Genomic DNA, 85,019 nt, shown 5'->3' with positions numbered 1-85,019 from the left:
TCGTGCAGTGTAAAGGTTTCGCGCCTGCTGCGCCCCGTAGGGCCCGGTATCTTGTCTCAGATACCGTCTCCGGGTTCTCGCTCTCACGACCCGTACCGATTATCGGCACGGTGGGCCATTACCCCACCGTCTACCTAATCGGCCGCAGCCACATCCTACAGCACCGTAGTATTTCACGCTCCTCGGTGTTCCACCGTAGAAGCACTATCCGGAATTAGCCTCAGTTTCCCGAGGTTATGCCGGTCTGTAGGGTAGTTTGGCCACGTGTTACTGAGCTATCCGCCACGAGTCTGAACTCGTGCAACTAGCATGGCTAAGTCGGACTCCGATAGCAATGGCCTCCGGCAGGATCAACCGGAATGGTTCCCCAATCATGGGGGGCTGGCGGAGACACGCTATGTCTCTGTCCGTCATTCGGTGATAATACATCACCGAACTGTCAGGGCTCACATCAGATCCCATCTGTACGGCAAAGCCGCAGGGGTGAAATCCTCATCTTTCGAGGCGCTGCGAAGCAGTGCCCCTATCACGTATCATCATCAGCGAGGAGACCTCGCCTAGAGTGTCGATGGCGTAGCGGCCTGAGGCCGCTGGCCGCCATCTGCCGCGTACATTACCTCCGATGGGGGTGATACATAAATACCCGTCGATAGAGACGGCTGTGTGGCAACCAAAACCACAACACAGGTCAGCAGTCCACAGAAGATATTGATGGATATGTTCGGGACTGTACGCCGATCTCCCCCGGAAAATAGTGAAGCCGCTGAGAACTTCGCTGGGGCGCAACAGAGACGAAGCCAGCTGTAGCAGAAGCGAGGAACCCACTGTGGTCACATTCGCGCACGTGCGTAAACAACAAATAATTTCGTCGTCAGTAGCCCTCAAAACGCACGTACAGTCCGACTGTTGCTCGTCTGAGGCAGAAGGCCGACCACTATCCAGACGATCGAGCACGGAGAGGGCGCGATTCTGTATAGCGGTATGCAGTACATTGGCGGCACGACCCGGACGCGTCGGGCTTTTACGCAACGACCGTCTACGGGCCGCTAATGGTCCAGAACGTCGCGCCGCTGATGGCTGAGCTCGAGCCCGAGGATTTCTATCTGCTCTCGGGGATCGAGCAGGGGATGCGGTTCTCGGAGTGGGTCGCAACGCAGAAGATCCCCGATTTCTCGCGGCTCACACCGGAGAACGTCGACTACCGACTGGACCGCTGTGAGGACCGCGGGCTGATCGAGCGCAAGACCATCCAGTACACGGGCTACAAACTCACCTTCGAGGGGTACGACGCGCTGGCCCTGCACGCGCTCATCGAACGCGACACCATCGAAGCGTTCGGCGCACCGCTGGGGGTCGGCAAGGAGAGCGACGTCTTCGAGGTGAAGTCCTACAAACCGCTGGCACTGAAGTTCCACCGCGAGGGGTACACCAACTTCCGGGAAGTCATGAAAGAGCGGGAGTACACGTCCGACAAGGACCACGTCTCCTGGCAGTACACTGCCCGGAAGGCCGCCGAGCGCGAGTACGACGCCCTGGAGGCGCTGTACCCCGACGTCAGCGTCCCGCGTCCGATCGACCAGAACCGCCACGCCATCGTCATGGAGAAGATAAACGGTGCAGAACTCTCCCGGACGAAACTCGAAGACGAGCAGGTCGTGCCGGTTCTCGATCTGATTCTCGACGAACTCCAGACGGCGTACGACGAGGGCTACGTGCACGCGGACATGAGCGAGTACAACGTCTTCGTCAACACCGAGGGAATCACCATCTTCGACTGGCCCCAGGCCGTGCCGACCGACCACGAGAACGCGTCCGAGTTCCTGGCCCGAGACGTCGAGAACCTAGTCAGTTACTTCAGACGCAAATACCCGCAACTCACTGCCGACATTGACGCGGACGCCGTCGCGGACGCGATTCTCGACGGTTCCTTCGAGACCGCCCAGACCCACGTGTGAGCGGGGAGCCCCAACGTCTCCCGCAGTTCGAGTAGACCCATCAAAACTGGGTCCCCGACAGAGCAGGCTCGACAGTCGCGTGGCCATCAATGACGAGTTCCCCAACGTGCCAGTCGTCGCTAGAGAGACGGCATCCGTCGGGGGCAACGGACTGTTCTCCGTGACCTGACCGAGCAGACGCTCAAGCGCTCTGCAACCTGTTTCACCGGCGCCAGACGATACCGCGACGAATGAGAAACGGTGCGACAGGGAGACTCATAAATGGCATGTCGCGATACCAAATTTGGCACGCAGGTCGTCTCGAAGTGTCCGAAACGGCGAACAGGGAGACGAAGTCGACGGCGGAACGGCGGGGACTGAGGAATAGGACTCGGACGCGAGTATGCACGAAGCGTCCACGCGGTCGTGGAAGTTCGAAGCGCTTAACCGATGAAGGGGGAAAGAATCGGTAACTCGCTGGTCGACGGGCACCAGCGGGCACCTGCCGTGCCGTGCGGACCTCCGCGCGGCCCACAGGTCGGGATGTGATTCCCCCCGGGGAATTGAACCACGCAACGCCCGTGGTGACGAACCATGGCACGAAGCTTCTACTCCCATATCCGAGAGGCATGGAACGACCCGGACGACGGCAAACTCGCCGAACTCCAGTGGCAGCGACAGCAGGACTGGCGCGACCAGGGCGCCCTCGAGCGCGTCGAGCGCCCGACCCGCCTGGACAAGGCCCGTTCGCTGGGCTACAAGGCAAAACAGGGCGTCGTCGTCGTCCGCGCGAGCATCCGCAAGGGTGGCGCACGCAAGCAGCGCTTCACGGCCGGTCGCCGCTCGAAGCGCCAGGGCGTGACGCGCATCACCCGCCGGAAGAACCTCCAGCGCGTCGCCGAAGAGCGCGCCACCCGGAAGTACCGCAACCTGCGCGTGCTCAACTCCTACTGGGTCGGCGAGGACGGCCGCCAGAAGTGGTTCGAGGTGATCCTGCTGGACCCCGAGCACCCGGCCATCCAGAACGACGACGATCTCAACTGGATCTGTGACGACTCCCAACGCGGTCGAGCCTACCGTGGCCTGACCAGCGCCGGCCAGTCCAACCGTGGTCTCGACGAGAAGGGCAAGGGCACCGAGCACACCCGCCCGAGCGTCCACAGCGGCAAAGGCCGCGGCAAGTAAGACCACTTTTTACTGCGTCGGGTTTCCTCGGTCGCCTCCGGCGACCTGCGGGAACCGCTCACACCAGAAATCTTCGATTTCTGGTTTGCTCACGAGACGCACCGCGTCTCGTGAACCTTGTAAAACCTGGACTAAAACGACCTTCACGCTCGCTTTGCTCGCGTGAAGTGAACCGTGCGCCCGCGGCGCACGGATGCTCGAAATACAACCCCCAACATCGGCAAACACCCGTGGCACCGACAGCCATAGATGCAGGCCTGTGGAACTGGCAAGCATGGCGAACGCCATGGAAAGCCGCCGCGAAGCCGCCGAGTTCGACACCGAGTTCGAGCGGCTGCGCGAGCGCGTCACGCTTGCAGACGACAGCCGCGAGTCGATTCCGGTCGTCGCGCCGTTCACGGGGGAACAGGTGGGGACCATTCCGGCCGGCACCGAGGCCGACGTCGACGAGGCCGTCGAGCGCGCCCGGGCCGCCGGCGAGCAGTGGGCCGAGCGCTCGCCCGAGGAGCGCGCGGCCGTCGTCGACGAGTTCCACGACCTCGTTCTCGACCGCCAGGACGAACTACTCGACGTCATCCAGACCGAGACGGGGAAAGCCAGACTCGACGCCTTCGAGGAGGTGCTGGACGTGGCGTCGACGGCCCGCTACTACGTCGAGCGCGGGCCGGGCCTGCTCACACCCACCCGCCGTGAGGGAGCCATTCCGCTGGCGACGCGGACCGAGGTACGCCACCACCCGGTGGGCGTCGTCGGCATCATCAGTCCGTGGAACTATCCCCTCGCCCTCAGCATCTCCGACGCCATTCCCGCGCTCATCGCGGGCAACGGTGTCGTGTTCAAGACAGCGGCGGAGACCTCCGTCACCGCGCTCAAAGCGCTCGAACTGCTCGAAGAGGCCGGCCTCCCCGCGGACCTCTGCCAGGTCGTCACGGGACGGGGGAGCGAACTCGGCGAACCGTTGATCGACCGCGTCGACTACCTCACGTTCACGGGAAGCACAGAGACCGGTCGGACGGTCGCGGCGCAGGCGGGCCGCAACCTCATCGACTGCTCGCTGGAACTCGGCGGGAAGAACCCGATGCTGATTCTGGACGACGCGGACGTCGACGTGGCGGTCCAGGGAGCGATCGACGGTTCGTTCACGAACGCCGGCCAGCTCTGTCTGTCGGCCGAACGCATCTACGTCCACGAGACGGTAGCGGACGCGTTCACCGAGCGGTTCGTCGCCGAAACCGAGACCCTCCACCTGGGCGTCGGCTACGACTGGAAGACCGACGTGGGATCGCTCACCTCCGAAGCGCACCTGGAGAAAGTCGAGGCGCACGTCGAAGATGCCGTGGACGCGGGTGCAACGGTGCTCGCCGGCGGCGAGGCGCGGCCCGACGTCGGCCCGTACGTGTTCGAGCCGACGATCCTGACTGACGTGCCGGAGTCGGCCGAGCTCTATCGGGAGGAGACGTTCGGCCCCGTGGTGTCGATCTACGAGGTCGGCTCGGTCGAGGAGGCCATCGAGAAGGCGAACGACACCGAATACGGACTCAACGCGAGCGTTTTCACCCAGGACAGCATCCTGGGTCGGGAGGTCGCCCAGCAGATCGAAGCCGGAACGGTCGGCATCAACGACGCCTACGGTGCCAGTTACGGCTCCGTCGACGCGCCGATGGGCGGACGAAAACAGTCCGGCGTCGGCCGCCGCCACGGCAGCGAGGGACTACTCAAGTACACCGAAGCCCAGACCATCGCCGAACAGCGCACCGGCCCGGTCGCCCCACCGGAACCACTCCCGCACGAATGGTACGCACGGCTCATGACCGGGCTCATGCGCGTACTCAAGCGGATCTCCTGAGCCAGTCGGTGCTGCAAGCCGGCCGTGCGATGCTTTATCATACTGGGCGTCGTACTGGTGGTATTCGTCCACGGGTGTCGGTGCGTTGCCGCGGACCCTGGAGGGAACCCATGAAGATCGCATGTGAGAACTGCGGGCGGAAGGTTACGGTGAATCGAGAGGGTCAGGAGTCGCGAGCGCCGATGCGCTACTGCCGACGGTGCGGTGAGGAACTGCCGCCGAAGGAGGAGTGGGAACGGCTAGCGCAGTAGGACCGCACTGGCAGTGACACCTCGTGAGCGCACGGTCATGTGAGTGGTGACAGTATCGCCAGTGCCAGCAGGGTGGAGAATTCCAAACAGCAAGCAGACGGCGAGCAGAGCGAGCCGTGTCCGGTCTTTTTCGCCCACGTTTTTCGAGTTCACGAAAGCGCGGCGCTCGTGAGTGAACTCGACGATGAAAAAGGTGGGCGTGCGAGTTTTCAGTGTCCCCAGCGGAACCGTAACATGGTCGGCCTTGCCACGTACACCCGAACGGGGAAACAGATCGCCGCCGACTTCTCCGCGAAGAACGTGACGTTCATGGCCGCGGGACTCGCCTACAACGCCTTCGTCTCGCTGGCCCCGCTGCTGTTGCTCGTGCTGTTCGTGACGTCCGTGCTCGGGGGAGACCTCGAAGGGCGACTCGTCGCGCTGGCACAGTCGGGACTCCCGACGCCGATCGCCAACGTCGTCACGCAGGTGTTTCAGGGTGAGTCGGGCGTCGCGGGCGCGTCGGCGGTCGGGATCGTCGTGTTACTCTGGGGGACGCTGAAGATATTCCGCGGGCTGGACACCGCGTTCTCGGAGATCTACGAGACCGAGGGGAAGAACACCTTCGTCGACCAGCTGGTCGACGGACTGATCGTGCTGGTAGCGCTGCTCGTCGCAATCGTGGCGACGATCGGGGCGACGGCCGTGTTCGCCGTGCTGGCGGGGACGATTCCGTTCGTCCAGTATCTCACTCCGGTCGTCCTCATCGCCGGGTTGGTCGTCGCGTTCCTCCCGATCTACTACCGGTTCCCGGACACGGACCTCGACTGGGAACACGTCCTGCCGGGGGCGATCTTCGCCGCGGTCGGCTGGGCGGCGCTCCAGGCAGTGTTCCAGGTGTACCTCACGTTCTCCAGTGGCGGGTCCGGCGACTTTTTCGGGGGCGTCATCGTCGTCATCACCTGGCTGTACTTCTCCGGGCTGGTACTCCTGCTGGGAGCCGTCATCAACGCGGTCATCGGCGGGTACTCCTCGGGGAAAGCCGGCGGCGTCGGCCAGGGCGCGACCGGCCACGAGACTGACCGCGAGGAGACGCTCGACCGCGAGGAGTTCGCCGAGTACCTCACGGAACTCCGGGCGGAACTCACCAGTTACGACGCGGGAACGAAGCCGTTCGCCGAGCCCCAGATCGGCGACCGACACCTCGACCCGGAGACCCCGGTCACGCTGATCGAGCAGAAGAAGCGGGACGGTGACAAAAAGAAGTGGGCCGTCTCGTTCCGCTGGACGACCGACGAGACGTCGGCCGGTCGGTCGAATTCGACCGACGACTAGGGGAGTCGCGAACGGGGTCAGGCTACCCCCAGACGGCCTGTTCGCGGTCCATCCAGGTGACCACGGCCACGTGGGGCAGCGTCAACATCGCGATGAGCACCAGATACACCGCGAGCAACCCCAGCACGTCGCCGGGACGGCGCGGGACGAACAGCCAGAGGCCACCGAGCAGTGCGAGCGCCGCGAGCGTTAGCGGCGTCGCCTCGACGGCAAACCGGCCGAGTGCCGACCAGAGCCGGCCAGTCCGGACCGCATCGCGCGTCCGCCGTGGCAACAAGACGAGCCGGACGATGTGTCGCAGCGAGTGCCACACGCAGAAGTAGACGCCGATGGCCAGCAGGGGAGGGACCACGGCGAAGTAGACGGCGAGCAGTAGCGTCTCGCCCGCGTCGATCAGCCAGGGGGTCCGGTCCGAGCCAGTCCGGACGTATCCCAGCGCGAGGTATCCCGCGATGAGCAGGCCGTACGCGGCCCCGAGTGCCAGCCGCGTCTCGACGCGGAACAGCCACGTCAGCCCCGCGAGCGAGTCCGCCTCGAACAGGGACGTCAGCGCCAGCGCGACGCGCCGGTACCAGTCGGGGAAGGCGAGCAGGGGCACGAGCATCGGGAGCCCGCCGCGAACGACGACCGCGAGCGCGCGCTGCAGTCTGCTCTCCAGCGCCTCGACCCGGGCGAACGCGAGCAGAGCGTAGAGGTCACCCTGGCCCCAGTGGAACCAGGTCAGCAGGATGAACCCGGCAAACGCGACCACGGGGGCGACGTACCAGACGACCCCGTAGGCCAGTCCGCAGACGAGGTAGAGCAATCCCACTGCGCCCATCGCGCGCCAGGTCGGACGCCGGCCTCGCACGCGGGGGAGCGCCAGGTGATCGACGGCGCCGTGGGGCAGTCCCAGAACGAGGGCGCTCACCGCCAGCGGGACGGCCTGGACCCAGAGGGGAACTGACGCCCCGAGCAGAAACGGGACGACGAGAGCAACCGTCACGAGCCACCCCGGCCAGAGGACGCCGCTGGCGATGGCGTCGCGAGCGCCGGCAGTGAGGTCGACGCCCGGAACGGACTCGGACACGGGTCACACCCCTGCAGACTCGCGGACGTCGGCGTACAGCGTCTTGACTTGCGGCCAGCGGTCGGTCACCCACCAGAACAACAGCAGGCCCTGGACGACGAAGAGGTTCGTCGACAGGAAAAAGAGCAGTTCTTCGATGGGGAGACCGAGCACCCCGACGCCGGTCAGGTACTGTTCGTCGAACGTCCAGATGCCGAGTTCGATGGCGATGCGGTCGGCGACCCAGAGATAGGCGCTGGGAACGAGCACGCCGACTGCGAGCGTCCGGCGCAGTTCCCAGAGCACGGGCCAGCCGAAACCCCACTGGAGCGCCAGGACGGGACCGGCCCACAACAACAGCGCCCCGAGGTAGTAGGTCGACTCGGAAAGCAGCAGCAGGCCCACACCGGCGACGAGGCCGCCACCGAGGACGCCCAGTGCACGATCGCCGAGAGAGATGCCGAACGGCCGGTCGGCCCGAGTTGGAAGACGACAGAGCCAGAGACTCGTGATCAGCGGCTGGAGGACGAAAAACAGGTACTCCTCGAGCGGGGCGTGCCAGAGTCGCGCGCGGACGGCCCCCTCGCCGTAGGACCAGACCCCCGTCGCGATGAGGTGGTTGTCCCAGGGGGTCGTGTAGACGACGGCGATCACGACGAGCAGGGCGACGCCAGCGGGCGCGGCGTACCGGCGACCGTCCGGCGGGAACTGAGTCGTCAGCGCCAGCCCGACGAGCGGCGGGAGGACGAACACCAGATGGAACTGCAGATAGCTGAGCGTGAGTACCGGTCCGACCGAGGGGAATCCAGTCATCACCGATCACCCGGTCGATACCCGACGGTCCGCCGCAGTTCCCCTATTCGTCTCGACACGTCCTGGTGTTGGGCGGGGACCGTCATGTCGTTTTGGCTGTTGTGTCAGAGTGATTCGTTCGGAGAGCTGTTGGCGAGAGGCCAGACCAAGCGGGGCGGCGGCGTTCAGCCGGCAGGCGCGGCGGCCTCCGGGGCTTCGACGGTGGCCTGTTCCAGCGTGCTCCGACTCCGCAGCAACAGGAAGCCGAATCCGACCTTGGCACTCACGTCGAGCACCATGAACGCGGCCGTCTCCCAGTACAGCGGGACGAGTGCGAGCCCTTCGGTGCCGATGAGCCAGACGATGGGGTAGGCCGTCCACAGCAGGATCGTCAGGTTCCGGAGCGTGCTGAACAGGTCCCCGACGTCACCGGGTTGGGTCGCCGCCTGGGCAGACAGCCGACTCACCAGGATGTACAGCAGAGCGAGGAAAAAGCCCGAACTGATCCCCCACCAGACGATCCGGAACGTCTGGCTCACGGTGATGATCGTGGCGATGAACCCGGTGACGATCATCCCCACGTCGAGACCCACGAGCGTCCCGATCGTGTTGCGATTCGCGCCCGCCAGCAGCGCCAGATCGAGCAACAGGAGCGGCGTCGTAAACAGCCAGTCCGCGTACCGGGCCCAGTAGATGTCGAGGGCTGCCTCCTGCCACGGGACCTGGAGTTCGATCAGGCCAAAGCCCATCGCCATCGAGAAGTACGACAACGCGGCGATGACCGGAATGAAGATCGTCACGATGTAGAACGCCTGTCGCTCGGGGTCCTCTTCGCGCCAGCCCATCCCGATGAACGCCAGCGCCCCGAGCGCCATCAGTGCCGTGCCGATCCACAGCCATATCGATTCCGTACCTGGTTGTGCCATGATACAATGAGCTTAGGAGACGACGATGATAAATGTCATTGGACAAAAATATTAGTATCCGCGCTGAGTGGTCTCGTAGGTTTCTCTTTCCCTACCCTGAAAACACGGGCGTTTCTAAACTAATATTATTAATTATATATTAACGGCGAGCAGGGTGGCCGACGTCGCTCGCGAGTACATGAATCGTGGGTGGTCGTGTGCCGAGTTTGCATTACGCAACTAGGGATACCCCGGTTCCTGTGGACGGTTCAGTCGCAATGTCGATACAGACAGACGCGGTGTACGAACGGGGAGTCCATCTCGCGGCCTGGCAGGCGGGCGTCGTCGGTGGTCTCGTCGGGGCGGGCGTCATGGCCGTCCTGATGGTACTCATGAATCCGCCAGTCCTCACCGCAGCCATTCCGGCCCTCTACGGGGTCAGCGGTGGGATCGCTGGCGTCACGATCCACCTCGCACACGGTGCGGTCCTGGGGGTCGCGTTCGCGGCCGTCGTCCAGTCAGGTGCAGTGGGGGACCGCACGGTCGGCCGGTTGCTCGGGGCGGGAATCGTCTGGGGCGTTCTCGTCTGGGCGACGATGGCAGCGCTCGTGATGCCGGTGTGGCTCGCAAGCGTGGGCTTTCCCATGGCACCGCCGTTCCCGAACTTCGCCGTGCCGAGCCTCCTGTGGCACGTCGTCTACGGCGGGGCCCTCGGCGCGGTGTACGTGGTCGTTCGCTAACCACTCGTCCATTTTTTCTAACCGACGTGGAGACGACTCGGCAACAAAGGGGCTTTACTCTCGAATCGTCTGGTACCGACCATGGAGCCGCCGGGGGCAGCAACGGTCGTCGTTCGCTACGGTGATATGAGCACGAAGAGCAGTCGCGTCCGCCGCGACATGGAACACCAGCTCGTCGAGAACATCGACGCGCTCCTGACCGATCGCGGGATTCCCGGCGACGTCGAGCGCCACTCGACGCGACCGCTCGTCCGGACGACGTCCGAGGCAGTCCGGGACGCGGCCGAGGCCGCTGCCGACGCGTTCGGCGTCGTCTCGACCAGCCCCGCGCGGTCCGTGCCACCCGAGAAAGACGCCATCCTCAATGCCCTCGCCGAGACCGCCGACGCCTGCTACGACGGCGGGAGTTTCGCCGTCAACGCCCGTCGGTCGGGGACGGACTACCCGTTCACGAGCGAGGAACTCGGCGAGGACGGCGGCCAGGCCGTCTGGGACGCCGTCGAGCACGAGTTCGAGCCGGCGGTCGACCTGGAAGACCCTGACGTCTGCTTCAACGTCGAGGTCCGGGAGGACGAAGCGTTCCTCTTCTTCGAGAAGGTGTCGGGACCTGGCGGGTTACCCCTTGGCAGCCAGCGCCCGGTCGTCGCCCTGGTGAGCGGCGGCATCGACTCGCCCGTGGCGACCTACGAGATCATGCGGAAGGGCTGTCCGGTCGTCCCGGTGTACGTCGACCTCGGCGAGTACGGCGGCCAGGACCACCGGGCGCGGGCCGTCGAGACCGTCCGCACCCTCCAGGGGTACGCACCCAACTTCGAGATGCCGCTCCGCGTCGTGCCCGGCGGCGACACCGTCTCGCTGCTTGCCGACGAACTCGAACAGGGGCGGATGCTCGCGTTCCGTCGGTTCTGTCTGCTCGTCGCCGAAGCGGTCGCCCTCGAGGAGGACGCTCGCGGGATCGTCACCGGCGAGTCCATCGGCCAGAAGTCCAGCCAGACCGCCCAGAACCTGAGCGTCACCAGCCCCGTCACGGACCTGCCGGTCTACCGACCGCTGCTCACGACGGACAAGAACGTCATCACCGAGCGCGCGAAGGAGATCGGCACGTTCCACGACTCGACGATTCCGGCGGGCTGTAACCGCTTTGCCCCCGGACAGGCCGAAACCAACGCCCACCGGGACCGGCTCACCGAGGCCGAACCCGACGACCTCCGCGACCGCGCACGCGAAGCCGTCGACGACCTCGAGCTCGTCGACACGACGTAATTCCGCGCTTCGCCCCGAGATTTTTGCCCGAAGACCGGACCACCCAGTCGCGTGACCGACGTGGGACACAGAGCACTCGTCGCCTACGAACGCGACAGCGACCGCTACGACCTGCACTACTCACACTGGGGCGCACACCGGTGGCAACTCGCGACCGCGATCACGCCCACACAGCCCTACGGACAGCCAACCACTCCGGAGAACGTGACAACCGCGACCGTCGATCCAACACCGCTCGCGACGGACTGCTCGTTCGGCGAGGTCCTCGAGTCCCTCGATTTCCAGCAGTACGAGGCGTTCTATCTCGTGACCGAGGCGTTCGCGGTGGAACCGTGGCTCGTCTGCTGGTTCGGCGTCCCGGGCGTCGACGAGAACCGACCCGGAGACGGCGGTCTCGTCGCCGTCGATCCCGAGGCCCCTCGTTCCGACGGGGCGGCCCTTCGAGAACAGATCAGGGACGCGAAAGAGACGGTCTGTACGCTGGTCGCCCGGGATCGAATCGACAGCGCGACGGCCCGAGCGGCGCTGGCCAGTACGGTCCAGTCCTGGGGACGGGAGGGGCGCACCGTCCGTCTGGGTCCGACGGCGAGCACTGCAGTCGAGTGAGCGACCGGTCCGCAACTGGGCCGGTCCCGACGGGCTTATTCGCCCGAAGGCCGGTAGTTTCGAGCAGTGACTGCGAACCAGGGGACGCCTGCAGAGACCGGCCAGCCTGTGGCCCACGTCGCGAGCCCGACGCCAGCCCAGGCGCAGGAACAGGTTGCAGCCGCCATCGACCGCGGCGACCTCGTGACGATCTTCGGCCACTGTACCGTCGAGTACGACGGGCGAGCGTCGAGCCACCTGGGCCCCGGCGACCGGCTCGTCGTCTGCAAACCCGACGGGACGACGCTCGTCCACACCGACGAGGGACACCAGCCGGTCAACTGGCAACCGCCGGGCTGCACGCAGGACGCGCGACTCCGCGACGGCCAGTTCGAGCTTCACAGCGTCCGCTCGACCCCCGAAGAGGAACTCCTCGTCACCTTCGAGGAACTGTTCCAGGTGACGGCCTACAACCTCACCGACGAGCGTGAACTTGCGCTCGTGGGAACCGAATCCGATCTACGGGACCGCATCCTCGACGAGCCCGCGCTGCTCGAACCGGGATTTTCCCCGTTGGCGACGGAACGCGAGACGAGTGCGGGCGCCGTCGACATCTTCGGCGAAGACGAGCGCGGGCGGCGGGTCGTCGTGGAGTTGAAGCGCCGTCGGGTCGGTCCGGACGCGGTCGGCCAGCTCACCCGGTACGTCGACGCGCTCCAGCGCGACCTCCACGCCGACGCGGAAGTCCGTGGGATCCTCGTCGCACCCTCGGTGACCGATCGGGCGCGGGAGTTGCTCGCGGAAAAGGGGCTGGAGTTCGTCGCGCTGGAGCCAGAGACCGATGCCGTCGCCGACGAGCCGACGGAATAACTAACCCACCCGGACAGTCCTTTCATCCACGAACAGTAGTTATAGACGTGTGCGCCATACCGGACCACGAATGCACCAATCGAAAGACGACCTCCCGGTTCGGATCGACACTCCGGACGCGGTGGCGCGCCGGCAACCGGACTTCGGTGACGCGACCGACTACGGAACGCTCGGTGCGGAGCACTTCACACTCACTGGGGGTACCGACATCACACCACTGCTCGAAGGACTGGAGGACGACATGTGCCAGTCACCGCACTGGGGCTACGTTCTGGACGGACAGCTCACGGTCACCTACACGGACAGCTCTGAGGAAACCGACGAGGGCGGGGACATGTTCTACTGGCCGCCTGGCCACACGGTTCGAGCCGACGAGGACTCGGACTTCGTCCTCTTTAGCCCCCAACACGAACACGGCGAAGTCATCGACCACATCGAGCAGCAACTGAGTGAAACTCCGTAGCGGGCGGCGTCACTCCTCGACCTGTTCCTGGAGTTGCTGTAGCAGACTGAGTGCTTCCAGTGGGGTGGTCGTCGCCAGGTTCTGCTCGCGAATCGTCGCCGCGAGGTCGGCGTAGGGCTCGTCCGAGTTCCCAGTGCCGTCCGCGCCGCCGGGCGCCTCTCCGTTCGCCTGCACGGTCGACGGGTCGTGCCCGTTCGTCCGGTTAGTTCCTTCGTGTGCACTTTCCTCCTCGACCGGCTCCTCGGCCAGGAGTTCTCGCGAGCGTTCGACGACGGCCTCGGGAACGCCGGCTTCACTGGCGACTTCGACGCCGTAGGACGCCGCTGCCGGGCCAGGGCGAATCTCGTGGTCGAAGACGACGTCACCGCCAGAGCTACCCGCTGACGAGCCGCCACTCGCTTCGGTCGCGGAGACATCTCCCCGTTGATCCGCGGCGAAGTGGAGGTTGAAGACGCCGTCGAGCGAGTCAGCGGCGGCGGTCAGTTCGTGGTGATGGGTCGCAAACAGCGTGCGAGCCCCGAGTTCGTCGTGGACGTACTCGGTGACGGCGCGAGCGATGGCGAGACCGTCGGTCGTGCTCGTCCCGCGGCCGACTTCGTCGAGCAGGACGAGCGAGCGCTCGGTGGCGTTGTCGAGGATGTCGGCGAGTTCCGTCATCTCGACCATGAACGTCGACTTCCCGCCGGCGATGTCGTCGCTGGCACCGACGCGGGTGAACACCCGGTCGACCAGGGAAAGTTCGGCGGCCGCGGCCGGGACGAAACTCCCGGCCTGGGCCATGAGTTGGATCAGCGCGACCTGGCGCATGTACGTCGACTTCCCGCTCATGTTCGGGCCGGTGATGACCGCGAAGAAGTCGTCGGCACCGAGGTGCGTGTCGTTCGGGACGAACGACTCCTGAGTCCGCTCGACGACCGGATGGCGACCGCCCTCGACGTGGGTCGCCTTCGGCTCGTCGACGAACTCGGGCTGCGCGTAGTCGTGTTTCGCGGCCACCTCGGCCAGCGACACCAGCACGTCGAGGGTCGCCAGCGTCTCCGCCAGTGATTGGACGCGCTCGGATTCGGCGGCGACGGTCGCGCGAACCTCTTTGAAGAGGCGATACTCCAGGTCGTCGGCGCGCTGTTCGGCCTGGATGATCTCGTCTTCGCGGGCCTTGAGCTCCGGCGTGTAGAACCGTTCCGAGTTCTTCAGCGTCTGGCGCCGCGTGTAGTCGTCGGGCACCGCATCGAGGTTGGCGTTGGTCACTTCGATGTAGTAGCCGTGGACGGAGTTGTGGCCGACCTTCAGCGAGTCGATGCCCGTGCGCTCGCGCTCCTGTCGTTCCAGCGAGTCGATCCAGGCTTTCCCGGACCGTTCGGTCTCGCGGAGGTCGTCCAGTTCCGCGTCGTATCCCTCCTTGATGACGCCGCCCTCCGTGACCTCGATGGGCGGTTCGTCCCGGATGGCGCGCCCGACGAGAGTCCGGACCTCGGCGAGGTCGTCCAGGTCCGCGCGGAGCGCCCGGAGCCTGTCGCACTCGCAGTCGGCCATGGCCGCCTTGATGTCGGGGACCACGTCGAGGGTGGCTTTCAGCGAGCGGAGGTCACGGGCGTTGGCGCGGCCCCGAGAGACGCGCGAGATGAGGCGCTCGACGTCGTACACGTCACGGAGGAGGTCGTGCAGCCGCTCGCGCGTGCGAACGTCGCCAGTCAGTTCCGCGACGGCGTCGTGGCGCGCCTCGATTCGGTCGCGCTCGACGAGCGGACGGCGCAGCCAGTCTTTGAGTTCGCGACTGCCCAGCGCACACGCCGTTTCGTCGAGCACGTCGATCAGCGTCGCGCCGGCCCGCCCGTGGACCGCGCGCCGCTCGAACAGTTCGAGGCTTTCGAGCGCGACGGCGTCGAGCAGCATGTACTCGCGCGGATCGTACCGCGTGAGGTGGTTGAGGTAATCAAGCCGCCCCCGCTGGCCGTCCTCGTCCCCCTCGGCACCTCGCGTGTACTCGGCGTAATCGAGGAGTGCGCCGCAGGCCCGAATCTCCACGTCGGTCGCCAGCAGGTTCTCTGGCGACCCGAAGTACGACGCGACCATGTCGCGGGCTGCGTCGAGTTCGAACACCGCCTGGTCGTACGGCGTGACCATGCACTCGGCGTCGAAGGGGTCGGTGGGCGCGTCGGGGCCGACGATCGCCTCGGCGGGACCGAACCGCCCGAGTTCGTCGGCGATGGCCGACTCACGGTCGGCGCTCGTGGCGTAGAAGTCCCCCGTCGAGACGTCGAGGAGCGCGAGGCCGTACGCCCCCTCACCCGCCGCGAGACAGGCGACGAAGTTGTTGTCGTCGGTCCGCAGGAGTTCGTCCTCGGTGAGCGTTCCCGGCGTGACGATGCGCGTGACGGCGCGGTCGACGACGCCCGTCGTCTCCTCGGGGTCCTGGACCTGGTCGGCGACGGCGACGCGATAGCCGGCGTCGAGCAGCGTCTCGATGTAGCTCTCGGCGTTGTCGATCGGGATGCCCGCCATGGGATACTGTCCCGTCGAGTCCTCGCGTTTGGTGAGCGTGATCTCACAGAGTCGCGAGACCCGCTCGGCAGCGTCGCAGAAGGCCTCGTAGAAGTCACCCACCTGAAAGAGAACGAGCGAATCGTCGTAGGTGTCGCAGAGCTCGAAGTACTGGCGCATCATGGGCGTCAGCTCGTCCGCCCTGTCGGCCATTTTCTCGGGTGCGCCGAGTGCCGCGTCCATACGCGTGGGACAACACCGCCGGCGGCATAGGCCCTCCGGAACAGGCACGTCCCGTCCGGGGGTCTGCGGGTCTTGGCGGCTACTTGCGCGAGTTCGCGCCCATCCGGCGGATGGCTTCGACGAGCTGGCCGAGCCCGGCCTGGACGTCGTCGTCGAAGAGCGCCCGGAGCACGCCCAGCGGCCCGAGTTTGTCCGGCGGTTCCTCCTCGGTGAACGCGCCGAGGCCGGCGTCGACGGTCTCGACGACGCGCGGGTCGCCGACGGTCGCACCGAGCGAGAGCGCGCGGCCCAGGCTCTGTCCGAGTTCGTACGGTTCGAAGTCGGCGTCCTCCTGCACGTCGGTGAAGCCAGCGATCATCAATCGGAGGTCGGCGATGGGGTCGCGGGCGTCCGTTGCGGCCTCGCGCAGTTCGGGCACGAGTTCTTCGAGAAGGCCGTGGCTCGCGTCCAGCAGATCGAGCAGTTCGATGAACGTGTCCGCGTTCTCGCCGAGTTTTCTGACGAGGACGAACGTCTCCTCGCGTTCGAGCGCCACCCGGAGCTGGGCCATCGGCTCGCGGGCGTCGGTCGCTGCCTCGCGCAGTTCCGGGGCGATGTCTTCGGCGAGCCCCTTCGTCGCGCTGGCGAACTCGACGAGTTCGGCCAGGTCCTCGGCGTTGTGGCCGACCGTTTCGAGCAGGGTGACAGTCTCTTCGCGTTCGAGCGCGACACGGAGGTCAGCCAGCGGTTCGCGGGCGTCGGTCGCCGCCTCGCGCATCTCTGGGGTGAGTTCCTCGCCGAGCTGTTTGGTGACGACGACCAGCTCCACCAGCTCCCGGAGTTCGTCGGCGTTGGCTTCGACGGTGTGCAGCAGCGCTCGCGTCTCCGGGTCCAGTTCCGCAGTCGTGACGCCGTCGTCGGCGTCTGAGGTGTCCGACATCGTCACCACCTCATGGGATCGGGTCGTAGCCGCGCATCCACATGTTCCAGTACATCGGCGGGATCACGTTGACGTCCAGCACCCAGTTCGAGCGCGTCTCGACGGGGGCCGCGATCGGGTCCTCGTAGTTGAACTCGGCGATCATCGCCTTGCCTTTCTTCGTCAGCACCGGACAGGCCGTATAGCCGTCGTACTCGGCCCGGAGCGGCCGGTCTGCCATCACCGCCTTCAGGTTCTTCACGAGAACGTGGACCTGCTTGCGAGCGGCCGAGGCCGTCCGCGAGGTCGGGAGATTCGCGTTGTCACCGATGGCGAAGACGTCGTCGTAGTCGTCGTGCTGGAGCGTGTGTTTGTCGACGGTGACGTACTCGCCGTCGGTCAGCGGCGAGTTGTCGGTCAGCGCCGGCTGGCCGTACTGTGGCGGGACCGGCGCGTAGAGGTCGTACTCGACTTCGCGGCCGTCCGTCGAGACGACGCGCTCGTTCTCGTAATCGATCTCCTCGACTTCGAACTCCGCGAGGAACTCGATGTCTCGCTCGGCCCAGATCTCCTCGACCTTGCCGTTGTAGTGTGCCTTCGGCGACGGCGGCGTGCCGAAGGGCGCCTCGGTCGGTTTGGCGACCGCGACGTCGACGTCGTCGCGGATGCCCTGGCGGCGGAAGTAGTCCTCGGCGAGCATCGCCATCTTCAGCGGCGCGCCCCCGCACTTGATCGGCGTCTCGGGGACGGTGACGAGGAACTGCCCGCCGTCGAAGTCCTGGACGGCCTCGCGCAGGGCGACCGCCGCGTCGTAGTGGTAGAAGGGGTACACCGCGTCGGTCTCTTCCCAGGCCTCCAGCATGCCGGGGACCGACTCCGGCGCGAGGCGATTGCCGAGGGCAGAGATCAGATAGTCGTACTCGAGCGTCTCGCCGTCGGTCTCGACTTGCTTCGCGTCGGGATCGACGCCCTCGACGGTCGCCTGCACGAACTCGACGCCGTCGCGCAACAACCCCTCGACCGGTCGATGTTGGTTTTCGGGCTCCATGTACCCGAACGGGATCAGATAGTACGCGGGTTGGTAGTGGTGTTCCGCGCTCTTGTCGACGACCGTGATCGACGCGTCACGGTCGAGTTTCCGGTCGAGCATGTTCGCCGCCATCGTGCCACCGGCCCCCGCACCGAGAACGAGAACGTCATCAGTTGGCATAGCGGCCATTGGCTCGCCAAATACAAAAGACTTTATTTAATACATATATAGTGTGTTGTACAAAAAGAACAATATAATTCGTGGATCTGGCCCTCGATCTCCCGGAACGGGGAGTGGCCCACGGTGAGAGAGGGCGTCAGTCGGCCGTCGAGCCGGTCGACGGACCCTCGGTAGTCCGGAGTTCGCGGACGCTGCTGAGCACGACGGCGCCGCTCACTACCAGGGCCGAGCCCAGGATGAGCACGATACTCACGGTTTCCAGCGCGTCGATCCCCAGCGGGTTGCTGAGGTTCTTGCTGGCGACGGCCAGACTGCCGGCCAGCAGCATCGCGGCGAAGTACCCCTTGATGTCGTCCTCGTCGGCGAGACTCGTCGCCGCGGCGCCGATGCGGGCGCCGAGAGCACTCCCGCCGAGCAGTGCGGCGACGACCGGGATGTTGACGTAGCCCGACTGGGCGTAGGTGAACGCGCCGAACGCGCCGGAGAGGGTGATCTGCAGGATGTCCGTCCCGACCGCGACGGCGGCGGGCACGCCGAAGCCGTACATCATCGCTGGCATCAGGAGGAACCCGCCACCGACACCCAGGATGCCCGAGAGGACGCCGATGCCGAAGCCGACGGCCAGGATGATCCAGAGCGAGACGGTTGCGCCGCCGTTGAGCGAGACGAGCGGCGGTATCCGGATGTCCTGCAGGTGCGAGGCGAACCCGCCCTCGTCGTCCTCGCCGGTGGACTCGCTCCGCGCGTCACGGAGCGTGATGAGTCCGACCAGCGCCAGCAGGCCGATGTAGGCGACGCTGATGAACAGGTCGAGCGCACCGAGCGCACTGAGGAACTCGATGACGTACTTCCCGACCTCGATGCCACTCGTCATGCCGACGACCATCAGCACTGCCAGTTTGTAGTCGACCTGGCCGAGGCCGCGGTGTCGAAGCGCCCCGATGACGGAGGTACCGAAGACGAAGGCCAGGCCGCTGCCGACCGCGACCTCCGACCGGAACCCCATGACCAGCAGCGCCGGGGTGACGAGGAACGACCCGCCCATGCCGAAGAAGCCGAACAGGATGCCGATGAGCAGGCCGAAGCCGGTGAACGTCCCCAGCATGAGAGCACTCATTCCGAGTAGTTCCATCGCTACTCACCCCGCACCAGGTCGATGACGTACGTCCCGAGGGCTCGTTCGAGCGCGCCGTACCCGACGTAGAGCGCGATCGCTTCGAGCAGGACCAGGCCCACGAGGGCGGCGGCGTGTGCGTTTCCAGAGAGGGATTCGATTCCAAACATGATAGTGGAGAGTGATTTCCCTCAGTCGTCGGCGACGGCGCTGTCAGAGGTGGCAGCACACCGGTTCGGCCCGAGTTCGAGTTCGGTCTCCTCGTCGTCGTCGTCGGGTTCGTACTCGCCGGCGTTGGTCGCGATGACCTGCTCGTAGTTCGGCGGCTTCGACGGGAGGTTGTCGAACATGTGCTCGACGAACTCGTCTTCGTCCATCCGGAGGATCTCGTTGTTCTCCCAGAGGTAGCCGACGGTCGAGAACATCGGCTGGCCGGGCGTCACGTCGATGTACTCGCCGTCGTCGGTGACCGAGAAGTGACCCGGCAGGATCTTCACGTCGTTCGACTCGGTCATGATGACCTTGTGGAGCGTCTCGTACTGGACGCGCGCGCCGTCGCGGGCGTCCTGGTCCGCGAACTGCAGCTCCGTCCGACCGATGGACTCGACGAACAGCGTGTCGCCGGTGAGCAGCGCCTCGTCGTCCACGAGGTAGGAGGTCATGCCCGTGGTGTGCCCGGGCGTGTGGACGGCTTTGATCTCGACGTCGCCGAGTTCGACGACGTCGTTGGGCTCGATGGGGTCGAACTCGAAGTCGGGGTCACGCGTCTCGGCGGGCTTGCCGAGGTGGTACGGCACGTCGAGGCGGTCGGCGAGTTCGCGGCCCTTCGAGATGTGGTCCGCGTGGATGTGTGTGTCCAGGACGCGCGTGACTTTCAGCCCGTACTCGCTGGCGGCGTCGAGGAACTCGTCGGTGGCCCGGGTCACGTCGACGAGGGCGGCCTCGCCGGCGCGCTTCGAGCCGACGACGTAGCCCAGACAGCCCTTCGAGCGTCGCTGGAGCTGCAGCACGACGAGGTCGTCGTTCTCGGTGGCGATGGGTGCAACGTCGTACACCATGCTCCAGGCCTCCATGCCGCCCTCGACGGTCTTGACGTCGTGGGCGAGGCCTTCGCGTTCGAGGTACTCGGCGAAGCTGCTGGCGGAGTTGCCCGTCGCACAGATGGTGACGACCGTGTCACCCGCGTCGAGGTCGTCCGCGTCGAACTCGCCGACGAGTTCGTCGTCGTCGCCGGAGTACTCCACGTTCTCGGCGTCAGCGATGTGCCAGTCCGCGTAACTGTCCGGGGACCTGGTATCGAAGAGGACGAAGTCCTCGTCGGCGTCGATCATATCTCTCAGCTGTTCTGCCGTGATTGTCTCGACCATCGTCGCTGTATTGTACCGACAGCCCACGTAAAACGATTCGAGCGGGGAGAATAATTTCTCTTAGATACTGAGAACGAACGGGTATCGGAGAAAGTACCCGAAATAACTTCCGGGACATCACTCGGCTACCACGAACTGAGACACCGATATTCGCGTGCGAAACGTGACACTCGAGACGACGGTACCAGTAAGGTCTTTACGCGCAATCCGCTAGAGAGTATTGTAAAACCAATGCAAACCCCAGACGTCGAGGAAGCGCTGATGGACCTGCCGCCGAGTTCGAAATTCATCTACAAGACGCTGTCGCGGGAGGGGTCGATGACGCTGAAGCAGATCACGGAGGAGACGCTCCTCTGTTCCCGGACGGCGCGCTACGGACTCACTCAGCTCGAGGAGGAGAACCTCATCGAGGCGGCACCGGCGCTTCACGACGGGCGACAGACCTGTTACAGCATTAGCTTTCGGTCGATCGGGCGTGACCGAACCGGCTACCCGGAGCAGGTGCTCGTCAGACCGGACAGCGCGTACGACCGACTGTCGGAGTTCAAGACGGACGATCCAGACCTCCGGCTCGTCGAGATCTCGACGGAGTACGACGACGGCCACATTCCGGGCGCCGTCGAGCTCGACCCGCGAGCCGACTTCCTGGATGCCGGGACGCGGACGATTCCGAGCGCCGACCGGCTCGAAACGATGCTCGGCGAGCGGGGCATCACCCCGGACAGCACGGTCGTCCTCTACAGCGACGAGTTCAACGAGTTCGCAGCGTTCGTCTACTGGACGCTGAAGTACTACCGCCACCGAGACGTCCGACTGCTCAACGGCGGCAAACACTACTGGACGGAGAACGGCTTCCCGATGACGGGAACGACGCCGTCCGTGACCCCCGTCGAGTACGAGGCACAACCCCCGAACGACCACGTCCGGGCGTACCGGCAGGACGTGCAGGACGCCCTCTCGGAGGACGTGTCCATCGTCGACGTCCGGTCACGCCAGGAGTACTGCGGGGAAGCGGACGCACCCGCTCGCGCCAACGGCCACATCCCGCGGACGGTCAACATCGAGTGGGAGAGCGTCGTGCGAGAATGTGGCCGATTCGAACATCCGCGGGCGCTCGAGCGCCCGTTCGCAGAGGCGGACATCACCGAAGAGGACGAGATCATCGTCTACTGTAACGTCGGCGAGCGGTCGGCGCTGGTCTGGTTCGCCCTCTCGGAGCTGCTCGGCTATCCGGACGTCGCGAACTACGACGGCTCCTGGACCGAATGGGGCAACCTCGTCGACGTCCCCATCGAAACCTGCGACTCGATCGAAGAGTGACCGGGACCGATCGCGAATCGTTCTGAACGCACCATTTCTCCGGGCTCGGTCGGACTGATCACAGCTGCGTACCGTCAGGTTCGGCGACAGGACCCAGCTGTCAGCAACCTTTTCCGCAAGTTCGCCCTCGCGCCGAGGTCGCCAACATTGTCTCAGCTACCTCAGCGTTCAGGTACAACACCGCCCAACAACGGATGTCTATGGATCACATAGTCGTGCTCGGTGCCGGCGTCGGCGGCACGATGACCGCCAACATGCTTCGCCGCCGGTTGGACCGCACCGACGCCGAAATCAGTGTTGTGGATAAAAGTACAGAACATGCCTATCAGCCGTCGTTCTACCTGCTCCCGTACGGGTACATGGAGCCCGACGACCAGTTCCGGGAGGTAAGCGAACTGCTCCGGAGCGGCGTCGAGTTCGTACACGACGAGGTCACGGGCGTCGACCCGGACGAGAAGGTCGTCGACCTCGGAGACGGCGACCTCTCCTACGACTACCTCGTCGTCGCGCTGGGTCACCGGCTCGCACCCGAAGCGACCCCTGGGATGCTCGAAGGGTGGGAAGAGACCGACTCTGTCTACCCCTTCTATCACTTCGAGGCCGCGATGGAACTGCGCGACGCGCTCGAAGAGTTCGACGGCGGGACGTTCGTCGTCTCGGTCCCCGACACGTCGATCAAGTGCGGGGGCGCCCCGCTGAAGATGACGATGCTCGCCGAGGACTACTTCCGCCGCCGGGGCATCCGCGACGACGTCGACGTCGTCATGACCAAGGGCAGCGACGCCGTCTTCGGCGTCTCGCCCTACCGCGAGAAGCTCGAAGAGATCTGGGCCGACCGCGACATCGAAGCCAACCTGAACTTCACGGTCGAAGAGATCGACCCCGAAGCGCAGGTGATCCACTCGAACGAAGGCGACACACAGGAGTACGACCTCTACGCGCCGGTGCCGCCCCAGGAGGGGCAGCCGGCGCTGACCGAGCACTCGCCACTGACCGAGGACGACGTCGAAAACGACGGCGAGTACGTCAGCGTCGACGAGCACACGCTCCAGCACACCGAGTACGAGGACGTGTTCGCCCTCGGTGACGGCTGCAACACGCCGAACGCGAAGACGGCCGCCGCAGCGCGCAAACAGGCCCACGTCGTCCTCGACAACCTCACCGCCCACATGGAGGACAAGCGCCAGACCGCCGAGTACAAAGGGTACGCCGCCTGTCCGCTGCTGACCGAGAAGGGCAAAGCGATGGTCGCCGAGTTCGACTACGAGGAGAGCATCTCCGCGCCCGTCGAGAGCCGGATGAACTGGATCATGGACGTCAACGTCCTCCCGAGTTTCTACTGGGACTCCTGGCTGCGCGGCTACGATCCCCTCCCATAACAATGGCGAGCGATTCACACTCCGCCGACGCCGCGGTCGCGTCCGACGACGCGTCGGAACTGGCACGAGCCATCGAGGAGAACGACGAGGAGCTCGCGGAGCTACTTCGACTGCTCACGACGACGGAAGAACTCGCCGAGGACCTCGCGCCGGAACTCCGCGAGGCGGTCCGGGAGAACCGCGAACCGATCAGCGAACTACGGCTGGCCTTCGAGCGCGAGGAGACGCTCGTCCTCCTGCAGCGCGTCGGCGAAGAGGCCGACACGCTCGTCGAGTTGCTCGACGTCCTCGCCGCGTCGAAGGACCTCACGGACGACCTCGTGCCGGAACTCCGAGTCGCCATCCAGGAGAACCGCGACGTCATCGAACGGCTGCGATACTCGCTGGAGAGCGAGGAGACGCTCGCGCTCCTCGAACGCCTGGGCGAGAACGCCGACACGCTCGCCGACCTGCTCGAACTGCTCGACGCGACCCACGACCTCGCGATGGATCTCACGCCGGAACTGCGCGAGGTCGCCCAGGACAACCGGAACGTCATCCGCGATCTCCGGATGGCCGCGGCGGGCTTCGCGGACGCCCACGCCGAGAACGAGGTCGAGATGTACGAACTCGGCCGGAACGCCGGCAACATGATCGCCCTCGTCCAGACGCTCGGCGATCCGAAGGTCACCGACGCCCTCGGTGCCACCATCGACGGACTCGCCACGGAAGACCCCGAGCCGGTCGGCTTCTTCGGGCTCCTGGGCGCGCTGTTCGACGCCGATATCCGGCGCGCGCTCGGTCGGTTGCTCGCCGCCGCCCGCGGCCTCGGCAGCGTCTCCTTCGAGGAATCGGACTGACGCCGTGGGCAGGTGCCGAGTCGGATTCGACACCGCAGGCTTCCCACCGACACTCGCAGCCCGGACCACCGGGGCCAGATACCGGAAAGAATGTTTTCTAGTTCGCAAACGTTGTACGAGAGTCCGAAAAGATAGTTCGTAGAAGACCAGTTTAATGGGTCGTCTCCCAATTCGGAAGTAGGATGACACAGGAACCAGCATCCGCGGACGAATCGGCTGTCGAGACGCCTGGCATCGGCGATCAGTTCCCGGAAATGACGGTCGAGACGTCCCACGGCGAGTTGACCATCCCCGACGAGTACGAGGGGCAGTGGCTCGTCCTGTTCAGTCACCCCGGCGACTTCACGCCCGTCTGTACCTCGGAGTTCGTCGCCTTCGAGCAGCGTCGCGAGGAGTTCGAAGAGTTGCAGGCCGAACTGCTCGGCCTCTCGGTCGACCGCGTCCACTCGCACATCAAGTGGACCGAGTGGATCCGCGACAACCTCGACGTCGACATCCAGTTCCCGATCATCGCCGACGACCAGGGAACGGTCGCCGAGCGGCTCGGCATGCTCCACCCGGGCGCAGGAACGGCAACCGTTCGCACCGTCTTCATCGTCGATCCGGAGGGCACGGTCCGGCTGCGCCTGACCTACCCGATGGAGATCGGCCGCAACATCGACGAGATCCTCCGCTCGCTGCGCGCGCTCCAGAAGAGCGACGCCGCCGGCGTCGCCGCACCGGCCGACTGGCCGAACAACGAAAAGTTCGACGACCGCGTGCTCCTGTCACCGCCCGGGACCGAAGCTGACGCCCAGGCCCGAAAGGAAGAGGTGGCCGACCGCGAGGACACGGACTACTACGACTGGTGGTTCGTCACGCGCGAACAGTAACGAGCGCGGTCAACAGCACGCAGGCGACACCCGCGCGGTGACAGCCGCGACCCCGACAACGACTCCAATTTAAGTATGATCGATCCAGTCATCGCCAGCAGACTTCAGTTTGCGGTGACGACGATAGTCCACATCATCTTCCCAGTGATGAGCATGGGGTTAGCGCCCTTCCTCATCTACTTCACGTGGAAGGAGATACGGACGGAGGAACAGGTGTACGAACAGCTCCGGACCTTCTGGACGAAGATCTTCGCGATCTCGTTCGTCGTCGGCACCGTGACGGGCATCGTCCTGGAGTTCGAGTTCGGGACGAACTTCGCGGCGTTCTCGACGGCGGCGGGCGAACTGTTCGGCGGCCCGCTCGCCATCGAGGGCATGATGGCGTTCATGCTGGAGGCGACGTTCCTCGGCATCTTCGTGTTCGGCCGTGACCGGGTCACCGACCGGCTCTACATGCTGTCGAGCGTCCTCGTGGGCCTGGGCACGTGGCTCTCGGCCGTCTGGATCCTGATCGCCAACTCGTGGATGCAGACCCCGCGCGGCTTCGAGGTCGCCCGCGAGAGCGGCCAGCCGATCATCGCGCTGGTCGACCCGATCGCGGCGTACGCCAACCCCCGCTTCCCGTGGATGTACGTCCACATGCAGAACGCGGCCGTGCTGTCGGTCGCGCTGTTCATGACCGGCGTCGCCGCCTACTTCGTCTGGACGAACCGCGACACGGAGTTCTGGCGGAAGACGATGAAGGCCGGCCTCGCGGTTCTGCTGGTCACGGCCCCGTTCCAGGCGATCCACGGCGACGCCTACGGCCGCCACGTCGCCGAAACCCAGCCCCAGAAGTTCGCCGCCATGGAGGCACAGTACGACACCGACTCTTCGGTCGGACTGAAGTTGCTGGCGTTTCCGACGAGTTTGGACGACATCACCGATCCCCACGCCGAGGACCTGTTCGTGATCGAGATTCCCTTCGTCGCGTCGTTGCTCGCCAGCGGGGGTGATCCCGGAGCGACCATCACCGGACTGAACGACATTCCCACCGAGAGTCCGCCGGTCGCCATCGTGTTCTGGGCGTTCCGAGCGATGGTCGGGCTCGGCATGTGGTTCATCCTGCTGGCGTTCTGGGGCGGGTATCGGTGGCTCCAGGGCGACCTGTTCGACGACGACCTGCTGGCGAAGGCGCTGGTCGGGTCGTCGGTGCTGGGCATCCTCACCGTCGAGTTGGGCTGGATCGTCACGGAGGTCGGGCGCCAGCCGTGGGTCATCCAGGGCGTGATGAAGACCCACGCCGGCGTCTCGCCCGGACTGACCGGGACGGAAGCGCTCGCCACGCTCGCCGGCTTCGTCGGGGTGTACTCGGCGCTACTGGTCCTCTACTGGTACGTCGTTGTGCGTCTGATCCGCGAGGAAGCGCCGACGAAGCCGGCGACGCCGAAAAACGACGGGAGCGCCAGCAGGGAGGTCGTCCCGAGCGATGACTGACGTGATGACGCCACTGAGCCTCGCCGACGAGCCGCTGTTCGGGTTGCCGCTCCCGGAACTCTGGTTCGCGCTGGTGTTCGCCGTCTTCGGAACCTTCCTGTTTCTCGACGGGTTCGACTTCGGCGTGGGCGCGCTGTTCGCAACGCGCCGCACCGACGCCCAGCGCGAGCAGTTGCTGGCCGCCATCGGCCCCTTCTGGGACGGCAACGAGGTGTGGCTCGTCGTGTTCGGCGGCATGCTGTTCGCCGTCTTCCCGTCGGTGTACGCCGACCTGTTCAGCCGCCACTACCTGCTGATGTTCGCCATCCTCGGCGCGCTCATCCTCCGCGGCCTCGCGCCGGAGATGTACGAACAGCGCCACGACGAGGAGTGGCAGCGCCGCTGGGGGCAGGCGTTCGTCGTCGGGAGCGTCACGGCGCCGTTCTTCCTGGGCGTGTTCGTCGGGAACTGGCTGTTCGGCGTCGCGGGCGTCGCGTCGGTCGCGAGCGTGCTGACGGGGCTCGCCGTCGTCGCGCTCACCGTCGTCGACGGCGCCGTCTACCTCGGGCTGAAGACGCGGGGCGACGTCCAGTTGGAAGCGCGGCCGCTCGGCTACCTCGCGCAGGCGGCCTATCTCGTCCTGGCCGTCGCGGCGCTGGTCGTCGGCAGCGGTTCGGCACCCCACGTCGAACTGTTCTCGCTCCCGACGCTCGGTCTGCTCGGACTGACCGTGCTGCTGGCCGTCGGGCACGTGGTCGCTGGCCGGCTCGACCGCCCCTACCTGGCGTTCGTTGCCGTCGCCGGCCAGGTGTACGGCCTCGTCGCGCTCGTCGCGACGCTGTTGTTCCCGCTGGTCGACCCGGTGACGGGGCTGACGGTCGGTGACGCAATCGTGTCGACGCTCCCACTGAACCTCTCGTCGATCGGCGCGGCGTTCCTGCTGCCGCTGGTCGTGACGTACTTCGTCGTGCTGTACTCGGCGTTCAGCGGCCCAGTCGAAGAAAACGAATCCTACGCGTAGGCACCTCGCCTACGTCTCACGCCACTTCCGATAGAAGCCGACGCTAAACAGCAACAGGAGCAGCCCGATCCCGAGATTGCGGAAGAACGAGCCCAGATCGCCGGTGATCGACAGTTGCAACAGGCCGACGCCGACGAGAAACGCGATGACGACCCCCGAGAGGGCGAGCATCCACGTCGCGACGTCGACGGACTCGGAGTCACGCACGGGAACTCACATCCAGCGGGCCGCGGCCACACGCGACACTGGGACGGAGCGATACATCACCGTGACTGCAGAGTGACGTGCGTATCATGGCGTCTCGAAGGAGGCCAGCGATAACGAGGGTGTTGGTCAGTGCGTCGTCGTCTCGGGCGACAGTCCGATGCCCGCCAGCAACAGGCCGGCGGCGACGAGCAGGCCGAGGCCAAGCGCCGTGACGATGTCGCCGAGCCTGAGCATCCAGGCCGCCGCACCGAGGCTCACGAGAACCATCACCGTGCCGGCCACGAACAGGGGCATGTCGAACCGCTCGCGACGATCTATCAGTGACATCAGTTGATCACATCCGTTACTAGCCACCGAACCGGCTAAAGTAGCGGTCTGCGGGATATTATTGGCCGTTTCGGCCGGCGTGCCGTCGGTCCCGGAAATAATTGCGAGCCGGCCGCACCCAGCGACCGACAGCGAGCTCTCGGTCGCGGACGGTGCGAGATCGTATCGGCCGCATGCCGTCACGGGGTCGATTCCGGCGCTCTCTGTCGGCGTCCGGGCCGACCCGCACGTGTTCGGCCGAGCAGTGATCGACGTTCGGACCGTACGCGGACCACCATGGCAGCCACGAGCCGAAGCGGATTGCGGCTGACGCCCTTTCACGTCGCAGCGCTCGGTTTCTTCGGCGGCGGCCTCCTGCTGGCCGCCTACAACGGCCTCCAGGCCGTCGATCTGGTGTCCACAGTGAGCTGGATCGGCTGGAGTCACGTCCACTTCGTGACCGTCGGCGGGTTCACGCAACTGCTGTTCGGGATGCTCCCACAGTTCGCCGCACGCAAACTCGATCAGCCGGCCCCGGGTCGACGCGCCGTCCTGGGTCCCTTCGCTGGCCTGAACGGCGGATTCGCCGCGATCTGGTACGGCCGGGCGTTCGGCCGTCCGGCGTGGTTCGACCTCGGAACGATCCTCGTGTTCGTGACCGTGCTCGCAGTCCTCGGCAGTCTCCTGGCGATGGGGTGGCGAAGCGAGCGACGCTGGTGGCGCGACGTGACCGTCCGCACGTACGTCGCCGCGCTCACCGTGTTCCTGGCTGGGATCGTCTACGCGTTCGGCCTGTTCAGCCACCCCGTCGACGTGCCGGGTGGGTTGGACGGGCTGCGTGAAGCCCACGTTCACGCCAACGGCTGGGGCTTTCTCGGCCTGGCCGCCATCGCCACGCTGTACGACCTCTTCCCGCGCCTCGTCGACGCCGATCTCTACAGCGAACGCCTGCGGGCGTACTCGTCGTGGCTGTTCATCGCCGGCATCGTTCCCCTAATCACTGGCCCGTGGCTCGGGCTGGGACGAACAGTCACGGCGCCGGGCCTGGTGCTGTACGCCAGCGGCTTCCTCCTGTACGGCTACACGCTCGTCAAAACCTACCTCGCCGGAACTGGGTCGGGCGTCGCCCAGTCGGTACTCGCTGCGCAGGTCTGGGTGCTCGGCCCGGCCAGTTTCGCGCCGTTCATCCTCTTCGGCGTCCCGCTCGGCATCGAGTCGGCGTGGATCGAACAGGGCGCGCTCCACTTTTTCTTTCTCGGCTGGGCGCTCCCCATTGCGATGGCCGGGCTGCTCGTCACCGTCCGGACGTTGCCGTGCCTGCACGATGACGCGACTGAAGGCCAGGGAACGCTCTCGGACATGGTACCCCGGGACGGCACGCTCGACGTCCTCCCGACGTGGATGGTCGGCACCTGGAACGGCGCCGTGTTCCTGACGGGACTGGGCTTTTTCTTCCAGAACCAGCCGATTGCCACCCAGTTGTTCGGCGTCGGCTGGACAGTCATCCTGCTGATCTGGGGCTATCAACTCGGACAGATCATAGCCCAGCGACGACCAGGCCTCGCCTGGCTCCCGGGACTCGGCTGAGGGATACCGTAGCCCGTTACGGCCACCTGGTTGCAGCTTCCTCCGTTCGGAACGAACCCCAAAGAGCGTGGACGCCGAATGACGCACGGGATGATCGATCAACTCACCGCCGAGCAACTCGCCGCGAAACTGGACGCCGGGGAGCCGTTCACGCTGTTCGACACCCGACCGGCGGACAGCTACGACGCCTGGCACATCCACGGCGCCGAGAACGTTCCGTTCGGGCCCGGCGACGAACTCTCCGAGGACGACCTCGACCGCGTCCGCAGCAGGGCCGACGGCGGGCCGATCGTCACGATCTGCGGGAAGGGACTGACCTCGACCGGCTTCGGGTTCGCGCTCGAACAGCACGGCTTCGAGGACGTGGCCGTCGTCAAAGGCGGCATGCAGGACTGGAGCGAGGTGTACGAGGTCGTTCCAATCGAAACCAGTTCCGAGGACCTCGTGCTCGTCCAGCTCCAGCGCCGCGCGAAGGGCTGTCTGGGCTACGTCGTCGGCTCGGCCGAAACTGGCGAGGCGGCCGTCGTCGACGCGACCAGGCAGACGGACCAGTTCAAGATCGTCGCCGAGGAGGCCGGCCTCACGATCGAGCACGTCATCGACACGCACGTCCACGCCGACCACATCTCGGGCGGGCGCGACCTCGCGGACTCGCTCGGTGTGCCGTACCACCTCGGTGAGAAAGCCGCCGACCGGGACGTCGCCTACGAGTACGAACCGCTCGCCGACGGCGACGCGCTCGAACTCGGTGACGTGGAACTGAAAGCGTTCCACACCCCGGGCCACACCTCGGACGTAATGAACTACCGCGTGAACGACGAGGCGCTGCTGACGGCCGACACGCTGTTCGTCGAATCCGTCGGCCGCACGGAGTTGCAGTTCGGCGACGCCGACGCCGCGACGGGCGCGGAGTTGCTGTACGACTCGCTCCACGACACGATCCTCGACCTCCCCGACGACACGACGGTTCTGCCGGGCCACGTCTCAGTTTCGACCGACGGACGGTACGAGGTCGCCGCCCCGGGCGATCCGATCGCGGCGCGACTCGGCGACCTCCGGTCGGACCTCGACCTGCTGGGACTGGACAGGGAGGCGTTCGTCGAGCGACTCACCGACCAGACCCCGGAGAAGCCACCCAACTACGAGCGGATCATCGCCATCAACAAGGGGCTCGAAGCGCCCGCCGACGAGAGCGAGGCGACGGAACTCGAACTCGGGCCGAACAACTGCGCGGCCTGAGAGCCACACCGGATGGGTCAGTTCGCAGAGTTCGGCTCTCTGGCTCGGCGAAGCTTCCGTTCGACGTCGCGGCGTTCCGCCCTCGCGCCGACGGCACTGAGGGCGAACAACACGAGCGGGACGACCACTCCGGCCAGTCCGTAGTCCTTGGTTTTCAGCCACGGCACGACAGACACAGTCGAGACGAACCCAGCCAGCAGCAGCCAGCCGTTCGTCCGTTTCAGTAGGTCGAGTTTCATGGATAGACGTGTCAATCAGCCATTCGAAGCTCCATCACCGCTCCAGATAAATCCTGGCTTGTTCTGCCGAAAGAAACGAGAGAGCCCGACTTCGCTGGTCCCACGTCGTTCAGTCCGAGGAACCGACCGTCCGCCCGGTCACGGCTTCGAGGTGCTTGACGAGCGCCATCATGTCTTCCTCGCCGTGGCCGAGCGCCCGGGTCGCACTCGTGGCTTCACGGGTAGCACCGACCGCAGGGAGCGGCGTGCCGTCCTCTCCGGCGGCGTCGAGGACGAGGTTCAGGTCCTTGAACAGGAGATCGACGGGAAACTGCGGCGTGAAGTCTCGCTCGCTGACGACCGGTCCCTTGTAGTCGTACAGCGGCGCTCCGAGAACGCCGTTCTGGATCACGTCGAGCACCTCGTCCGTGTCGAGTCCCTGTCCCTCGGCGAAGGCCAGCGCCTCCGAGAACCCCTCCATCATCACCCCGAGCAGGAGGTTCGTCGTCAACTTCGTGCTCGTCCCCTCGCCGACGTCGCCGACGTGGCGCACGTCGCCGAACACCGAGAGCAGCGGCCGCACGTCCGCCAGCACGTCGTCGGACGCGCCAGCGAGGACGAGCAGTTCGCCCGCTTCGGCGGGGCCGACGGTTCCGAGCACCGGGGCGTCGACGAAGCGTCCACCCGTCCCTTCGACCGTGCTCGCGACCTCCTCGGTCGCCTCCCGCGAGACGGTGCTGGTGTTGACGACGGCCGTCCCTGGGTCGAGCCCCTCGATGACCCCCTCGTCGCCGGTGACGACCGCCCGGAGCGCGTCGGGGCCGGTGACCATCACGACGACGGCGTCGACTGCCGCCGCCAGGTCTGCGGGGGTGTCGTGGGTAGCGACGCCCTCAGCGGCGAACGGGGACATCGCGGCCGCCGTGCGGTTGTGGACGTGGAGGTCGTAGTCCGCGCCGTGAACGTTCCACGCCATCGGTTCACCCATCGCACCGAGACCGACGAAGCCGATTCGGTCCATACCCGCGATTACGGCCGCCCACAGTTTGTAAGCTCCCCTTCAGTCGACGGCCCGCGCCGGCCGAGATCGACGAACCGACAGCGAGACAAAGGGCACTCCCGAGCACTGAGTCGTGAACGAGGGACTGCTGTTGTCGGTCGCGGCGGCGCTGTGGCTGGGCTGTTACCTCGTCGTCGTCAAGCGATACTTCAGTCACTACCCGCCCGTCCTGTACGTCGCCCTGTCGAACACTACGAGCCTGGTGTGGTACCTCCCGGTCGTCCTGTTCACGGTGCCCGCCGACGAGCGGGTTCCCGCGTCACTGGACCTCGCTGGCGTCGCCGTGCTCGCAGGGACGGCCGTCTTCACCGGCGTCGCACTGCTCTCCTTTTACCACGCGCTGGCCATCGGCGACGTGTCGTACGTCGCGCCGCTGTCGAAGATCGTGCCCGTGTTCGTCCTGCCACTGGAGGTCGTCCTCCTGGACCAGCGGCTCTCGGCGCTGCAGATCGCGGGCGTCGTCGTCGCGACGCTGGCGGTGTACGTCGCCAACTACCGGACGGGGTCGCTGATCGGCCCGCTGCGTCGGATCGCGACGAACCGCGCGGCCGGCTTCGCGCTCCTGAGCGCGGCGACGTTCGGCGTCGTCGACGTGGGCAAGCGCGTGAGCATGCAGGAGCTGGCGGTGCCGCCGGAGACGTTCGTCGCAGTGATGCTCGTCACGGTCCTGCTGTTGGTCGCCCCGTTCGCGGTTCGCCATCGGGGAACGGTCGACGCGCGCGATGACGCCGTGAAGCTCCTGGCCGCCGGGCTCCTCGTGGCTGGCGGCCAGCACCTCATCGCGACGGCGTTCCAGACGCTGCCGGCCAGCGTCGTCTCGCCGGTCGTCAACACCCAGGCCGTCGTCGCAGTCGTGCTGGGAAGCCTGCTGCTCGACGAATCGCACTTCCGGACGCGACTGGCTGCGGCGGGGCTGGCGGTCGGCGGGATCGCGCTGATCACGCTCGGGTGAGCGGCAGAGACGGGTGCGCGCGGTCTCAGAACAGGCCAGTGATGAACCCCATGCCCATGAGTACGAGGACGGCCGCGGAGAACACCGGCAGGTAGGGCGTGTACTTCTCGACCTCGTCCTCGTAATGTTGATAGCCAGCGACCAGGGCCAGCGTCAGAGCGACGATACCCAGGACGACCGTGAGCGCGTAGACGCTCATCAGTTCGAGACACATGGTCGAGCCGGCGCACATGGCGATGATCTCGAACTCTTCCTCGTGGGCGAACCCGAGCACGAACGCGAACCACGCGATGCCGAGCAGGCCGCGGTCAGCTGCGTCATCTAGGGAGCCGTGCGCGTGCGAGTGGCTACCCACGAACGGGAGCAGCCCAGCGAGCCGAGCGAACAGCCCGGCATCGGCGTGGTCGTCGCTGGGGTGAGCGTGGGAGTGGCCGTGCGCTCCGTGGTCGTGCTGCGCGTGGGCCGGCGTCTCGTCGAGAGTCACGGTGGCACTGTCGTGGGCGTGTCCGCCGTCGAATTTGTCGACGGCTCCGGTGTGGCCGTGGTCATCGTGGCCGTGACCACCGTCGCCGTGGGAATGGCCGTGGCGGTACTCGCGAACCCCAAGCGCGATGAGCAGGACGCCAGCGACGAGACTGACGGGACCGCCGAGCTGGACGCCGCCGGCGACCGTGATCGGCTCGTTGACCTGGGTGAGCGAGAAGTACGATTTCGCGTAGAAGAACACGCCCACCATCGCGAGACTGCTGACGAGGTGGCCGACGCCGATGAGGAGGCTCGCTGCGAACCCGGAGACCCACTTGTTTGACTGGTCGAGTGCGTACGACGCGGCGACGGGCCAGCCGTGGCCGGGTTCGACCCCGTGGACGGCGCCGAGGACGACCGCGCCGATGAGCAGGCCGAGCGATTCCGCCTGGAACAACGCCATACCCGAAACACGGTGGATCGCACGTTTAGGGGTTGTTAATACCGGAACCGGGGTATCGTCATACCGAGGAGTCTTGTGGGAGCGACGCACACCACTCGGTATGCGGACGAGCTTCAACATTCCCGACGAGATCGTCGACGAGTTCGACCGGGTGTGGCAGGCCGAAGGCATGGAGAACCGGTCGCGAGCGGTCCGAGAGGCGATGCTGGAGTACATCGAGGTCCACACCCGGCTCGAAGACACGACGGGCGAAGTCGTTGCGCTCGTCGGCTTCGACTACCGTCACCACGACGTCATCAGAGACCTCCACACGGTCCAGCACGACTACCAGGACGTGATTCTGAACACGAGCCACACCCACCAGGGCGAGTGGTGTCTGGAGTCGCTGTTCTGTCGCGGCCCGGCCGAGCGCGTGCGCGAACTCACGTATCGGCTTCGTGACTTCGACGGCGTCCGGCGCGTGAAGCTCATGGTCATCCCCGACGACGACGAGTAGCGACCCGGGACCGACCACGAGGCTTGCAGTCAGGCGAGGTCGGCACGCTCGAATCGCCAGTACCCCAGCGCCAGCGGGACGAAGGCCCACGCGAGTAACACCGCGAGCCCGAACAGTTGGAGCCGAAGCTCACCGAGGTAGCCGATAGACGGATCACCCAGGCTGGCGACGAACTCGCGGCTGTGGACGAAGTTCTGGATCGGGTTGAGTCGCTGGACGTACGGATACCACGCCGGCCACGTGGTCGGATCGATCTGGCTGATGCTCGCGGTTGACGCGCTCCCTGTGAGCGCGAGTGCCGCGAGCGGAAGTGCGATTCCCTGCCAGAGTTGGAACGGCCCGAACAAGAGAAAGAGGCCGAGCATGCCCGCGATCGCCTGCAGTCGTGAAGTGACAGCCGCGGAGACACCGACGGTCACCGCAGCCCAGACCGCACCGTAGGCCATCACGTACAGAGCACTCACCACGAACAGTGCGATGGGGAGGGTACCGTACACTGCGACGACGGCGATGCCGAGCCCGAGCGTCGTGATCAGCAACACGAGCGCGACGAGTGCGGCGCGCCCCAGCACTTTTCCGGCGACGAGATCGCGACGCGTGACGGGATGGCCGAACAGGACTCTGAGACTGCCGGATTCACGTTCTCCGACGACGGACCGGTACGCGGCGATCATGGCGAGCGGTGCGACGTAGTTCTCGAACGCACCCGGGAGCCACTCGGCGGCGTCCACTGCGCCGTCGATGAACGGGGAGTGCAACAGGCTGTGAAAACTCGGAACGGTCACGACGAGCAACACCAGGGTGAGTCCCCACAGCAGTTTCGAGCGGGCGGCGTCTTCGAAGTCCTTCGCGGCGATTGCCAGGACTGGCAACGTCATTCATGCACCTCCGGCGCAGCGGTCTCGTCCGTGTACTCGACAAAGACGTCCTCCAGCGTCGTTTCGTCGACGTCGATGTCAGTGACAGTCGCGCCCGCACGTTCGATCCGCGAGATGACGGTCGCTTTGACGCCCGGATCATCGCAGTCGATCCGCAGTGTGTCGTCGACGACGGTCACGTCGCTGACGCCCTCGACTTCCTGCACGGGACCCACGTCCGGAGCGTTGTCGACGGACACCACGAGCGTGGACGTCGACCCGGTCGCCGATCGAAGTCCATCGACCGTGTCGACGGTGACGAGTTCAGCGTCGTTCATAATCCCGACGCGGTCACAGACGGCTTCGACCTGGTCGAGAATGTGGCTGGAGAAAAACACCGTCGCCCCGCGGTCAGCCTCCTCGCGGACCAACTGACGCATCTCTTTTGCCCCCTGCGGGTCGAGTCCACTGGAGGGCTCGTCGAGGACGAGGAGGTCGGGTTCACCGACGAGCGCCATCCCGAGCGCGAGTCGCTGTCGCATTCCCTTCGAGAAGCCACCGACCGATCGAGCCGCGCTGTCAGCGAGTCCGACGCGGCGCAGAACGGCGTCCGGATCGTCGTCGGTCGCCGCCAGTTCGATCGCGAGTTCGACGTGTCGACGGGCCGAGAGGCGATCGTAGAGGTCGTACCCCTCCGGGAGAATACCGATCCGCTCGCGAACCGCACGCGGTTCGGTGCGTGGATCGTGCCCAAGAACGGTGAGTTCACCACTGGTCGGCCGGACGAAATCCAGGAGCATGTCGATAGTGGTGGACTTCCCGGCACCGTTCGGCCCTAAAAACCCGAACACCTCGCCGTCGTCGACACGCAACGTGAGATCGCGGACCGCAGTGAAGCCGCCAAACCGTTTCGTCAGCTGTTCAGTCCGGATCGCAGTCATGTGGTGAGAGACGAAATCCGAGGACTAGAAACCAGGGTTGAGTGAAAGACTCGTTTGAGTCATGCGGTACCACACGGGAGCGGCGCAAACCGAGCGAGCACAGACGGGCACGCGCGTCGAGATCCCCACAGAGTTGCCGTGGCGATCCTCAAACTCGACAGCGGTACGTCTAAGTGCAACTCGCAGGTACCACTCGGTCATGAGCGAACTCGGGAAGGTCGACAGGGAGTTTTTCGACGAGTACATTTACCCGCACCTCGGCGCCGACCGGGACGACGTCACGCTCGGGCCGCAACACGGCGTGGACTTCGGGGCGATCGAGGTCGCCGACAGAGCCGTCGTCATGGCGACCGATCCCGTGTTCGTCATGCCCTCGCTCGGGTTCGAGCGGGCGGCGTGGTTCGCCTTCCACATTCTCATGAGTGACGTGGCAGTCTCGGGACTGCCGCCGACGCACCTGTCGGTCGACTTCAACCTCCCGCCGGAGATCACTGACGCGGAGTTCGAGACGGTCTGGGAGACCTTCGACGAGGAGGCCCGAGACCTCGGCGTCTCCATCGTGACGGGTCACACCGCCCGCTACGCCGGCTGTAACTACCCGATGGTCGGCGGCGCGACCCCCATCGCAGTCGGCGATCCCGACGAGCTGGTCCGCCCAGACGGCGCACGCGTGGGCGACCGCGTCGTCGTCACGAAGGGGCCGGCCATCGAGGCGACTGGGCTGCTCTCGATCCAGTACGAATCGTTGCTGGAGGGCGAACTCGACCCTGAGACGATCCAGAACGCGAAAGACCGGTTCTACGACATGAGTCCCGTCAAAGACGCGCTCACGGCGGCGGCCGCGGGACCGGTGACGGCGATGCACGACGCCACGGAGTGTGGCATCTACGGCGGCCTCTTCGAGATGGGACGGGCCGCAGGCGTCCGGATCGACATCGAGACCGACCGGGTCCCGGTCCAGCCGGGCGTGATAGAAGCCTGCGAGTTCTTCGGCATCGACCCCTGGATCTCGATCAGCGAGGGAACGCTCCTGCTGACGGTCGATCCGGACGGGGTCGACGACGTGCTCGGTGCGCTTGCCGACGAGGGCATTCCCGCCGCGGACGTGGGCGAGGTCCGCGACGGCTCGGGACTCGTCGTCGACGGCGAGAACACCGACCATCCGGGCGCGGACCCGTTCTGGGCCGCGATGGAAGAGTACGCCGAGAAACTGGAATCGGCGGACGAATAGCGAGATCGTCGTGTCCGTCAGAACGGCTGAACCGATAGATCGACCGCAGTCAGCGCCAGTCCTGGACCTCGGTCACGGTGTCTGATTGAAACCACGACGTCGGGTCGCCCCGGTTATAGATGACGAGGTCGCCGTCGGCGGTTTCGAAGCTTGCAAACGATCCGTGCTGTTCGAGGTCTGAATCGACAGTCTGTTCTTCCATGGTCTTTCGTGCGCGGTGACGGGCAGCGCCGCCGAACCGCAGCTACTCGATTGGGAACGGTTCACAAACATAAGCGTTGCGTTGAATGTAGTCTAGAAATTGATTAGCATACTAGGCGATATTAGGGCACGTTGTTCCCCGCGGAATCGCCGGCAGACGCGGCGAATGCGGGGCGTATCGCCACCATCTTAGTTACTGCCCGCCCAGATAGCGGGTATGACCACACGCCAGGCTGCACCCGACCGACCGCCGGTTGCACTGACCATCGCTGGCAGCGACTCCGGCGGTGGCGCGGGCATTCAGGCCGACCTGAAGACGATGGAGGCCTGCGGCGCGTTCGGCACCAGCGCGGTCACGAGCGTCACCGCACAGAACACCCGGGGCGTCGAGAGTTCGCACCGCTTGCCTACGTCGGAAATCGCGGCGCAGATCGAGGCCGTCCTCGACGACTTCGACGTTCGCGCGGCCAAGACTGGGATGCTCGCGACGAGCGACGTGATCGACCTCGTCGGGGAGTACACCGGCCACCTGCCGGCCCTCGTCGTGGACCCGGTGATGGTCGCCGCGTCGGGCGACCGGCTGCTCGAACCGGACGCCGAGGACGCCTACGAGGACCTCGTCGCCGCGGCGACGCTCGTGACGCCCAATGCCGACGAGGCGGCCGTTCTGACCGGCGTCGAGCCCGAGGACGAGGCCGACTGCCGAGCAGCGGGTGAGCGACTGGTCGAGATGGGCGCCGACGCCGCGCTCGTCAAGGGCGGGCACGTCCCGGGCGAGGCCGTCGTGGACGTGCTCGTCACCGAGGAGACCGTCGAGACGTTCAGACACCCGCGCGTCGACACCGACGCCACGCACGGGTCGGGCTGTACGCTCTCCAGCGCCATCACCGCACACCTCGCACGGGGTGCGGACCTGACGGAGGCCGTCTCGTCGGGCATCGACCTGCTGGCCCGCGGCGTCCGTTACCCGCTCGACGTCGGCGAGGGACCCGGCAGCGTCCACCACATGGTCGAAGTCCGCAACGACGCCGCGAGAGACCCTACGGGGGAGGCCGTCGAAAGCGTCGTCGAGCAGTTCGTCGACCGCGACGTGCGCCGCCTCGTTCCCGAAGTCGGCATGAACGTCGTGGCCGCGACGCCCTACGCGGAAATGCCCGAAGAGACCGCTGCCGTCGAGGGCAGAATCACGAAGACGCTCTCGGGCGTCAAGCCGAACCGGGGCGTGCGGTTCGGGGCGTCGAGTCACGTCGCGCGCTTTTTGCTCTCGACCCGGGAGTTCGACGGCGACCTGCGCTTTGCGGTCAACTGCCGGTTCGACGACGAGGTGGAAGACGCACTCGGCGTCCTCGACGGTCCCGTCGCGGAGTACGATCGAAGTGCCGAACCGGCGGACGTGAAAGCCGAGGAAGGCTCGACGATGCAGTGGGGCGCACGCCGAGCGTTCCGGGCGGCCGACGGGACGCCCGTGGCCGTCATCGACCGGGGAGAGGTGGGCAAAGAAGCCATCGTGAAATTGCTGGCAGCGGACGCCGAGACGCTGACAGAGCGCGTCTTCAGCGTGCTCGACGAACTGGAATCGGACGAGTAGAGCCGTCAGACCATCACGACGACGAGTCCGGCCAGCGCTGCGACGCCCAGCACTGCGGTGACGCGCCGGCCGAGGCGGCGAGTCCCGAGAACCCAGGTGAGGCCGGCCTTGACGAGCGTGTTCGCGATAGCCGCGATGACGATGCCGGTCGTCGCCACGTCCGGCGAGACCGATCCTTCGGCGGCGAGTTTGCTGAGAGAGAGGGTCATGGCGTCGACGTCGGCCAGTCCGGAGAGGAACGCAGTCACGTAGATGCCCCGGCTCCCGAACCAGGCGTTCGCGTACTCCGAGACCAGCAGCACAGCGGCGAACAGGGCACCGAAAAAGAGCGCCGACCGGAGCCGGAAGGGATTGGTCATCTCGGTGTCGATCGCCTCGCTTTCGTCGGAATACCAGTAGAGCGCGACAGTGGCCACCGCGGCGACGACAGTCATCACGAGCATCGGGACCGCGGCGTGGGGGAGCAAGGCGGGATTGACCACGGCGACTTCGACGAGCGCCCGCGGGAACATGACGGTCGCGGCGATGACGGCTGCGACGCCGGCCACCCTGTACAGCGACGGGTTCTCGGCCGTCCGCTCGGCCATCGACACCGTCGTCGCCGTCGAGGAGACGAACCCGCCGAGGACGCCCGTGAGGATGATGCCGCGTTCGGTGCCGATCGCCAGCGTCAGGAGGTAGGCGACGAAGCCGAGTCCGGAGACGAACACGACCATCAGCCAGACGAACTGTGGGTTGAGTCCGCCGATGACGGCAAGTTCTCGGTTCGGGAGCACCGGCAAGACGACCAGCGTCACGAGGATGAGCTTCGCGACGGCGCGACGTTCCCGTTCGTCGATGCGGTCGGCCACTGCGTGGATGGGGTCTTTCGCAGAGAGCAGAACGGTCATCACACCCCCGACGACGACGGCGACGAGGAGTCCCTGCTCGGAGTGCATCGTCAGCGCACCGAGGAGGGTCGTCACCAGCGCCGCCATCACCGTCGTCAGCCCGACGTCGCCGACGGTCGCGATCTTGGCCACGTAGGCGACGGTGAGAGGGACTGCGAGCACAGCGAGCGCGACCGGGAGCAAATCGGGGAAGAAGGCCTGCACCACCGCCCCGTAGAGCCCGAACAGCGGGAACGTGCGACTGCCCGCAAAGGTGCCCGCGGACTCGCTCTGCTCGCGCTCCATCCCGACGAGGCCGCCGATCCCGAGCGCGACGAGCAGTCGGACCACGAGCGACAGCGTCGATCCCGAAAGCGACTCGAACATCTCTCAACTGGCTACTCGAAGCCGGTACGGGTCAATGTTCGGGGTGTGGACGGTGGACACGGAAGTCACAGGCGGCGCGGCGGTCCCGGCCGAAGCCGGGACTCCGCCGGTCCAGAGCAGGACAGACGGCGGCTCTACCGCTGTGGCAGCAGCACGCGCGATTCGCTCGCGCGCACGGTCACGCCGTCGGAGTCCCGCGAGTCGAGATAGAAGGGGTTCGAGACGCTGATCTGCAGGCCGAGTTCGTCGCCCTTCGAACAGAACCGCTGGAGCGTCGGGTAGCTGAACCTGATGCGGTTGGTTCCGGAATTGCCGATGCGGTACACTTCGCCCACGTCGTTGATGTTCTCGCCGTCGTGCTGAAGATTGAAGAACAGGCGCGCCTCGTCGCCGTGGACGTCGAACGAGAGGTCGAGTTCGGGGGTACCGACGACCTCGACGTCCTCGCCGACAGTCCAGGTGTACGTGACCTCGGTGTCGTGCCACCAGCTCCACTGCTCGATGGTTGCCTCGCCGTCCCTGCTCGCGGCGCCGAGGTCGTAGGCCCGTTTCGAGACGTCGGTGGGCGGCCACTCGGAATCAGTCCGCCACTCGTCGCGCTGTTTGAGGTAGCTCGTCGTCCGGGGCACCTCCGCGTCGGTGCCGCGGACGTGCTGGTCCATCCACGAGACCGCGAGGCCGTTCATGTGCTCGCGGGCGTCGAGCGGCACCGCGATTTCCTCGACGGCGTGGCCGCCCTCGTAGAAAGCCAGCCGCGTGTCGACGCCGGCGTCCTGCAGCTGTCTGTAGGTCCACAGCGCTTCGTTGGGCTTGAACAGCGTGTCGTCCCAGCCCTGGACGAGGAACGCCGGCGTGTCGAAGTCGTCTTTGGAGGCCACCGAGCGGTTCCGGAACGCCTGTTCGGCGTCGGCCGGAATCTCGTTGTTCCACACGGCGTCTTTGTACCACTCGTAGAGCCGGTCGGTGACCTGCGAATCGGTATCGCCGTCGGCCGTTCCGATAGTGCCCAGGCCGAGCAGGATGGTGAGCCAGCCGCTCTTGATGACGCCGTTCGGGGCCAGCGAGTAGGTGAGATCGTTCCAGGTGATCCGCGGCACGATGGCGTCGATGCGGTCGTCGGCTGCCGCGGCCTGGAACTGGATGCCGCCGGCGTACGAGACGCCGTCCATGCCGAGTTTCGGATTTCCAGTTCCCTCGAGGGCGACTTCCGGCCGCTTCGCCAGCCAGTCGATCAGCGCCTGGGCGTCTTTGGTCTCACGCGGGCCGTCGAGGCCCACGGTACCGTCGGAATTCCCGAATCCTCGCGAGTCGTACGTCAGCACCGTGTAGCCGTTCTTGGCGTAGGTGAGCGCCTTCGGAGCTGTGAGCGGCGACTGTCTGAACGCGCCCCAGCCGTGGGTCATCAGCACTGTCGGACGTGGCCCGCTCCCGCCGGGCACGTACAGCGTCGCCGCCAGCTCCGTGCCGTCCCAGGAACTGATCGTGTGGTCCGACGTCGACACGCCGAACCCCGACGCCGAGGCCGTCCCGGTTCCGAGCGCGAGTCCCGTCGCGGCGACCCCCGCCGACCGCAGTAGCTGTCGTCTGTTGACACCGCTCCCATCCCCATCGGTTTCGCGTACCATTGAACTCCCCAACGTTTGCAGTGTGCAGCCACTCGCCCCTATTTTAATTGCCGCGCATCCACGGAAATTTATATGATGGTCCGAGATCGGACGTGACCCGAGGGAGACTCCCGGCGTCGCACCCGTCGGCGGTGACGACCCGTAGCGTTTTACCCCTTGTCGGGCACACCCGAAGGTATGACAGAGGCGACGGGCATCGTGGGGGAGTTTCTCTCCCTGAAGGCCGAGACGGACGCGGACGTGTTGGCGATGCAGTGTGGGGACTTCTACGAGTTCTTCGACGAGGACGCCGAACTGGTCGCCGAGGAACTCGACCTGACGATCTCCCAGAAGTCGAGCCACGGCTCGTCGTACCCGATGGCGGGCGTTCCGCTCGACGACCTGACGCCGTATCTGAAGGCGCTCGTCGAGCGCGGCTACCGCGTGGCCGTCGCCGACCAGTACGAGACAGCCGACGGGCACGCACGCGAGATCACGCGGATCGTCACGCCCGGCACGCTCGTCGAAACGGGGGCCGACGACGCGCAGTACCTCGCAGCCGTCGTCAGCGATGGCAGCGGGAGCGACGAGCGCTACGGCGTCGCCTTCGCCGACGTGACGACCGGCCAGTTCTTCGTCTCCGGCCTGGACGGCGCGGACGCGACGGCCGAACTCGTGACGGAACTCTATAAATTCGATCCCGTCGAGGTGCTGCCCGGCCCGACCGTCCGCACCGACGACGTCCTGCTCGACCGCATCCGCGAGCGAACGGACGCGACGCTGACCTTACACGCCGCCGACGCGTTCGCGCCCGGCAGAGCCCGCCACACCGTCCGCGAGCAGTTCGGCGAGGAGACCGTCGACGCGGTCGGCATCGCCGACGACGAGGGAGCGATTCGGGCGGCCGGCGCAGTGCTCTCCTACGTCGAAGAGACCGGGCAGGGGGCGCTGGCAGCCGTGACCCGCCTGCAGCAGTACGGCTCGGGCGACCACGTCGATCTGGACGCGACGACCCAGCGCAACCTCGAACTCACCGAGACGATGCACGGCGGCACGGACGGCTCGCTGTTCGCGACCATCGACCACACCGTCACGAGCGCGGGCGGCCGCCTGCTCAAGGAGTGGCTCCAGCGCCCGCGACGATCGCGGACGGAACTGGAACGCCGGCAGTCGGCGGTCGCAGCGCTGACCGAGGCGGCGATGGCCCGCGAGGAACTCCGCGAGATTCTGGACGGGGGCTACGACCTGGAACGGCTCGCGAGTCGAGCGGCCTCGGGGAGCGCCGACGCGGGCGATCTCCTCCGTGTGCAGGGCACGCTGGACCTGTTGCCCCAGGCCGCAGACCTCGTCGCCGAGACGCCGCGGCTGGCCGACTCGCCGCTGGCGTCGGTGATCGAACAGCCGGACCGCGAGACGGGCGCGTCGCTCGCGGCCGAACTGGACGAGGCGCTGGTCGAGGACCCGCCGTCGACGGTCACGCAGGGCGGCCTGTTCCGGCTGGGGTACGACGAGGAACTGGACGAGTTGATCGAGCGCCACGAGGCGGCAAAGGAGTGGATCGCCACGCTGGACGACCGCGAGAAACGCGAGCACGGCATCACGCACCTCCAGGTCGACCGGAACAAGACGGACGGCTACTACATCCAGGTCGGCAAAAGCGAGACCGACAAAGTTCCCGACGAGTACGAACCCATCAAGACGCTCAAGAACTCCGAACGGTACACGATTCCCGAACTGGAAGAGCGCGAACGCGAAATCCTCCGGCTGGAAGAACAGCGCGGCGACTTAGAGTACGAACTGTTCGGAGAGCTGCGCGAACGGGTGGCTGCCCACGCGGAACTGCTTCAGGACGTGGGGCGGGCGCTGGCCGAACTCGACGCGCTGGCGAGTCTGGCCGCCCACGCCGTCCGCAACGACTGGGCCCGGCCGGAGCTGGCCGAGTCGCGCGAACTCGACGTCCGGCAGGGGCGTCACCCAGTCGTCGAACAGACCACGGAGTTCGTCCCGAACGACCTCCGGATGGACGACGATCGACGCTTCCTCATCGTCACGGGGCCGAACATGAGCGGGAAATCGACCTACATGCGCCAGGCGGCGCTCATCACGCTGCTGGCGCAGGTCGGGAGTTTCGTGCCCGCCGACGCGGCCCGGGTGGGGCTGGTCGACGGCATCTACACGCGCGTGGGTGCGCTCGACGAACTCGCCCAGGGTCGCTCGACGTTCATGGTCGAGATGCAGGAGCTCTCGAACATCCTCCACTCGGCCAGCGACGACTCGCTCGTGATCTTGGACGAGGTGGGCCGCGGGACCGCGACGTACGACGGCATCTCGATCGCGTGGGCCGCCACGGAGTACATCGTGAACGAGATCCGGTCCCGGACGCTGTTCGCGACGCATTACCACGAGTTGACGACGCTCGGCGATGAACTCCCGTCCGTCGAGAACGTCCACGTCGCTGCCGACGAGACGGACGGCGACGTGACCTTCCTCAGGACGGTGCGAGACGGGCCGACCGACCGGTCTTACGGCGTCCACGTCGCCGACCTGGCCGGCGTCCCGGAGCCGGTCGTCGACCGCTCGCGCGACGTCCTCGACCGGCTGCGCGAAGACGAAGCCATCGAGGTACGCGGGAGCGGGGGCAGCGAGGGCGGCGACACGACGCAGGTCGTGTTCGACCTCGATTCCGGCCAGTTCAAAGGCGACGAGCAGACGAGCGGCGAGACGCGCGTCGCGACCGACGGCAGTCCGAATCAGGCCACGTCCGAGGACGACGATCCCCGGCTCGATCCGGCGACCGAAGCAGTGCTCGACGAGTTACGCGACGTCGACGTCAACGAGACGCCACCGGTCGAGTTGCTGGCGAAAGTGCAGGAGTGGCAGGCGGAACTCGACGGCGAGTGAGTTAGCGGGGCGGCGCCACGACCACGGCCTCGTCTGCCACGTCGAGGTGGGCGGCCGCCGTCTCGGTGTGGGCCACGCGGGCCATCGACCGCCGCACGCAGTCCCCGAGATCCATCGCGTCGAGCACGGTCTCGAGAACGTCCGGCCCGAGGTAGACGACGGCCTCACCGCGCTCGGTCGTGATCCGCTCGGTCCGGTCGGCGCGCTCTGCGAGGGTATCGCGAATCGCCATCGCCTGTTCGTGCACGGCCGTGAGCAGCGAGTCGATGTCGTTGGCAGTGAGTGCGCACGGGTGTGACGTGTCCTGCTTGCGCACGCGAGCCGTCTCCGCGTGCTCTCGCGGCACAGGATGGGTCTGGGCGGTATTGCTCATACTGCGACACTTGCCGGTCGGTCGTTTAGTTCGACCGATCTGCGACGGGCAGGGAGCGGAAAACCGTACGCAGACTGTCGTCTCGCTGTGCTGACGCACGAGCGATTAATGAGGCCACTTGTGGGTCTAGGAACTATGTCCCTCGACGAGCTCCGGGAGTATGGGATGGAGTGGATGGACGACGGCGAGATCAAGAACTTCCTGTCGAGCCAGGGCGTGGGCGTGCTGGGCCTCCAGGCCGAAGAGGGGCCGTATCTCCTCCCGCTTTCGTACGGGTACGACGGCGAGTCGCGACTCTACTTCACCTACGTGATCGGGTCCAGCAGCCGCAAGCAGTCGCTGACGGCCGAGACGGAGACCGCTCGCTTCCTCGTGTACAAGGCCGAATCGATGTTCAGCTGGGAGAGCGTGCTGCTGAAAGGCTCGATCGAGGCCGTCCCGATGGACCAACTGGACGACCACGAAGCCGCCATGGAGAACGCCTGGCGACCCGACCTGTTCGTCTCCGGAGAGACCTCCGGCGGCGTCGAAGTGTATCAGTTCGAGATCGACGAACAGGTCGGCATCAAACACACCGGCCTGCCGCCGGGGTTCCGGCGCGAGTCCGACGAGACCGAGGCGGACTGACGTGCGGCCACCAGCTGATTAGTAGCAGGTGAATATATACGAGCCGAGCGACCAGGACGCGTATGGAGACGGTTTCGCTCTCGCGGTCGCTCGCAGCGCCGCCCGACGCCGTCCGGGCGGAGGTCCTGGACGTCGAACCGTTCATGCGCGCGGCCGGCTTCAGCACGGTCGAACGCGACGGGGAGGAACTGACGATCGGGAAGGGGTTCGCGATGGCCAGCATCGAACTGGAGCTGCGACTCCTCGACGACGCGGACGCGGTCCTGGCCTACGAGCAGCGCGACGGTATCTTCGAGGAGATGTGGACCGGATACACCATCGAACCGACCGACGACGGCTGTGAGATCACGGCGACCACGGAGTTCGCGCTCGACGTCGGAGGCGTGGGGGCGATCCTCGACGGGACGGTCATCAGGCGCCAGCGGACGAAGGAACTGACCGCCCAGTTCGACTACCTGGCAGCCGAGACCGGCGAGTGAGCCCACACCGACAGCGTCCATCAGTACGAGTACACCTCGTAGAAGGCGGCGAGTCCGCCGACGCCGAGGACGTACCAGTAGCTCGCCACGCGGTAGAGCAGCGCGATGGCCGCGGCGGACCCGGCGCTGAGCGGCGTGAGCGCGACGAGTAACCCGACGAGAGCGACCTCCACGCCGCCGAGGCCGCCGGGCGTCGGCACGAGGCCGGCGACGGTGCTGGCGGTCACGACGAACATGACGACCAGCGGGTCGAGCGTGACGCCGACCGTCAGGCCGGCGAGATACAGCGGGATCGTGAACAGGACCCAGCCGGTGACGCCGAGCGCGAGCGTGTAGCCGAGCAGACGCGGTTCGTCGGCGATCCGGTCCATCTCTTCGTAGAAGCCGTGAATCTCCTCGCGGACGGTCGCGACGTCGACGAAGGGTGTCCGTTCGAGCACCGGCGTGAGGAGAGCGACGAGCGAGTACGTGACGGTCGTTCGATAGCGCCAGGCGAGGTAGCCGCCGCTCCCGACGACGACCGCGACGCCACCGAGCGCACCCGCGAGCAGGTCCGCACGACGGGGGAGGCCGCCGCGGAATGCGAGGCCGAGACCACCGACGACGGCGAACAGGAAGTACGGGACCAGGTTGAGCAGGTCGGCGGTCGTCAGCGTCGCCAGGCTCTCGTGGTAGCTGATCCGATCGTCCGTCGAGAGGAGGTACGCGATCAGCGGCCCGCCGCCGGCCTTCCCCATCGGCGTCACGTAGTCGGCGAAGGTGCCGGCGAAGTACGTGACGACGAGCGACGGGAACGGAATGTCGACGTCGATCACGCAGAGCACTTCGTCCCACGCTTTCGCCCAGGCGGCGAGTCCGAGGGTGGTCGAGGCGAGCGCGAGCCCGAACCACCGGGGGTCAGCCGCCCTGAGCGTGCGAGCGATCGCGGCCCAGCCGACGACGGTCCCGAACAGGTACAGGAGCACCAGCGCGATGGCGAACCCGGCGCCGACCTTCGCGACCGTCCCGCCGTTGAACGCGTTCTGGGTGGCCATGCGGGTCGTCCATGGTACGACGTGAACGTCCTTCAACCCGGTCCCGGTCGGGGCGCCGGTCTGACGGCGAGTGGATGCCACCAACCACAGCACGTTTTTGCCCCTGGGGACGTTCGAGCAGGTATGAGCGAGGGGTCCATCCGGGAACTCGATCCGAAGACGGTCGAGCGCATCGCGGCCGGCGAGGTGGTCGAGCGACCGGCGTCGGTCGTCAAGGAACTCGTCGAGAACAGCCTCGACGCCGACGCCAGCCGCGTCGAGGTCGCCGTCCAGCGCGGCGGCAAAGACGGCATCCGCGTCACCGACGACGGGATCGGCATGAGCGAGGACGAGGTCCGCCGCGCGGTCGAGAAACACACGACCTCGAAGATCCGCGACATCGAGGACCTGGAATCCGGCGTCGCCACGCTCGGGTTCCGCGGCGAGGCCCTACACGCCATCGGCGCGGTCTCGCGCCTGACCATCAAGACCAGACCTCGCGGGGGAGACACGGGCACGGAACTCCGCGTCGAGGGCGGCGACGTGGCCGAAGTCAAACCGGCCGGTTGTCCCGAGGGGACCACTATCGAAGTCGAGGACCTGTTCTACAACGTCCCCGCGCGCCGGAAGTACCTCAAACAGGACGGGACGGAGTTCGCCCACGTCAACGACGTGGTGACCAGTTACGCGCTGGCGAACCCGGACGTCCGGGTCTCACTGACCCACGACGACCGGGAGACGTTCGCCACGACCGGCCAGGGCGACCTCCAGAGCACGGTGATGTCAGTCTACGGTCGCGAAGTCGCCAAAGGGATGGTCGAGGTCGATCCCGACGAGTCGGACGAGAACGACTCGAACCTGCCAGACGGCCCGCTCGAATCGGTGTCGGGGCTCGTCAGTCATCCCGAGACGACCCGCGCGAGCAACGACTACGTGACGACCTACGTCAACGGTCGGTACGTCCGCTCGGGGACAGTTCGGGACGCCATCGTCGACGCCTACGGCAACCAACTGGCGCCCGATCGCTATCCCTTCGCCGTGTTCTTCCTGGAGCTTCCCGCCGACACCGTGGACGTGAACGTCCACCCGCGCAAGATGGAGGTCCGCTTCGCCGACAGCGACGGCGTCCGGGAACAGGTCCAGACGGCCGTCGAAGAGGCGCTCCTCCGCGAGGGGATCGTCCGCTCGTCGGCGCCCCGCGGTCGGTCCGCGCCGGCACAGGCCGAGATCGTGCCGGAACGCAGTGACGACGCCGAGGGCGATGCCGAGACCGCGGGGACGGCGGGGACGGCGGACGCACCCGAGGCGGACCGACCCGACGAGCCGACCGACGCGGCCAGCACAGAGCCGGCACCGACGGACCCGCCCACCAGACAGCAGGACCCGATCGGCCCCGACGACATCCGGGAGACGAGCGGCGTCAGCGCGGCGAACGGTGGCGATGTCGCCGACCCTGCAGAGGCCAGCAGTGGAGAGACCGAAGTCTCGGACGCGAGCCCCCAGGCCGACCCCGGTGTCGAAGAACGAGCGGACGGATCGGCAGTCGACCGGCCGTCGACCAGCCCACCATCGACTGACGGGCCGGCGTCGCAGAGCTCCGATACGCGACAGTCCGAGGCCGCCGAGTCCAGCGGTACCGAGAGTTCCCACGAGCAGGCCGGTCGCTTCCGACCGGGGTCAGCACAGACGCGCCTGGGCACCGACGACCAGGCGGCGGTGGGCGGAGACACCGAGGCGTTCGATCGACTCCCGGCAATGCGAGTGCTCGGGCAGATACACGATACGTACGTGGTTGCCGAAACGGACGACGGGGTGGTGTTGATCGACCAGCACGCGGCCGACGAACGGGTCAACTACGAGCGGTTGCGCGAGCGCTTCGCCGGCGAGACGGCGACCCAGGCGCTGGCGAACCCGGTCGACCTCTCCGTGACTGCTCGGGAAGCCGAGCTGTTCACCGAGTACGAGGACGCGCTCGCGCGCCTGGGGTTCCAGGCCGAGCGCGTGGACGACCGGACGGTCGAGGTCCGGACGGTGCCGGACCTCGTGGCCGAGGCGGCTGGTCCGGAACTCGTCCGGGAAGTCCTTTCGGCGTTCGTCACGGGCGAGGCGGCGGCCGCCGAGACGGTCGACGCCGTGGCCGACGAACTGATCTCGGACCTGGCCTGTTACCCCTCGATCACGGGCAACACGTCGCTCACCGAGGGGTCGGTGCTCGCGCTGCTGGAGGCGCTCGACGACTGCGAGAACCCCTGGGCCTGTCCCCACGGCCGCCCCGTGCTCATCGAACTCGACCGCGAGGAGATCGAGTCGCGGTTCGAGCGCGATTACCCCGGGCACGGCGGGTAAGACGGTACGCAGCACCGGATTCCGTCAGTATAGGCCTGGTCGTGGCGCGCAAAATACTATTCAAAGACAACAAATCCACAGAGGTTTTGCTGTAAAGCATGGTCGCTGAATTGGTCCTCAGTTTTGCGCTCGGATTCGTCGTCCTCGTCGCAGCCTCGTACGTTGGAACGACAATGGCACTCAGAGGGTTCTTTGGACGAGAGTATTACAACCCAGAGAACCGACAGTTCACCATCTCAACCACCGACGGCCCCAGAGAGACAGGTGACGAGAATCAGTGACGACACTCAACTAACCACCAGCATCCGCGCGACCGCAGGGAGCGCGGTTCCCGGAACTCGCGCCGTGGCGCGAGTTCCGCCTTTTTCGCCCACGTCCGCAAGAGTGGAGTTCTTGCGAGGCCCACCAGAAATCTTCAATTTCTGGGGACGTTTTTCGAGGAGCGGTCGCGGCGAAGCCGCGACCCGACGAAGAAAAAGGTGGTTTGTCGTGAGAAACGGCCCCACGAACTAAGCCCCCCGTATGCATTTGCAGGGATATGACGGATTTAGTGACATTCGGGGAGACGGCGCTGCGGCTGTCGCCACCACAGCACGCACGGCTGGAGACGGCGGACCAGTTGAACGTGTGGGCGACGGGCGCGGCGAGCAACGTCGCGGTCGCGGCGAGCAGGCTCGGCACGGACAGCACGTGGGCCTCGAAGCTGGCGGACACGCCGCTGGGCAGGCGGGCGGTCTCGGAACTGCGAGGCCACGGCATCACGACGGACGTTAGCTGGGTCGAGGCGAGCGAGGCGAGACAGGGACTCACCTTCTTCGAGGCGGGGAGCACACCGCGAGACAGTTACGTCCTGGACGATCGGCACGGCACGGCGATCGAGACGGCCGAACCGGCCGAGCTACCGATGGACGACGTGCAGGACGGGCAGGCAGTGTTCGTCAGCGGTGAAACGATCGCTCTCTCCGAGACGGTGGAGCAGACGGCACAGGCGGTGCTGCGTGCTGCCGGCGGCACGTCGGTACTCGGCCTCGACTACCGCCCGGACCTCTGGTCGGCCAGCGAGGCGCGCGAGACGCTGACGGACATGTTCCCGGCAGCCGACGTCCTGGTGGCGAACGAGGACGACGTGCAGACGGTTCTGAAGCAGACGGGCGAAGCGTCTCAGCTGGCCCATCAGATCGGCTCGAAGTACGACTTCGAGACGGTCGTCGTCACCCAGGGCGAACACGGCGCGCTGGTCTGGCACGACGCGACGATCCACGAGAGCGACGCCGTCGAAACGCAGGCCGTCGAGACGACCGGCGAACACGACGCGTTCATCGGTGCGTTCCTCAGCCGCCGGCTGGCCGGTGACGGCATCAGCGACGCGCTCGCGCACGGCGTCGCGGCCGCGACGCTGACCCGTACGATCCCGGGGCCGGTCCCCACGGTGACGCCCGACGAAGTCGAACGTATCGTCGACGAACTCGACGAGGGGAGTCCCGGAAACGCGCGAGGGGCGCTCCGCTAAGCCCGAGCCCACCACCGACGGGGCGTCGACTGAGTGACACCACACCGAAAGTGACGCGAGGCCGATAGAGGTTTATGACATCCATCCGACGGTGTGGGTATGACGCGCACGACCGCTCTACTCCTCATAGTCGTCGTCTTGCTGTCGGGCGTCCCGATGACAGCAACCGCACAGACGACACAGGATGTGACACTGACAATTTCCGTAGTCGATCGGGACGGCGACCCGGTCGCCGATGCAGGCGTCGAGGCCACCTGGGACGGTGGCAGCGCGACGGAGACGACGCGCTCGAACGGGCAGGCGCTGATCGACGTGCCGTCGGGTGCCAACGTCGAGATCGACGTGACGAGCGGCGAGTACATTCGGAACACCGACTACGACATCGAGAGCGCCAGTGCAGGTGACGTGGAGATCACCGTCGCCGAGAAGGGATCGGCGACAGTCGAAGTGACGAACGAGCGCGGAACGCCGGTCGAGGACGCCTGGGTGCGCCTCTGGCAGGACGGGACCCGCGTCGTCAACGAGCGGACGGACGAGAACGGCGTCCACGAGACCGACGCCATCGAGCAGGGCGAGTACCACCTGTTCGTGTTCAAGGAGGGGTACCTGCGCAACGACACGATGATCCAGGTCGACGGCGACGCGAGTGAATCGCTCAGCATCGAGCAGGGGTCGGTGACAGTGACGTTCAACGTCACCGACGACCACTTCGAGTCCGCCAGGCCGCTGGAGAACGCCAGCATCGACGTCAAGGGCGTCGCGACGGGCGTCCAGACCCTCGGGAACGGGGAGAACACGCTGAGCGTGCCCGTCAACAACGAGTACGACGTCTCGATCACGAAACAGGGCTACGAGACGGCGAGCGAGGACCTCAACGTCGACGAGGAGCCGACGAGCCTCAACGTGAACATCAAACGAACGCCGGCGATCAGCATCGATTCGCTGGCCGACCGAGTCGTCGTCGGCGAGAACGTCAGCATCGACGTGACCAACGAGTACGGCACGCCGGTCGAGAACGCCTCCGTCACGGTCGACGGCGCCAGCATCGGGGAAACCGACGCTAACGGGGGACTCACGTTCGCCGTCGACAGCCAGGGCGAGCACACTATTCAGGCGACGGCCGACGACCTCGTGGCGACCGCGACGATCGAGGGGATCGATCCCAGCGCGAACAACGGCGAGCAGACGGCCACCGCCGGAACCGACGGCAGCGACGGCAGCGGCCCCGGCTTCACCCCACTACTAGCGCTCGTCGGTGCGCTCCTCGCCATCGCCGTGCTCGCACGCCGCTGACCGGGGCCCGGTTTGCTGTGAGGAACTGTGACCCACAGAGCGGATAGAAGCCCGATTTAACAGGGATCGGCGGCAAGTCCCGGTATGGCAGACGCCGGAGCGAGTGCGCGACGAGCCGACGAGGAGCTCGGAGCGCTCGCGACGATCCGACAGTTTTTCGCGCTCGAACGGGACGTGCTCGTGCTTTCTGTCGCGATGTTCTCCTTTTCCCTGGGCTTCCAGATGACCAGTCGCTACCTGCCCCGCTACATGAGCCTGCTCGGGGCCGGCGGCGTGGCGATCGGCCTGTACGGGAGCGTCGGGAACCTCATCAGCGCCGTGTACCCGTATCCGGGCGGCGCGCTCTCGGACCGCATCGGGTCACGGGTCGCGCTGACGGCGTTCGGCCTCGCCTCGACCGTGGGCTTTCTCGTCTGGCTGGCCGCGCCGCTGTTCGGTACCGTGACGGTCGGCCCCACCAGCGCGGGACCGTTCGACGTCGAGGCGATCGTGCTGCCGGTCGGGGTGTTCCTCGGTCTCTTTCTGGCACAGACCTGGAAGTCCTTCGGGCTGGGCGCGACCTTCGCCATCGTCAAGCAGAGCGTCGCGCCGGACCACCTGGCGACCGGGTTCGCCAGCACCGAAACCGTGCGCCGGACTGCCTTCCTGATCGGGCCCCTGCTTGCGGCGGCCCTCATCGCCGCCCTCGGGTTCGACCGTGGCTTCCAGGCGGTGCTGGCGGTCGCAGCCGCCTTCGGGTTCGTGGCGACCGCCGTCCAGCATCGCCTCTACGACGCGAGCGGGGACTCGTTCGGAAAGTCCTTCGAAGGAATCTCGCAGGTCGTCGCGGACCTCCGGGGGATGCCCGAGGAGTTACCCCCGCTGCTGCTCGGAGACACGCTCGTCCGCTTCGCCAACGGCATGGTGTACGTCTTTTTCGTCATCGTGGTCACCGAGTTCCTCGCGGTCAGCGTCACGCTCCCAGTCGTCGGCTATCTCTCGCCCGACGCCCTCTTCGGCGTGTTGCTGGCCGTCGAGATGGTCGTCGCCCTGGTGAGCATGGTTCCAGTTGCCCGCCTGGCCGACCGCGTGGGGCTCAAACCCGTCGTCGCGATCGGATTCGCCGTGTACGCGCTCTTTCCGATCCTGCTCATCAACGCGCCGGCGAACCCCTGGATCGTCGGCCTCCTTTTTGCGTTCTCGGGGCTGCGTTTCGCCGGCCTCCCGGCCCACAAGGCGCTCATCGTCGGCCCCGCAGAACAGGACACGGGCGGGCGCGTCACCGGCGCGTACTACCTGATTCGAAACACCGTGACCATCCCGAGCGCGCTGGTCGGCGGCTGGCTCTACAGCGCGTACTCGCCGGAACTGGCCTTCGGTGCGGCGACGGCGGTCGGCGTCGTCGGGACGGCGCTGTTCCTGGTGTTCGGGAAACGATTCACCATCGAGGACGCGAACGGCACCGCGTGACGGCTGGTGTCCGGACAGTAGTTAGCCGCCGCCGGCCGTCCGGAACCCGCCGTCGACGACCAGTCCCTCGCCGGTGATCCAGGAGGCCTCTGAGGAGGCGAGAAAGAGAATGGCGTCGGCGATCTCCTCGGCCTCACCGAGGCGTTTGAGCGGGTACCCCTCTTCCATCTTCTCGCGAGCGGCCTCGGGATCGTCGTAGCTCTGGAACATCTGCTGGACCATCGGCGTGTCCGTGAAGCCCGGACAGACCGTGTTGGCTCGGACGCCGTAGGGACCTGCCTCGGCGGCGACGGCACGGGTGAAGTTGAGGACCGCTCCCTTCGTCAGCGAGTAGGCGGCCTGCTTGGGCAGTCCGAAGATCGACGCGAGCGAGCCGACGTTGACGATCGCGCCGTGACCCTGGTCTTTCATGATCGGCAGCGCGGCGTGACAGCCGTTCCAGACGCCCTTGATGTTGACGTCGATGACGTAATCGCGCATGGCTTCGCCCACGTCCTCCATGCTCTGGGGCGGATGGCCGGTGCCGGCGTTGTTGACCACGACGTCGAGGCCGTGCTCCTCGGCGGTGGCCTCGATCATCGCGTCGAACTCCTCGGCGTCGGTCACGTCGAGGCGATGCGATTCCGCCCCGCCCGTGTCGAGGTTCTCGATCTGTTCGACGGTCTCCGCTGCGCCGTCTTCGTCGACGTCGGTGACGATGACGTACGCTCCCTCCTCGGCACACCGGAGGCTGGTCGCGCGGCCGATCCCCGACCCCGCCCCCGTGATGAACACTGTCTCGTCTTCGAGTCGCATGCGACGACCGACGGACGCCAGCACAATAAATCTACCAGTAATAGCATATCTCCGAATATAGTTTCCAGAATTAGCCAAAGTGCTGTGTCTCGCTACCGAATTTGTCCTAACCCCGAATGCCAAGGAGTGCCACCGCGAGGAACGCGAGCGTCGCGAGCGTGGACGTGAATCCGGGGCCGTCCGCGGTGGTCGTCTCTGTCTGCTGAGATTGTTGGGCCGCAGTCACAATGGTAGACGTTCGCGACGTTGACGGTGAGGCGGTTGGTGACGCGGCGGGAGGCGTGCTCGTCGTGGATTCGGTCGGCGTCTCCACCGAGACCAGCGCTGCGTCGGTAACGAGTGACCCGTTCAGTGCCGCTGGACCGTCGGTCACAGGATACCCGGCTCGCCGTGCGTCCGGTCCAGTCGCCGGGAAGTCGAAGGACTCGTTGTCGTTGGTGTCGAGGTGCGGGACCGCAACGAGCGTCCGGTTCTGATCGAGAGACGAACGCAACTGTACGGTGACGTTCTCGTGTTCGCCCGGTACGAGGTAGTCGCTGACGCCGACAATACGATCACTCGCCAGGCTCCGATTGATCCGCGTTTGAACGCAACCCTGGGAGGCGTCCCGAGTGGCGATCTCGTCGACGACCGACGCCGGGTACAGGACGACGAAGCCACCGCCACCAGTCATCGCTCTATCGAGCGTGACGGTTCCGTTCTGCACCGACTGGGGATCGAACCGAACGTCCGAAAAGGCCGCTGGCGTGTCTGAACCGATCAGTCCCTCTGCCGTCGCCCCCGGAATCGTCGGGACCGATACCTCGAACGTCACGTTCGTCGGCAGATCAGCGTCGACGATCGCTTTCACTGACTGCTGGGTGTCGACGACAGCGGTCTCCTGTATGGGATACGTGGGATCGCTCCCGTTCAGTCGGATCGGCAACTCTGTCCCGGGTGCAACCGAGGTCTGTCCGGTAATGAGATGGCAGCGGAACTGCCCGCCGAGTCTGATGACGTCGCCCGAGCCGGTGTCGAACCGGAACGTCCGATTGACGAGTCGGAACTCGGCGCTGGCCCGGTATTGCGCCGAGTCATTGATGGAGAAGCTCGCGTTATAGATCATCCCCGAGATATCGGACGGGATCGGCCACCCCTCGAAAACAATTCTGTCGTGCTTCATCGCCACGTAGAGGGTGTCGTTGCCCTCGTCCGGGACGACTCGCAGTCCGTCGTTCGCTGCGGTTTCGTGGACGTCCAGGTATGGGTCGTCCGCCATCCCAGACATGTTCACGTTGTACATTTCCAGATTGAACTCGTCAGATCGCGTTTCGAGGGCGACGAACGCCTCGGTAGCGTTCTGACTGCTGTTTCGCTCCCGTCGGAGTGCATCGACGGCGCGTGGCGACTCGACAGCGAAGACGACGACGTCCTGCTTGGCAACAGTGCGACTCCGCGTGAGCGTCCCGTTCTCGATAGCATCGTGGACGTCCCGAGTGGTGCGTAGCGAATCGAACTGCGACGCTGGCGCGGTCCAGACCGACATCTCGACCGATTCATTCGCCGTGGTATTGGAGCCGTTCTCCGTCACCGTGGCGCCCCCAGCGGGAACGAACACGGTCGACGAGAGCGCGAGTGTGAGAGCGAGCACCGACAGTACCAGGATGCGACCGACAGGTGACCTCGAGTTCATAGCTATCTGAAGGAGGGCCGACGCGTCCACCGGCCAGCGGGGATCGTCCCCGGCCAGGGTTCGTCAGCAGTCGAAACGGGTGTTTGTAATGATAAAATTCTTCTGTTCTAACCATTACGCCACCGGTTTCACGAACAACCGGTGAGGACGGGTTTACCGAACGGCAGAGCCCGAAGATTAGTCCGCGATCGAGGGGCTGGCCGCGCAGTTGTTCGGCCCGAGTTCCAGTTCGAAGGCGTCCTCGTCGTCCAGGTCTTCGCGGCCCAGGTTCGCCGCGATGATGCGCTCGAAGTTCGCCGGCCGCGGCGGGACGTCCCGAAGGATGAGCGCCTGGAACTCCGCACGGCCCATCGAGTACACCGCCAGGTCGTCGCGGAGGTCGCCCAGCGTCGCGGTGTAAGTCCCGTCGTCAGCCGGCGTCGCCGCTTCGCCGTAGTGGCCGGGCGCGACGACCGTCTCGTCGGGCAGGGCCGCGAGGCGGTCGGTCAGCGACTCGTAGAGGTGGGCCGCCAGCACCTCCGCGCCGTTCTCGCCGCGTTCCAGGTCCGGGCGGGCGACGCTCTCGACGAACAGGCTGTCGCCCGAGAGCAGCACGTCGCCGACCCGGAACGCCGTCATGCCGGTCGTGTGGCCCGGGAGGTGGCGGACCTCGACCGTGGCGTCCCCCACCGTCAGTTCCTCGCCGTCGATGATCGTCTCGACGTCGTAGGTAACGCCGCGCTCGACGGCCATCCGCGGCAGCACTGCCGTTGCGCCGGTCTCGGCGGCGAGTTCGCGAAGTCCGCTCACGTGGTCGGCGTGGACGTGGGTATCGACGACGGTCGTGATCTCGGCGTCCCGCTCCGTGGCGTCGGTGACGTACCGGTCGGTGAACGCCCGGAGCGGATCGACTACCATGGCCTCCCCAGCCGAGACGATCATGTAGCCCAGACAGCCACTCGCCGGGCGCTGGTACTGGACGACGGTCGGGTCCGAGTCGGTGATCTCGCGGGCGCGATAGACGCGCGCCCAGCCCTCCATGCCGTCGGCGAGGTTCTGGGCGTCGATGCCGGCCTCGGTGAGCAGGCCGGCGACGTACGCGCTGGCTTCGCCGCGACCGCAGACCACGGTGATCGGACCGTCGCCGTCGACGTCGGCGGCGAGGTCGGCGACCGAGTCCTGGACGTCCGCCTGGAGCCACTTCATGTAGGGGACGAGCGTCGTTTCGGCGCCGTCGATCTGCCAGGCCTCGAACTCGTCGCGGTTGCGCACGTCGAGCAGTCGCACAGACTCGCCGGCGTCGAGGCGGTCGGCGAGTGTGGTCGGCGCCACCGCGTCCACCTCGACGTCGGGTTCAGGGTAGTCGGTCATAGGTCCCTGTAGACGGGGCTGGCGAATAAACCGTCTGCCGAGCCGGCCACAGCCACGGCAACCGATATATCCGACGCGTCCGAACGACACGCCATGAACGGCCAGACGCTCGTCGAACGCGTCCGGGAGGAAAAACGGACGGAGCTAGAGCGACTCAAATCGGACAAGGCACTCATCGCAGCCACCGAAGCGGCACTCGAACCGTCGACCGTTCTGGCGGTCGTCGTCGAAACCGAGCGGACGCTCGAATCAGCGTACGGGGAGTGGGCCGAGCGGGCTGCGACCGACGAAGCGGCGGACGCGTTCGCGGACGCTGCACGGACGGCCGGCCAGAACGCCGACCGACTCGCGGCAGCACTCGACTCCCTGCCCGAAGCCAGGGACCTCACAGCACCGCTCGACGTCGACGTGACGCTGGAGGCGGTCGCGGCCGGTCTCGTGGGCCAGTCGCTCGTCCTCGACGGGACGCTCCTGCAGGCGATCAACTTCTTCGTCAACGAGGCCGACGAGCGACGGGCGGACCTCGTCCGCGACGTGCGGACGAGCGTCAACGCCCGCCTGAACGACGGCGCGGTCGCCCTGAACGGCCTCTGCGAGAACGACGCCGAGTGGACGCAGGCGGAGACCGCCGTGACGGAGGTCGTCGACGCCGCCTACGCCGACTACGCCGAAACGCTCGGTGCGATGGGAATCGACCCGAAGCCGGTCTGTTGAGCGGCCGGTCAGGCCTGTTCGGGCGGTCGCTCCTGGAAGTCGATCACGGCCTCGCGGAACTCGTCGGGAACGCGCGTCGGGTCGCCGGTCTCGCCGTCGACGGCGACGTGGGTGACCGTCCCCTCGGCGAGCAGTTCGTCGTCGGCGGGCCGCCAGGCGGCATATTCGGAGGTCATGCTGGATTCACCGATGGTGGCGACGCGGAAGCCGTGGACCAGTTCGTCCTCGAAGGTCGCCTGGCCGCGGTAGTCCAGATCGACGTTCACGACGTGGATGTCCCAGCCAGCCTCCGCGATCGCCCCGTAGCTGTAGTCGATCGCGCGGAAATACGCCGAGGACGCCTCGTCCTGGAAAGTGACGTAGTTACCGTAGAACACGACTCCTTGCATGTCCGTCTCTTCGAAGCGAACGCGGTTCTCCCAGACGACGGGCAACTCGTCCATGCGACGTAGGCGCGCGGGGTGCAGTTAACCGTTGTCACGCCTCCTCGATGGTGTCGAGGACGCGCTGGGAGAACTCCGTCTCCGTGATGTCGTCGGCTGCGAGGTCGCGGAACCACGCGGCGTCCGCGTCCCACGACCCCAGAGGCTCCCCGTCGAGGTTCTTCACGATGCCGTGGACGTCGACCGCCTCCCAGCCTTCCTCGCGGAACTCTCGGAGGACGTTGACGACGCGTCCGATGTCTCGGTGCGGGACGCCCTCGGTCCCGTGGACCGTCTCGTAGGTGATCTCGACGGCGTCAGCGTCCCGCGCGAAGTCGGTGACGTAGATGCCGTGGCTCATCAGGCGGTTCTCGATGCGCTCGTCTATGTCGTCCGGGACGGACATACGCAGAACTAGGACCGGTCGGCGTTTGGGTCTTGGGTGGGACTCACGCGGGACGCGGGCACTCGTACTCGTCGCGGACGGTGTTGGCCAGCAGGCCGTCTTTCTCCAGGGTGAGATAGACGACGAGGAACTTCGTGTCCTCGGGGCGGATGACGAACACCTCGTAGGGCGGCTCCTCGCCGCCGTCGCCGAGTTTGTCGATCATCGGTTCCAGCGTCATCCGGCCGTCCTGGAACTCGGTGAAGATGTCTTTCTCGCCCTTTTGCTTCGCGAAGGTGTAGAGGACGCCGTTAGCGTCGCCGTCCGTGTCGTAGGTGACGTTCGAGTAGATGGGCATGTGCTCGCGCTTGCCCTGCTCGAAGGTCTCCTTTGCCTGCTCGAAGATGTCCGGGACGCCGTCGACGAACTCGACGAGCGTCCGGGTCTCGATGGAGAGTTCGGCGAACGACGGGTCGCCCTCGCCGCTCCACGCCAGCGTCGCCTCGACGAGATACCCCGGTTTGAGTTCCTGTACGGTCGACTGGAGGGGCTCGTAGTAGCCCGACGCCTGCACGTAGGTCGGCTCCTGTTCCCCTTTTTTGACGAGGAGCCACTCGTCTACCACGTCCGCACCCTCGCGGTCGCGGTCGCTCTCGAACACCCGATACGTCCCGGACTCGGTCGCTGCCATGGTGGTGCGTATACAGCCGATACCTAAAGACCCGTGGGTACGACAGTCAGCGCTGGCACACGGCGTCGGCGCCAGCCCGCACCGGCTCCCCACGCCAGCAGATTCATGCCGCTGGTGCCCGAACCAACGACCAATTGTGGGTCGCCCATGACATCGGACCAGACTCCCAGAATCGTCTCGTTACTCCCCTCGGCGACCGAGATCGTGTACGCCCTCGGACTGGAGCCGGTCGGCGTCTCCCACGAGTGCGACTACCCGCCCGAGGCGACCGAGAAACCGGTCGTCAACCGGTCACGGATCGATCCCGACGCCAGCAGCCAGGCGATCAACGACCAGGTCGCGTCTGCCGAAGACGGGGACGGCGTGTACGAGATCGACACGGCAACGCTGGCCGCGCTCGACCCCGATCTCGTCATCTCCCAGGGAATCTGTGACGTCTGCGCCGTCGACGAGGTGCTCGTCGAAGAGGCGATCGAGCGGACCGGCATCGACGCCGCCGTCCTGACGACCGATCCGCACAGCCTCGACGACGTGTTCGCGGACGTCCGCCGGATCGGCGACGCGACGGGACGAACGGAGCGGGCGGCCGAACTCGTCGCCGACCTCCGTGAGCGAGTCGACGCCATCGAGCAGACGATCGCCGGCATGGACGACGAGCGACCCAGCGTGGCTGTGCTCGACTGGCTCGACCCCGTGATGGTCGCCGGCCACTGGGTGCCCGAGATGGTCGCGATGGCCGGCGGCGAGTACGGCCTCGCCGCGCCCGGCGACCGGTCGGAGCCGCGCGAGTGGACCGAGATCACCGAGTACGATCCCGAGGTCCTCGTCGCCGCGCCCTGCGGGTTCGAACTCGAACAGACCGTCGCGAACGTCGACGAACTGACCGAGCGCCCGGGGTGGGACGAGCTGACGGCCGTCGAGGACGGTCGGGCGTACGCGCTCGACGGACACAACTACGTCAATCGACCCGGGCCACGGCTGGTCGAGACGCTCGAATATCTGGCAGCGCTGCTCCACCCCGACCTGTTCGAGGCGCCGCCGACGGACGCCGCCCGGCCGCTGGCCGAAGTCCTCGCGTAGATGCTGGTTCTCTCGCGAGGCGTCTACGACGACGTGGTAGAGCACGCTCGGACGGGTTCCCCCGAAGAAGTGTGTGGCATCCTCGGTGGCGAGTTCGGTGCGGACGAGAGCCACGCCGGCGCGAGCTATCGGACCGACAACGCCGCGGACGCGCCGCGGACCGAGTACGCCATCGATCCCGAAGAACAGTTCGCGGTGATGGACGACGTCGAGGACGCGGGACGAGACGTCGTCGGCTTCTACCACTCCCATCCACAGGGACCACCACGGCCGAGTCAGACCGACCGGGCGCGGGCGACCTGGGAGGGATACACCTACGTCATCGTCTCGCTCGACGGCGCCCACCCCTACGTCGGAGCCTGGCGCTGGACGGGAGACGCGTTCAGCCAGGAAGTCGTCGCAGTGCGGTGACGGCGGTCAGACGAGCATCGCGAAACCGACGTAGAAGTTCGACGCCACGACGGCCGAGCCGAGCCCGAGCACGACGAACATCCAGGACCGCCACAGCGGCACCCGCATGACGACGTCACGGCACTCGATGAGCGTGATCCCGACGACGGCGGCCACGGCGCCCTTGAACACGAGCAACAGCAGCGGGTCGTGCAGCAACACCGCCCGAACGATCGGGTTCGCCTCCAGCGAGAGATCGCCGGTCAACGAGAACGCGAGTAGCGTCGACACCGCGTCGCCGATTCCCCAGACGAACATCTGGGCGAAAACCAACTCGGCGTAGCCCAGTTCTCTCGCACCGAGAAAGCCGAGCCCGAACTCGACTCCGAAGTCAGGGGACGACGTCGACATGGTGTGGGAGTCACCTGCGTACCCACCAGTTGCCGAATTCCAAACATAAAGTTACGCGCCCGAATATCAGGAATGAAAACATATCGTGGGGAACCGGGACGACCCGTCAGTCGGCACTGATCGCGCAGGTTTCGACGTATTCGACGTCCTGCACCGAGGAGATGGCGGGCTCGTCGCCACAGACCGGACAGTCGGGATTGGGCTCGACGGGGACTTCCTCGAAGGTCATGTCCATGGCGTCGTAGAAGATCAACCGGCCGTCGAGCAGTTCGCTCTCGGGCAGGAGGTCGGCCCCGCGGAGAATCCACTTGACGACCTCGGTGGCCTGGATGCAGCCGACGGTGCCGGGCAGCACGCCGAGGACGCCAGCCTCGGAACAGTCGGGGACGGTTCCCGCTGGCGGCGCTTCGGGGAACATGCAGCGGTAGCACGGCGAATCGTCTTCCTGAGCGAAGGTGGTGACCTGCCCCTCGAAGCGGTAGATCGCGCCGTGGGAGAACGGTTTGTTCGCGAGCGTGCAGGCGTCGTTGACGAGATAGCGGGTCGCGAAGTTGTCGCTGGCGTCGACGACGAAGTCGTAGTCGGCGATCAGGTCGTCGACGTTCTCGGCCGTGATGCGGGTGTGGTGGCGCTCGATAGTGCAGTCGGGGTTGAGATCGGTGACGAACGCGGCGGCACTGTCGACTTTCGGGCGCCCCACGTCGGCGTCGGCGTGGATGACCTGGCGCTGGAGGTTGCTCCGTTCGACGTCGTCGTCGTCGGCGATGCCGAGCGTGCCGACGCCCGCGGCCGCGAGGTACTGGATGATCGGCGAGCCGAGCCCGCCCGCGCCGACGACGAGGACGCGCGCGTCGAGCAGCGCCTTCTGGCCCTCGGGGCCGACGTCGTCCATGATGATGTGCCGGGAGAACCGGTCGAGTTGCTCCGGCCCGAGATTGAGACCGCTCATACCCGTGGTACGCGGGCCGGGCGAATAAACGACCGGGTCCCTGCCGACCGTTCAGAGGTCGTAGAGGTCGCCGAACTTCTCGGTCGCGTAGTCGAGGAAGTAGTCGGCGGTGAACGACTCGCCGGTCGCCTCCCGAATCAGGTCGTCGGTGGTGTACCGGCAGCCGTGGCTGTGGACGTTCTCGGTGAGCCAGGCGTGGAGTCCGTCAAACTCGCCCGCGCGGACGTCACCCGCCAGGTCGTCCAGGTCGTCTTCCGCGGCGGCGAACAGCTGGGCGGCCAGCACGCTGCCCAGCGAGTACGTCGGGAAGTAGCCGAAGTTCCCGTGGGTCCAGTGGATGTCCTGGAGACACCCTTCGGCGTCGGTGTCGGGGCGAACGCCGAGGTACTCCTCCATCTTGTCGTTCCAGACCTGCGGGACCTCGGCGACGTCGAGGTCGCCGCTGACGAGGTCGCGTTCGATCTCGAACCGGAGGATGATGTGGAGGTGGTAGGTCAACTCGTCGGCTTCGACGCGGATGCGGTTGTCCGGGTAGATCCGGTTGGCCGCTTCGTAGAATTCCTGCGGGGCGGCGTCGACGCCGAGGTGGTCGTCGACGTGGCTGGCGAACAGGTCCCAGAACGGACGCGACCGACCAACGTGGTTCTCCCAGAGGCGCGACTGGGACTCGTGGACCGACAGGTCGCGCGACTGGCCCAGCGGCGTGCCGTACTGGTCCTGTGGCAGGCCGAGGGTGTAGGTCGCGTGGCCGAACTCGTGGATGGTCGAGCCGAGGGCGTCGAGCGGGTCGCCGGGTTTGAAGCGCGTCGTCACCCGCGCGTCGAACTGCGTCCCCATCGAGAACGGGTGCGGCGCCGTGTCGAGTCGGCCCCGATCCCAGTCGTAGCCCAGCGTGTCGAGCGCGTCTCTGACCAGTTCCTCCTGAGTGCCTTCGTCGTAGGTGCCCTCGAAGGGACTTGCCAGTTCGGCGTCGCTGTCGCTGATCTCGTCGATGAGGGGGACCAGTTCGTCGCGCAGTCGTTCGAGGACCCGCTCGGCCGTGTCGAGTCCGAGGTAGGGCTCGTAGTCCTCGAACAGCACTTCGTAGGGATCCCGGTCGGGGTCGATGTGCGCGGCGTACTCGCGTTTCAGCTCGACGACTTTCTCCAGCGTCGGGGCGAACGCCTCGAAGTCGTCGTTCTCTTTGGCCTGTTTCCACGTGGGCAGCGCGTTCGAGGTGGTCTCGGAGATTTCCTCGACGAGATCGCCAGGGACGCGCGTGGCGCGCTCGTGCTCGCGGCGGACTTCCCGAACGACGGCCTGTTGTTCGGGGCCGAGGTCGGTCGCTTCGAGCTCCTCGAGATAGTCGGCGAGGTCGTCGGACGTGAGCATCTCGTGGTGAACGGTCGAGAGCGCCGCGGTCTGCTGGGAGCGAGCGGGAGTGCCCGCGTCGGGCATCATCACCTGCTGATCCCAGTTCAGAATGCCCGCGGCGTTCTGGACGTTCGTCATCCGGGTCACGTGGTCGAGGAACTGCTCGTACGTCTCGGCAGTCTCCGGGGCAGCGGTGTCGCTCATCGTCGGTCCGTCAGGGCCCAGCGTCAAAAAGGGTCGCGCCGTCCCGGTGATTCGGCTCGCGAGCGAGTACAACGATTGATAACCGTGGGGAAAGACATATTGTAAAACCCTGGTAACGTCCCCCAAGGTCCTGTTCCAGGGGACGGAGTCGTCATGCACGGAAACTCGATTACAGCAGTGTTGGAATCGTTCGGCGTGAGCGAGACGGCGCGGCGCGCTGACGTGCGAGCCGGGGGTGGGCACGGCGACGTCGTCCAGGGACGCCCGAACACCAGCACGTACCGATGGACGTAGACATAGACTCACTCGAGACGCTGAATCTGCTCACCCGCGAGGGTGCCCAGGAGGCGAGCGACGCGCTCGGACAGATGGTGGACACGCCCACCGTCATCGACGTCACGAAGCTGCTGGTGGCCGACAGCGCGGACATCACCGCGGACATCCACAGCGGGACCAAACACGGCGTGCAGTTCGACGTCGACGGGAAGCTCTCCGGCACGCTCCTGTTCACGTTCGATCAGGAGTGCATCGACACCGTGACCGAGTTGCTCGTCCCCGGGGCGGCCAGTGACTCGATGGCCAGGAGCAGCGTCACGGAACTCGCGAACATCATGATGGGCGGGTTCCTGGCCGGCTGGGGCGACCACCTGGAGACGGGGCTGGACGCCTCCCCGCCGACCTATCTCGAAGCCGACGAACTGGACGCCTTCGAGATCGAATCGCTCGGTCCGGACACGAACAGCGTGCTGGCGTTCGGGAGCACAGTCATGTGGCGGGACAACACCGTCGGCCTCGACATCTATCTCATCCCCGACCGGGAGTCCATCGAGACCGTCCTCCAGGAGGAGCGCGATCGCGAAGACGCGCAGCCCCAGGCCCAGGATACCACCGCCGATTCCGGTGGCTTCGGCTTCAACCAGGGGAGCGAGAGCGACGCCGGCCCGTTCGCCGACGACGGCGACGATGGCCCCTTCGGCTCCGGTGACAGCGGTGACGAGACAGTCGGCCATGACGCCGACACCGCAACAGCCGACGACAGTCCCTTTGGCGTCCCGGACAGCGACGACGACTCGTTGGCGGCGGGTGACGGCGACGCTGAGGGCGAGGACGGCCCCTTCGACGACGGCGCAGACGAGTTCGGCTTCGAGATGGACGACGACGCGGGTGCAGACTCGATCTCGCTGGACAAGCTCTCGGTGTTCAGCGACCTGACCAAGGAGGGAACGGAAGCGGCGGCCGAGCAGGTCACGATGATGACCGGGATCGAGACGACGACCGAGATCGCCGGCATCACCTTCACGCCAATCGAGGACATCCCCGAGACGCTCGAAGACGGGGACTACGTCGGGACAACAGGCGAGTTCGAGGGGACGCCGAGCGGCTATCTGATCATCATGTTCGACGAGCAGTCCGCCAGGAACATCGCCGAGGCGATGATGCCGGTCGACCCCGGCGACGCTGACGGACTGACGGACATGCACGAGAGCGCCATCGAGGAACTCGGCAACATCATGACGAGCGGCTTCATCGACGGCTGGGCGAACGTGCTCCAGACCAGCGTCGAGCACACGCCCCCGGAGTTCGCCGAGGACATGGAGATGGCGTTCATGGAGATTCTGACCGACCAGCTCGGCCAGTTCCAGACCCACGCGTTCAGCATCGAATCCGCGATGCACACCCCCGAGATCGACTTCAACTGCAAGATCCTCGCGCTCCCCAACGAAGCCGAACTGGAGACGGCGCTCGACGCCCTCGACGTCGACCGCCAGGACGAGACGGACGTGGACCCCGACGACCTGTTCTAATCGTAGTGCATCGTCATCTCGTCGGCCCACACCGGAATCGTCGCAGTGTGTGACTGGTCGTCGAGGTGGACCGTCGCCGTGACCGCCCGCGGCGTGACGGCGACGACGCGGTCGAACGGAACGGTGGGCTCGGAGACGACTTCGCCCTCGCGGTTTTTCGTCGTCGTCTGGCGAGCCGAGATCGCCATCTCGTCGTCGCGCGTCGTGATGCCGACGCTCAGGTTCGGGTCACCGTCGACGGCCGACCGGACGACCGAGCCCACTTTTTTCGCCCCGGCCGACGCGCACTCGGTGACCGCCCAGTCCTCGAAGGGCGTCGTTTCGTAGATCGTCGTGCGCGTGGGCGGCCCGTCGCCGGGCGTTCCGACGCGCTTGTAGTAGGCGGGGTATTTGACGGCGTGCTCGTCGGGCAGGTAGTCGAGGTCCGGATCGGTGATCGTCCGTTCGATCGTCACGGGATCGCCGTCGGGACGGATCGGTTCCTGCCGCGCGGTCGCAGTCCCAGTCCCTGTGGCAGCGTCGTCAGGCGTCGCCGTGGAGGCGGTCGCCGTCGGCGCAGCGCCTGGCGACTGGGGTTCGTCGGTCGCATCGCGGTCGGCTCCGGGCGTGCTGACACAGCCGGCGAGGGCAGCCCCGGCGAGCGTCAGCGACTGGAGGACGCGTCGTCGTGAGTGAGTCATCACGGGAGACTGTCAGTACCACGGACAAGTGCTTTCGGGACGGTCAAACGCGCCTTTCAGTCAGACCAGTCCCGATTCAGCGACTCGGCGGTAGATCTCGTAACAGCGCTCGACGACCGCGAGCGACGCGCTCTCGTCGGCCGTGTGTGCCTCGCCGGGTTCGGCCACGCCGCAGATCACGCACTCGGTCCCCGCCTGGGAGAGCCACCCGGCGTCGGTCGCGTGGGGTTTGACGACGTGTTCAGGCTGGGCGTCCTGTGCGTCGGTCGCCGCGTCGAGCACCGCGTCGGCGAAGGCCGCGTCGTCGCAGGCCATCGGCGGGAGGTCCTGGTCGACGGTCCACTCGACGCCGTCGATCGTCTCGGCCTGCCCCAGGTCGGCGCGCTCACCTGGAACCGTGCGCTCGTCGACGGTCACCTCGCAACGCTCGGGGATGACGTTCCAGGCCGAGCCGCCGTCGATCTCCGTGACGGCGACGCTGCCGCCCAGGTCGTGCCCCAGGACAGTCGTCTCCGGAAATTCCAGGTCTCGAACCACGTCGACGGCGTCGGTGGCGCGGTAGATAGCGTTCTCGCCCTGGGCGACCTCGCTGGCGTGGGCGGACTGGCCGCGTGCCGTGATCGTGCTCCCTCGTCGACCCTTGTGGGCGACGGCGACGTCCGTGACACCAGGCTCCGAGTAGCCCGTCGACCCCTCGCCGACGACGGCGTAGTCGGGTTCGAATCCCTGGTCGATCGCACATCGTGCGCCGACGCCGCCGACCTCCTCGCCGACGAACGAGGCGAAGACGAGTTCCCCGTCCGGGTCCGCGTCGCGGAAGGCACACATCGCGGCCGCGACTGCGCCTTTCATGTCGGCCGTCCCGCGACCGTACAGCCGGCCGTCGCGTTCCTCGACGACGTACTCGCCAGCCGGGGTCACTTGCGAGTCGTCCGGCGGCACCACGTCGTGGTGGCCGACGAGTGCGAGCGAGGTGTCACCAGTTCCTTTGTGGGCAATGACGTTGCCGCCGCGGCCCTCGTCGGTGCCAGCGTCGTCCCGGGTGACCGTGGCGTCGGTGTGCTCGCGCAGCCACTGCTCGATGAAATCGCCGACGTCCGCCTCGGACTCGTGACTGGGAATCGAAACGAGGCGCCTGGTCAGTTCCCGCACGTCGTTCATACCAGCGAGAAGGAAGTCCCGGTTTGAGAATGTAGGGGGTCAGTCCTGGTCGTCCATCCGATCCGAGACGGACTCGTCCTCAGTGAGTCGCGCTTCGAGAATAGCCCGAACGTGCTCGCGCGCCCGGTCGAGCGATTTTCGGGTGTCACCCTCGGTGTCGTCCTCCAGTCGCGCGAGTTCTGCCCTGATGGATTCGAGGTGGTCCTGTCTCGGCTCGTCGTCCGACGCATCGAGGTTTCCGAGCGCCTCCGTGAGATTGTCGAGCACTTCGCTGACATCGCCCCCAGCATCCTCGCGGGCGTGCTGGAGCTCGGTTCGCAACTGTTCGAGTTCCGCGTCGGGGGTAGGACCTGGGTCGCTCATCGGGTTCCCTCCATCGGGTTTCGCATACCTCGATTGTGGGCCTGGACGCCCGTGAGTCTGCGTGCATCGTGGCTGCCGGTCGCCAACGACTCGCTGCCGTCAGACTCGCGCGTAATCGATCCCGCGATAGACCAGATACAGCACGGCGTTCAGCAGACCCACCAGCATGAACAGGCCACCGAGTGCCGGTCCGAGCCTGCTCAGCAGGCCGCCGGTACTGCCGAGGTTACCGACGAAGCCCGCGGCGAAGGCGGCGATCACGCCCCAGACGCCGAGGATACCCGCGATGCGAGCCCCGTCTTCGACGTACGTCGTCACGTCATGTGCAGGGGGAAGGTCCCGCGGCTGCGACGGGCTGCCAGAATCGTCGGTGGGTTGGTCCGGAGAGGGATGATCGTTCGGGGACATATCATCTCGTTACAAAGGCCCGAGAATAAAACTACACACTAACACGAGCATCAAGACCCTTATCAGGCGACGGGTTCCTACCACTGGTATGAACATCGTACCGGACACGAGCGTCGTCATCGACGGTCGCGTGTCCGAACACGTCGAGTCCGGCGACTTCGCCGACGCGACTATCTACGTCCCGGAAGCCGTCGTCGGCGAACTCGAATCGCAGGCCAACGACGGCCGCGACAGCGGCTGGGACGGGCTCTCCGAGCTGCAGGCACTCGCCACGCTCGCCGACGACGGCGAGATTACTCTGGAGTACGTCGGGCGCCGGCCCGACGCCGTCGAGAAGCGCGACGCGGGCGAGGGCGAGATCGACGCCCTCATCCGCGACACCGCCGCCGAGCACGACGCCACGCTCTTCACCTCGGACATCGTCCAGAGCGAGGTGGCCACGGCCAAGGGAATCGACGTCGAGTACGTCGAACCCCGGACCGAGGACACCACCGTCGAGTCGCTCTCGATCGAGGACTTCTTCGACGAGACGACGATGAGCCTCCACCTCAAGACCGGCGTCCGCCCGATGGCAAAGCGGGGCGAACTCGGAGACATGCACTACGAGGAGATTCGCGACGAGGTCTCCACCGAGACCCAGCTCAAGGAGTGGAGCCAGGAGATCCGGAACAGCGCCCGCGCCAGCCCCGACGGGTTCATCGAACTCTCCGAGGAGGGCATGACCATCGTCCAGTTCCGCGACATGCGGATCGCCATCGCCAGTCCGCCCTTCGCCGACGGCCACGAGATCACGGCCGTTCGTCCCATCGCCAAGACGGAACTCGACGACTACGAGTTCGCCGACGAACTCCGTGATCGGCTCACCGACCACCAGCGCGGCGTCCTGATCTCGGGTGCGCCCGGGGCCGGGAAGTCCACGTTCGCGCAGGCCGTCGCCGAGTTCCTCTCGAAGGCGGACTTCGCGGTCAAGACCATGGAGAAGCCGCGCGACCTCCAGGTCGGCCCGCACATCACCCAGTACACGGAACTGGGCGGCGAGATGGCCAAGACCGCCGACTCGCTGCTGATGGTCCGCCCGGACTACACGATCTACGACGAAGTGCGCAAGACCGACGACTTCGAGGTGTTCGCGGACATGCGCCTCGCGGGCGTGGGCATGATCGGCGTCGTTCACGCCACCCGGGCCATCGACTCGCTCCAGCGGTTGGTCGGCCGCGTCGAACTCGGGATGATCCCGCAGGTCGTCGACACGGTCGTCTACATCGAGGCCGGGAAAGTCGAGAAGGTGTACGACGTGAAAACCGAGGTCAAAGTGCCAGAAGGCCTGATGGAGGAAGACCTCGCACGCCCGGTCATCCTGATTCGGGACTTCGAGACCGGCCAACCCGAGTACGAAATCTACACCTTCAACCGCCAGGTCGTCACCGTCCCGATCGGCGCCGACGAGGACGGCGGCCGCGAGAGCGGCGTCGATCGGATCGCAAAGCAGGAGGTCGAACGCGAGATTCGCTCCATCGCCCACGGCCACGTCGAAGTCGAACTGCGCGGTCGGGACACCGCCGTCGTGTGGGTCGAAGACGACGACATCTCGCAGGTCATCGGCAAGGGCGGCGGACGCATCTCGGACGTGGAGAATCGCTTGGGCATCGACATCGACGTCCGCACCTTCAGCGAGCGCCCGTCCGGCATGCCGAGCGAGGGCGCCGCGGGCGGTGGCGGCGGCCAGCCTGGCCAGATCGTCACGCCCGAAGTGACCTCGCGCCACGTCATCGTCCCGATGGACGGCCACGCCGGCGAGACCGTCGAGGTCCAGGCCGACGGCGAGTACCTCTTCACCGCGACCGTCTCCCGTGGCGGCGAAATCCAGGTCTCCCGGGGCAGCGCGATCGCCGAGGAACTGGAGCAGGCGATCGATCGCGGAAAGACGATCACCGTCGTCCCCTCGTAAGTTCCGCGAGCGAACGCAGTGAGCGAGTGGCAGTTTTGGTCCAGCTTTTGCAAGGAGCGGTTTCCGCAGCGAGCGACGCGAGCGAGGAACCCGACGCAGTAAAAGGTGGGTGTAGAACCAGGTCTCCCGGGGCAGCGCGATCGCCGAGGAACTGGAGCAGGCGATCGATCGCGGGAAGACGATCACCGTCGTCCCCTCGTAAGTTCCGCGAGCGAACGTCGTGAGTATAGCGGGACCCTCGAAGGGGAGGGCGGGGAGTTGCAACCAACGTATATAGCCGTCGCAATATGATACCAGAGTTATGCGTGAGCTCTCGGCTGACGAAGTGACGACAGTGTTGAGTCGGAACGGCATCGGTGTTCTCGCGCTGCTGGACGGAGACCAGCCGTATCCGCTCCCGATGTCGTTCGGCTACGACGGTGACCGACCGCTGTTCGTGATGCAGTTCGGTGCAGGGCCGGACAGCCGCAAGTTCGACTGTCTCGAAGAAGGAGCGAAGGCGGGATTCACCGTTTACGAGGAAACGGAGCCAGGAACCGAGTGGCGAAGCGTCGTGATCACTGGCGAGCTCCGTGAGATTCGCGACGAAGAGACCGTCGACGCCTACACCGCGATCGCGGCGAACGCCGAGTTCGCGCCCGACATGGCGATCTGGGGGGTTCCGCTCGAAGACACGTCCCTCACGGTGTTCGAGCTGACGATGAACGAGTGTACCGGACGGGCGTTCTCGATGACCAGGTAACCCGGGCAGCGCGACCAGTACGAGGGCCGCTATTCTCTGGACGCGTCGAGGATGGCCGTCGTGAGTGCGGGTTGCGCGTCCCCGTCCCCGCGGAACCGTCGGGTGCGTGCCAGGAACGTGAACAGCGATCCCAGCGCGACCGCGCTGAGCGAAGCCGTCCCGCGGTCGCCGGCAAGCAGGTCCAGTGACGCGAGCGAGAACACGGCGAGCGCTCCCACCGCCGTGCCGACGGCAACGGCGAGCGCCACGTCCAGCGCGATCGTTGGAAGACGCTCTGGTCGCCAGTAGGCTCGCGCGTCGAACCGTTCGGGGAGCGTCATCAGAATCACGAGCAGGGGTTGAGCGAGTGCGAATCCGATCACGTACGCGTACGCCTCCGGGAGGCCGGCCGCTTTCAGTTCCAGCGTCGCGGCGATCGCGACGGCAGCGGCCGTAAGCGTCAGCACGACGCCGGCAGTGCCCCGCGGAAACACCCACGCGCAGACGGCGAGGAGAAGGAACCCCGTGACGCCCAGCGGGACGAGGAGGGCAGGGAGTTGCATACCTGCGGTGACAGCGGACAGGAACATAAAAACCGCAACGCGTTTTCTGGCTCAGAAAAACAGGGTGCCAGCCGAGAGGTGTGTGAGCGCGGTTGCACGGCTGGTCACTGGCGGACATCCGTCCCGCCCCAGTCAGGGCGGCGGTGACTGGAGCGGGGAACCCCCTCGATGAGACGTGGCGATCAGTCAGAGACAGCGGATTCGGTCTGTTCGGCGGCCTGGTCCTCGTCGTCGTCGATGATCTCGTAGAGGTTCTGGCGGGCGTCGGCGAAGTAGACGTCTTCGTCTACGGCACCGACGTCTTCGAGGCGTTCCAGGGCGTAACGGACGGTGCGAGCGGAGAGCATCGACTCTTCGACGATGCCTTTCTGGGTGAGCGGGCCGTTGTATTCGAGTACTTTGTAGACGAGCTTTGCACTCGGCGGAAGGTCCGCGATAGTCTCCCCATCGGATTCTGCCATCGGATAAACGTGGGCACGCCTGGTCCATAAAGATTGATGGACGGGACCGAGAGACCGGTAAATTCCGGATTTCGGGTGGTGGCCGATGACAACTGGCCGGCGTGAATCATTCCCGATATGTAACAATTCGGCGGACGTCAGCCACAGCCGTCGCGGTCGGACTCACCACGGTTCAAGAGGGAGGGTCTCCCGCACCTTTTGTCGGAATGCTTTCCAATGGTGAGAGGCGCCTTACTGTCGCGACGGCAGACGTGGACCGACGCCGCGAGCGACCGAGTGATGACGGCGCGGTGCGGGTCCGCGGGACGCCGCGGGTCGTGCGCGCGAGCGGGGAACGAACCTCTTTTGAGGGCGGATGGCTGACTGGAAGGTATGGCAACGGAATCGGTCGATCGACGGGCAGCCCACATTCGAGGGCTGACGGTCACGACGCTTGCCTCGCTGGCGGGCGTCGCCGCCGCAGTCGTCTCCCAGGCGGTTGCCGGATCGGCCACCGACAACACCGCGCTGTACGTCCTCGTCGGGACGATCATCGTTCAGTTCCCGATTCTCAGGGTCCTGGGCATCGAGGTGGAAGACTTCTCGACGAAGGATTACCTCTACGTGGCGTTCATGACGTTCTCGCTGTGGTTCGTCTCGTGGGGCGTCCTCCTGACCGCAAACACTCCGATCAACTTCTAACATGGCCGAAGACAGTATCGCCGTCGTCGACCTGGATAGGTGTCAGCCCGACCGCTGTAACTACGAGTGTGCGAACTTCTGTCCGCCGAACCGGACGGGCAAAGAGTGCATCATCACGCGCGATGAGCGCTACGAGAGCGCCGAACTCTACGAGGGCGGCCCGGATCAGGTGAGCATCTCCGAGGAGATCTGCCTGGGCGAGACCTGTGGCATCTGCGTCGAGAAGTGCCCGTTCGACGCCATCGAGATCATCAACCTCCCGCAGGAACTCGACGAGGAGCCGGTCCACCGCTACGGCGAGAACGCCTTCGCGCTGTACGGGCTCCCGGCCCCCGAAGAGGGGAAAGTCACCGGGATTCTCGGTCCCAACGGGATCGGGAAGACCACCGCCGTGCGCATCCTCGCCAACGAGATGATGCCCAATCTGGGCGAGTTCCACACCGAGCCCGACTGGGACCGCGTGCTCGACGAGTACCGCGGGACGGAACTGCAGGACTACCTCGAAGAGCTGCGCGACGGCGACGTGACTGTCGCGCGCAAGCCCCAGTACGTCGACCAGATCCCCGACCAGTTCGACGGGAAAACGCGGGATCTGCTCGAACGGACCGACGAGCGCGGCGCGCTGGACGACCTGGTCGAGCGCTTCGGCATCGGCGCGGTGATGGATCAGGACATCGACTCCATTTCGGGCGGTGAGCTCCAGCGGGTCGCGATGACGGCCACGCTGGCGCGGGACGCCGACTTCTACTTCCTGGACGAGATCACGCCGTACCTCGACATCGGCCAACGCGTCACCGCGGCGCGCATCATCCGCGAACTCGCCGAGGAAGAGGACCGCTCGATGCTCGTCGTCGAGCACGACCTGGCCATCCTGGACCTGCTGGCAGACGGCGTCCACCTCGCCTACGGTCGCCCGAGCGCGTTCGGTATCATCACGCCGCCCAAGTCGGTCCGGAACGGCATCAACGAGTACCTCTCGGGCTACCTCGACAACGAGAACATGCGCATCCGGGAGGAGGCGATCACGTTCGAGGAACACGCCCCACGGACCGCGACGAAAGCCGAGGCCGTCGTCGAGTATCCGGACCTGAAAAAGTCCTACGGCGAGGGCGAGTTCTCGCTGGAGGTCGAGGCAGGCAAGATTCACGAGAGCGAAGTGCTGGGCGTCGTCGGCCCGAACGGGATCGGGAAGTCCACGTTCGCCCAGTTGCTCGCCGGCAAACTCGAGCCGGACGAGGGCGAGATCAACTCCCGCCTGGAGATCTCCTACAAACCCCAGTACATCGACATCGACCAGCACATGCGGGTCGACGCGTTCCTGCGCTCCATTACTGATGACTTCGGAACCTCCTACTGGAACACCGAGATCGCCCAGCCGCTCCAGCTGGAGCGGGTCATGGAACAGAACCTCACAGACCTCTCGGGCGGTGAGCGCCAGCGCGTCGCCATCGCGGCCTGTCTCTCGAAGGACGCGGACCTGTACCTGCTCGACGAGCCGTCGGCGCACCTGGACGTCGAACAGCGCGTGATGGCGACCTCGGCGATCCGCCGCTACGCGGAGAACCACGACGCCACCGCGCTGGTCATCGACCACGACATCTACATGATCGACCTGCTCTCCGATCGGCTGCTCGTCTTCGACGGCGAACCCGCGGAACACGGGTACGCCTCCACCCCCACGAGCATGCGCGAGGGCATGAACGAGTTTCTCGGCAACCTCGACATCACGTTCCGGCGCGACGAACGGACCAAGCGCCCACGCGTCAACAAACCGGGCAGCCAACTCGACCGCCAGCAAAAGAAAGACGGCGAGTACTACTACTCGGCCTGACGAGAATGATAAGTATCCGGCGGCCATCGGCCGCCGGTTCACTGTCAGAGCAGGCTCTGACAAGCCCACACTCGTTCCCTGCGGTCACTCGTGTGGACACCGGACGCGCCGTCGGCGCGTCCGGCTTTTTTTAGCGTAGCTTTTCCGAGGAGGGGTTCCCACAGGCTGCCTGCGGCAGCCGAGGAAACCCCGACGAGAAAAAGGTACGACATCACGTTCCGCCGCGACGAGCGGACCAAGCGCCCGCGCGTCAACAAGCCGGGCAGCCAGCTCGATCGCGAACAGAAGAAAAACGGCGAGTACTACTACTCAGCGTAACCCCGTTTTCCACTGTCTTCCCGCCCGACACCGACGTTCGAGCGGTGCCGCCGGCGCGCGTTCAGTCCAACGACGAGTGACGGCAGCGAGTGATTCGTTCCTGTCACAAGAGCGCGGTCGGCAGCGCGCGCGAGTGGTCGTGTAGAGTTTTGACACAGGTTCGAATTTATAACCCCTCGGCTATTCGCGGCAGAACCCCCGACATCACCCCCACGTTCGAAAACCGATAAGTTATGGATATTATCCGTGACGTGATTCCAAACCTACGGATATTCTATCTTGCGCACTACCCACAATACTATTATAGGGGGATAGCTTGAGATTCGGTTGTCAATGAACGCAACGCGAACACGCGGGTACGTGGTGGTTGACCGATGTTAGGACTCGAATCGCTCGGCCCGGCGGGACAGGCGATCCAGAACGTCGGCGCCGTCCTCCTGGAAGCGATGGTACTGTACGTGGTCTACGGCGCGGTCACGACGGCAGTGTCCGGGAAGCTCAAGAAATTCCTCGGAGGAAGCTGACAGTGGCGATGGAACTGTTCGGCATCGCGGCGACGCAACTCGGCCTGTTCGTCGGGTTCGGCCTGCTCATCGGAACGCTCTTTGGCTTCTTCGGGATGGGTGGATCGTTCCTGGTGACGCCAGCGCTGCTGGTCATGGGATACGACTCGACGACCGCGGTCGGGTCCGGCCTGGCGTTCGTCTTCGGGACCTCCGTCATCGCAGCGCTCCGGCACCGCGATCACGGCCAGGTCGACTACAAGCTCGGGCTGATGTTCATCGTGGGCATGACCGCCGGCATCGAGGTCGGGAAGGAGATCGTCTATCTCTTGAAGGGGCTGGGCTTCGCCGACCTCGTGGTGAGCCTCTCGTACATCGGCCTGCTGGCGACCGTCGGCCTGTTCATGCTCCGTGACGCACGGACGGAGGACACGGGCGAAAGCGGCGAAGACCCAGCGATCGCACAGAAACTCCAGGCGTTCGAGATTCCGCCGATGGTGACCATCAAGGGCGGGACGCAGGTATCGCTGTGGCTGGCGCTGGCCATGGCGCTCGTCATCGGCGTCCTCTCGGGCTTTCTCGGGGTCGGCGGCGGCTTCCTGCTCATGCCCGCGATGATGTACGGGCTGGGCGTCCCCGCCGCCGTCGCGGTCGGGACCGACGTGTTCCAGATCACCGCCTCGGGCGCGTTCGGCGCCTTCACCTACGGGATGTCCGGCGCCGTCGACCTCTCGATCGTCCTGCCGCTGCTCGCCGGAAGCGCGATGGGTGCCCGCATCGGTGCTGGTGCGACCGCCCTCGTGGACGAAGACGAGATCACGGGCTACTTCGCGGCGATGTTGCTGGCGGGTGCGGCCGCCGTCGCCAGCAAGAACCTCGGCAACACGTACAACATGGAGATCCTGAACCAGATCAGCATGGCGCTGATCTTCGGCGCCGCGCTCCTGGTCAGCAGCGCGATCATCTGGGCCAGCATCAAAAGCATCCGCGAACAGACCGACGGAGGCGAGCAGAACGACACGTCGACCGCCGCCGACTGAGTTCGGTCGCTTTTCTCACGCTTCTAAGCCGTATTCGACGTCCAGCGGGTCCTGCATGTCGCCCATCACGGCTTCGAGCGCGTCGGTCGCCGTGAGCGAGCCGACGACCTCGCCGTCCGCGAAGACGAGCGCGAGTTCCTGCCGCTCGGCCTGGAACTGGTCGATGGCGTCGCTGATAGTCGTGTCCGCGGCCATAGTCATCGGCGGTGCCGCGATCTCCTCGAACGTCGTGTCGCCGGCCCGGAGCCGATCGATCGCGTCGATCACCTTCGGAGCGTACACGATGCCCCGGAAGTCCTCCACGTCCTCACTGACGAGCGGGAACCGGGTGTGCGGACTCGATCCGATACGGTCGAGGTTCTCGTCGACGGACGCGTCGGTCGAGAGGAAGACCACGTTCTCGGCATCGGTCATGACGGCGCTGATCGGTTCCTCGCCGATGCGGAAGGCGTTGCGGATCTCCTCGCGGCGTTCCTCGGGAAGTTCTCCCTGTTCGAGGAGGTAATCCAGGCGCTTGCGCAGATCAGCGCGGGTTTCGATCACGTCCGTCTCGGTTTCGAGCCACGCGCCGGTCATCTCGACGCCGAACAGCTTGAGCGTCCACTTGGCGACGCCGTCGCCGATCTTGATGGCCGGCGAGACGAGCCACGCGAACCAGTACAGCGGCGTCGCGCCGTAGCGGGCGACGAACTTCGTCCGCTCGACGCCGAGGTACGTCGGCGTCTGCTCGCCGTGGGTCAGGTGGAGGAGGTTGATGATGAGGAAGGCGATGAGCCCGCCGGCCCCCACGGACGCGAGCGTCGTGTCGCGGAAGACCGGCTCGAACAGCGCCGCCAGCGCCGGTTCGGCGACGATCCCCACCGCGATCGAGGAGGCGGTGATCCCCACCTGACAGCTCGTCAGATAGATTTCGAGGTCCTGGGTCATCTGCCAGGCGCGGCGCAGTCCCGGCTCGTCGAACTCGGCTTTCGGGTACTGGCGAACGCGCGTCAGCGCGAACTCGATGGCGACGAAAAAGCCGTTGGCCAGGATCAACAGCAGCCCCGCACCCAGCCGAATCCAGAGTTCGAGGGAGTTCATATGGAACCGTTCGTGCCACTGACCTGATATACGTGCTGGTCCCGGGTCCTGAGCGACTCGCCCGAACGCGGCCAGCGCCCGTGACACATCGACGTCTGAAACGCAACAACCAGTTATCCGGTCCGCGGGCGAACACTGCCCCCACGAGATGGACCGGGATTACCACGTCCATTCGACGTACTCCGACGGCCGCTTTCTGTTCCAGATGGTCCGAGCAGCCGCCGAAGCAGACCTCGACGGGGTCGGCATCGCGGATCACTGCAGCGTCTCAGATCGCGAGGAGATCCAGGAACAGAAACACCTGCTGGGGTTCAATCTCGATCAGACCTACGAGCGGCGACGAGAGGCCATCGAACGGCTCCGCGAGGAGACGGACATCGCCATCTACGACGGGGTAGAGATGGATTATCACCCAGCGGAGGAGGGCCAGATCCGGTCGTTCCTCGACCGAGCTGGGTTCCAGTACGCCATCGGCAGCGTGCACCACCTCGAAGGCGTCAACGTCCACGTCGAGCGGTACTTCGAACGGCAAAGCGACGCCGACTGCGAGGCGCTGGTCGAGCAGTATTTCGATCAGCTCGTCGCCCTCGTCGAGTCCGAACTGTTCGACATCGCGGCCCACATCGACCTGATCGAGCGCAATCCGGCCCTGCGAGGATACGCCACCGAGAGCCAGTACCGCCGGGTCGCCGAAGCGTTCACCGACTCGCGGACGATCCCCGAGTTGAACGCCGGCCGTGCGCTCGGCGAGTACGGCGAGTTCCATCCCAGTCCCGAGTTTCTCGACGTGCTCGCGGAGTACGAGGTCCCGGTTACTGTCGGGACTGACGCACACAAACCGGGCGAGGTCGGCGAGCGCGTCCGGCACCTCGAACGCTATCTCGATCGGCGGAACATCCAGCCGGTAACGGTCGAGTTCTGAACGGTGGTCAAGTCGATCAGATCGTGCCTCGTTATTCGTCGTCGGATTCGTCGTCCCGATACGGATCGAGGAGTTCGTCCAGCAGCATACAGCGCGGGTCAGTCGACGGATAGTTCGTGTCGATGTACTCCTCGGCGGTGTCGAGTTCGCCCCGAATGGCGAACTGACGGACCCGAGCGGCCGTCTGGTAGAACTGATCGTCCGCCTCGGTGGTCCCTTCGGCTTCGCTGATGAGCGTCGTGCTCGGCAGCACCTGCTCGCGGAGTTCGTCGAAATCGAGCATCTCCGGTTCGTAATCGGCGACCTCCGAGAGCACGAGTTCGACGGCGAAGCGCTGGAACTCCGACTTGCTGGAAAACGACTCCTCCGAGACCATCTCTTCGACCCGGTCCATTACCGTCTCGGAGAATCGAACTGTCGACTTGACCATGTGTAACACACTACTCGCGTGGTTCCATGTAAGAATATCCCTTCGAACGACACGTGACAGGGACTCGATACCGGGTCTCCGTCCGATCACTGGGAGTTCGTCTCGGACCAGCGAGCGATTCCAGGCGTCCGAAAATCACGGCTGATACCTGCAGACTGCGAGTCGAGGTCGCACGAAGCGAGCGACGCTGGCGCGACCACAGCGGTCAAAGCGGGGAGACCCGGCGGCGGCGACCAGTCAGCGGAACTCGACGCCCAGGTCGTGCATCCCGTCGTTGTACTTGGCGACGTTGATGAGCAGCGGCGTGATGGCCTCGATCTCGGCGGCGTTGGCGAGCGGGCCGCCGTCGACGGGGCGCAGTCCCTCGATGTCACCGGCGAGTTCGCTGACGAAATCGACCGCGTCCTCGTCGTCGCCGACGACGACCGTGTCGATGCCCAGGTCGGCGTCGAGATTCGCCAGACGCGCGGCCGGGAGGTTGTGGAAGGCACCGACCACCGGCACGTCGTCGGGCGCGGCCCCCGCGGCGAGTTCCGTGACGCTGCCGGCGCCGGGCCGGTTGTAATGGAAGCCGTCTTCGTCGCGTTTCATCCCCACGGCGGGGCTGACGAAGATCGTGTTCTCGTCGACCTCGTCGGCGACGGCCTCGATGGTGTCTGCGAGGTGGTACGCGGGGACGGCGAGGACGACCACGTCGGCTCTGGCCGCGGCCTCGTCGTTTGCCAGGCCGGCGATGTCGACGTCGACGCCGCGGCTGTCGAGTTCGGTTTCGTACTCGTCGGCCTTGGCCGCGGCGCGGTCGGCCTCGCGCGACCCGACGATGACGTCGTGGTCGGTGTCGTAGGCCCACCGGAGCGCCAGTCCTTCGCCGATGTCGCCAGTCCCGCCCAGGAGTGCGATTCGCATATCCTACAGTTCGGCGTCTGCACGTTAAGCGTTGTGCGAGCGGCCGACGTTGCCGGTCTTCACTTCGTGATCGCCGTCGCGTAGTCACCGGTCGAGCCGATGCGAATAGCCAGCCACGACACCAGCCCGAACGGCACCAGGAACACCAGTCCACGCGCCGTGATCGCAGTGACGCCCGCCGTCGGAACGGGAACGAGCGCCGCGGCGAGGACGCTCGTCAGCGTGACGATGACGAGATACGGGAGGGGAACCCACGAGCGCTCCTCGTGGTTCGCCACGTCGTCGGCGTCGAGGACCAGATACACCACCGGCACGACGATCAGCAAGAGGGGTGCCGCGACGGCCAGTTGGGTGCGAGGGTTCGGCGGCGCGACGGCGGCCGCCCCGGCGAACGCGAGAAAGACCCCGAAGCCGAGCGCCCACGCCAGCACTGCGGGGTTGACGACCACCGGCTCGCGGTTCATACGAGCCATAGGCGACGCGAGGAACCTGTCAGTTTCGGTGGTTCACCGGCCGTCTCAAGAGGAGTCGAGCACGCTGGGCAGATCGTTGACCGAATCGAGCACCAGCGAGGCGCCCGCGCGCTCGTACTTCTCGCGTCCCGATTCGCCGGTGAGTCCGCCCGTCAGCACGCCGATGCCGTGGTACGACCGGTCGGGGTCGGCGTCCGCCGCGTTGACTGCCGTCCGGACGTCGTCGAGCGTGTCGCCGGTGAACGTCACCGTCTCGGCGTCCAGTCGGTCGGCCAGCGTCGTCAGCGCGCGTGGATGGGGTTTGCCCTCTTCCCAGTCGTCCATGGTGAACCGGTGGTCGTCGGGGACGTCCAGGCCGACCCGGTCGAGCGCGATGTCGGCTTCGGCAGCGGGGCGACCCGTGAGGACGCCGACCGCGAACGCGTCAGTGAGCCGGTTCACGGTCTCGGGGTCGATCAGCACCGGTTCGTCGTTGATGAACCCCGACGCGTCGAGGTCCGGGTCGCCGCCTTCGAGGTCGCGGTACAGGTCGCTACCGAGGTACAGTTGCTGGAAGACGTCCCGGAGTCGCTCGGTGTCCCAGGCGTCGTAGATCCGCTCGCGCTCGGCCGGTCCGACGGCGTCGACGACGACCGTCTCGGCGGCCGAGAGTCCGCCGCCGGTCGCGGCGATCATGTCGGTAAAGCCCTCGACGTCGCGGTCGAACCCGTACTGACGGGCGAGCACGAACAGCGCCGCCGCGTACGTCAGTTCCCAGTCGTTGTTGAACCCGCCGGCGTCCTTGAACTGCTGGATGTCGGCCCGGCTGATGGTGTCACTGTAGACCTGCTCGATCGATTCGACGATGGCCCGGCGGTACGAGTCGGCGACGTCGACGAGCACCCCGTCGATGTCGAGCACGACCGCATCTGCCTGCATGGACGGGCAAAGGAACTGGGGGTTGAAAACCGCTTCTGGTCTGTCGAGCGCCGATGGCGTCACTCGGGACCGGTGTCGTCGGCCACGAACAGCGTCCCGACCGGGAGCGTCTCCCGGCGGACGGGGACCAGCGGTTGCTCGCCACCGAGCGTGGTAAAGAGGAAGGCAGCGCCGTGCTCACGGGCGAGTTCGAGCGTCGGGCGGTGGAGTTCCGGCGGGAGATTGCGCGCGTAGATGGCGTCGGCGTCGGCGTACACGTCGGCCGCCGGCTCGGTGACGTCGTCGCGGACGAACCGGACGCCGTCCGGGACGGACTGATCGTAGACGTCAGTGGCGACGACCGAGCAGCCGCGGTCGGCGAGCGCGGCGGCGACGTCGGGCCGGTTGCCGACGCCGATTTCGACGAGGGCGTCGAAGGGAGCCAGTCGAGCGACGAGTGCGTCGTTACGAGAAGCGGACACGGCGGGATGTTTATGGGTGGTCCCACCATAGGCGTTGGCATGCACGTCGACATCGTGCCGGTCGGAGACGTCCCCGCAATGGTCAAACGGGAAGCCTCCGCCGGGCTGCGGACTGTCTACGACTGTGACGTGACGGTCCACGACGCCCAGCCCGTCCCCGACGGGTCCTACGATGCTAATCGCGACCAGTTCCGTGCCGAGGAGTTCATCGAACTCGCGAGCCGCACCGGCTCGGGGGAGAAGAACATCGCGATTACGCCGAAGGACCTGTTCTACCGCCGGCGCAACTACGTATTCGGGCTGGCGTATCTCGACGGGAACGGGAGCGTCATCTCCACGTATCGCTTACAGACGTCCTCCGACGGCGGGTTCTCAAACCGGTCGGCCGGCGACATCTTCTCGGATCGCGTCCGGAAGGAAGTCGTCCACGAGATCGGTCACACCCTCGGCCTGGAGCACTGCGACAACAAGCGCTGTGTGATGAACTTCTCGCCGACCGTGCGCGAAGTCGACGTCAAAGAAGAGAACCTCTGTGGGTCCTGCGCGCAGCTCGTGCTGTAACCGTCCCGTCTCGTTTTTCACCCGTCTAGTAGCCGCCCGGCCGCCGTCGAGTCCAGTCGCTCAGGCGGTGGCGAACGCCGGAAAACGGACGCCCGGTCAGGCGCTGGCTTTTTCGAGCGCTGCTTCGAGGTCGTCGGCCTGCGTGACGCCGACGAAGCGATCGACGATGCCGTCGTCGTTCTCGACGATGAGCGTCGGCAGGGAACGTACCTGGTACTCGTTGGCCACGTCCTGTTCCTCGTCGACGTTGACTTTCTCGAACTCGACCGACTCCCACTCGTCTTCCAGTTCATCGAGGATGGGGTCCTGCGTCTTACAGGGACCGCACCAGTCCGCGTAGAAATCCTTGAGCGTGACTGTCATTGGCCTACGCGGAACGTTGTCCAGCGGTCCCGATAAGGGTTTCCACTGTGGAGATATCGTCGGGATTCTCGAGCGCGCAAGGCGAAAAGCTTAGGCACCGGGGACGGCGATGGATCAGTATGAGTAGTCAAGACGGTGGCGGCCTGATGTCGAGTGCCGGGCTCGTCCGATACTTCGACGCCGAGGATCGGAACGCGATTCGGATCGACCCACGAACGGTCGTGGCGTTCGGTGGTCTGTTCGGGATCGGCGTTCAGATCCTGAACCTGATAATGTAGGCAGCCCGTTTTCGCGACGTTTTCAAGCGTTCGTTTCGTAGCCGCGCGTATGCATTTCGACCAGCGGACACAACAGGCGCTCCGCGAGGCCGGCCTCGACACCGACGAGATCGAGGCTGCCTCGGCGTCTGTCGTCGACGCCACGCAAGAAACGGCCGCGGAACTCGAAGCGTTCTTCGACGATCTCGACGCCGTTCACTCCGACATGGACATGGCCCACAGCAGCAGCGACGTCGTCGAGCACACCGTCGAGTACGTCGACCTCTACACCCACGGCGCCGACCTCCGCGGGTACCTCAAGTTCGACGGCTGGGGCGTCTACGTCGAGGACGGCCGCGTCCTCACCGACGACACCGTGGAGCTGACGCTCGGACCGACGGTCCACGACCGCGTGAAGTTCACCACCGACCCCGACGCGCTATGAACGTCCGCGTCCGCGGCATCTACAGCACCGCACTGACCGGCCTGCTCGCCGATCACGCCGACCTCTCGGTGGTCCAGCCCTCGCCGGCGATCGACGACCGGTTCGAAAGCGAGTTCGAACTCGTGCCGGCGGACGCGGCCGTCGAGACCACTGACGACCGCCAGGGCGTCGGCGTCACCGGCGACGGGGACGCGGTCGGCAGCGTCGGGGCGCTCCTCGCGGACGTAGGCCTGGACACGTTCGTCTGGACGGACCCGCTCCCGCGCGACGCGGTGTTCAACGGCGTGGTCCGGGAAACGCTGGGCAGCGGTGCCGTCGTCGACCTCGGCGACGGCGTCGGGCCGACCCCGCAGACTGGGGCGGCGTCGGTCGCCGCCAGCAACGGCGAGGGGTTCCTCCCGTTCAACAATTCACCGGACCACGTGACCGAGGGAGACCGCGTCCGCGTGCAGGTTCGCGAGCCCGCCGCCCCGTGGGGATCGGACCGGCCGCTGCTGGACGCGGACGTCAAACTCCCCGGAACGCTGGCCGGCCTGGTCCGGGGCGGGCGGCAGCGAACCGGGACTGGCCCCGCAGACATCGTCGATCTCATCGGCAGCGACCCGCTGGACGGCTGGGCCGTCCGCTGGGGGCGACTGGCCGACGACGCGGAGTTCAGTGCGCTCGACGACGCGCTGGCAGCGACGAACGCGAGGGCCGAGCGCATCGACGACGCGCTCGCGGAGGCGCCCGATCCCGACGACGAGGCCCCGGCCTGTCTCTGGGACGGCGCGGCGACGCTGTGGTGCTGGTTCGGCCGCGACGCGCGCTTCGCGCTCGACGAGGAGCGAGCCGCGAGCGTCCCGACCATGCCCGGCCACCACCGCATCAAGGCCGGCGACGACAGCGCCAGCGCGGCCGTCGACTTCGCGGAGGCGATCTGTGGCGACGTCGACGGGGACGGGGAGTCGAACTTCCCGTTCGACGTGGTGACCCGACAGTTCGGCCCGCGCGCCGACGACAGCGTCGAGATCGGCCACGGCAAACCCGACGGGAGGTACATCAGCCTCGGCCGGGGCGACGTGGCCGAGTTCGATCCCGCGGGAACGCTCACGTTGCGTCGGGAACTCACGCCCGGCGGCACCCTCGACGCGCTCGGCGTGGACATCGAAGCCGGCGACGTCGCGGTGACGAAGTTCAAGGAGGGGCGCTGGTGGTACGCGACGGTGTACCGCGACGCCGACAACGAGCGGAAGGGAACGTACGTC

Annotated in this window: 87 protein-coding genes and 1 rRNA gene (1 of these 88 cut by a window edge); 44 read left to right on the top strand and 44 right to left on the bottom strand. The window is 66.1% G+C overall.

Going from position 1 to position 85,019, the window contains the following annotated elements; all coding sequences use genetic code 11:
- Positions 1-361 (bottom strand): 16S ribosomal RNA (locus tag MU553_RS19800); the annotation flags it as partial.
- Between the two features lie 688 nt (positions 362-1,049).
- On the opposite strand from MU553_RS19800, the gene MU553_RS19795 reads away from it, so the two are divergent.
- The 4 genes from MU553_RS19795 to MU553_RS19780 all read left to right on the top strand — a co-directional run bounded on the left by MU553_RS19795 (position 1,050) and on the right by MU553_RS19780 (position 6,530).
- Positions 1,050-1,955, top strand: coding sequence for a serine/threonine-protein kinase RIO2 (locus tag MU553_RS19795; RefSeq protein WP_247380902.1), 906 nt, complete (start codon positions 1,050-1,052; stop codon positions 1,953-1,955).
- Positions 1,956-2,528: 573 nt separating this feature from the next.
- Positions 2,529-3,119, top strand: a complete 591-nt coding sequence (locus MU553_RS19790) for a 50S ribosomal protein L15e (RefSeq protein ID WP_247380899.1) — start codon at positions 2,529-2,531, stop codon at positions 3,117-3,119.
- A 274-nt stretch (positions 3,120-3,393) separates the two neighbouring features.
- A complete protein-coding gene (locus MU553_RS19785; RefSeq protein WP_247380897.1) occupies positions 3,394-4,965 on the top strand; it encodes a succinic semialdehyde dehydrogenase in 1,572 nt (523 codons plus the stop codon).
- Positions 4,966-5,450: 485 nt separating this feature from the next.
- Positions 5,451-6,530 carry a YihY/virulence factor BrkB family protein gene (locus tag MU553_RS19780; protein ID WP_247380894.1) on the top strand — a complete coding sequence of 360 codons (1,080 nt, stop codon included), beginning with the start codon at positions 5,451-5,453 and terminating at the stop codon, positions 6,528-6,530.
- Between the two features lie 22 nt (positions 6,531-6,552).
- On the opposite strand, the gene MU553_RS19775 is transcribed toward MU553_RS19780, so the two are convergent.
- The 3 genes from MU553_RS19775 to MU553_RS19765 all read right to left on the bottom strand — a co-directional run bounded on the left by MU553_RS19775 (position 6,553) and on the right by MU553_RS19765 (position 9,296).
- Complete coding sequence (locus MU553_RS19775) at positions 6,553-7,599, bottom strand: Brp/Blh family beta-carotene 15,15'-dioxygenase (RefSeq protein ID WP_247380890.1); 1,047 nt, start codon at positions 7,597-7,599, stop codon at positions 6,553-6,555.
- A 3-nt stretch (positions 7,600-7,602) separates the two neighbouring features.
- Positions 7,603-8,391: a lycopene cyclase domain-containing protein gene (locus MU553_RS19770; RefSeq protein WP_247380887.1), complete on the bottom strand. Its 789-nt coding sequence runs from the start codon at positions 8,389-8,391 to the stop codon at positions 7,603-7,605.
- A gap of 164 nt (positions 8,392-8,555) precedes the next feature.
- Complete coding sequence (locus MU553_RS19765; RefSeq protein WP_247380884.1) at positions 8,556-9,296, bottom strand: bacteriorhodopsin; 741 nt, start codon at positions 9,294-9,296, stop codon at positions 8,556-8,558.
- Positions 9,297-9,553: 257 nt separating this feature from the next.
- Here MU553_RS19765 and MU553_RS19760 point away from each other — a divergent pair, with 257 nt between their 5' ends.
- The 5 genes from MU553_RS19760 (at position 9,554) to MU553_RS19740 (ending at position 13,196) form a co-directional block, all read left to right on the top strand.
- Positions 9,554-10,015 (top strand): histidine kinase, encoded by a 462-nt coding sequence (locus tag MU553_RS19760; RefSeq protein ID WP_247380881.1) that lies wholly within the window; start codon positions 9,554-9,556, stop codon positions 10,013-10,015.
- 81 nt (positions 10,016-10,096) lie between these two features.
- On the top strand, positions 10,097-11,278 hold the full coding sequence (locus MU553_RS19755; protein ID WP_247380878.1) for a tRNA sulfurtransferase: 1,182 nt from the start codon (positions 10,097-10,099) through the stop codon (positions 11,276-11,278).
- 51 nt (positions 11,279-11,329) lie between these two features.
- Positions 11,330-11,884, top strand: coding sequence for a DUF6735 family protein (locus tag MU553_RS19750; RefSeq protein ID WP_247380875.1), 555 nt, complete (start codon positions 11,330-11,332; stop codon positions 11,882-11,884).
- Between the two features lie 66 nt (positions 11,885-11,950).
- Positions 11,951-12,733 carry an endonuclease NucS gene (gene nucS, locus MU553_RS19745; protein ID WP_379814383.1) on the top strand — a complete coding sequence of 261 codons (783 nt, stop codon included), beginning with the start codon at positions 11,951-11,953 and terminating at the stop codon, positions 12,731-12,733.
- A gap of 70 nt (positions 12,734-12,803) precedes the next feature.
- Positions 12,804-13,196 carry a cupin domain-containing protein gene (locus MU553_RS19740; protein WP_247380873.1) on the top strand — a complete coding sequence of 131 codons (393 nt, stop codon included), beginning with the start codon at positions 12,804-12,806 and terminating at the stop codon, positions 13,194-13,196.
- A 9-nt stretch (positions 13,197-13,205) separates the two neighbouring features.
- On the opposite strand, the gene mutS (MU553_RS19735) is transcribed toward MU553_RS19740, so the two are convergent.
- The 6 genes from mutS (MU553_RS19735) to MU553_RS19710 form a co-directional block, all read right to left on the bottom strand.
- On the bottom strand, positions 13,206-15,920 hold the full coding sequence (mutS, locus tag MU553_RS19735) for a DNA mismatch repair protein MutS (RefSeq protein WP_247380869.1): 2,715 nt from the start codon (positions 15,918-15,920) through the stop codon (positions 13,206-13,208).
- 79 nt (positions 15,921-15,999) lie between these two features.
- Complete coding sequence (locus MU553_RS19730; RefSeq protein WP_247380868.1) at positions 16,000-16,839, bottom strand: DUF1641 domain-containing protein; 840 nt, start codon at positions 16,837-16,839, stop codon at positions 16,000-16,002.
- A gap of 10 nt (positions 16,840-16,849) precedes the next feature.
- The gene (locus MU553_RS19725; protein WP_247380867.1) at positions 16,850-18,028 is read right to left on the bottom strand and encodes an NAD(P)/FAD-dependent oxidoreductase; all 1,179 of its coding nucleotides are present in this window, start codon (positions 18,026-18,028) and stop codon (positions 16,850-16,852) included.
- A gap of 136 nt (positions 18,029-18,164) precedes the next feature.
- Positions 18,165-19,160, bottom strand: a complete 996-nt coding sequence (locus MU553_RS19720) for a sulfite exporter TauE/SafE family protein (RefSeq protein WP_247380865.1) — start codon at positions 19,158-19,160, stop codon at positions 18,165-18,167.
- 2 nt (positions 19,161-19,162) lie between these two features.
- Positions 19,163-19,312, bottom strand: coding sequence for a DUF7512 family protein (locus MU553_RS19715; protein ID WP_247380863.1), 150 nt, complete (start codon positions 19,310-19,312; stop codon positions 19,163-19,165).
- Between the two features lie 21 nt (positions 19,313-19,333).
- Positions 19,334-20,509, bottom strand: coding sequence for an MBL fold metallo-hydrolase (locus MU553_RS19710; RefSeq protein ID WP_247380862.1), 1,176 nt, complete (start codon positions 20,507-20,509; stop codon positions 19,334-19,336).
- Between the two features lie 231 nt (positions 20,510-20,740).
- On the opposite strand from MU553_RS19710, the gene MU553_RS19705 reads away from it, so the two are divergent.
- The 6 genes from MU553_RS19705 to cydB all read left to right on the top strand — a co-directional run bounded on the left by MU553_RS19705 (position 20,741) and on the right by cydB (position 27,395).
- Positions 20,741-21,829 carry a rhodanese-like domain-containing protein gene (locus MU553_RS19705; protein WP_247380860.1) on the top strand — a complete coding sequence of 363 codons (1,089 nt, stop codon included), beginning with the start codon at positions 20,741-20,743 and terminating at the stop codon, positions 21,827-21,829.
- Positions 21,830-22,029: 200 nt separating this feature from the next.
- A complete protein-coding gene (locus MU553_RS19700; protein WP_247380857.1) occupies positions 22,030-23,208 on the top strand; it encodes an NAD(P)/FAD-dependent oxidoreductase in 1,179 nt (392 codons plus the stop codon).
- Positions 23,209-23,210: 2 nt separating this feature from the next.
- A complete protein-coding gene (locus MU553_RS19695) occupies positions 23,211-24,047 on the top strand; it encodes a helical membrane plugin domain-containing protein (RefSeq protein ID WP_247380856.1) in 837 nt (278 codons plus the stop codon).
- Between the two features lie 182 nt (positions 24,048-24,229).
- Positions 24,230-24,919 carry a peroxiredoxin gene (locus tag MU553_RS19690; protein WP_247380853.1) on the top strand — a complete coding sequence of 230 codons (690 nt, stop codon included), beginning with the start codon at positions 24,230-24,232 and terminating at the stop codon, positions 24,917-24,919.
- 75 nt (positions 24,920-24,994) lie between these two features.
- Positions 24,995-26,395 carry a cytochrome ubiquinol oxidase subunit I gene (locus MU553_RS19685; RefSeq protein WP_247380851.1) on the top strand — a complete coding sequence of 467 codons (1,401 nt, stop codon included), beginning with the start codon at positions 24,995-24,997 and terminating at the stop codon, positions 26,393-26,395.
- Positions 26,388-27,395 (top strand): cytochrome d ubiquinol oxidase subunit II, encoded by a 1,008-nt coding sequence (cydB, locus tag MU553_RS19680; protein WP_247380849.1) that lies wholly within the window; start codon positions 26,388-26,390, stop codon positions 27,393-27,395. The genes MU553_RS19685 and cydB overlap by 8 nt, the downstream gene beginning before the upstream one ends.
- Positions 27,396-27,404: 9 nt before the next feature.
- Here the strand turns inward: cydB and MU553_RS19675 are convergent, their stop codons facing one another.
- Both MU553_RS19675 and MU553_RS19670 read right to left on the bottom strand, forming a co-directional pair.
- A complete protein-coding gene (locus MU553_RS19675; RefSeq protein WP_247380846.1) occupies positions 27,405-27,602 on the bottom strand; it encodes a DUF8073 family membrane protein in 198 nt (65 codons plus the stop codon).
- A 126-nt stretch (positions 27,603-27,728) separates the two neighbouring features.
- Positions 27,729-27,929 carry a hypothetical protein gene (locus MU553_RS19670; RefSeq protein ID WP_247380844.1) on the bottom strand — a complete coding sequence of 67 codons (201 nt, stop codon included), beginning with the start codon at positions 27,927-27,929 and terminating at the stop codon, positions 27,729-27,731.
- Between the two features lie 276 nt (positions 27,930-28,205).
- On the opposite strand from MU553_RS19670, the gene MU553_RS19665 reads away from it, so the two are divergent.
- Both MU553_RS19665 and MU553_RS19660 read left to right on the top strand, forming a co-directional pair.
- On the top strand, positions 28,206-29,495 hold the full coding sequence (locus MU553_RS19665) for a cbb3-type cytochrome c oxidase subunit I (protein WP_247380841.1): 1,290 nt from the start codon (positions 28,206-28,208) through the stop codon (positions 29,493-29,495).
- A gap of 90 nt (positions 29,496-29,585) precedes the next feature.
- Positions 29,586-30,734 (top strand): MBL fold metallo-hydrolase, encoded by a 1,149-nt coding sequence (locus tag MU553_RS19660; protein ID WP_247380932.1) that lies wholly within the window; start codon positions 29,586-29,588, stop codon positions 30,732-30,734.
- Positions 30,735-30,751: 17 nt separating this feature from the next.
- On the opposite strand, the gene MU553_RS19655 is transcribed toward MU553_RS19660, so the two are convergent.
- Both MU553_RS19655 and MU553_RS19650 read right to left on the bottom strand, forming a co-directional pair.
- Positions 30,752-30,973, bottom strand: coding sequence for a hypothetical protein (locus tag MU553_RS19655; protein WP_247380838.1), 222 nt, complete (start codon positions 30,971-30,973; stop codon positions 30,752-30,754).
- Between the two features lie 109 nt (positions 30,974-31,082).
- Positions 31,083-31,973, bottom strand: a complete 891-nt coding sequence (locus MU553_RS19650) for an NAD(P)-dependent oxidoreductase (RefSeq protein WP_247380836.1) — start codon at positions 31,971-31,973, stop codon at positions 31,083-31,085.
- Between the two features lie 112 nt (positions 31,974-32,085).
- On the opposite strand from MU553_RS19650, the gene MU553_RS19645 reads away from it, so the two are divergent.
- Complete coding sequence (locus tag MU553_RS19645) at positions 32,086-32,964, top strand: EamA family transporter (RefSeq protein ID WP_247380833.1); 879 nt, start codon at positions 32,086-32,088, stop codon at positions 32,962-32,964.
- A gap of 25 nt (positions 32,965-32,989) precedes the next feature.
- Here the strand turns inward: MU553_RS19645 and MU553_RS19640 are convergent, their stop codons facing one another.
- Positions 32,990-33,892, bottom strand: coding sequence for a hypothetical protein (locus MU553_RS19640; RefSeq protein WP_247380830.1), 903 nt, complete (start codon positions 33,890-33,892; stop codon positions 32,990-32,992).
- Between the two features lie 100 nt (positions 33,893-33,992).
- On the opposite strand from MU553_RS19640, the gene MU553_RS19635 reads away from it, so the two are divergent.
- Positions 33,993-34,388 (top strand): CopG family ribbon-helix-helix protein, encoded by a 396-nt coding sequence (locus tag MU553_RS19635; protein ID WP_247380828.1) that lies wholly within the window; start codon positions 33,993-33,995, stop codon positions 34,386-34,388.
- Between the two features lie 29 nt (positions 34,389-34,417).
- Here MU553_RS19635 and MU553_RS19630 read toward each other — a convergent pair whose 3' ends face one another.
- A complete protein-coding gene (locus MU553_RS19630) occupies positions 34,418-35,266 on the bottom strand; it encodes an ABC transporter permease subunit (RefSeq protein ID WP_247380826.1) in 849 nt (282 codons plus the stop codon).
- Entirely contained in the window at positions 35,263-36,186 is a 924-nt protein-coding gene (locus MU553_RS19625; RefSeq protein WP_247380822.1) for an ABC transporter ATP-binding protein, read from the bottom strand. The genes MU553_RS19630 and MU553_RS19625 overlap by 4 nt, the downstream gene beginning before the upstream one ends.
- Positions 36,187-36,385: 199 nt before the next feature.
- On the opposite strand from MU553_RS19625, the gene MU553_RS19620 reads away from it, so the two are divergent.
- Positions 36,386-37,417, top strand: coding sequence for an AIR synthase family protein (locus MU553_RS19620; protein WP_247380820.1), 1,032 nt, complete (start codon positions 36,386-36,388; stop codon positions 37,415-37,417).
- Positions 37,418-37,466: 49 nt separating this feature from the next.
- On the opposite strand, the gene MU553_RS19615 is transcribed toward MU553_RS19620, so the two are convergent.
- Entirely contained in the window at positions 37,467-37,619 is a 153-nt protein-coding gene (locus MU553_RS19615) for a hypothetical protein (protein ID WP_247380818.1), read from the bottom strand.
- Positions 37,620-37,835: 216 nt separating this feature from the next.
- Between MU553_RS19615 and thiD the strand changes: the two genes are divergently transcribed.
- Positions 37,836-39,206: a bifunctional hydroxymethylpyrimidine kinase/phosphomethylpyrimidine kinase gene (gene thiD / locus MU553_RS19610; protein ID WP_247380815.1), complete on the top strand. Its 1,371-nt coding sequence runs from the start codon at positions 37,836-37,838 to the stop codon at positions 39,204-39,206.
- 5 nt (positions 39,207-39,211) lie between these two features.
- Here the strand turns inward: thiD and MU553_RS19605 are convergent, their stop codons facing one another.
- Entirely contained in the window at positions 39,212-40,462 is a 1,251-nt protein-coding gene (locus MU553_RS19605; protein ID WP_247380812.1) for an MgtC/SapB family protein, read from the bottom strand.
- Positions 40,463-40,596: 134 nt separating this feature from the next.
- A complete protein-coding gene (locus tag MU553_RS19600; RefSeq protein WP_247380809.1) occupies positions 40,597-42,087 on the bottom strand; it encodes a CocE/NonD family hydrolase in 1,491 nt (496 codons plus the stop codon).
- A gap of 177 nt (positions 42,088-42,264) precedes the next feature.
- Between MU553_RS19600 and mutS (MU553_RS19595) the strand changes: the two genes are divergently transcribed.
- Entirely contained in the window at positions 42,265-44,967 is a 2,703-nt protein-coding gene (gene mutS, locus MU553_RS19595) for a DNA mismatch repair protein MutS (protein WP_247380806.1), read from the top strand.
- A 1-nt stretch (position 44,968) separates the two neighbouring features.
- On the opposite strand, the gene MU553_RS19590 is transcribed toward mutS (MU553_RS19595), so the two are convergent.
- Positions 44,969-45,340, bottom strand: a complete 372-nt coding sequence (locus MU553_RS19590) for a hypothetical protein (RefSeq protein WP_247380803.1) — start codon at positions 45,338-45,340, stop codon at positions 44,969-44,971.
- Between the two features lie 135 nt (positions 45,341-45,475).
- On the opposite strand from MU553_RS19590, the gene MU553_RS19585 reads away from it, so the two are divergent.
- Both MU553_RS19585 and MU553_RS19580 read left to right on the top strand, forming a co-directional pair.
- Positions 45,476-45,967 carry a pyridoxamine 5'-phosphate oxidase family protein gene (locus MU553_RS19585; RefSeq protein WP_247380800.1) on the top strand — a complete coding sequence of 164 codons (492 nt, stop codon included), beginning with the start codon at positions 45,476-45,478 and terminating at the stop codon, positions 45,965-45,967.
- Between the two features lie 62 nt (positions 45,968-46,029).
- Positions 46,030-46,446 carry an SRPBCC family protein gene (locus tag MU553_RS19580; RefSeq protein WP_247380796.1) on the top strand — a complete coding sequence of 139 codons (417 nt, stop codon included), beginning with the start codon at positions 46,030-46,032 and terminating at the stop codon, positions 46,444-46,446.
- Positions 46,447-46,466: 20 nt separating this feature from the next.
- Here the strand turns inward: MU553_RS19580 and MU553_RS19575 are convergent, their stop codons facing one another.
- Entirely contained in the window at positions 46,467-47,480 is a 1,014-nt protein-coding gene (locus tag MU553_RS19575; RefSeq protein WP_247380793.1) for a lysylphosphatidylglycerol synthase transmembrane domain-containing protein, read from the bottom strand.
- A gap of 123 nt (positions 47,481-47,603) precedes the next feature.
- On the opposite strand from MU553_RS19575, the gene mutL reads away from it, so the two are divergent.
- The 4 genes from mutL to MU553_RS19555 all read left to right on the top strand — a co-directional run bounded on the left by mutL (position 47,604) and on the right by MU553_RS19555 (position 54,057).
- Entirely contained in the window at positions 47,604-49,805 is a 2,202-nt protein-coding gene (mutL, locus tag MU553_RS19570; protein WP_247380791.1) for a DNA mismatch repair endonuclease MutL, read from the top strand.
- A gap of 538 nt (positions 49,806-50,343) precedes the next feature.
- The gene (locus MU553_RS19565; RefSeq protein ID WP_247380788.1) at positions 50,344-51,315 is read left to right on the top strand and encodes a sugar kinase; all 972 of its coding nucleotides are present in this window, start codon (positions 50,344-50,346) and stop codon (positions 51,313-51,315) included.
- Positions 51,316-51,414: 99 nt separating this feature from the next.
- The gene (locus MU553_RS19560) at positions 51,415-52,608 is read left to right on the top strand and encodes a carboxypeptidase-like regulatory domain-containing protein (RefSeq protein ID WP_247380786.1); all 1,194 of its coding nucleotides are present in this window, start codon (positions 51,415-51,417) and stop codon (positions 52,606-52,608) included.
- An 84-nt stretch (positions 52,609-52,692) separates the two neighbouring features.
- On the top strand, positions 52,693-54,057 hold the full coding sequence (locus tag MU553_RS19555) for an MFS transporter (protein WP_247380784.1): 1,365 nt from the start codon (positions 52,693-52,695) through the stop codon (positions 54,055-54,057).
- Positions 54,058-54,078: 21 nt separating this feature from the next.
- On the opposite strand, the gene MU553_RS19550 is transcribed toward MU553_RS19555, so the two are convergent.
- The 3 genes from MU553_RS19550 to MU553_RS19540 form a co-directional block, all read right to left on the bottom strand.
- Positions 54,079-54,852, bottom strand: a complete 774-nt coding sequence (locus MU553_RS19550; protein ID WP_247380782.1) for an SDR family NAD(P)-dependent oxidoreductase — start codon at positions 54,850-54,852, stop codon at positions 54,079-54,081.
- A 106-nt stretch (positions 54,853-54,958) separates the two neighbouring features.
- Entirely contained in the window at positions 54,959-56,524 is a 1,566-nt protein-coding gene (locus tag MU553_RS19545; protein ID WP_247380781.1) for a DUF7282 domain-containing protein, read from the bottom strand.
- Positions 56,525-56,701: 177 nt separating this feature from the next.
- On the bottom strand, positions 56,702-57,874 hold the full coding sequence (locus MU553_RS19540) for an MBL fold metallo-hydrolase (RefSeq protein WP_247380780.1): 1,173 nt from the start codon (positions 57,872-57,874) through the stop codon (positions 56,702-56,704).
- Between the two features lie 93 nt (positions 57,875-57,967).
- Between MU553_RS19540 and MU553_RS19535 the strand changes: the two genes are divergently transcribed.
- Positions 57,968-58,588 carry a hypothetical protein gene (locus tag MU553_RS19535; protein WP_247380779.1) on the top strand — a complete coding sequence of 207 codons (621 nt, stop codon included), beginning with the start codon at positions 57,968-57,970 and terminating at the stop codon, positions 58,586-58,588.
- An 8-nt stretch (positions 58,589-58,596) separates the two neighbouring features.
- Here MU553_RS19535 and MU553_RS19530 read toward each other — a convergent pair whose 3' ends face one another.
- Genes MU553_RS19530 through MU553_RS19520 form a run of 3 tightly spaced genes read right to left on the bottom strand, consistent with a single transcriptional unit; the run spans position 58,597 to position 60,086 of the window.
- Positions 58,597-59,031, bottom strand: coding sequence for an acyl-CoA thioesterase (locus tag MU553_RS19530; protein WP_247380778.1), 435 nt, complete (start codon positions 59,029-59,031; stop codon positions 58,597-58,599).
- Positions 59,032-59,065: 34 nt separating this feature from the next.
- Positions 59,066-59,416: a DUF8159 domain-containing protein gene (locus tag MU553_RS19525; RefSeq protein ID WP_247380777.1), complete on the bottom strand. Its 351-nt coding sequence runs from the start codon at positions 59,414-59,416 to the stop codon at positions 59,066-59,068.
- A gap of 43 nt (positions 59,417-59,459) precedes the next feature.
- Positions 59,460-60,086 carry a DUF6663 family protein gene (locus MU553_RS19520; RefSeq protein ID WP_247380776.1) on the bottom strand — a complete coding sequence of 209 codons (627 nt, stop codon included), beginning with the start codon at positions 60,084-60,086 and terminating at the stop codon, positions 59,460-59,462.
- 147 nt (positions 60,087-60,233) lie between these two features.
- On the opposite strand from MU553_RS19520, the gene MU553_RS19515 reads away from it, so the two are divergent.
- Both MU553_RS19515 and MU553_RS19510 read left to right on the top strand, forming a co-directional pair.
- A complete protein-coding gene (locus MU553_RS19515; RefSeq protein ID WP_247380775.1) occupies positions 60,234-61,166 on the top strand; it encodes a cobalamin-binding protein in 933 nt (310 codons plus the stop codon).
- On the top strand, positions 61,167-61,577 hold the full coding sequence (locus MU553_RS19510) for a desampylase (RefSeq protein WP_247380774.1): 411 nt from the start codon (positions 61,167-61,169) through the stop codon (positions 61,575-61,577).
- A 6-nt stretch (positions 61,578-61,583) separates the two neighbouring features.
- On the opposite strand, the gene MU553_RS19505 is transcribed toward MU553_RS19510, so the two are convergent.
- The 3 genes from MU553_RS19505 to MU553_RS19495 form a co-directional block, all read right to left on the bottom strand.
- Complete coding sequence (locus tag MU553_RS19505) at positions 61,584-61,967, bottom strand: DUF5658 family protein (protein ID WP_247380773.1); 384 nt, start codon at positions 61,965-61,967, stop codon at positions 61,584-61,586.
- Positions 61,968-62,073: 106 nt separating this feature from the next.
- A complete protein-coding gene (gene ubaA / locus MU553_RS19500) occupies positions 62,074-62,916 on the bottom strand; it encodes an SAMP-activating enzyme E1 (protein ID WP_247380771.1) in 843 nt (280 codons plus the stop codon).
- Between the two features lie 51 nt (positions 62,917-62,967).
- Positions 62,968-64,473 carry a carboxypeptidase M32 gene (locus MU553_RS19495; protein ID WP_247380770.1) on the bottom strand — a complete coding sequence of 502 codons (1,506 nt, stop codon included), beginning with the start codon at positions 64,471-64,473 and terminating at the stop codon, positions 62,968-62,970.
- Between the two features lie 153 nt (positions 64,474-64,626).
- Between MU553_RS19495 and MU553_RS19490 the strand changes: the two genes are divergently transcribed.
- On the top strand, positions 64,627-64,767 hold the full coding sequence (locus MU553_RS19490; RefSeq protein ID WP_247380767.1) for a hypothetical protein: 141 nt from the start codon (positions 64,627-64,629) through the stop codon (positions 64,765-64,767).
- Positions 64,758-66,278 carry a chemotaxis protein CheC gene (locus tag MU553_RS19485; RefSeq protein ID WP_247380765.1) on the top strand — a complete coding sequence of 507 codons (1,521 nt, stop codon included), beginning with the start codon at positions 64,758-64,760 and terminating at the stop codon, positions 66,276-66,278. The genes MU553_RS19490 and MU553_RS19485 overlap by 10 nt, the downstream gene beginning before the upstream one ends.
- Here the strand turns inward: MU553_RS19485 and MU553_RS19480 are convergent.
- The 4 genes from MU553_RS19480 to MU553_RS19465 form a co-directional block, all read right to left on the bottom strand.
- A complete protein-coding gene (locus MU553_RS19480) occupies positions 66,275-66,958 on the bottom strand; it encodes a hypothetical protein (protein WP_247380763.1) in 684 nt (227 codons plus the stop codon). The genes MU553_RS19485 and MU553_RS19480 overlap by 4 nt on opposite strands.
- Positions 66,959-67,018: 60 nt before the next feature.
- Positions 67,019-68,119, bottom strand: a complete 1,101-nt coding sequence (locus tag MU553_RS19475) for a M20 family metallopeptidase (RefSeq protein ID WP_247380761.1) — start codon at positions 68,117-68,119, stop codon at positions 67,019-67,021.
- Between the two features lie 39 nt (positions 68,120-68,158).
- Positions 68,159-68,482 carry a DUF7553 family protein gene (locus MU553_RS19470; RefSeq protein WP_247380758.1) on the bottom strand — a complete coding sequence of 108 codons (324 nt, stop codon included), beginning with the start codon at positions 68,480-68,482 and terminating at the stop codon, positions 68,159-68,161.
- Between the two features lie 99 nt (positions 68,483-68,581).
- Positions 68,582-68,890, bottom strand: a complete 309-nt coding sequence (locus tag MU553_RS19465; RefSeq protein ID WP_247380756.1) for a hypothetical protein — start codon at positions 68,888-68,890, stop codon at positions 68,582-68,584.
- Between the two features lie 88 nt (positions 68,891-68,978).
- Here MU553_RS19465 and MU553_RS19460 point away from each other — a divergent pair, with 88 nt between their 5' ends.
- Positions 68,979-70,838 carry a PINc/VapC family ATPase gene (locus MU553_RS19460; protein WP_247380753.1) on the top strand — a complete coding sequence of 620 codons (1,860 nt, stop codon included), beginning with the start codon at positions 68,979-68,981 and terminating at the stop codon, positions 70,836-70,838.
- A 301-nt stretch (positions 70,839-71,139) separates the two neighbouring features.
- The gene (locus MU553_RS19455; protein WP_247380751.1) at positions 71,140-71,580 is read left to right on the top strand and encodes a pyridoxamine 5'-phosphate oxidase family protein; all 441 of its coding nucleotides are present in this window, start codon (positions 71,140-71,142) and stop codon (positions 71,578-71,580) included.
- Positions 71,581-71,609: 29 nt separating this feature from the next.
- Here the strand turns inward: MU553_RS19455 and MU553_RS19450 are convergent, their stop codons facing one another.
- A complete protein-coding gene (locus tag MU553_RS19450; RefSeq protein ID WP_247380749.1) occupies positions 71,610-72,122 on the bottom strand; it encodes a hypothetical protein in 513 nt (170 codons plus the stop codon).
- A gap of 182 nt (positions 72,123-72,304) precedes the next feature.
- Complete coding sequence (locus MU553_RS19445) at positions 72,305-72,583, bottom strand: MarR family transcriptional regulator (protein ID WP_247380747.1); 279 nt, start codon at positions 72,581-72,583, stop codon at positions 72,305-72,307.
- A 372-nt stretch (positions 72,584-72,955) separates the two neighbouring features.
- Between MU553_RS19445 and MU553_RS19440 the strand changes: the two genes are divergently transcribed.
- The 4 genes from MU553_RS19440 to MU553_RS19425 all read left to right on the top strand — a co-directional run bounded on the left by MU553_RS19440 (position 72,956) and on the right by MU553_RS19425 (position 76,956).
- On the top strand, positions 72,956-73,264 hold the full coding sequence (locus MU553_RS19440) for an EMC6-like membrane protein (protein WP_247380745.1): 309 nt from the start codon (positions 72,956-72,958) through the stop codon (positions 73,262-73,264).
- A 1-nt stretch (position 73,265) separates the two neighbouring features.
- On the top strand, positions 73,266-75,095 hold the full coding sequence (locus MU553_RS19435) for a ribosome biogenesis/translation initiation ATPase RLI (RefSeq protein WP_247380743.1): 1,830 nt from the start codon (positions 73,266-73,268) through the stop codon (positions 75,093-75,095).
- 692 nt (positions 75,096-75,787) lie between these two features.
- A complete protein-coding gene (locus MU553_RS19430) occupies positions 75,788-75,937 on the top strand; it encodes a DUF7512 family protein (protein ID WP_247380741.1) in 150 nt (49 codons plus the stop codon).
- Between the two features lie 8 nt (positions 75,938-75,945).
- A complete protein-coding gene (locus MU553_RS19425; protein ID WP_247380930.1) occupies positions 75,946-76,956 on the top strand; it encodes a sulfite exporter TauE/SafE family protein in 1,011 nt (336 codons plus the stop codon).
- Positions 76,957-76,971: 15 nt separating this feature from the next.
- Here the strand turns inward: MU553_RS19425 and MU553_RS19420 are convergent, their stop codons facing one another.
- Positions 76,972-78,036, bottom strand: a complete 1,065-nt coding sequence (locus MU553_RS19420) for a CNNM domain-containing protein (protein WP_247380740.1) — start codon at positions 78,034-78,036, stop codon at positions 76,972-76,974.
- A gap of 148 nt (positions 78,037-78,184) precedes the next feature.
- On the opposite strand from MU553_RS19420, the gene MU553_RS19415 reads away from it, so the two are divergent.
- Positions 78,185-78,958, top strand: a complete 774-nt coding sequence (locus tag MU553_RS19415; protein WP_247380739.1) for a histidinol-phosphatase HisJ family protein — start codon at positions 78,185-78,187, stop codon at positions 78,956-78,958.
- A gap of 31 nt (positions 78,959-78,989) precedes the next feature.
- On the opposite strand, the gene MU553_RS19410 is transcribed toward MU553_RS19415, so the two are convergent.
- The 5 genes from MU553_RS19410 to MU553_RS19390 all read right to left on the bottom strand — a co-directional run bounded on the left by MU553_RS19410 (position 78,990) and on the right by MU553_RS19390 (position 82,146).
- Positions 78,990-79,388: a transcriptional regulator gene (locus MU553_RS19410; RefSeq protein ID WP_247380738.1), complete on the bottom strand. Its 399-nt coding sequence runs from the start codon at positions 79,386-79,388 to the stop codon at positions 78,990-78,992.
- A gap of 237 nt (positions 79,389-79,625) precedes the next feature.
- Positions 79,626-80,294 carry an NADPH-dependent F420 reductase gene (gene npdG / locus MU553_RS19405; RefSeq protein ID WP_247380737.1) on the bottom strand — a complete coding sequence of 223 codons (669 nt, stop codon included), beginning with the start codon at positions 80,292-80,294 and terminating at the stop codon, positions 79,626-79,628.
- 59 nt (positions 80,295-80,353) lie between these two features.
- Positions 80,354-80,758 carry a hypothetical protein gene (locus MU553_RS19400; RefSeq protein WP_247380736.1) on the bottom strand — a complete coding sequence of 135 codons (405 nt, stop codon included), beginning with the start codon at positions 80,756-80,758 and terminating at the stop codon, positions 80,354-80,356.
- A 54-nt stretch (positions 80,759-80,812) separates the two neighbouring features.
- The gene (locus tag MU553_RS19395) at positions 80,813-81,685 is read right to left on the bottom strand and encodes a TIGR01548 family HAD-type hydrolase (RefSeq protein WP_247380735.1); all 873 of its coding nucleotides are present in this window, start codon (positions 81,683-81,685) and stop codon (positions 80,813-80,815) included.
- A gap of 59 nt (positions 81,686-81,744) precedes the next feature.
- Positions 81,745-82,146, bottom strand: a complete 402-nt coding sequence (locus tag MU553_RS19390; protein ID WP_247380734.1) for a UPF0146 family protein — start codon at positions 82,144-82,146, stop codon at positions 81,745-81,747.
- Positions 82,147-82,185: 39 nt separating this feature from the next.
- Between MU553_RS19390 and MU553_RS19385 the strand changes: the two genes are divergently transcribed.
- Complete coding sequence (locus tag MU553_RS19385) at positions 82,186-82,707, top strand: archaemetzincin family Zn-dependent metalloprotease (protein WP_247380732.1); 522 nt, start codon at positions 82,186-82,188, stop codon at positions 82,705-82,707.
- A gap of 96 nt (positions 82,708-82,803) precedes the next feature.
- Here the strand turns inward: MU553_RS19385 and MU553_RS19380 are convergent, their stop codons facing one another.
- Complete coding sequence (locus tag MU553_RS19380) at positions 82,804-83,070, bottom strand: thioredoxin family protein (protein WP_247380730.1); 267 nt, start codon at positions 83,068-83,070, stop codon at positions 82,804-82,806.
- A 119-nt stretch (positions 83,071-83,189) separates the two neighbouring features.
- Between MU553_RS19380 and MU553_RS19375 the strand changes: the two genes are divergently transcribed.
- The 3 genes in view from MU553_RS19375 to MU553_RS19365 are tightly spaced (at most 49 nt apart) and all read left to right on the top strand, a layout consistent with a single transcriptional unit that may run on beyond the window.
- Entirely contained in the window at positions 83,190-83,348 is a 159-nt protein-coding gene (locus tag MU553_RS19375; RefSeq protein WP_247380729.1) for a preprotein translocase subunit Sec61beta, read from the top strand.
- A 49-nt stretch (positions 83,349-83,397) separates the two neighbouring features.
- Entirely contained in the window at positions 83,398-83,772 is a 375-nt protein-coding gene (locus tag MU553_RS19370) for a DUF7532 family protein (RefSeq protein ID WP_247380727.1), read from the top strand.
- Positions 83,769-85,019 carry the 5' portion of a ribonuclease FAU-1 family protein gene (locus MU553_RS19365; RefSeq protein ID WP_247380724.1) on the top strand. Its footprint extends 201 nt past the window's final position, so only the first 1,251 of its 1,452 coding nucleotides appear in the window; its start codon is at positions 83,769-83,771; its stop codon lies off the right edge, out of view. Before MU553_RS19370 ends, MU553_RS19365 begins: the two co-directional genes overlap by 4 nt.

The organism is Halorientalis brevis, assembly GCF_023077655.1.
This window is presented reverse-complemented; position numbering and strand designations above follow the sequence as displayed.

Excerpts from the sequence above, each read along its gene's own strand:
- MU553_RS19795 (WP_247380902.1), top strand. The coding sequence starts at position 1,050 with ATGGTCCAGAACGTCGCGCCGCTGATGGCTGAGCTCGAGCCCGAGGAT.
- MU553_RS19790 (WP_247380899.1), top strand. The coding sequence starts at position 2,529 with ATGGCACGAAGCTTCTACTCCCATATCCGAGAGGCATGGAACGACCCG.
- MU553_RS19785 (WP_247380897.1), top strand. The coding sequence starts at position 3,394 with ATGGCGAACGCCATGGAAAGCCGCCGCGAAGCCGCCGAGTTCGACACC.
- MU553_RS19780 (WP_247380894.1), top strand. The coding sequence starts at position 5,451 with ATGGTCGGCCTTGCCACGTACACCCGAACGGGGAAACAGATCGCCGCC.
- MU553_RS19770 (WP_247380887.1), bottom strand. The coding sequence starts at position 8,391 with ATGACTGGATTCCCCTCGGTCGGACCGGTACTCACGCTCAGCTATCTG.
- MU553_RS19765 (WP_247380884.1), bottom strand. The coding sequence starts at position 9,296 with ATGGCACAACCAGGTACGGAATCGATATGGCTGTGGATCGGCACGGCA.
- MU553_RS19760 (WP_247380881.1), top strand. The coding sequence starts at position 9,554 with ATGTCGATACAGACAGACGCGGTGTACGAACGGGGAGTCCATCTCGCG.
- MU553_RS19755 (WP_247380878.1), top strand. The coding sequence starts at position 10,097 with ATGGAGCCGCCGGGGGCAGCAACGGTCGTCGTTCGCTACGGTGATATG.
- MU553_RS19740 (WP_247380873.1), top strand. The coding sequence starts at position 12,804 with ATGCACCAATCGAAAGACGACCTCCCGGTTCGGATCGACACTCCGGAC.
- mutS (WP_247380869.1), bottom strand. The coding sequence starts at position 15,920 with ATGGACGCGGCACTCGGCGCACCCGAGAAAATGGCCGACAGGGCGGAC.
- MU553_RS19730 (WP_247380868.1), bottom strand. The coding sequence starts at position 16,839 with ATGTCGGACACCTCAGACGCCGACGACGGCGTCACGACTGCGGAACTG.
- MU553_RS19725 (WP_247380867.1), bottom strand. The coding sequence starts at position 18,028 with ATGCCAACTGATGACGTTCTCGTTCTCGGTGCGGGGGCCGGTGGCACG.
- MU553_RS19720 (WP_247380865.1), bottom strand. The coding sequence starts at position 19,160 with ATGGAACTACTCGGAATGAGTGCTCTCATGCTGGGGACGTTCACCGGC.
- MU553_RS19715 (WP_247380863.1), bottom strand. The coding sequence starts at position 19,312 with ATGTTTGGAATCGAATCCCTCTCTGGAAACGCACACGCCGCCGCCCTC.
- MU553_RS19710 (WP_247380862.1), bottom strand. The coding sequence starts at position 20,509 with ATGGTCGAGACAATCACGGCAGAACAGCTGAGAGATATGATCGACGCC.
- MU553_RS19705 (WP_247380860.1), top strand. The coding sequence starts at position 20,741 with ATGCAAACCCCAGACGTCGAGGAAGCGCTGATGGACCTGCCGCCGAGT.
- MU553_RS19700 (WP_247380857.1), top strand. The coding sequence starts at position 22,030 with ATGGATCACATAGTCGTGCTCGGTGCCGGCGTCGGCGGCACGATGACC.
- MU553_RS19695 (WP_247380856.1), top strand. The coding sequence starts at position 23,211 with ATGGCGAGCGATTCACACTCCGCCGACGCCGCGGTCGCGTCCGACGAC.
- MU553_RS19690 (WP_247380853.1), top strand. The coding sequence starts at position 24,230 with ATGACACAGGAACCAGCATCCGCGGACGAATCGGCTGTCGAGACGCCT.
- MU553_RS19685 (WP_247380851.1), top strand. The coding sequence starts at position 24,995 with ATGATCGATCCAGTCATCGCCAGCAGACTTCAGTTTGCGGTGACGACG.
- cydB (WP_247380849.1), top strand. The coding sequence starts at position 26,388 with ATGACTGACGTGATGACGCCACTGAGCCTCGCCGACGAGCCGCTGTTC.
- MU553_RS19670 (WP_247380844.1), bottom strand. The coding sequence starts at position 27,929 with ATGTCACTGATAGATCGTCGCGAGCGGTTCGACATGCCCCTGTTCGTG.
- MU553_RS19665 (WP_247380841.1), top strand. The coding sequence starts at position 28,206 with ATGGCAGCCACGAGCCGAAGCGGATTGCGGCTGACGCCCTTTCACGTC.
- MU553_RS19660 (WP_247380932.1), top strand. The coding sequence starts at position 29,586 with ATGATCGATCAACTCACCGCCGAGCAACTCGCCGCGAAACTGGACGCC.
- MU553_RS19655 (WP_247380838.1), bottom strand. The coding sequence starts at position 30,973 with ATGAAACTCGACCTACTGAAACGGACGAACGGCTGGCTGCTGCTGGCT.
- MU553_RS19650 (WP_247380836.1), bottom strand. The coding sequence starts at position 31,973 with ATGGACCGAATCGGCTTCGTCGGTCTCGGTGCGATGGGTGAACCGATG.
- MU553_RS19640 (WP_247380830.1), bottom strand. The coding sequence starts at position 33,892 with ATGGCGTTGTTCCAGGCGGAATCGCTCGGCCTGCTCATCGGCGCGGTC.
- MU553_RS19635 (WP_247380828.1), top strand. The coding sequence starts at position 33,993 with ATGCGGACGAGCTTCAACATTCCCGACGAGATCGTCGACGAGTTCGAC.
- MU553_RS19630 (WP_247380826.1), bottom strand. The coding sequence starts at position 35,266 with ATGACGTTGCCAGTCCTGGCAATCGCCGCGAAGGACTTCGAAGACGCC.
- MU553_RS19625 (WP_247380822.1), bottom strand. The coding sequence starts at position 36,186 with ATGACTGCGATCCGGACTGAACAGCTGACGAAACGGTTTGGCGGCTTC.
- MU553_RS19620 (WP_247380820.1), top strand. The coding sequence starts at position 36,386 with ATGAGCGAACTCGGGAAGGTCGACAGGGAGTTTTTCGACGAGTACATT.
- MU553_RS19615 (WP_247380818.1), bottom strand. The coding sequence starts at position 37,619 with ATGGAAGAACAGACTGTCGATTCAGACCTCGAACAGCACGGATCGTTT.
- thiD (WP_247380815.1), top strand. The coding sequence starts at position 37,836 with ATGACCACACGCCAGGCTGCACCCGACCGACCGCCGGTTGCACTGACC.
- MU553_RS19605 (WP_247380812.1), bottom strand. The coding sequence starts at position 40,462 with ATGTTCGAGTCGCTTTCGGGATCGACGCTGTCGCTCGTGGTCCGACTG.
- MU553_RS19600 (WP_247380809.1), bottom strand. The coding sequence starts at position 42,087 with ATGGTACGCGAAACCGATGGGGATGGGAGCGGTGTCAACAGACGACAG.
- mutS (WP_247380806.1), top strand. The coding sequence starts at position 42,265 with ATGACAGAGGCGACGGGCATCGTGGGGGAGTTTCTCTCCCTGAAGGCC.
- MU553_RS19590 (WP_247380803.1), bottom strand. The coding sequence starts at position 45,340 with ATGAGCAATACCGCCCAGACCCATCCTGTGCCGCGAGAGCACGCGGAG.
- MU553_RS19585 (WP_247380800.1), top strand. The coding sequence starts at position 45,476 with ATGTCCCTCGACGAGCTCCGGGAGTATGGGATGGAGTGGATGGACGAC.
- MU553_RS19580 (WP_247380796.1), top strand. The coding sequence starts at position 46,030 with ATGGAGACGGTTTCGCTCTCGCGGTCGCTCGCAGCGCCGCCCGACGCC.
- MU553_RS19575 (WP_247380793.1), bottom strand. The coding sequence starts at position 47,480 with ATGGCCACCCAGAACGCGTTCAACGGCGGGACGGTCGCGAAGGTCGGC.
- mutL (WP_247380791.1), top strand. The coding sequence starts at position 47,604 with ATGAGCGAGGGGTCCATCCGGGAACTCGATCCGAAGACGGTCGAGCGC.
- MU553_RS19565 (WP_247380788.1), top strand. The coding sequence starts at position 50,344 with ATGACGGATTTAGTGACATTCGGGGAGACGGCGCTGCGGCTGTCGCCA.
- MU553_RS19560 (WP_247380786.1), top strand. The coding sequence starts at position 51,415 with ATGACGCGCACGACCGCTCTACTCCTCATAGTCGTCGTCTTGCTGTCG.
- MU553_RS19555 (WP_247380784.1), top strand. The coding sequence starts at position 52,693 with ATGGCAGACGCCGGAGCGAGTGCGCGACGAGCCGACGAGGAGCTCGGA.
- MU553_RS19550 (WP_247380782.1), bottom strand. The coding sequence starts at position 54,852 with ATGCGACTCGAAGACGAGACAGTGTTCATCACGGGGGCGGGGTCGGGG.
- MU553_RS19545 (WP_247380781.1), bottom strand. The coding sequence starts at position 56,524 with ATGAACTCGAGGTCACCTGTCGGTCGCATCCTGGTACTGTCGGTGCTC.
- MU553_RS19540 (WP_247380780.1), bottom strand. The coding sequence starts at position 57,874 with ATGACCGACTACCCTGAACCCGACGTCGAGGTGGACGCGGTGGCGCCG.
- MU553_RS19535 (WP_247380779.1), top strand. The coding sequence starts at position 57,968 with ATGAACGGCCAGACGCTCGTCGAACGCGTCCGGGAGGAAAAACGGACG.
- MU553_RS19530 (WP_247380778.1), bottom strand. The coding sequence starts at position 59,031 with ATGGACGAGTTGCCCGTCGTCTGGGAGAACCGCGTTCGCTTCGAAGAG.
- MU553_RS19525 (WP_247380777.1), bottom strand. The coding sequence starts at position 59,416 with ATGTCCGTCCCGGACGACATAGACGAGCGCATCGAGAACCGCCTGATG.
- MU553_RS19520 (WP_247380776.1), bottom strand. The coding sequence starts at position 60,086 with ATGGCAGCGACCGAGTCCGGGACGTATCGGGTGTTCGAGAGCGACCGC.
- MU553_RS19515 (WP_247380775.1), top strand. The coding sequence starts at position 60,234 with ATGACATCGGACCAGACTCCCAGAATCGTCTCGTTACTCCCCTCGGCG.
- MU553_RS19510 (WP_247380774.1), top strand. The coding sequence starts at position 61,167 with ATGCTGGTTCTCTCGCGAGGCGTCTACGACGACGTGGTAGAGCACGCT.
- MU553_RS19505 (WP_247380773.1), bottom strand. The coding sequence starts at position 61,967 with ATGTCGACGTCGTCCCCTGACTTCGGAGTCGAGTTCGGGCTCGGCTTT.
- ubaA (WP_247380771.1), bottom strand. The coding sequence starts at position 62,916 with ATGAGCGGTCTCAATCTCGGGCCGGAGCAACTCGACCGGTTCTCCCGG.
- MU553_RS19495 (WP_247380770.1), bottom strand. The coding sequence starts at position 64,473 with ATGAGCGACACCGCTGCCCCGGAGACTGCCGAGACGTACGAGCAGTTC.
- MU553_RS19490 (WP_247380767.1), top strand. The coding sequence starts at position 64,627 with ATGCACGGAAACTCGATTACAGCAGTGTTGGAATCGTTCGGCGTGAGC.
- MU553_RS19485 (WP_247380765.1), top strand. The coding sequence starts at position 64,758 with ATGGACGTAGACATAGACTCACTCGAGACGCTGAATCTGCTCACCCGC.
- MU553_RS19480 (WP_247380763.1), bottom strand. The coding sequence starts at position 66,958 with ATGACTCACTCACGACGACGCGTCCTCCAGTCGCTGACGCTCGCCGGG.
- MU553_RS19475 (WP_247380761.1), bottom strand. The coding sequence starts at position 68,119 with ATGAACGACGTGCGGGAACTGACCAGGCGCCTCGTTTCGATTCCCAGT.
- MU553_RS19470 (WP_247380758.1), bottom strand. The coding sequence starts at position 68,482 with ATGAGCGACCCAGGTCCTACCCCCGACGCGGAACTCGAACAGTTGCGA.
- MU553_RS19465 (WP_247380756.1), bottom strand. The coding sequence starts at position 68,890 with ATGTCCCCGAACGATCATCCCTCTCCGGACCAACCCACCGACGATTCT.
- MU553_RS19460 (WP_247380753.1), top strand. The coding sequence starts at position 68,979 with ATGAACATCGTACCGGACACGAGCGTCGTCATCGACGGTCGCGTGTCC.
- MU553_RS19455 (WP_247380751.1), top strand. The coding sequence starts at position 71,140 with ATGCGTGAGCTCTCGGCTGACGAAGTGACGACAGTGTTGAGTCGGAAC.
- MU553_RS19450 (WP_247380749.1), bottom strand. The coding sequence starts at position 72,122 with ATGCAACTCCCTGCCCTCCTCGTCCCGCTGGGCGTCACGGGGTTCCTT.
- MU553_RS19445 (WP_247380747.1), bottom strand. The coding sequence starts at position 72,583 with ATGGCAGAATCCGATGGGGAGACTATCGCGGACCTTCCGCCGAGTGCA.
- MU553_RS19440 (WP_247380745.1), top strand. The coding sequence starts at position 72,956 with ATGGCAACGGAATCGGTCGATCGACGGGCAGCCCACATTCGAGGGCTG.
- MU553_RS19435 (WP_247380743.1), top strand. The coding sequence starts at position 73,266 with ATGGCCGAAGACAGTATCGCCGTCGTCGACCTGGATAGGTGTCAGCCC.
- MU553_RS19430 (WP_247380741.1), top strand. The coding sequence starts at position 75,788 with ATGTTAGGACTCGAATCGCTCGGCCCGGCGGGACAGGCGATCCAGAAC.
- MU553_RS19425 (WP_247380930.1), top strand. The coding sequence starts at position 75,946 with ATGGAACTGTTCGGCATCGCGGCGACGCAACTCGGCCTGTTCGTCGGG.
- MU553_RS19420 (WP_247380740.1), bottom strand. The coding sequence starts at position 78,036 with ATGAACTCCCTCGAACTCTGGATTCGGCTGGGTGCGGGGCTGCTGTTG.
- MU553_RS19415 (WP_247380739.1), top strand. The coding sequence starts at position 78,185 with ATGGACCGGGATTACCACGTCCATTCGACGTACTCCGACGGCCGCTTT.
- MU553_RS19410 (WP_247380738.1), bottom strand. The coding sequence starts at position 79,388 with ATGGTCAAGTCGACAGTTCGATTCTCCGAGACGGTAATGGACCGGGTC.
- npdG (WP_247380737.1), bottom strand. The coding sequence starts at position 80,294 with ATGCGAATCGCACTCCTGGGCGGGACTGGCGACATCGGCGAAGGACTG.
- MU553_RS19400 (WP_247380736.1), bottom strand. The coding sequence starts at position 80,758 with ATGAACCGCGAGCCGGTGGTCGTCAACCCCGCAGTGCTGGCGTGGGCG.
- MU553_RS19395 (WP_247380735.1), bottom strand. The coding sequence starts at position 81,685 with ATGCAGGCAGATGCGGTCGTGCTCGACATCGACGGGGTGCTCGTCGAC.
- MU553_RS19385 (WP_247380732.1), top strand. The coding sequence starts at position 82,186 with ATGCACGTCGACATCGTGCCGGTCGGAGACGTCCCCGCAATGGTCAAA.
- MU553_RS19380 (WP_247380730.1), bottom strand. The coding sequence starts at position 83,070 with ATGACAGTCACGCTCAAGGATTTCTACGCGGACTGGTGCGGTCCCTGT.
- MU553_RS19375 (WP_247380729.1), top strand. The coding sequence starts at position 83,190 with ATGAGTAGTCAAGACGGTGGCGGCCTGATGTCGAGTGCCGGGCTCGTC.
- MU553_RS19370 (WP_247380727.1), top strand. The coding sequence starts at position 83,398 with ATGCATTTCGACCAGCGGACACAACAGGCGCTCCGCGAGGCCGGCCTC.